General features: G+C 71.5%; 73 protein-coding genes and 5 pseudogenes (1 of these 78 cut by a window edge). 27 read left to right on the top strand and 51 right to left on the bottom strand.

The window, feature by feature from the left end:
- Positions 1 to 546: 546 nt before the first annotated feature.
- Positions 547 to 1059 carry a hypothetical protein gene (locus DEJ43_RS37265; protein ID WP_110014445.1) on the top strand — a complete coding sequence of 171 codons (513 nt, stop codon included), beginning with the start codon at positions 547 to 549 and terminating at the stop codon, positions 1057 to 1059.
- Here DEJ43_RS37265 and DEJ43_RS37260 read toward each other — a convergent pair.
- Positions 1054 to 1918: pseudogene (locus DEJ43_RS37260) on the bottom strand (IS5 family transposase). The gene DEJ43_RS37265 and the pseudogene DEJ43_RS37260 sit on opposite strands and share 6 nt — an antisense overlap.
- 230 nt (positions 1919 to 2148) lie before the next feature.
- On the opposite strand from DEJ43_RS37260, the pseudogene DEJ43_RS37255 reads away from it, so the two are divergent.
- Positions 2149 to 2474: pseudogene (locus tag DEJ43_RS37255) on the top strand (ATP-binding protein); the annotation flags it as partial.
- Between the two features lie 554 nt (positions 2475 to 3028).
- On the opposite strand, the gene DEJ43_RS37245 reads toward DEJ43_RS37255, so the two are convergent.
- Positions 3029 to 3631 (bottom strand): ATP-binding protein, encoded by a 603-nt coding sequence (locus DEJ43_RS37245; protein WP_015038633.1) that lies wholly within the window; start codon positions 3629 to 3631, stop codon positions 3029 to 3031.
- 326 nt (positions 3632 to 3957) lie between these two features.
- Here DEJ43_RS37245 and DEJ43_RS38740 point away from each other — a divergent pair, with 326 nt between their 5' ends.
- A complete protein-coding gene (locus tag DEJ43_RS38740; RefSeq protein ID WP_306663850.1) occupies positions 3958 to 4128 on the top strand; it encodes a hypothetical protein in 171 nt (56 codons plus the stop codon).
- Positions 4129 to 4226: 98 nt separating this feature from the next.
- On the opposite strand, the pseudogene DEJ43_RS37235 reads toward DEJ43_RS38740, so the two are convergent.
- The 6 genes and pseudogenes from DEJ43_RS37235 to DEJ43_RS37215 all read right to left on the bottom strand — a co-directional run.
- Positions 4227 to 4837: pseudogene (locus DEJ43_RS37235) on the bottom strand (ATP-binding protein); the annotation flags it as partial.
- A 107-nt stretch (positions 4838 to 4944) separates the two neighbouring features.
- Positions 4945 to 5043 (bottom strand): hypothetical protein, encoded by a 99-nt coding sequence (locus tag DEJ43_RS38845; protein ID WP_411572312.1) that lies wholly within the window; start codon positions 5041 to 5043, stop codon positions 4945 to 4947.
- 323 nt (positions 5044 to 5366) lie between these two features.
- Positions 5367 to 5603, bottom strand: a complete 237-nt coding sequence (locus DEJ43_RS37230; protein ID WP_041663336.1) for a hypothetical protein — start codon at positions 5601 to 5603, stop codon at positions 5367 to 5369.
- A gap of 35 nt (positions 5604 to 5638) precedes the next feature.
- Positions 5639 to 6088 (bottom strand): hypothetical protein, encoded by a 450-nt coding sequence (locus tag DEJ43_RS37225; RefSeq protein ID WP_015038629.1) that lies wholly within the window; start codon positions 6086 to 6088, stop codon positions 5639 to 5641.
- 856 nt (positions 6089 to 6944) lie between these two features.
- On the bottom strand, positions 6945 to 7142 hold the full coding sequence (locus DEJ43_RS37220; protein ID WP_146250770.1) for a hypothetical protein: 198 nt from the start codon (positions 7140 to 7142) through the stop codon (positions 6945 to 6947).
- 230 nt (positions 7143 to 7372) lie between these two features.
- On the bottom strand, positions 7373 to 7705 hold the full coding sequence (locus DEJ43_RS37215) for a hypothetical protein (RefSeq protein ID WP_015038626.1): 333 nt from the start codon (positions 7703 to 7705) through the stop codon (positions 7373 to 7375).
- Between the two features lie 332 nt (positions 7706 to 8037).
- On the opposite strand from DEJ43_RS37215, the gene DEJ43_RS38485 reads away from it, so the two are divergent.
- Positions 8038 to 8262, top strand: a complete 225-nt coding sequence (locus DEJ43_RS38485) for a hypothetical protein (protein ID WP_015038625.1) — start codon at positions 8038 to 8040, stop codon at positions 8260 to 8262.
- A gap of 342 nt (positions 8263 to 8604) precedes the next feature.
- Here the strand turns inward: DEJ43_RS38485 and DEJ43_RS37205 are convergent, their stop codons facing one another.
- Positions 8605 to 9168: a P-loop NTPase family protein gene (locus DEJ43_RS37205; RefSeq protein WP_015038624.1), complete on the bottom strand. Its 564-nt coding sequence runs from the start codon at positions 9166 to 9168 to the stop codon at positions 8605 to 8607.
- Positions 9165 to 9953 (bottom strand): DUF6042 family protein, encoded by a 789-nt coding sequence (locus tag DEJ43_RS37200; protein ID WP_015038623.1) that lies wholly within the window; start codon positions 9951 to 9953, stop codon positions 9165 to 9167. The genes DEJ43_RS37205 and DEJ43_RS37200 overlap by 4 nt, the downstream gene beginning before the upstream one ends.
- 526 nt (positions 9954 to 10479) lie before the next feature.
- Between DEJ43_RS37200 and DEJ43_RS37195 the strand changes: the two genes are divergently transcribed.
- Complete coding sequence (locus tag DEJ43_RS37195; RefSeq protein ID WP_078508840.1) at positions 10480 to 14739, top strand: non-ribosomal peptide synthetase; 4260 nt, start codon at positions 10480 to 10482, stop codon at positions 14737 to 14739.
- Between the two features lie 6 nt (positions 14740 to 14745).
- On the opposite strand, the gene DEJ43_RS37190 is transcribed toward DEJ43_RS37195, so the two are convergent.
- Entirely contained in the window at positions 14746 to 15369 is a 624-nt protein-coding gene (locus DEJ43_RS37190; protein WP_015038621.1) for a TetR/AcrR family transcriptional regulator, read from the bottom strand.
- A gap of 98 nt (positions 15370 to 15467) precedes the next feature.
- On the opposite strand from DEJ43_RS37190, the gene DEJ43_RS37185 reads away from it, so the two are divergent.
- Positions 15468 to 16139 carry a CatB-related O-acetyltransferase gene (locus DEJ43_RS37185; protein WP_015038620.1) on the top strand — a complete coding sequence of 224 codons (672 nt, stop codon included), beginning with the start codon at positions 15468 to 15470 and terminating at the stop codon, positions 16137 to 16139.
- Positions 16140 to 16219: 80 nt separating this feature from the next.
- Here DEJ43_RS37185 and DEJ43_RS37180 read toward each other — a convergent pair whose 3' ends face one another.
- From DEJ43_RS37180 to DEJ43_RS37170, 3 genes are all read right to left on the bottom strand, one after another.
- Positions 16220 to 16480, bottom strand: coding sequence for a hypothetical protein (locus tag DEJ43_RS37180; RefSeq protein ID WP_015038619.1), 261 nt, complete (start codon positions 16478 to 16480; stop codon positions 16220 to 16222).
- Positions 16481 to 16624: 144 nt separating this feature from the next.
- The gene (locus DEJ43_RS37175) at positions 16625 to 17488 is read right to left on the bottom strand and encodes an alpha/beta fold hydrolase (protein WP_015038618.1); all 864 of its coding nucleotides are present in this window, start codon (positions 17486 to 17488) and stop codon (positions 16625 to 16627) included.
- Complete coding sequence (locus tag DEJ43_RS37170) at positions 17485 to 18078, bottom strand: TetR/AcrR family transcriptional regulator (RefSeq protein WP_015038617.1); 594 nt, start codon at positions 18076 to 18078, stop codon at positions 17485 to 17487. The genes DEJ43_RS37175 and DEJ43_RS37170 overlap by 4 nt, the downstream gene beginning before the upstream one ends.
- A 334-nt stretch (positions 18079 to 18412) precedes the next feature.
- On the opposite strand from DEJ43_RS37170, the pseudogene DEJ43_RS38480 reads away from it, so the two are divergent.
- Positions 18413 to 18705, top strand: a pseudogene (locus DEJ43_RS38480) (transposase family protein); the annotation flags it as partial.
- 30 nt (positions 18706 to 18735) lie between these two features.
- Here the strand turns inward: DEJ43_RS38480 and DEJ43_RS37160 are convergent.
- Together DEJ43_RS37160 and DEJ43_RS37155 are read right to left on the bottom strand one after the other, a co-directional pair.
- A complete protein-coding gene (locus DEJ43_RS37160; RefSeq protein WP_015038615.1) occupies positions 18736 to 19092 on the bottom strand; it encodes a hypothetical protein in 357 nt (118 codons plus the stop codon).
- A gap of 83 nt (positions 19093 to 19175) precedes the next feature.
- The gene (locus DEJ43_RS37155; protein WP_015038614.1) at positions 19176 to 19772 is read right to left on the bottom strand and encodes an HD domain-containing protein; all 597 of its coding nucleotides are present in this window, start codon (positions 19770 to 19772) and stop codon (positions 19176 to 19178) included.
- 89 nt (positions 19773 to 19861) lie between these two features.
- Here DEJ43_RS37155 and DEJ43_RS37150 point away from each other — a divergent pair, with 89 nt between their 5' ends.
- The 3 genes from DEJ43_RS37150 (at position 19862) to DEJ43_RS37140 (ending at position 22036) form a co-directional block, all read left to right on the top strand.
- A complete protein-coding gene (locus DEJ43_RS37150; RefSeq protein WP_041663332.1) occupies positions 19862 to 20599 on the top strand; it encodes a class I SAM-dependent DNA methyltransferase in 738 nt (245 codons plus the stop codon).
- Positions 20600 to 20621: 22 nt separating this feature from the next.
- Positions 20622 to 21359 (top strand): hypothetical protein, encoded by a 738-nt coding sequence (locus DEJ43_RS37145; protein ID WP_015038612.1) that lies wholly within the window; start codon positions 20622 to 20624, stop codon positions 21357 to 21359.
- A gap of 110 nt (positions 21360 to 21469) precedes the next feature.
- Positions 21470 to 22036 (top strand): HutD/Ves family protein, encoded by a 567-nt coding sequence (locus DEJ43_RS37140; RefSeq protein ID WP_041663330.1) that lies wholly within the window; start codon positions 21470 to 21472, stop codon positions 22034 to 22036.
- Between the two features lie 30 nt (positions 22037 to 22066).
- Here the strand turns inward: DEJ43_RS37140 and DEJ43_RS37135 are convergent, their stop codons facing one another.
- Positions 22067 to 22705 (bottom strand): hypothetical protein, encoded by a 639-nt coding sequence (locus tag DEJ43_RS37135; RefSeq protein ID WP_015038610.1) that lies wholly within the window; start codon positions 22703 to 22705, stop codon positions 22067 to 22069.
- 21 nt (positions 22706 to 22726) lie between these two features.
- The gene (locus tag DEJ43_RS37130) at positions 22727 to 23062 is read right to left on the bottom strand and encodes a hypothetical protein (RefSeq protein ID WP_015038609.1); all 336 of its coding nucleotides are present in this window, start codon (positions 23060 to 23062) and stop codon (positions 22727 to 22729) included.
- Between the two features lie 102 nt (positions 23063 to 23164).
- On the opposite strand from DEJ43_RS37130, the gene DEJ43_RS37125 reads away from it, so the two are divergent.
- Positions 23165 to 23758, top strand: coding sequence for a TetR/AcrR family transcriptional regulator (locus tag DEJ43_RS37125; protein WP_015038608.1), 594 nt, complete (start codon positions 23165 to 23167; stop codon positions 23756 to 23758).
- 337 nt (positions 23759 to 24095) lie between these two features.
- On the opposite strand, the gene DEJ43_RS37120 is transcribed toward DEJ43_RS37125, so the two are convergent.
- Together DEJ43_RS37120 and DEJ43_RS37115 are read right to left on the bottom strand one after the other, a co-directional pair.
- The gene (locus tag DEJ43_RS37120; RefSeq protein ID WP_015038607.1) at positions 24096 to 24842 is read right to left on the bottom strand and encodes a phosphotransferase family protein; all 747 of its coding nucleotides are present in this window, start codon (positions 24840 to 24842) and stop codon (positions 24096 to 24098) included.
- 73 nt (positions 24843 to 24915) lie between these two features.
- Entirely contained in the window at positions 24916 to 25704 is a 789-nt protein-coding gene (locus DEJ43_RS37115) for an alpha/beta fold hydrolase (RefSeq protein WP_041663329.1), read from the bottom strand.
- Between the two features lie 139 nt (positions 25705 to 25843).
- Here DEJ43_RS37115 and DEJ43_RS37110 point away from each other — a divergent pair, with 139 nt between their 5' ends.
- Positions 25844 to 26755: a squalene/phytoene synthase family protein gene (locus DEJ43_RS37110; RefSeq protein WP_015038605.1), complete on the top strand. Its 912-nt coding sequence runs from the start codon at positions 25844 to 25846 to the stop codon at positions 26753 to 26755.
- Here the strand turns inward: DEJ43_RS37110 and DEJ43_RS37105 are convergent.
- From DEJ43_RS37105 to DEJ43_RS37065, 9 genes are all read right to left on the bottom strand, one after another.
- Positions 26752 to 27669, bottom strand: coding sequence for a TIGR03619 family F420-dependent LLM class oxidoreductase (locus tag DEJ43_RS37105; RefSeq protein WP_041663328.1), 918 nt, complete (start codon positions 27667 to 27669; stop codon positions 26752 to 26754). The genes DEJ43_RS37110 and DEJ43_RS37105 overlap by 4 nt on opposite strands.
- Positions 27670 to 27766: 97 nt before the next feature.
- Positions 27767 to 28213, bottom strand: coding sequence for an immunity 26/phosphotriesterase HocA family protein (locus tag DEJ43_RS37100; RefSeq protein ID WP_015038603.1), 447 nt, complete (start codon positions 28211 to 28213; stop codon positions 27767 to 27769).
- A complete protein-coding gene (locus DEJ43_RS37095) occupies positions 28210 to 36495 on the bottom strand; it encodes a SpvB/TcaC N-terminal domain-containing protein (RefSeq protein ID WP_244322133.1) in 8286 nt (2761 codons plus the stop codon). The genes DEJ43_RS37100 and DEJ43_RS37095 overlap by 4 nt, the downstream gene beginning before the upstream one ends.
- Positions 36496 to 36622: 127 nt before the next feature.
- Complete coding sequence (locus tag DEJ43_RS37090) at positions 36623 to 37786, bottom strand: Kelch repeat-containing protein (RefSeq protein WP_015038601.1); 1164 nt, start codon at positions 37784 to 37786, stop codon at positions 36623 to 36625.
- Positions 37783 to 39000, bottom strand: a complete 1218-nt coding sequence (locus DEJ43_RS37085) for a Kelch repeat-containing protein (RefSeq protein ID WP_015038600.1) — start codon at positions 38998 to 39000, stop codon at positions 37783 to 37785. Before DEJ43_RS37085 ends, DEJ43_RS37090 begins: the two co-directional genes overlap by 4 nt.
- A gap of 26 nt (positions 39001 to 39026) precedes the next feature.
- The gene (locus DEJ43_RS37080) at positions 39027 to 40328 is read right to left on the bottom strand and encodes a Kelch repeat-containing protein (protein ID WP_015038599.1); all 1302 of its coding nucleotides are present in this window, start codon (positions 40326 to 40328) and stop codon (positions 39027 to 39029) included.
- Positions 40325 to 49954, bottom strand: a complete 9630-nt coding sequence (locus DEJ43_RS37075) for a Tc toxin subunit A-related protein (protein WP_015038598.1) — start codon at positions 49952 to 49954, stop codon at positions 40325 to 40327. The genes DEJ43_RS37080 and DEJ43_RS37075 overlap by 4 nt, the downstream gene beginning before the upstream one ends.
- A 178-nt stretch (positions 49955 to 50132) precedes the next feature.
- Positions 50133 to 50564 carry a subtilase-type protease inhibitor gene (locus tag DEJ43_RS37070; RefSeq protein WP_015038597.1) on the bottom strand — a complete coding sequence of 144 codons (432 nt, stop codon included), beginning with the start codon at positions 50562 to 50564 and terminating at the stop codon, positions 50133 to 50135.
- A gap of 353 nt (positions 50565 to 50917) precedes the next feature.
- A complete protein-coding gene (locus DEJ43_RS37065) occupies positions 50918 to 51163 on the bottom strand; it encodes a hypothetical protein (protein WP_145953738.1) in 246 nt (81 codons plus the stop codon).
- 261 nt (positions 51164 to 51424) lie between these two features.
- Between DEJ43_RS37065 and DEJ43_RS37060 the strand changes: the two genes are divergently transcribed.
- Positions 51425 to 51814 carry a VOC family protein gene (locus DEJ43_RS37060; RefSeq protein ID WP_041663327.1) on the top strand — a complete coding sequence of 130 codons (390 nt, stop codon included), beginning with the start codon at positions 51425 to 51427 and terminating at the stop codon, positions 51812 to 51814.
- Between the two features lie 33 nt (positions 51815 to 51847).
- Here DEJ43_RS37060 and DEJ43_RS37055 read toward each other — a convergent pair whose 3' ends face one another.
- The 8 genes from DEJ43_RS37055 to DEJ43_RS37020 form a co-directional block, all read right to left on the bottom strand.
- Positions 51848 to 52468, bottom strand: a complete 621-nt coding sequence (locus tag DEJ43_RS37055; protein ID WP_015038594.1) for a hypothetical protein — start codon at positions 52466 to 52468, stop codon at positions 51848 to 51850.
- Between the two features lie 132 nt (positions 52469 to 52600).
- Positions 52601 to 52876 carry a helix-turn-helix domain-containing protein gene (locus DEJ43_RS37050; RefSeq protein WP_015038593.1) on the bottom strand — a complete coding sequence of 92 codons (276 nt, stop codon included), beginning with the start codon at positions 52874 to 52876 and terminating at the stop codon, positions 52601 to 52603.
- Positions 52876 to 53367, bottom strand: coding sequence for a DUF2975 domain-containing protein (locus DEJ43_RS37045; RefSeq protein ID WP_041663325.1), 492 nt, complete (start codon positions 53365 to 53367; stop codon positions 52876 to 52878). Before DEJ43_RS37045 ends, DEJ43_RS37050 begins: the two co-directional genes overlap by 1 nt.
- 81 nt (positions 53368 to 53448) lie before the next feature.
- Entirely contained in the window at positions 53449 to 53985 is a 537-nt protein-coding gene (locus DEJ43_RS37040; RefSeq protein ID WP_015038591.1) for an AAA family ATPase, read from the bottom strand.
- 72 nt (positions 53986 to 54057) lie between these two features.
- Positions 54058 to 54666, bottom strand: a complete 609-nt coding sequence (locus DEJ43_RS37035; RefSeq protein WP_015038590.1) for a type 1 glutamine amidotransferase family protein — start codon at positions 54664 to 54666, stop codon at positions 54058 to 54060.
- A 173-nt stretch (positions 54667 to 54839) separates the two neighbouring features.
- Positions 54840 to 56474: a HEAT repeat domain-containing protein gene (locus DEJ43_RS37030; protein WP_041663324.1), complete on the bottom strand. Its 1635-nt coding sequence runs from the start codon at positions 56472 to 56474 to the stop codon at positions 54840 to 54842.
- Between the two features lie 123 nt (positions 56475 to 56597).
- Positions 56598 to 57176: a GNAT family N-acetyltransferase gene (locus tag DEJ43_RS37025; RefSeq protein ID WP_015038588.1), complete on the bottom strand. Its 579-nt coding sequence runs from the start codon at positions 57174 to 57176 to the stop codon at positions 56598 to 56600.
- A gap of 91 nt (positions 57177 to 57267) precedes the next feature.
- Entirely contained in the window at positions 57268 to 59916 is a 2649-nt protein-coding gene (locus DEJ43_RS37020; protein ID WP_158506282.1) for a DUF7507 domain-containing protein, read from the bottom strand.
- A 634-nt stretch (positions 59917 to 60550) separates the two neighbouring features.
- Here DEJ43_RS37020 and DEJ43_RS37015 point away from each other — a divergent pair.
- Positions 60551 to 61207: a hypothetical protein gene (locus DEJ43_RS37015; protein ID WP_041663322.1), complete on the top strand. Its 657-nt coding sequence runs from the start codon at positions 60551 to 60553 to the stop codon at positions 61205 to 61207.
- 44 nt (positions 61208 to 61251) lie between these two features.
- On the opposite strand, the gene DEJ43_RS37010 is transcribed toward DEJ43_RS37015, so the two are convergent.
- Positions 61252 to 62193 carry an aldo/keto reductase gene (locus DEJ43_RS37010; RefSeq protein WP_041663320.1) on the bottom strand — a complete coding sequence of 314 codons (942 nt, stop codon included), beginning with the start codon at positions 62191 to 62193 and terminating at the stop codon, positions 61252 to 61254.
- A gap of 656 nt (positions 62194 to 62849) precedes the next feature.
- On the opposite strand from DEJ43_RS37010, the gene DEJ43_RS37005 reads away from it, so the two are divergent.
- On the top strand, positions 62850 to 63725 hold the full coding sequence (locus DEJ43_RS37005) for a sporulation protein (protein ID WP_041663317.1): 876 nt from the start codon (positions 62850 to 62852) through the stop codon (positions 63723 to 63725).
- Between the two features lie 186 nt (positions 63726 to 63911).
- Here the strand turns inward: DEJ43_RS37005 and DEJ43_RS38840 are convergent, their stop codons facing one another.
- On the bottom strand, positions 63912 to 64175 hold the full coding sequence (locus tag DEJ43_RS38840; RefSeq protein WP_078508839.1) for a transposase: 264 nt from the start codon (positions 64173 to 64175) through the stop codon (positions 63912 to 63914).
- Between the two features lie 369 nt (positions 64176 to 64544).
- On the opposite strand from DEJ43_RS38840, the pseudogene DEJ43_RS36995 reads away from it, so the two are divergent.
- Positions 64545 to 64715: pseudogene (locus DEJ43_RS36995) on the top strand (transposase); the annotation flags it as partial.
- Between the two features lie 37 nt (positions 64716 to 64752).
- Here DEJ43_RS36995 and DEJ43_RS36990 read toward each other — a convergent pair.
- From DEJ43_RS36990 to DEJ43_RS36980, 3 genes are all read right to left on the bottom strand, one after another.
- On the bottom strand, positions 64753 to 65070 hold the full coding sequence (locus DEJ43_RS36990; protein WP_015038581.1) for a hypothetical protein: 318 nt from the start codon (positions 65068 to 65070) through the stop codon (positions 64753 to 64755).
- Between the two features lie 85 nt (positions 65071 to 65155).
- A complete protein-coding gene (locus tag DEJ43_RS36985; RefSeq protein WP_041664604.1) occupies positions 65156 to 65911 on the bottom strand; it encodes a metallophosphoesterase family protein in 756 nt (251 codons plus the stop codon).
- Between the two features lie 2 nt (positions 65912 to 65913).
- On the bottom strand, positions 65914 to 66444 hold the full coding sequence (locus DEJ43_RS36980; RefSeq protein WP_324603803.1) for a MarR family winged helix-turn-helix transcriptional regulator: 531 nt from the start codon (positions 66442 to 66444) through the stop codon (positions 65914 to 65916).
- Between the two features lie 245 nt (positions 66445 to 66689).
- On the opposite strand from DEJ43_RS36980, the gene DEJ43_RS36975 reads away from it, so the two are divergent.
- Together DEJ43_RS36975 and DEJ43_RS36970 are read left to right on the top strand one after the other, a co-directional pair.
- The gene (locus DEJ43_RS36975) at positions 66690 to 67907 is read left to right on the top strand and encodes an MFS transporter (RefSeq protein WP_015038578.1); all 1218 of its coding nucleotides are present in this window, start codon (positions 66690 to 66692) and stop codon (positions 67905 to 67907) included.
- Between the two features lie 225 nt (positions 67908 to 68132).
- On the top strand, positions 68133 to 69323 hold the full coding sequence (locus tag DEJ43_RS36970; protein WP_015038577.1) for a cytochrome P450: 1191 nt from the start codon (positions 68133 to 68135) through the stop codon (positions 69321 to 69323).
- Between the two features lie 59 nt (positions 69324 to 69382).
- Here the strand turns inward: DEJ43_RS36970 and DEJ43_RS36965 are convergent, their stop codons facing one another.
- Entirely contained in the window at positions 69383 to 70150 is a 768-nt protein-coding gene (locus DEJ43_RS36965) for a class I SAM-dependent methyltransferase (RefSeq protein WP_015038576.1), read from the bottom strand.
- 155 nt (positions 70151 to 70305) lie between these two features.
- Between DEJ43_RS36965 and DEJ43_RS36960 the strand changes: the two genes are divergently transcribed.
- A complete protein-coding gene (locus DEJ43_RS36960) occupies positions 70306 to 70842 on the top strand; it encodes an NUDIX hydrolase family protein (RefSeq protein ID WP_041663315.1) in 537 nt (178 codons plus the stop codon).
- Between the two features lie 150 nt (positions 70843 to 70992).
- Here the strand turns inward: DEJ43_RS36960 and DEJ43_RS36955 are convergent, their stop codons facing one another.
- Positions 70993 to 71292 carry a hypothetical protein gene (locus tag DEJ43_RS36955; protein ID WP_041664602.1) on the bottom strand — a complete coding sequence of 100 codons (300 nt, stop codon included), beginning with the start codon at positions 71290 to 71292 and terminating at the stop codon, positions 70993 to 70995.
- Positions 71293 to 71568: 276 nt separating this feature from the next.
- Between DEJ43_RS36955 and DEJ43_RS36950 the strand changes: the two genes are divergently transcribed.
- The 7 genes from DEJ43_RS36950 to DEJ43_RS36925 all read left to right on the top strand — a co-directional run bounded on the left by DEJ43_RS36950 (position 71569) and on the right by DEJ43_RS36925 (position 87879).
- A complete protein-coding gene (locus tag DEJ43_RS36950; protein WP_145953737.1) occupies positions 71569 to 73554 on the top strand; it encodes a DUF4132 domain-containing protein in 1986 nt (661 codons plus the stop codon).
- Entirely contained in the window at positions 73485 to 74690 is a 1206-nt protein-coding gene (locus DEJ43_RS37715) for a hypothetical protein (RefSeq protein ID WP_041663313.1), read from the top strand. The genes DEJ43_RS36950 and DEJ43_RS37715 overlap by 70 nt, the downstream gene beginning before the upstream one ends.
- Before the next feature lie 303 nt (positions 74691 to 74993).
- Positions 74994 to 75881, top strand: coding sequence for a DUF4132 domain-containing protein (locus DEJ43_RS36945; RefSeq protein ID WP_015038571.1), 888 nt, complete (start codon positions 74994 to 74996; stop codon positions 75879 to 75881).
- Entirely contained in the window at positions 75878 to 80791 is a 4914-nt protein-coding gene (locus DEJ43_RS36940; RefSeq protein WP_015038570.1) for a hypothetical protein, read from the top strand. The genes DEJ43_RS36945 and DEJ43_RS36940 overlap by 4 nt, the downstream gene beginning before the upstream one ends.
- Before the next feature lie 253 nt (positions 80792 to 81044).
- Positions 81045 to 82199, top strand: coding sequence for an ATP-binding protein (locus DEJ43_RS36935; RefSeq protein WP_015038569.1), 1155 nt, complete (start codon positions 81045 to 81047; stop codon positions 82197 to 82199).
- On the top strand, positions 82199 to 85903 hold the full coding sequence (locus DEJ43_RS36930) for a DUF5682 family protein (RefSeq protein ID WP_015038568.1): 3705 nt from the start codon (positions 82199 to 82201) through the stop codon (positions 85901 to 85903). Before DEJ43_RS36935 ends, DEJ43_RS36930 begins: the two co-directional genes overlap by 1 nt.
- A complete protein-coding gene (locus tag DEJ43_RS36925) occupies positions 85900 to 87879 on the top strand; it encodes an SWIM zinc finger family protein (RefSeq protein ID WP_015038567.1) in 1980 nt (659 codons plus the stop codon). Before DEJ43_RS36930 ends, DEJ43_RS36925 begins: the two co-directional genes overlap by 4 nt.
- A 63-nt stretch (positions 87880 to 87942) precedes the next feature.
- Here DEJ43_RS36925 and DEJ43_RS36920 read toward each other — a convergent pair whose 3' ends face one another.
- The 7 genes from DEJ43_RS36920 to DEJ43_RS36890 all read right to left on the bottom strand — a co-directional run bounded on the left by DEJ43_RS36920 (position 87943) and on the right by DEJ43_RS36890 (position 95443).
- Complete coding sequence (locus DEJ43_RS36920; RefSeq protein ID WP_015038566.1) at positions 87943 to 89157, bottom strand: sensor histidine kinase; 1215 nt, start codon at positions 89155 to 89157, stop codon at positions 87943 to 87945.
- A 50-nt stretch (positions 89158 to 89207) separates the two neighbouring features.
- A complete protein-coding gene (locus DEJ43_RS36915) occupies positions 89208 to 90263 on the bottom strand; it encodes a pyridoxal-phosphate dependent enzyme (RefSeq protein WP_015038565.1) in 1056 nt (351 codons plus the stop codon).
- Positions 90221 to 91279, bottom strand: coding sequence for a GHMP family kinase ATP-binding protein (locus tag DEJ43_RS36910; RefSeq protein WP_071892354.1), 1059 nt, complete (start codon positions 91277 to 91279; stop codon positions 90221 to 90223). The genes DEJ43_RS36915 and DEJ43_RS36910 overlap by 43 nt, the downstream gene beginning before the upstream one ends.
- Positions 91276 to 92127 carry a Rossmann-like domain-containing protein gene (locus DEJ43_RS36905; RefSeq protein WP_411572334.1) on the bottom strand — a complete coding sequence of 284 codons (852 nt, stop codon included), beginning with the start codon at positions 92125 to 92127 and terminating at the stop codon, positions 91276 to 91278. The genes DEJ43_RS36910 and DEJ43_RS36905 overlap by 4 nt, the downstream gene beginning before the upstream one ends.
- A 103-nt stretch (positions 92128 to 92230) precedes the next feature.
- Complete coding sequence (locus DEJ43_RS36900; protein ID WP_015038562.1) at positions 92231 to 93052, bottom strand: ABC transporter ATP-binding protein; 822 nt, start codon at positions 93050 to 93052, stop codon at positions 92231 to 92233.
- A complete protein-coding gene (locus DEJ43_RS36895; protein WP_015038561.1) occupies positions 93049 to 94395 on the bottom strand; it encodes a FecCD family ABC transporter permease in 1347 nt (448 codons plus the stop codon). The genes DEJ43_RS36900 and DEJ43_RS36895 overlap by 4 nt, the downstream gene beginning before the upstream one ends.
- Positions 94385 to 95443 carry an ABC transporter substrate-binding protein gene (locus DEJ43_RS36890; protein ID WP_071892351.1) on the bottom strand — a complete coding sequence of 353 codons (1059 nt, stop codon included), beginning with the start codon at positions 95441 to 95443 and terminating at the stop codon, positions 94385 to 94387. Before DEJ43_RS36890 ends, DEJ43_RS36895 begins: the two co-directional genes overlap by 11 nt.
- A gap of 155 nt (positions 95444 to 95598) precedes the next feature.
- Here DEJ43_RS36890 and DEJ43_RS36885 point away from each other — a divergent pair, with 155 nt between their 5' ends.
- Positions 95599 to 96835, top strand: the 5' portion of a protein-coding gene (locus DEJ43_RS36885; RefSeq protein WP_071892346.1) for an MFS transporter. Its footprint extends 74 nt past the window's final position; only the first 1237 of its 1311 coding nucleotides appear in the window; its start codon is at positions 95599 to 95601; the stop codon falls past the right edge of the window.

Raw genomic sequence — 96835 nt, 5'->3', positions numbered from 1 at the left:
CCCACCCCCCATCCACCACTAACCCGCCCCCACAACGAGAGCAACTCGAAAATACCTACACCCCAAAATACCAGCTCCCCCAACGCAAATCAAAGACAACCCGTCAAATCACCCGAACAGAAAGAGAATTCACTCCCCCCGTCCAAAACTCCTGACACCAAGAGAACGGACACAATCCCGGAGACAGAAACCAGCCACACCGAAACAACCAGAACGGACCCGCCAACCCACCCGCCAACAACGCACCCGACAGCAAGCCAGGCCTCGAAGCGCCGAAAGGGACACAGGCCACCCAAGGGTGCAGCCGGCGATGCAAGGCTGCACCTCGGGAGCGTTCCGACGCCCGAAGCGCGGTCTAGGCCCTGTATCGAGAACGCTGTTCATGGTGCTTGTCGGCGGTTGCGGGCAGCGCTGTACGCACGAGTTGTGAGGGTGACCGCCACCTCTTCAGCCGCAGAGTTGAACGCGTTCAACATGTCTGGCAGGGTATCTCTCCACGGCTGCTCCTATCGGTTGGCCGATACGGGCTGAGGGTGGGAGGTCCTGGTGGCAGGCGGACGCAGGCTGTGTGCGTGGCGGGCGGTCCTTGGTGTCTTGATAGTGGGTGCGGCGTCTCTGACAGGGTGCGCCGGCCCCTACCAGTACTACGAGGGAACAGGGATCCACGACGCCACGGCGGCCGAAGCCGCTGGGGGCTGGGAGAACGTCGAGGGGACCCGCATGGAGCTCCGTAAAGACGGAACGGCCCTTCTCGAAAAGCTCGACGGGCAGAACTTCGACTTCGAGGACGGCTGGCGCCTCTCCGGTACGGGAACCTGGCAACTGACCGACGACGAAGGCGGACAGGTCGTCCGGCTCGCGCTCACGACCCGGACACGAATCGAGAGACGCATTTCCCTGACGCCAGGGGCTGACCCCTCGCTTCCGGAACCCCCAGCGACATACTCCTGGTACTTCCACGTGGACCGCGATCAGCACGATGGTTTGGTGCTGTTCTTCATGTACGGCGATCCAGACATCGGGAACACGTACCTGATGACGCGCGAGACAGAGTCATAACCATTCGTCGATCGCAGCAACCAGCACGGCCGCCTCGAAACAGACTGCCAGCTTGTCGTAGCGCGTGGCGACAGCGCGATGTCTCTTGAGACGGTTGATCCCGCACTCGGCCGCCTGGCGCTCGCGGCAGTCGGCTGGAGCGAACTTCGCCGGCCGCCGCGGGAGCCGAGCTTCCAGCGGATGCGCGTCTGGTCGGCCTTGTCCGGGATGGTGCAGCGGATCCCTCGTCGGCGCAGGTAGGCCCGGTTTCGGCGGAAGGCGTAGGCCTTGTCAGCCCGCACCCGATCGGGGCGGACGCGTGGCCGGCCCGGTCCGATGCGGAGCACGCGGACCTTCTCCAGCACCGGCTCGAACTGCGGCGATTCCCCGCGCTGCCCGGCCGCGGTCACCATCGCCATGGGCTTCTGGACCTGCTCGACGGCCCGGTGCAGCTCGGTCGTGAACCCGCCGCGCGAGCGTCCCAGCCCGTGATCACAAGGCTCGGTGAACACCCGCCGGTCCTTTCTGCAGGTCACTCTGCTTACGGTCCCAGCCGCTGGCTGATGAGCGCGGCACACCGTGGAATCGACGCTCAGGTCCCACGTGGTCGCACCTCTCGCGTCGGCCCGGGGCTGAAGCCGGGTGACGACGCGGTGCCAGGTGCCGTTGCTGCCACCCGCGGAACAGGTCGTAGCCCCGGCCCCGCGGCCCGTACTCGACGGGCCCGTCACGCCACGGAACACCGGTCCGGACCCGGAACCGTATGCCGCCGATCAACCGCCGCCGAAGCCAGACCTACGGCCGCCCCCGCCGTGGCCCCCCTCGGTAACAACGGCTCCAGCACTGCCCGCTGCTCGCCCGTGAGATCTCTCCGACCCATGAACCGAGATCATTCACATCCCAAGATCCACTTTCGACCCAGGCCCTAGACCTCACCAGTAGACTCCGGCGCCATGATGGCTGCCCCGTCCGTATCGCCCGTCCAGGCCGCGCCGGTCGGTTTGACCAGCAGGGCCAAGAGGTTCGTCGCGACGATGCGGCAGAGGCAGAAAGGGGCCGCGGAAATACCCGCGAAACCAAGAAAGCGCTCGGCCTTGCGTTCGTACCACCGAGGCTGCACGGCGTCTGACGAACAAGCTCGGAACCTACCTGCGGCCCGGCGTCCTCGTGGTCGACGAGGTCGGCTACCAGCCCCTCGAACGCGCTGAGGCGAACCTGGTCTTCCAGGTCATCTCCAAGCGCTACGAGAAGGGCTCATCATCCTGACCTCGAACAAGACCTTCAGCGAGTGGGGCCAGGTCTTAGGCGACGAGGTCCTCGCCACCGCGATCCTCGACCGACTCCTCCACCACTGCGAAGTGATCTCCATCAACGGCCCCAGCTACCGACTGAAGAACCGGCTCACCGCCATCGAGCGAGAGACGGAAGTCGCATAAGAGTCTCACGAAGCACTTGGCGCGGTCTGCCTCTTCCCTCGACGGCCGGATCTCAACGCGAAATAGGACGTCACCGCCGTCGCAACGAGAGGCAGGAGCGGATACAGAACTGCCGTCCCCCACGACGTGAAGCTCTTGTCCACCACCTCATAGGTTCCCCATGGCGTTCTGGCCGCTGGCACTACGTCCCCTCTCTTGCCGTCATAACGCACCGTAACGGTGTTCATGCTCACGTCGCCCAAAAGCCGACCCGAGCACTCAACGTGGCTTCCACTTCGACTGCTTTCGAGCCGGCACTGCGAAAGACGCACCCGGACTTCGTTCCCAGCTAGTCCCAGCCGCACGAGCCCGAGAGCCCCGACCGACACCGCTATCCCCAGAAACAGCACAGCAAGCACGCTCCAGGCCACGGCCGCTATGCCCCACCCCTTAGTTGTCATGGAGCCAGCATGGCGCACCAGGATCAGAAACAACTGGGGACGTTCGTCCGTACGCAGCTGGGGAGGGAAGCCCGTACGCCGAAAGCGCCGGCTTCGACCTCCTGCGAACGAGTCCTACTCACTGAGTGACCCTTCAGTCTCCGCTCGGAGATCGTGAATCGGAAACCTCGTGGGCGAGGGATGTTCCCTGCACGTTCCTCCCTCTCGGTGTAGTTCTTCGGGTCGCAGCGCCCAGGCGATGGCCTCGCCCGGACCGCAGAATGCAGGATCGAGGTGGAACGTGGTCCGGGTCCCGAAGGGGGCCGGCGCTATGAGCTCTTCCCAGGGGCCGGTCGGATCCATCCCGACCAGCTCCTGGCGATAGCCACAGCCATCCAGCCACACCTCGATGACAGTGCGGACACTGAGTGCGGCAGCGGCGGAGGGAGCCCAGCGCTGCATGTCGAACATGTCGAGCAGGGAACCGAAGAATCCGCGTTCATCGGCACTGGGGCGCTGATCGCTCTCCACGGTGAAGCTGAGACCAGACCCGATCTCGACGCTGATCCGTCCATGCCTACCGTCGCGACGGTGCAGCGCGTCCCAGGCCACCGCCCGCAGCACCTCGGTGGGAAGCTCGGGGCTGCCCCGCTCAACCAGAAAGTACCCCTGCGGGCGGCGCCGCACGTGCTGCACGAAGTCGACCACCCGAAGCGGCTCGACGGTGAACCTCTCCACTCACCCTCCCCATCCCTGCCTATTTCAGCCAGCCGCAGCCGATCATGGCACCCACCACCGGCAAGCACCACGCTCCCCTCGTCCAGCAGTCGTGACGGGTTGTCACCACCAATCACGGAAGTTGAGCCAGAACCGGAGAGTGGCGGCACAAGGCCGGCCCCGATGAGAGCTGGTGGATCTCGCGGAGCTGGTGACCGGTGGGTTGTGTCGCCGAACGTTGAATCGCCTGCTCGAAGAGGTGGGGCCGCGCTGGAAGAGCCAGAGACACGATCAAGCTCAACCGCGACGAAGCGGCGATACTGTCAGACTAGTTGGTACGGTCGCAGATGACCGATCTGAGCAACACGGTCGACGATCCGGCGGCATGGGCACCGATTCATCGGATCGCCGGCCACCTGAACAAGATGCTGCCCGCGCTGTTCTTCCCCGACTATGACGCTCGGCTGGAGGAGGCCCGGCGCCGCGTGCGTCCGATCGATAACGACAGCCAAGACTGAGCCGATCGAATCTCGCAACAGGACAGCATTGCCCATGAACGCGGGCCGGCCCACCGACCGCCCGGACAGCAGGCCGGCGAGTCAGGCCGCGGCAGATGTCAGCCGGCCTCGGCGGGCTCATCAGCTCGGGCTCGGGTGCTGGCGAGGCGGTAGCAGCCGGTACCGGTCTCGATGATGGTGCCGTTGAACGTGAGCCGGACGACGATGGCCGCGCAGAGCCGGGCGTCAGTGAAGGTCTTGGTCCAGCCGCCGGACGACTCGTTGGGGGCGATGGCCACGCTGTTCTTCTCCTCGCGTTCGGCCACGACCTGGAAGAGGAGTTCGGCGCTGTGGCGGTCGAATTCCATGTAGCCGAGCCCATCAATGCACAAAAGATCAACTCGGCCGTAGCAGGCGATGGTCTTGGTCAGCTGCTTCTCACCGGCGGCCTCAACGAACTTGTAGACCAGCTTCGTGGCCGCCAGAACGTACTTGCCCGGTAGCCGGCCATCGCACCTCGGTGCCGAGCGCGATCAGCAGGTGCGACTTGCCGGTGCCGGAGTCGCCGATGAGGCAGAGGGGCAGCCCCTTCTTGATCCATTCGCAATTGGCGAGGGTCTAACCGCTTCGATGTTGGGGTTGGCGCCGAAGTCGAAATTGCGAAGCAACTTGTCCCGGGGAAACCGGCGGCCTTGATACGGCGCTCTGAGCGACGGCGGCCCCGGTCGTTAGTGGCGCCGGGCAGGGCGCCCTGCTTACGGATCAGGGCGCCAGGAAGTCATCGAGTTCGAGGCGGGAGCCATTGCGGGCTATGAGCCGCACGTGCCGGGCGACTTCCTAACGGCCGTCGTAGACCACGAGCTCGGAGGCGTGGGGCATGCCCCGGACTGTGCGGCCGATCAGCCGGACCGGCACCGAGTAGCGGTATATCCGCACGCCGATCTGGCTGTAGCGGTCGACCCGAGGAGTCCAGAGCCGGCCGGTCTCGGACGGGCTCGTCCGGCAGCGGCGCCAGCAGCGGCTGATCGATCGCGAAGTACTCGCCGATGGTGCGGGGGCAGGACCGGAGGCGGCGGGCGTCGTCCTCTTGGTCCCACCGGTCGATCCTCGCGTGGAGCTCGGCGAGCGTTTCCACGCCGGCGACGGGAACAAGGCCTGTGGGGCGTAACCAGCCAATCTGGCCCTCGACGCCGCCCTTTACGTGGGCGCCGTGGACGCCTGGCTGGCAGTAGGCGGCTTCCACTCCGTATTCTCTGAACCTAATGTCGAGCCTTGCTCGTGGCCACGACGTCAATGGCGACTCGAAGCGATGTCTCTGCATTTCCCAGTAGGGCCCGGGTGATTACGATCGCCTGAATGATGCCTATATCGCACTCGGCCAGGAGGGTCTGGACAGCCTCCATTCCGTCGCTCTCAAGGACGGGTCGACACTGGTCGACCAGATCGGTCCAGCGTGCGGCGTCCTCGGGGCTTAGCCCGATGACGTGGTCAAACATGCTGCCTCCTCCCGTGATGAGTCGGTGAGACGTTCTCACGTCTCGTCAGAGCCCAGTGCTGCAGTCAGGACCTTCACGGCGTCAGCGTATTGAAGGCGGTCGAACTGAAACGGGCCGAATCCCGAGTAGTCGCGTGTCTTGCGGTGGGGCTGTTCGAAGGAGTCCCAGGTCACGTGGTCAGGAGTCACAGTGATGCCAGCCATTAGCGGCCAGCATCCCCACTCACCGCATTCACAGCCGAGCACGGGCGTCTTCGACCCCATCGCTCCGATGGATCGTCCATGGAAATGGTCTTCGATGGGGCCGAAGCGGAAGAACTGCGGAATGATACCTCCGTAGGCGTTTCCGGCCGGTTGCATTCCAGCATTCATCTCGAACTGGTCGACCAACTCGGTAAGGGGTGTTCCGTCGATGCACGGGACTACTTCAATCACGCCACGATCAGCGTGACGCTGGCAGTCGAAGAGGATCTCCTGGCTGATCATGTGCTGATTGTTGCAGCTTACGTCGTCTCTGCTCCTCCTGATTATGGTGGGCAGTCATGACTGAGGCGGCAGGGCTGTGGAGGCTGGTCGCGGGTGGGGATGCCGAGATCGACGGCGGTCCGTTGGTCGCGCCGCCTGTAAATTTGGCCAGTTTGTCCTCTGCGCCGGCGAGGCTGGCCAGCTGGGCTTGGATGGCCTTGTCGGGTTAGACCGCCTTGTAGCCGAGGGACGTTGATGTCCTGGTACATGGCGATGACCTGGGCGCTGTGCGGGGCAGGCCGCCAAGGACGGAGTCGGTGATGAACAGTCGGCGGAAGTCGTGCGGCGTGAAGTGCAGCGGGCCGTCGAGGACGGAGTTCGCTAGCCCGGTGTGTGCGAGCGCGGTGGTGAGTATCTTCCGGACAGCGCCCGAGTTGATCACCCGGTCTCCTTGCCTCGGTGTCGCTGGAACAGCAGTGGTGCAGGCGCCAGCCAGGTGCGCTCGTAGTGGTCGTAGGCGGGGACCGAGGGGGACTCGACCGTTCTTGTCGCGGGCCGGGCGAATGATCGTGGAGAGGACCTCGGCGAGCTCGGGGCTAACGACCCGGAGCCGTCGTAGCAGACCTTCCCGGTCGGCACCTCGCCCAGCACGTTGAGAGCGTGGACGTGGCCCTCGCAGAACGCCTCTCTGACCCGCCAAGGCGAAGACGCGGTGGACGGCTTTGCCCGAGTACGACATCCGAAACACAAACAAGTAGCAAGTCACCAGCTCGCCGGCCAGCCTGACCATGGCGTCCCCGAAGTCGACCTCGGCCTCAGCCCCGAGCTTGTGAGTCTGAGGGACGAACGCGTCCACGACTCCCTTACCGGCCTGCAGTCAGATCTCCTTGCGGCGGTCGGCGATGTATCCGCGGACCACCTGGTGGTAGATGTCGACGGCATTGTGCTCGTCCAGCACCCGGTCGTAGATCCTCTTGGCCGTGTGGCGCTGCTTCCGCGGTGCGGTCAGGTCCGCCTCAAGGATCGCGTCGATCAACGGCTGGTAGGAGTCCAGCCGTGTATCCCGTGGCTGCATCTTCTTCCGCGGTTCCCGGAGCACCGACACCGGTGCCCTCTGCACGGTCTCGTAGTCAACGCCGTACTTCTGCGTGACCGCACGCAGCGACAGGCCCGCCTTAGCGTCACGACAGATCGCCGCGTACAGAGCACCCGGGCGCCCTCGTCGTGCACAGCACAACCATGGTCATGAAGCAAGAACCCAGGTGTTTCAGAACCCAGCGACATGTGCGGTGAGCCGATTCGTGGTCAGCCGGCTTCAGGTACCGCGTCAGGCGGAGCCTGGTCTTCCACAGTGACCCGCCTGATGTGGCCTACCCACGAATCCGACGTCAGGGAGGACCACTCAACCTCGATCTCAACGCCGTGGAATATGCGGGTGAGATCCGCAAGCTGCGTGAAGATCGCCGTCTGTACCTCCTCAAGGGTTGCGTCGGCGGGCACGGGGACCTTGCCGCATCCGCGACCCGCGTCGTCGGCGATGAACGTGTAGGGCCACACGTCTTGCCCAGTCAGCAGGATGATCTCCTTCGGTATACCGAAGGGGGGCCGCTTCTTCTTCGTCTTGGGTCGTCTTGCCACGGTGCTATCCAACCTGACGGACCGCGGGGTGAGGCACCGCCAGACACACCTCAGCCACCACAACCAGGCCTGACCAGAGTCACAAGACGCAACCCGCCCAGGTGCAGGCAGGTTGATCGCCAGTCGGCTGGGCCATGGGGAGGAACTGCCGTGACAGATGTCCAGGTCGCGGGACCTGAGCCCTATTGACAGCCGGCTACACAACCGCCCTACTCCACCGGCAAGAATCCCGCCCACCAGAACAGCGCCTGGGAGCCCTCCGCTGCGCTGTTTCAGATGGCGGAGCGCTGTCGCTGCCAGTACGGCCTGGGGCCCAGCGGCTACTTCTGCACGTGGAGCGGTCGTGGGACGGGTTGGACGATCTCGATGTCGTTCTGTTCCGGTTGGATGGGTTCAGCTTCGCGATCAGCAAGCACGACGGCAATCCACTCGGCCTCTCGTTTGTCTGGCTCACCCAACCGCACGAGCAAGCCGACAAGGCCCTGGACACCTTCCTGGAGGTAGTCGGGATCGGGGAGGACGTCGTCGCGTTAGATTCCGGCGTGCCCTTGGCGTGACCCAGTAGGCAATCCCGGCCGCTTGACGAAGGTTATGGGGAATCCGTCACACGATGTGGGCCATGGCCTCCTCGTCCGGCGTCGCGGCGGGCGCGGTGTTCGGTGGTCGGGCGGTCGCCTGCGGTGTGGCAGGGCCGCCCTGCGGCTGCCTTGCAGGTCGGGCATTCGGCGTGGCGCATCCGCGAGTGCACCTGATCTATCTGGGCATCGGAGCGGAGGTGACGTCGCCACTCGCCCCCTCGGGATACGCTGCGGTCCGTTCTCCGCGCCGTTGCCCCCTGGGTCGCGTGGGGCGTGCCGTCGTCGGTGCCGTGATGACGGTCGTCCCTGCGGTGGCGCCCCTCAGCGGTCGATCGGGAGAATGCCGTCCAGGCCGCTCTCGGCGAGGATCTGCTGGACCGTGTCGTCCAGGGTGCTGGCCACGTCGATGACGGTCTCCAAGCCGTTGGGGAGCAGGTCCTTCTCTCGGTACCAGTTGCGTAGGTGGCCCTCGTTGACGTGCGTCAGGTATTCGGCGTCTGGTTTCGTCGCGTGCTGGAGCACTGTCTCCTCGAAGGGCACGTCGAGGTAGTAGCACCGTGTGACGCCCTGGTGGGCGCGCACCAGGTCCTGGAGCATCGTGGCGTAGCGGTCGGCGTACAGAATGCCTTCGACAACGACGTGGAAGCCGTTGTCCAGGGCGTAGCGGGCGGTGAGGTCGATCAGGCCGATGTTGGCGCCGCCGGGCCGGTCGCGTTCGCGCAGCACGATGCGGCGCAGGTTGTCCTGGGCGACGATGGCGAGGTTGCGGCCGAACTTCTCGCGCAGGCCGGCCGCGACGGAGGACTTGCCCGAGGCGCTGTTGCCGCGGAGGACGATCAGGCGGGTATCGCTGGTCCCCACGGTGCCGTGCGCGGCCTTGGTCATCCGCGGGTCACTTGGATGCGGTTCTCGTGGTAGTGCTGCCAGTCCATGACCAGGCGGAAGCGGCGGTGGGCCGCCAGGCGCGCCGCGTCGGCCGGCTCTTCGCCGCGCTGGACACGGGCGTCGCCGGAGCTCACGAGTTCCGCGAGAGCGAGCCGGACGTCGTCGACGTCCTGGCCGGTGGCTGCCGCCAGTCGGTCCAGAGAGGTCAGGGTCTCTGCCGGTTCACCCAGATCGCCGACCAGGTGGTCGATGAGGGCGTCGAGGAGCGGGCCGGTACGCATCCCATCGAGGCGCGCGGTGAGTTCTGGGTCCAGGGACAGCAGTTCGCCGGGCAGCGGCAGCGCAGCGGGCATGGACCATCGGGTGCCATCCGGCGTCTCTTCGCGGCTTGCCAGGCCCCACGTCAGGTACAGCTCGGACAGGTCCCGCACGCTCTTGGGCACCGGGAAGCCTGCGGTCGTCAGCAGGGCGCTGAACTGCTCCCAGTGGGCCGCCTCGCATGCCTCGCGGCCCTCCGGCGCGGCCTCGTAGTCCCATTCCTCATCCGGCCACGAGAAGGTGAGCGCACCGTCGAGGTCGCCGCCGATCATGTTCCAGTGCCCGTCGAAGCTCTCTTGCAGAAGGTCGTCCAAGGAGCCGGTGAAACCGGGCTGGCACGCCGTAGAGATCAACATGGTCAGCGGGAAGCCCTGGCGGGGCAGGACGTGCTCCCAGCCCGACTCCCACCAGTCGTTGTGCATCGCCATGTCACGGCGCGGTCCGGGCACGGGCGTGTTGTCAGTCATCCGGTGAACCCTTCCTGGAGAAAGCAGGCCGAACGCATGCAGCGTGCGCGCTGCGCCTGCGCTGATTCAGATGCCGCCAGTCTCCAGCTGTACAGCTTGCAGGGGGGACAGTTCCGGCTTGGGTACCTCGATCGGCCATGCCGATACGACTGAACCCAGCCATGTCAGCGGGGGTGGCGAGGCTCGCAGTGGCGAGCTCGGGGGCGGTGGTGTGGGTGAAAAGGCTCCTCGGTACGGAACTCGTCGGTGACCGTCGGGGCCGCAAGCTCAGGGCCTCGCTCCGCAGGGAACTCGCAGGCCGCAGCTCAGGCGGTGGGCAGGGGGCGTGGAGCACCGACGTTGTTGTCAGAGTCGGACTTCGAGTGTCAGTGCGTATTGCTACGAGCATTGACGTCGGACAGATCGGCATTTTATCGCGCCGGAGCAGGCTGCGGGGCCTTTTGGGCGCACCCTTGGTGGGGTCCGTTTCGTTATGGTGTTTGGGCCGCAGTGGCCGCGTGCCGCATCCGTACAGGTTTGCGAAAATATGCTTTTTGAGCCATCACCTCTGAGGGACAGCTTGCGATCTGACCATCTTCCCCCGTCCGGTAGCGGCGTCCGGCTGCCGCTGTCGTCGAGTCAGCGCGAGATCTGGTTCAGCCACGTCAGATACGGGCACGACGTGGCCCACCGTATCGCCGAGTATGTCGAGATCGATGGGCCGGTGCAGGCGCCGTTGATCGAGGCTGCAGTTCGTGCGGCGGTGGCGGAAGCCGAGCCGCTCAATGTGCGGTTCGGGGCGGACGCCGGAGGGCCTTGGCAAGTGCTCGACGCCGTCCGGGGGTGGGAATTCCCTGTATTGGATGTCAGTCGGGAATCGGATCCGCGTCAGGTCGCGGAAAGGTGGATGCGGGGTGAGCTGCGGCAGCCCGTAAATCTTGAAAAGGGGCCGCTTTTTTCCTTTGCTCTCTTTCGTTTGGGGGCGAATAAGTCTGCGCTTTACCACAGCTACCATCACATCGCCATCGACGCCGCAGGAGGCGCTTTGGTGATGCGGCGGATTGCCGAACTGTATTCGGCGATGGTTGACGGAGTCACGGCGCCGGAGCCGTCCTTCGGATCGCTCCGGTTGTTGCTCGAGCGCGACGCGGCTTACCAGGCGTCACCGGAACGAGCCGCCGACCGCGCCTACTGGGCCGAGCGATTGGCGGACTGCCCCGAGCCGGCTCGACTCGGCGGGCCTCGCCAGGCCGCTGTCGCGTCCTCCGTGCTGCGGGACATCGTGCACATGACCGAGGAGGAGTCGGCGCGGCTGCGCGGGGCTGCCAGGGCCGCGGGGGTGCACTGGTCCGTCATGCTGCTGGCGGCCACGGCCGCGTATACGTACCGGCTCACCGGCCAGAGCGACGTCGTCATCGGACTGCCCGTCTCCGCCCGCACAGACGCCGAACTGCGCGGCCTGCCCGGCATGCTCGCCAACGTCGTGCCCGTGCGGCTGCGCGCGTCAGCCGACATGCGCGTCCGCGATCTGCTGCGCCAGGTCTCCCGCGAAACGCGGCTGGCGCTGCGCCACCAGCGTTACCGCTGCGTCGATCTCGTCCGTGACCTGCGGCTGCCGGAAGACGGTCGGGACTTCATCGGTCCGCAGGTCAACATCATGCCGTTCGGCTACGACTTCACGTTCGCCTCCCGTCCCGTCACCGCGCACAACCTGTCCACCGGAGTCGTCGACGACCTGGCCGTCATGGCGTACGACCGGTCCGACGGGACCGGCCTCTGCGTCGACTTCAACGCCGCCTCCGCGCTGTACACCGCGACCGACCTCGCCGGGCACCGCGCACGCTTCATGCGGCTGCTGGACGCCTTCTGCGACGGCTCCTCCGCCGAACACACCGTGGGCGGCGCCGACATGCTGTCCGCCGAGGACGCCCGTCGCGTGCTGGTCGAATGGAACGACACGGCCCACGAGGTGCCCGACCTCACGCTCACGGAACTGCTCACGGCACAGGCCGAGCGCACCCCCGACCGCCTCGCCGTGATCGAGGACGACGGCGGACGGCATATGACCTACGCCGAGCTGCACGCTTCCGCCCACCGCCTCTCCCGACTCCTCGCCTCCCGTGGCGCCGCGCCCGGGCAGTGTGTCGCCGTCGCCTTGCCCCGCAGCCCCGACCTGATGGTCGCCCTGCTGGCCGTACTCATCACCGGGGCCGCCTACCTGCCCCTGGACCCTGAGCAGCCGGAGCAGCGGCTGGCGCGGATGGTGAGCGACGCGGCACCGACGCTTCTTGTCACACGGTCGGACGTCAGCGCCGTCTCTGCCCTCGCCGGTACGGACGAGGTGCCTCGTCTGCTGCTCGACGGCCGGGAGGTCACGGGGTTCTGCCCAAGCGGCCCCCCGGTGGGTTCCCCGGTCGGCTCCCCCGAGACGAGGGCGGGACACGGTACCGGTCCGGGGCTGGGGGATCCGGCGTACCTGATCTACACCTCGGGCTCCACCGGGCAGCCCAAGGGTGTGCTCGTGCCTCATCGCGCCATCGTCAACCGTCTGCTGTGGATGCAGGACACCTACCGCCTCACCGACCGCGACCGGGTCCTGCAGAAGACCTCCATCGGCTTCGACGTGTCCGTGTGGGAGCTCTTCTGGCCTCTGATCAGCGGTGCCGCCCTCGTCCTCGCTCGGCCCGGAGGCCACCGGGACCCCGACTACCTTGCCCACGCCATCCGTCGACAGGGCGTCACCACCGTGCACTTCGTGCCGTCCGTGCTCGACGCCTTCCTCGCCGGACCCGATGCCGGCCGCTGCGACGGCCTGCGGCACGTGTTCAGCAGTGGTGAGACGCTCGCCCGAGCGACGGCCGAACGATTCCACACGCTCCTGCCGCAGGCGGCACTCCACAACCTGTACGGGCCCACGGAAGCCGCCGTCGACGTCACCCACCACCAGTGCGTGCCGGGCGCCTCGGGGCCGGTGCCCATCGGCAGGCCGGTGTGGAACACGAGGCTGTACGTGCTCGACGCCGCACTGCAGCCCTGCGCGCCCGGGATGCCCGGCGAGCTGTACCTCGCCGGCGTCCAACTGGCCTCCGGGTACCACGGTCGTCCGGACCTGACCGCCGACCGGTTCCCCGCCGATCCCTTCGGACACCTCTTCGGCGCCCCAGGATCCCGGATGTACCGCACGGGCGACCGGGCCCGGTGGCTTCCGGACGGCAGCGTCGAGTATCTCGGCCGTACCGACGACCAGGTCAAGCTGCACGGCGTGAGGATCGAACTGGGCGAGGTCGAGTCGGCCCTCCGGGCCCTGCCCGGGATCGCGCAAGCAGCGGCGTCGGTGGTCGACGAGCAGCTCGTCGGCTTCGTCACCGAGAGCGAGACGGGCGGGAGTGTGCACCTCGCCGAAGCACGGCGCCGGCTGACGCTCGCACTGCCCGGACCGATGGTGCCCAGCGACCTCGTCGTCGTCCCCACGCTTCCGCTGCAGGCCAACGGCAAGCTCAACCGCAAAGCCCTGCCCGCCCTGCGGCCCCGGCCCGCCACCGCGGGCCCACGACCGCCGCGAGACGCTGGTGAGGGGCAACTGGCCGCGCTCTTCGACGAGGTCCTCGGCACCGACGGCGTCTCCGCCGACGCCGACTTCTTCCAGCTCGGCGGGCACTCCCTGCTCGCCATCCGGCTCATGGCCCGCATCCGCGAGGTGTTCGGGACGGAACTGCCGATCCGTACGCTGTTCGAGGCACCTACCGTGGCGCAGCTTGCCAAGCAGCTGCAGAATCCGGTGTCTCCGCGGGTGCCTGCCCGCCGGGGGCGACCAGACGGGTCGGCGGACCCGCTGGTGCCGAGGCCCGCCTCCTCGCTGGAGCGGGGACGCGAGTGGGAGCGGGAGCCGGCACAGCTCGCGCCTCTGCTGCCGCTGCGCGCCCACGGCAGCACGCCACCGCTGTTCTGTGTCCACCCCGGCAGCGGCCTCGCCGGCGGCTATGCCGGTCTGCTGCGCCACCTCGGCCCCGCCCGGCCCGTCCACGCACTGCAGGCCCTCGGGCTCGGCGCTCCGTCCGAGCCGCTGCCCGCCAGTGTCGAGGAGATGGCCGCCGACTACGTACGACGGATCCGGGCGGTCCGGCCGTCAGGCCCGTACCATCTGCTGGGCTGGTCGTTCGGCGGCCTGGTCGCCCACGCCATGGCGACCCGTCTGCAGAGCGAGGGCGAGCAGGTCGGTGTGCTCGCGGTGCTCGACGCCTACCCGGACAACCGGCGCGTCCTGTCCCTTCAGACGGCACTGAGTGAGCGGCAGTGGCTCCGGCTTCTCCTCGATGACGTCGACCACATTGAGGGCATCGAGGGCGTCGAGGGCGTCGACGGCCGCCTCGGGCTAGGCGTCGGCGAACGTCCGCGGCTCGGCATCACGTCGCTCGCCGAACAGGTTGGAGCAGCACGCTCCGCTGGCACCGACACTCTCAGGGCTGCCCTGCGGCCTGCCGGCCTGTCTGACCAGCTCCTGCGGGATCCGGCGACGTCCACGCTCCTGAACGTCGCACGTAACAACCTCAACCTGCTCAGCAGGTTCACCCCAGGGATCTTCCGTGGGGACCTGTTCCTGTTCACCGCCGACGAGGCCGTCCCCGGCCTGCCCGCCGACCCCGCGCACACCCCGGGAGAGTGGCAGCGGCACGTGGCCGGAAGCGTTCATGTGAGCGGCGTAGCGGCACATCACTTCCAGCTGCTGCACCCTGGCCCGCTGGCCCAGATCGGTCCTCCTCTCGCCAAAGCCCTCGGCGATGCGGAACAGCGGAGCGGGTCAGGATGAGTTGAGCTACGGGCTCTCTTCGTTGCGGCCGGCGAACGCGCCCGCGGCGGCCGCCAGGGCCGCCGCCTCCGCGGCCCGCTTCGGGAGCTGAGCGTCCGGCTCCGCTCGTAGGAGCACGAGCTCGTGGTAGAGCGGCGCCGTGGCGGCGATCAGCAGGCTCCGGGCGTCCGTGTCCTCAGGCAGTTCGCCGCGATCGACGGCGCGCTCGACGAGGATCTCGCACTGCGCGTAGCGGTCCGCCCACAGCCGCGTCTGGGCCCGCGCTGCCTGTTCCGACTGGAAGGACGCGGCCATCAGGGCGAGGGGGAGCGACGGACGTACGACGAGGGATTCCTGGATCTCCTGGTTGAGGGCCGTCAGATCACCGCGCAGCGAGCCGGTGTCCGGTGGCTGCCAGTCGACCTCGCCGGCGGCGTCGATGACGTCGACGAGCAGGCCGGCGACATCGCGCCACCGCCGGTAGACCGTGGCGCGGTGGACTCCGGCCCGTGTCGCGACGCCCTCCATCGTGAGTCCTTCGTGACCGGATTCGGCGAGTTCGGCGCGCACCGCGTCGAGGACCTGGGCGCGGACGCGGGCGGTGCGGCCGCCCGGGCGTCGGTCCGACGTCGTGTCCTGAGGGTCTGTCATCGGCTGTCGGTATCCGGTTGATCGAAGTTGCAGGGCGTGCCAGCATCTTAACGCGACAGTTGTCGCACTAGGTCCGATCGATAGGAACCGCCTCCGCGATGCCGCTCGTTCCCGCTGAGCCGCCCGTTCCGGCTGACCCCACCGTCCTCCACCCGCTGCCCGAGCACCCGCGCGTGGTTCTGCTCAAGCCGTTGGTGAAGTCGCCGTTGATCGAGGTCGGCGACTTCTCGTACTACGACGATCCGCACGACCCGACGGCGTTCGAGACGCGCAACGTCCTCTACCACTACGGTCCCGAGCGGCTTGTCATCGGCAAGTACTGCGCGCTGGGGACGGGCACGCGGTTCATCATGAACGGCGCCAATCACCGCATGGACGGACCGTCCACCTTCCCGTTTCCCACCATGGGAGGCTCCTGGGCGGAACACTTCGACCTGATCACCGACCTGCCCGGCCGGGGCGACACGGTCGTCGGCAACGACGTGTGGTTCGGCCACGGCGCCACGGTCATGCCTGGTGTACGCATCGGTCACGGCGCGATCATCGGCGCCGGCGCCGTGGTCACGGGGGACGTCCCCGACTATGGCATCGTCGGAGGCAACCCCGCTCGTCTCATCCGTACGCGCTACGACGCCGCGGATGTCGCCCGGCTCCTCGCCGTGGCGTGGTGGGACTGGCCGCTGCAGCACATCACCGAGCACGTACGGACGATCATGTCGGGGACCGTCGACGACCTGGAGGAGGCCGCCGCGCAGATCGAAAGGCCCTGACGCCGGTTCTTCGCCACACCGCTCGCACCCCGTCGCGCCAGACGGTGCGACGGCGGCGGTTCGGGCGCCGGGGTTTCGGGTCAGTGGGCGACCCGTACCCGTAGCTCGTACGGCGAGCCCGTGCTGATCGCCTGAGCCTGCTCGGCGAGGTCGGCCGCGGTGAAGCCGAGGAGCGCCCGGTCGGCGGCCGCGCGCAGGAGGGGCACGATCTCGGCGACGGGGCGGCTCCGGTGCGTGCGGGCCAGCTCGGCGTAGGCCCGCTGGTACGGGGCTCCGTACGGGTCGGTGCTGTCGGCCAGGAGGTGGTTCATGTCCTGCGCTCTGACGGTGACCTCGCCCATGTCCGCTCCTGTGCATCGGCGGGCCGGACGGTTCCGGCCCCTGTGCTCACGACGGTAGGGGGCGCCACTGACAATGGGGCGAGTCGTCCTTCGCATCGGTCCGTGGGTGGGGCGGGATTTTAGGGACTTCAGCGCCCTCCTGGTTCAGGCTTGCAGTGCCTTCCTGAGGAGCTTGGCGAACTCGGCGGGGTGCGTGGTCAGGCCGGTGTGTCCGCCGGGGAAGTGCAGGAGTCCCGTGTTCAGGCGCTCGGCCAGGAAAGCGGCCGGGCGGTAGGGCAGCTCGCCGTGTGAGTCTTGGCCGCAGGCGAGCACCAGCCGGTTCGACAGTTCCTCCAGGCGGTCGATGTCCGGGGTGTAGGACATGAAGCTGGGCACGATCCGCTCGAGGAAGTACGGCAGGTTGGCCATGGTTCGTTCGGCACGTGCCGCCGCTTGCGGTGGCAGGCTGATCTCGGGCTTCGGGTCGGAGGTGGTGTCGCTGCCCGTGTCACCGCCCGTGTCACCGCCCCTCTTCAAGCCCGCCGCGAACTCCGCCATCGCCGGCATGAGGCCCTGACCGCGGAGCGTCTCCTGGACGCGCGCGATGAGCGCGCGGTGTTCGGGGGCGTCCGGGAGCACCTCCACTACCGGCGGTTCGTGCGCCACGAGGCGTTCGATGCGTTCGGGATGGGCGGTCAGGAGGTGCAGGGCGGTGATCCCGCCCGAACTGGAGCCGAACACCTTGGCCGGCTCATCCGGCGACAGGAGTTCCAGGATGCGCAGGGCGTCGTCGGCGTGTTCGGCCACGTTCTGCTCGGCGCCGGGGTCGTCCAGCGTGCTTCCGGACATGCCGCGGGGGTCGTACGTCGCGACGGTGTACTCGGCGGCCAGGTCGTCGGCGATTCCGTCGAACGACGCCGCGCCGCCCGCCCCTCCCGGGATCAGCAGCAGGAGCGGGCCCTGGCCGCGTACCGCGTAGTGCAGGGTCGCGCCGTTCACGCGCAGGTTGCCGATGGTCGGGTCGGTCATGCGGAGTTTCCTTCTCGGGACGGGGGCCAGTGCTCCAGGAGGGTGTGCAGGGCGTCGAGGGCGCGGACCCAGGACTGCTGCGGCGAACGCTCGTGAGCGAACCCGCCCGCGGCCTCCAAGGCGACGAAGCCGTGGAACGTGCTGCGCAGCAGCCGGACCGCGTCGGTCAGGTCGGGTTCGGTCAGCTCGTAGCCGCGCAGGACGCCGTAGGTGAGGTCGACCGCGCGCCGCGGTCCGGCGGCCGTCGCGGCCAGCTCGGGGTCGATCCGGATCGCGGTCTGCGTCGCCATGTAGCGGCCCGGATGCTCGTGGGCGTACTCCCGCCAGGCGTTGGCGAACGCGACCAATGCGTCCTTGCCGGCCCGCCCGGAGGTCGCCTCAGCGATACGGATTGTCTTCTCGTCCGCTGCCAGCAACGCGATCCGTCCCCGCAGGTCTTCCAGGCCCCGGACGTGCGTGTAGAGGCTCGCGTCTTTCACCCCGAGTCGCCGCGCCACCTGAGACATGGTCACCTGATCGAGCCCGACCTCGTCCGCCAGTTCGGCGCCCGCGATCGTCACGCGCTCCGCCGTCAGCCCTGCCCGTGCCATGCACCCTCCGATCCTAGGAGCTCTAGTTTTAACCTAGGACTCCTAGGAAGCGCAAGGAGGAGGCGTCTCTGAAGCGGGCCCGCACGAGGCGATCGAGAAGCGCGCCGAGGAGATCGGCTGGCACGACGCGCTTCACCCGTCGCCCGCCTCCCGGACGAGCTATCAGGTCGTCCGGCACGTGTAAGACATCGATTCTTATGGCGTGGTCGTTCGGTGATCCGTGCGTGACGGATCTGGTCGAGCAGTAGGTGCCGGACGAGTTGTGGGTGTTGTTCCGGCGGGTGGTGCCGCCGACGGCGGTGATACGTCCGCAGGGCGATGGCGGACGGCGGGCCGGAAAGGGGGGCCTTTGACGGGACCGAATCCGACCGATCGCGGCAAGCTGGGATCGAAGATCCATCTGATCTGCGACCGGAACGGACTGCCGCTGTCCCTGGGCCCCGCGAATATGCACGACAGGCTGGGCCGGGAGCCGCTTGTGCCACCTGCGCCGATGGCTCCGCAAGCGCGGGATCCGCCGCCGCATCGCCCGCCAGGGCGTCGAGTCCTCACAGCGGCTCGGCCGACATCCTGGTCGAGAGAACCGTGTCCTGGCTAGCCGGCTGCCGCAGGCTCCACCGCCGGCACTCATCGGTTGCCGCCGACTGGCCGCTCTCCTTACGGTCTGAGCCGGTTCTGCTGCACGTCGAAGCAGACCAGCCCCATAGACTCCGCCACGGCCGCCGCGTAGGCGGACGCCTCCTCGGCCATGCTCCAGCGCATGGGGAAGTAGATCAGCGGACCACTGGCTTCGCCGATCAACGGTCCGGTTGACCAGGGCGAGGTGTCCTCCTCGTCCTCGGTGAGGTCGCACCACCGCTCAAGCAGCGCAGCCACATAGGTCGCTACCCGTTCGGATGGAGGCTCTTCCACCTCGCCGTCGATGTAGCGGTCGTACAGGTCGCTGAAGACCCGGCCGGCCGCCTTGTCATCCGCCGGCCTCTCGCCTTCCCAGACAGCAAGGTCGTAACTCATGTCCGGAGGCTCTCATGCCGCTCTGACAGCCAGAAAAAGCGACGTCTAAGGCGCCCAGGGCGGGCGGGGGCGGGGCGGGTGGGTTATGTGAGTTCGTGGCCGTATGCGGTGGCCAGGCTTTGCAGTTCCGGGGGGCCGAACTGGGTGCGCAAGGCTTTGAACGTCTCCGCCTTGTGGGGGCCGAAGCGGGTTACGTACTTCTGGTAGGTCTCCGGGGAGACGAACGTCGGTGGTGTGGTCTTGCTGTGGAATTTGTCCGCGTACATCACCAGGCGCTCTTCCGGCGTGATGGCCACGTAGTCGGCCGGCGGCAGCGGGAGTCCCTGGACCAGGACGTCCTCCTTGGTCAGGCCGACCCCCGTGTGGCACGAACAGAACCGGCACAGTTCCTCAGGCAACCCCTCGGATTTCAGGATCTCGTGGCCCAGCAGGCCGTGGCGGATGTAGCTCTGCCCGTCGATTCGTCCCTCGGCGTCGTACAGGCGGTACACGCCGATGTCGTGCAGGAGGCATCCGGCACGCACCAGTTCTGGGTCGACTCGGCAGTCCGCGAGGGAGATGATTCGTTCCGCTACTTTCCACACGATCTCGCAGTGTGTGAAGACGCGGTCGAAGAGTTCGCCACTGGGTGCGTACTTCTGGTGCATCGCGCGGATTTCGTCCGGTGAGGGGAGATCCATCCCCGCAGCTTAACGAGTACCGGATCGTGGCCCGCCTCGGTCGTAAACGAGTCGACAGCGTCCCCTCGCCCCCGGCAGAATCGCCGCCCGTGACGACCAGTGAGTTGTGGACGCGTGCGACCGCCGACCGGTACGACGCCGAGGAGACCGAGATGTCCTCTGCCGCCGTTCTCGGTCCGACTCTCGACTTTCTCGCCGAGGCCGCCGGTGAGGGGCCGGCGCTGGAGTTCGCCATCGGAACGGGAAGAGTCGGCGTCCCGCTCCGGGAACGAGGTGTGCCGGTGGCGGGCATCGAGCTGTCCGAGCACATGGCCGCGGTTCTGCGGCGGAAGGTGGATGAGAAGACCCTTCCGGTTGTCATCGGGGACATGGCCACGACTGTCGTGCCCGGCGAGTTCTCCCTGGTCTACCTCGTCTACAACACCATCACGAACCTGCTCACGCAGGACGAGCAGGTCGAGTGCTTCCGCAATGCCGCACGTCATCTGCGGCCCGGTGGGCGGTTCGTCATCGAGCTGGGGGTGCCTCCCCTGCGGTTCCTGCCGCCCGGCCAGGTCGCGGTGCCGTTCGACGTCTCCGAGCGGCATCTCGGTTTCGACACCTTCGACCTGGTCGAACAGATTCTCGTCTCGCACCACTTCACCCGCGACGACGACGGGCATTACCGTCGCGACAATTCACGGCACCGGTACGCCTGGCCGGCCGAGCTCGACCTGATGGCGCGGATCGCGGGGCTTCAGCTGGAGCGTCGGGTTGCGGACTGGGACGGTGCTCCGTTCACTCAGGATTCGGTCAAGCACATCTCTGTGTGGCGTAAACCGAGCTGATCCACGGATGGAGACGCGAGGCGTGGCAGCGGCGCGGCGGTGGCTGGCCGATCAGGGGGTCAGGCAGGTGCGCGGCGGGTGGGTGACGGACGAGGAGCCGGAGGAGCTGCTCACCGCCAGTCAGGTGGCGCATTCGTTGGCCGGCGATGTGTTCGCCGAGGATCTGGACGCCGCCGACCAGGTGCGGTTGGCCTTCGGGCTGCTGGACCTTCTTGACACGTACTGGGTGACGTGCGAGATCCGGTTCGCGGACGAGAGCGCGGAGGGCCCTCTGCCCGCCGGTGTGCTGTGGGACGGCTACCGTCAGCGGCTGGAGGCGGAGCGGGAGGTCGAGGCCGTCACCTACTCGCTGTGGGTGGACTGGTTCGAGGACCACACCACTTCCGCCAGTGCCTTCGCCGAGGTGCTCGGGAACGACATCGACCGTGTGGTCGCCGAACCGTCGGAGGCCCTGCTCCGCCGGGCCCGTCGGGTGCTGGAGTGTTCGGGGCCGGTGCGCTGGGCGGTGAAGGAGCCGGCGTACCGCACTGCGCTACGGCTTCCCGCCCTGCATTCCGCGCTCTTCCGCGGTGTTCGGGCGAGCTTCCACGACCTCTACGGCGACCTGGAACCGGCTGCCGCGCTGGCCCTCCTCGACCGGCTGGAGCTCCCCGCGGACACTCAGTACCTCGCCGAACTGCGCCATGTGCTCGCCGCGGGGCACAAGAACCACCATCGCAGTCCCGGCGCCTGGGATCAGGCCGTTCGGTTTTGTTCCTGAGCCGGGGCCGGAGCGTAGACTTCGTCGCCCCCGTCGCCCCCCCTGCGGCGTAGGTGTCGCCGCTCCGGGGTGACCCGTACCCGTACCGCACACAGCTCAGGAGCCCGTCCATGCGCCACTTCGATGTCGAGACGCTGACGCCGGGCCGGTGGCTCAACGGCGGTGGCGCGACCCGGGAGATCGCCTCCCAGCCGGAAACCGGGGAGTTCGGGTGGCGTGCGAGCATCGCTGACATCGACCGGGACGGGGCGTTCTCCGTGTTTCCCGGGGTCGACCGGACCCTCACCCTGGTGGCGGGCAACGGGGTTCTGCTGACCAGCCCCGGGGCGTTCGAACGGCTGCCGGCCCGTGAGGGTGAACCCGTCGCGTTCTCGGGCGACCTCGACCTCTCCGCCGAGCTCCTCGACGGAGCCTGCCGGGTGTTCAACATCATGGTGCGGCGAGGACGCTGGACAGGTCGCGTGGCGCGGGTCGCCGACCCGGTCGTGCCGACGCCCGGGCACGCCGGGGTGCTCCATGTGCTGCGCGGCCGATGGCAGGCGGGCGACAGCCGGCTTGTCCTGGACGGCGGCCAGGGTGTGTGGTGGGACGAGCACGACAGCGCTTCGGGCGAGGGGGTCGTACCGCTCTCGCCCGACGCCGTGGCGCTGTGGGCAGATCTGGTGCCGACAGGGTGACCTCGCAGTCCCTTTCCGCGGAGAGGGCGGTCAGGTCAGTGCGGTTTCGATCCGGGCGGCGAGTGTGAGGACCTCCTTCGCGCCGAGGCTCCAGCCTCCTGGGGTCTGTCGGTGCAGCGTGCGGGCCAGCAGCAGGCCGCCCTGGGGCCGGGGCTCGACGGTCAGGAGCCGGGCCACCTTCCACTGGTGGGTGGAGTCCGGGCCCGCGACGGTGGCGGACACCTGGTCGGCCAGGGCGAGGAGTTCGGGGTCGAAGTTGAGCCGCCGCGCCGCCTCCGGGTCGCCCTCGAACGCGGACGGGCGGCCCGGGTGACGTTCGCCGAGGGCGGCCGAGCCCGGGACCGGGACGGTGAGCGGCACCGCGTACTGGAGCAGGCCCAGGCCGAAGCTGCGCCGGATCGCCCGGCCGGTCAGGACCGAGGCGCGTAGCTCGAAGGGTCTGGGCGCCTGGGTGTCGACGTACACGAAGCAGTGGGTCGGGGCCGGCATTCCGCTGAAGCGTTCACGCGGCGGCAGCAGGCTTCCGGCCGGTACGCCTTCGCTGTCGCCCGCGAGGACCTGGGCGGGCGGCGAGCCGGGCAGGCCGAGTTCGGTGGTGAGGACGCGGGCGATGTCGGCGGACACGACGGCGGGGTCCCGGCTGCGGCCGGTCCAGTGCGCGAGGGCCATGAGGGGTCGCTCCGTCCGCGCTCAGGCCGAGCCGGCGCTGGTACGGAGCTGCTCGAAGCGGCGCAGCGCGGCCTGCCGCTCGCTCTGGAACCGTCCCACGCGGGCCTGGGTGAGCGCGGTCCACTGGTCGACGGCGACCCGGGCGTGGTCGAGCGCTTCGCCGTGGCGGCCCTGGGCGGCCAGTTCGTCCCGCGCCCGGTCGGCCTCCTCGGCGTGGCGCAGCATCGCCTGGGTCGGGTCCTCCGTGGAGGTCCGGCCGGCTTCGGCGCGGGCGACCTGGCGGCGGCGGCGCGCGACGCTCGCGTAGCCGACCAGGGCGATCAACCCGCCGGTGATGGCGGCGGAAACGAGCTTCATCAACAGATCATCCATGGCGGCAGTATGGACTGAACGACCAGCGTTCTGGAGATTGTTTCTAGAAAATATTTCGGGTTCTTTCCTTCCGCTTATACTCCCCCCATGGCAAAGCAGTCCCGTGGCGAGGCCACCGTCGAACGCCTCCTGACCGCGGCACTGGAAGTGTTCGCCACGTCCGGGCAGGCCGGGTTCACCGTCCAGGCGGTCACGAGGGCGAGCGGCGTCAGCCTCGGCAGCCTCTACCACCACTTCGGCAGCTTCGACGGCTTGGCGGCCGCCCTGTACAGCCACTGCCTGCAGCAGACGTACACGGCATCCCTCGGCGCCCTCGGCCGGGCCCGGACCGCCCGTACCGGCATCCGGGCGTTCGTCACGACGTACCTGCGCTTCATCCAGGACAACCCGGCCGTGGCCCGCTACCTCCACGGCTCCGCGTACTCCAGTTACCTCGCCGTCGACGCCGACCGGGCCCGCGGCGTCCAGCCGGACCACTTCCCCCGCGTCTCCGACCACCTGATCCGCTGGACCGAGACGGGCGACATCGCGCCTCTCCCCGGTCCTCTGCTGGAGGTCCTCCTCATCGGCCCCGTCGCCGTCGCCGCACACCGCTGGCTGGCCACCCCGGAGGACATCGACCTCAACCAGGCGGCCCGGGTGCTGTCGGACCGCATCTGGGCGTCCGTCCGGGCCGAATGAGCCACTCGGCCCGGCGGGTCAATCCGACTCGCGGCTCATCGGTGCTTGGCCGTGGTCTTGTCGACCCGGGCGCGAGCCGTGTTGTCTTCGGCACCGATCCCCGGCATCGCGTGAGTCCGCCGAGCCCCGCGCCGATGATGGTGACAGGAGGGTGCATGGTGGCTCCTTCGGGATCCGGCCGCCCGTTCGGAGCGGCCGTATCCGAAGGTGTCAGGCCCTTCCGACGGACCGCCGACAGCCGATCGACAGCCGCCGGCCACCCCCGACAAGGCGCCGACGAGGTGCCGACAGTCGTGCGGTGTCGGTCGCTCCCCCGTGGTGTCGTACGCGCGCGGCCTCACATCCGGGACCTCAGCACGTCGACCTCACAGCCCGGTGCGAACGGGTCGAAGCCGTGCTCGATCAGCCAGCGGACGGCCAGCAGGCTGCGCACCGACCACCACGCGCGGATCACGTCGAGGTCGATGTCCGTGCCATAGCCGGCGAGGACGTCGTCGAGGCGCTCCTCGTGGCCGAGCATGAAGGTGGCGAGGTCGTACAGGGCATCGCCCTGGCCCGCCTCGGACCAGTCGATGATGCCCGTGACCTCATCGCCGTCGACGAAGACGTGCGCGATCTGCAGGTCGCCGTGGGTGAAGACCGGAGTCCACGGCCGGAGGGCGGCCTCGGCGACCTGGCGGTTGCGGGTGACCAGGTCGGCGGGCAGGAGGCCCTTCGTCACGAGCAGCTCGCATTCGGCGTCGAGTTCCGCCGCCAGCGCGGTGCTGCTCCGGCCTGCCAGGCCGGCGTGCGGCGGCAGCGGCGCGTCGTGCAGCTTCCGGATGGCGGCGCCCGCCGCGGCCCACGCCGCCGATGAGCCGGTCGACGGCCCGCCGAGGCGCCCGAGCGTCGCCCCCGGGACCGCGGCGATCGCGAGCACGGGCGGCTTGCGCCACAGGACCTCCGGGGTCGGGACCGGTGCGCGGGACATCGCCTCGACCTCGCGGTCGATCCGCGCCTGATCGGCGTCCACCTTCAGGAACACGTCGCCGACGCGCAGCGTTGCGCGCTCGGAATGGGCGACGACCACCTCGACCTCATCCATGAGCGACGAGTGTCCCCCATGTGATCGGCGACGTCGCCGGGTTTTTCGCGGGCCAGGATGCGGCCGACGGCGCTCAGGAGTGGGCGTGGCAGAAGTCGCGTACGGTCCGGTTGAACTCCTGGGGGCGTTCCAGGTTGCTGACGTGTCCCGCGCCCGGGATCACCACCAGTTCGGAATGCGGGATCGCCTTCTGGAACTGCCGTGCGACGGTCAGCGGCGAGCGTACGTCCTGCTCTCCCCAGAGCAGGAGCGTCGGCACCGAGATGGTGGGCAGGACGTCCCGCTGGTCCGCCTCGGCCATGAGGGCCAGTTGCGTCCGCATCGTGTCCGGGCGCACGGCGGCGTCCATCGCGTCCAGGAGGGGTACGTACGCGGCGGGCGGCTCACCCGCGAACAGTCCGGGCAGCGTCGGATCGAACTCATCGGGCGGTGCGGCCAGCATCCGGCGCGCGCCCTCGACCCTGGCTTGTACCTCCTCCGCCGGCAGGGAGCCCTTCCAGCCCGCGTAGGTGTCGACGAGGATGAGCGTCTTCACGAGGTCCGGGTGGTGGCGGTAGAGCTCCAGGGCGACGGTGCCGCCCCAGGAGAGGCCGGCGATGTGGGCCGGACCGAGGCGCAGCGACTCCACGACCGCCGCCAGACAATGGGCGTAGTCCGTGAGGCCGAAGGACGCGGGAACGTCGGAGGATCTGCCCGCGCCGGGCTCGTCCCACGCTACGACCGTGAACGCGTCCGACAGCACGTCGAGTTGCGGCTGCCACAGACGGCCGTCCCCCGCCGCACCGTGCAGGAACACCACGGGCGGCCCCTCCCCCACGCGGTAGTAGGCGACCTCCAGCCCGCTGCACTGCACCATCACCATGCCCTCAAGGTAGGCCAGCCCCTCACGTCTGTCGCGGTGGCGGGCACGGGGACGGCCAGGCCGCGGGGCGTGGGAGCCGAGGCCCCGGGCGTGGGAGGGGCAGCCGTAAGATCGCGGTCTACGACGGCGGGAGAACAGCATGTGGAAGCGGGCCCTGGACCGGGCCGGGGTCAGGGAGCCGCGGCTGCGGCGGGAGTACACCGCACAGCGTCAGGCCGTGCGGCGGTTCGCGACCGCCGAGTACGCGGCCGCGCGCCTGCTGCTGCCCGCCGCGCTGGTGCCGCACGTCGTGGCCGCCGTCGCGTTCATGCACGACACCGACGACCGGATCGACCGAGGGCCGGTGGACGAGCGGGCGGCCGCGCTCACCGAATGGGACGGGCTCGTGCGGAAGGCTCTCGCCGAGGGTGACTCCGCGCTGCCGGTACTGCGCTGCCTCGTCCGTACCGTCGAGTGCCACCCGGACGTACGCACCCATGTGGACGCGTTCCTTCGGGGCTGCGAGCGCGAGGTCGCGTGGCGGACCATCGCGGACGAGGAGGACCTGGAGCGGTACGTCGAGGAGTACTCCCTGCCCGCGCTGATGCTGACGGCCTGCCTCCTCGCGCCGGCGGACACGGCCGCGCGGGCGGCCTTCACGGACGGCTGCCACCGGCTCATCCGAGGCATGCAGCGCATCGACTTCCTTGAGGACCTGCCCGAAGACCTGCGCGCGGGCCGGACGGGCGTCCCCGCCGACGCGGTGGCGCGCCACGGTGCGGACCTCACGCGGCCCGACGCGGCGCTCGGCCGGCTCGTCCAGGAGCAGGCGGACCGGGCCGACGTCGACCTGACGGCGGCTGCCTCCCTTCCCGACGTGACGGCGCCTTCGTACGGGCCCTTCCTGCGGGCCCTCATCGGCGTCCAGCGTCTCCGCCTCGACGCCGTGCGCCACGCGGGCGCGTCCCTCGCGACGCGGACCTCGGGCCCCGCTGCCCCGGCGGCCGCCGCGCTGCTGCTCCGCGAGACAGCACGGCGACTCCGTACCCCCGGCCCTGCGGTCCGCTCCTAGCCCTTGCTCAGTCGGGTGTGGAAGCGGTGCGCGAGGTCCGTCAGTTCCTCCGCGTTCCGGGCGGTCTGCTGGAGGTCGATCAGGACCTCGTCGGCTCCGGCCTCGTGCGCGGCGAGCAGGTAGTCCGACACCTGCGCGACCGTTCCCCGGCGCGGGACGCCGTCGTCGGCGGCGGTCTCTGACGTCAAGACGGGGTTGACCCGGACGACCGTGCGCAGGGCCTCGGGGTCGCGTCCGTTCGCCTCCGCGATCTGCCTGATCTGCCCGATGACGTGCGTCAGTCGTGGCACCGGCAGCGCCGCCCCCGCCCAGCCGTCCGCGCGCCGCCCGATGCGCTCGAGCGTCGCCGGGGTGAAGCCGCCCAGCAGCACCGGTGGGCGGGGGCGCTGCACCGGGAACGTCTCGACGTGGGCGCTCGGCAGCTGCCACCGCGCCCCTTCGTAGGCGGCCGGCGTGCCGGACCAGACGTGGTCCAGGACGTCCAGGATCTCCTCCAGCCGGGCCCCACGGCCCTTCCACGGCACACCGATGGCCTCGTACTCGTCGGACGACCAGCCGAGCCCGAAGCCGATGTCGAGTCGTCCCTGGCTGAGGATGTCGACGGAGGTGAGCGACCGGGCCAGCAGGAGCGGCGAGTAGAACGGTGCGTTCAGCGTGCTGGTGCCGAGCCGTATCCGTCGGGTCGCGTGCGCCAGGAAGGAGAGGGTGACGACGGGGTCGAGGAAGGTGCGGTACGCCTCCGGCAGCGGACCGCCGCCGGGATAGGTGTCACGGGGCTCGGTCGGGACGAGGGCCCGGTCGCCGACCCAGAGGCTGTCGAAGCCGATCGCTTCGACCGTGGCGGCGAACTGCGAGATCACGGTGGGGTCCGTGAACGTTCCGTACTGGGGGGCTCCCAGGCCGATCTTGAGCATGTCTGTCACCTGTTCGGGAAACTGCTGCGGTCCGTTCTCGGACCACCGTGCCGCACACCGATCGACGTTTACTGAACGACGTGTGAACGCGCTCGGCCTAGGACAGCCGCACCCGTGCCTCCCGCTCGTCCTCGTTGGGGAGGCCGAGGAAGGTGTCCAGGAGACGCCGTTCGATGTGGTGGGCGTCCCAGACCGCGGCGCGTTCCAGGCCGACGCACTCCTCGGGGGTGGCCGGACGGGTCTCGCCCTCCGAGTCGAAGATCACGCATTTGCGGAAGTCGGCCCGGTCCTGGGTGAAGCGGACGACCGGGCGCGCGGTCTCGCCTTCGAGCGCGCGGCTGCCGATCGGCTGCCATCGGGTGTCGTCCGGCAGTCGGACCGCCTGGGCGAAGAGCAGCGGTCGGGTGTCGATGGCGTCCAGGTCGGACGACGGCTGCGACGTGTGGTGGTCGTAGAAGGCGGTGTACTCCTCCGAGAGCACCCTGCCGTAGCCGTACGAGCCGTCGGGCAGGGGAATCCGTAGGTACGTTCCCGGTTCCGTCATCGCAGCCTCAGTGTGTCCCGGACCATTTGCTTGAGCGGCGTCCGCGTGAACGGCGCCAGTTCGCCGAACTCGATGTCCGACGCGTAGTGGAAGATCTCTCCCATCGGGCTGTCCTTGTCGACCCCTCGCCCCTTGTTCTCCGTCAGTCGCGGGCCCGGCTCCGTGTCCGACCAGGCGCCGCCGCTGAAGCCCGTGATCCCCAGTTGTGCCGCCCGTTGTGCCCCGTTGTCGTCGATGAGCTGCTGTTCCCTTCCTCGGATGGCGAGGTAGCCGAAGTCGCGGTAGCGCTCGGCGTAGTTCACCGCGTGGCCGACGGCGTAGCTGTCCAGGTGCGCGGGGCCGAAGTCCGGGTCGTCCGGCTCGGGGCGTTCGTCCACGTGGTGCCTCTGGTCGCGGAGCTTCATCGCCTTCTCCGCCTGGGGGTACCAGGGTCGGTTGAGGTCGATGACCATGCTGGTGCGGCCCGAGTAGACGCGCCCGGTGGTCTTGTTCGTCTTGGTGTACGTGACGTACACGCGTCCTGCTCTCGGTTCGCCCTGCTGCCGCTGCGGGGCCGGCCGCGGGATCGGGAAGGGTGCGTGGACCAGTCTCTGGGCCTGGGTCAGTGCGGGGAAGGCCGCGCCTTGGGTCGGAACGCCGTAGGGGTTGCCGAATCGTGCGATCGAGCCCGCGCGTTGCATGTGCATGCGCACCGCGAGCGCCATCGCCAGGCCGGCGACCGCCTGTGCGGCCGCCAGGGCCCCGGCCGCCGGGGCGGGTGCGAGGGCGGTCGCGGGTGCGGCTGCTGGTGCGGCGGATGCTCCGGCTCCCCCGCTGTACGCGGCCGCGCTCCCCCATCGCGCGGCTGCCCGTTCCAGCGCCGAGGCGGCCTGCTGGAGGATCTCCGCCGTCAGGGCCTCCGCGGGCTCGTGTCCGTCGCGGTCGGTCAGGGTGATCGGGTTGCCTCGCGCGTACCGGTACAGGTTCGGTCCGTCGATCAGGCCGGAAGGGTCGGCTCCGGTCCATCTGCCGAGCCAGCAGGCGTAGTAGCGGGCGCCGTGCTGGGCGAGTCCCGTCTCCTCGTCCCGCTCCATGCCCGTGTAGCGGTAGCGCTTGGGTGTCTCCGTACGGCTGCGTACCGCCTGGTACGTCGTGCTGCCGTAGGGCGCGTACTCCTCGTACGAGATGATCTGCGCCCGCTCGTCCAGTTCGAGGCAGGCGGAGCCGAGGTGGTTCCCCGCCTGGTAGCGGATCAGCCGGGGCGGCGCCGGGTCCGAGCCCTCGGTGTCGCGGGTGCGCAGCTCGGTGAGGGCGAAGCGCTCCTCGCCGGCGCCGGAACCCGCACCCGAATCCGCCCCGGTGTGCACGGTCTCGCGTTCGAGCACCGCGGTGGCCGGGCCGATCGGGCCGCGGTGCCGCCGGTAGACCTCGAAGTCCCCCAGGTAGATGCGTTCCTCGATCAGGCCCGGCGCCTTCTCCCACACCTTGCGGACCCTTCGGCCCTCGGCGTCGTACACGCAGAAGACCGTGCCTCCGCCGCCGAGGTCCGAGCGTCGCAACCGGTCCGCGTGGTCCCAGTGCAGCGAGGGGCCGGGCTGGCCGCCGCCGAGGTGCGGCATGCGGGTCATGTTGCCGTGCCGGTCATGGGCGTACGGCTCGACGAGCGGCGGGGTGGCACCGTCGGGGTTCAGCGTCGTGTGGCTGAGCCGGTTGCCGGTCTTCGCCGCCGTCCCCGCCGTGCCGTCCTCCAGCAGGCTGGTCTCCGCGTACGTGTAGCCGCGCGTCCAGCCCGCGTGGGCGGGGTCGCTGCCCCGGTGCCGCATCCGCTCGATGTTGCCGACGAGGTCGTGGACGTAACGCTCGACGTACGTCCCCATCGTCTGCTGGGTGTTGGGGTGGTCCAGCCGCGTGTGGAAGGCGTTGGAGGCGTCCGGGGCGGTGGGGGCCCTGCGGGTGCCGTCGGCCTGCTGGCCCAGGTGCTCGCGGCCGGTGGCCTGGATCAGACGGTAGAGCGCATCGTGGACGTAGTCGTTGCTCGGCTCCACGCGCTGGTTGCGGAAGAACACCGTCTGCTGGGCGTCGTCGTGGATGTGGGTGACGTTCCCCGACGGGTCGTAGGTGTAGTGCAGGTTCTGCAGCCCGCAGTTCCCCGCGTCCGGCTGGGGGTTGTCCGGGTTGTCGCAGTCCTCGGGGAACGAGGGGCCGCGGCCGGTGACGAGATGGACAAGCCGGAAGGTCAGCGGGTCGTGGCGGTACCGGGTGGTGGCGCCGTTCTTGTGGGCGACCCGGGTGCGCCTGCCGTGGGCGTCGTAGTCGATGCCGGCGATCCCGACCGGTGACGGCGGCTCACTGCCCGGATCGAGCAGCCCGGCGGGTTCGGTGGTGTGTTCCAGCCAGACGTCGACGCGGTCGAGCAGGCCCGCCTCGTTGAAGACCGGCTGGACGACGTGGAGCCGGCCGGGGGCGAGGTCGCTGTGCGGCAGCGTCGCCTGCACGGCCCGGTTCAGCGCGTCGTAGCGCATGCTGTTGTCGAAGGACTCGTCCGCCATCCGCGGGGCCGCCGCCCAGTCGGGCAGGGCCTGGTAGTCGGCGGTGAGCGTCCGGGTGTGGTGGAGCGCGTTCCCCTTGAAGTCGTACGCGGCCAGCGGTGCGCCGGTCGCGTCGAGCCGGGCGTTGACCGCGGCGCCGGCGCCGTCGAAGTGCCGCAGGACGCGGGTGCGCAGGTTGAACCGCCGGGCGCGGGCCTCGTCGGCGGGTGACGCGTCCGGGGCGGGCTCGCCGTACTCGATCCGTTCGATCCGCACCTCGCGGTCGAGGGTGCGCGGGTCGGAGGCGGCGTCGCCGTCGGCGACGGTGCCGCGGACGCTCCTGGTGACGCGGCGGCGCAGGGCGTCGTACGCGGTGACGAAGGTGTGGCCCCTGCTGTCCCACTCACGGATCGGGTTGCCGAGGACGTCGGCCAGGGTCCAGCGGGCCCCAGCCTCCATGCTGCTCTGGTGGATGCGGTTGCCGAGTATGTCGTGGGCGTACCGCACGACGACCCGCCCGAGCGGATCGCCGCCCTGGGTCACGGCGTCGCGCACCTGGCGCTGGTTGCCCTCGATGTCGAGCTCGGTCCGGGTGGCGACGGTGTCCTCCGTGCCGTCGAGGTCGTGGCCGGTGCAGACGACGCGGTTGCGTTCGACGGTGAGGAAGGGGCGGCCCAGGGCGTCGAGGTGGGTGGTGGTGGGGGTGTCCGCGTGCGCGGCGGCGCGGATCGCCGCCGTCTGCTCGTGCGGGCCGAGCGCGCCGCCGATCCGCTGGGCGTGCCAGGTCTCCCAGGCGGGAGGCGTGACCGACGCGGGCGGGGCGGCAGGGGCCGTCGGCGCCGGATCCCGCGCCACCGCCGGGCCCGTCGGCACCGGATCCCGCACCACCGCCGAATCCCGCTTAACCGCCGAGGTCTGCGGTGCCGCCGCTGACCCGGGCTCCGCCGCCCGGGGCGCCGGGCTGGGCGTCGCGAAGTGGCGTGCCAGCAGGCCGCGGACGTCGGGGTCCGTGCGCGGGTCGCCGGTCTGCGTGCCGCGAGGGGCGCAGGTGTCGTTGGCGTCGTAGGCGGTCCGTCCCCAGGGGCCGAACACGGTCTTCTGGTACGTGTGGTGGGGGTGGAGGGTGACGACGACCCGCCCCAGGGGATCGCGGAACAGCACCGGGCTCACGCCGACCGTCACGCCGAACTCGAACTCGTGCGTGGCGCTGAAGAACGGCTCGTACTGGCGGACCGGCTCGCCCTTGTTGTCGTGGACCACCCAGCCGCCGCACACCCAGCGCGGGGTGACGGTCGGGCCTCCGTCGGTGAGCGGTCCGGGTTCGGCACGCGTCTTGCGCTGGATCTCGCGGCCGAAGCCGTCCGAGTAGCCGTACGCGGTCTGGATCCTGAGGCCATGCGGCGGAAGGGGGTCGTGGTGGTGGGTCTCGCGGGTCAGCGTGACCACCACGGCGGGACGGCGCAGCCGGCGGAACCGGTCGAGGTCGTACACGACGCGGCTGGTGGCGCCGGCGAGCAGGTCCGCCGCCAGCGGGTCGGGATCGGCCGCCGTCAGGAGGGCCTCGACGCGATCCGGTTCGAGGTCGGCGGGGAATCCGTCCAGGGTGTCGCCCTCGGCGGGTGCGGGTGCGGCCTTCCCCATGACGGCGGTGCCGGTGACCATGCCGAGGGCGTCGAAGGCCACCTCGGTCCGGTTGCCGTTGGCGTCGGCGACGCGGCGCGGTTGCAGCACCCGGTAGTCGTTGGCCTCCACGGTGGTGCGGTTGCCGAGCGGGTCGCGTACCTCGATGGCGAGCAGGTCGTCGCCGTCGAGGTCGACCACGGTGTCGTGGCCGAAGGGGTCGCGCTGCCTCCGGGCGACGAAGCGGTGCCGAAGGGCTTGCGCGAGCTCGGTGGCCGGCGGGTCCTCCGGGCCGGCGGAGAAGTACGTCCGGCCGGACGGCAGCCACCAGTGGTCGTCGGGGTCGGTGGCGGGAAAGCGTCCGTCGGCCTTGAGGGTCCGGCCCGCCAGGTAGCCGCCCCGGTCCCCCGCCGTCCCGGCGAGGACGCCCGCCGGGTCCGGGATCAGTTCTTCCATGGAGCCGTCGGGGCGCGGCCTGCGGAAGACGGCGGCGAGGAGGCCCGGGGTGAGGGCGAGCGTGTACCTCTCGCCGGTGGTGGCGCGGGGTTCGAGCAGCCCCAGGGGGAGGATCCGCGTGAGGTCGTCGCTCCGGTGGTGGGTGCGGACGTGCTCGACCGGCCGGCGGCAGGGTTCGGGCGTGGGCTGCTCCTCGTACGCCACCTCCCGCGCGTACCGGTGGCGCAGCCGTCCGGTGATGTCGGGGTCGGGCTCCACGAGGTCCGCCGCGAGGAATCGGCCGTGGGGGCCCGTGGGGACGTATCCGGTCAGCTCGAAGGTTCTCGTCTCGCAGGTGGCGGGGTGGCGCCAGGCGCCGGCGGTGTCGATCGCGTTGGTGACGCGGCGCTCGGTGTACGTGACGAGGGAGGTGGTCTGCCGGGCGCGGTCCGCCGGGTGGAGGGCGTCCAGGGCGGGGTTCGGGGTGCGGCGGCCGGTGCCGTCCGGGGCCACCGTCACCAGGTGGGTGCGGCGGCCGTAGCCGACGGCGGCCTCCTTGAGGACGGTGCCGTACGGGTCGACCTCCAGCGCGATCGTGTGCTGGGTGCGTGGGTCTGCGGCCTCGCGCTCGTAGTGGTGGGTGAGCGTCTCGCGCGGCTGGACGTCGAACACGGCGTACTCGTGCGCGCCGCGTCCCTGGAGGCGCCGGACGGTGAAGTTCTGCTCGGTGACCGTGTACGGGGTGTGGGCCCGGGTCAGCTCGGCGGGTGTCGACTCCGGTACGGCGTCGTCGGAGTAAATCTCACGCCGCAGCAGCGAGCCCTTCAGCGCGCGGCACGCCTGTCGTTCCTCCTCGTCGGCCAGGCCCGGGGGCAGCGGGGTGTCGTCGAGCAGCAGGTCCCGGGCGTCGGCCGGGGTGAGGCCCGGCTCGCGGTAGTACTCCTCCTCGTGGTACCGCGAGACGCGCTCCCGGCCCAGTCGGTCGCCGGTGTGGAACCAGGACTTGATGTGCGCCGGCGGCACGTACGAGCCGGGGGCAGAGTTGCTCGCGTCACCGCCGATGGCCGCGCCGCCGACGGCTTCGAGTTCCTCGGTGTCCCACTGCTCGACCATGCCGAACCCGCAGAACTCGCGCTCCACGCCGTCGTACCGGCCGTGGTGGTAGCGGTAGCGCGTGGTGAACCGGTTGCGGCTCACGTGGTCGTACGTCTCCACGCGTTCGACCACGTGGACGGGGAACGCAAGACGCGCGATCCACGGCCGGCCCTCGTGTTTGTCCTGGAGGGAGAACTTCGTCGACGGTGCGTAGCTCAGCCGTGTCTCCGCGCCGAGGTTGTTGACGAGGCCGGTCAGCAGATGCGGCTTGGTGCCTCCCATGAGGTTGACGAACCGCATGGGCCGGCCGGCGTCCGAGGCGAGCGGGGAGGACCAGACGAGGCAGGTCGTGCCGTCGCCCAGGAGGTCGGCCGTGGCGATGCTCGTCGCGCTGTCGATCCGTGGGAAGGCCCGCAGCGCGCGGGGCGAACTCCAGGCGTTTCCGGACTGGTTGAAGTACAGCCGCACGCCGTCGCGGTGGAGGTAGAGGAGGTCGGCGGTGCCGGAGCCGTCGATGTCGGCCAGCCGGACGCGCTGCTGGTCGAAGGTGTCCGGGTGGTCGAACCACGGCGCGTTCTCCATCGTCACCTTCGCGCCGAACCGCCCATGGCCGAGGTTGGGCCAGTAGCAGACCTCGCCGTTGCGGACGCGGACCAGGTCGGGGAGCCCGTCGCCGGAGAGGTCGGCGAGGTGGAGGGCGTGCGTGCCGTCGGAGAACAGGGCCCGGGGGCCCTGCTCCTCGTCGGCGGCGACGGCGATCTGCCGGGCCGCCTCGAATCCCTCCTCCGCGAGCGACCGGTACCAGGTGAGCGAGGTGTCGTCGGTGACCAGGACGTCGGCGTGGCCGTCTCCGTCGAGGTCGGCGAGGCGGGCGTTCGGGGCGTCCAGCGGCACGTTCGGGAGGGAGGTGAACGGGCGGAACGGCTGCCAGCCCTCGGCGTCGTCGTGTTCGTGGAGGCCGGGGGCGGTGCCGTTCGTGACGACGACGTCCACGAGTCCGTCTCCGGCGAGGTCCACGAACTCGGCGCCGCTGCCGGGCGGGAGCGCCGGCATGGTGGCGACGTGTTCCACCGGGGCGAACCGGACGCGGGGAGGCGCGCCGTCGCCGGAGGCCCGGTCGGCCTCCGGGAGGGGGCTGATGTTGCGCTTGTAGAACCAGGCGCCCGACTGTTCGACGAGCGCGCCGGGGATGCCCTCGCCGTGCAGGTCGGTCCAGCGGTACGTCGTCCCGTCCAGGCCGGCGGGGAGGTTCTCCATGGACCCGGGGTCGACGGTCTCGACGGTGTCCCGGACCGTCGGCTCGGAGTACGTGAACTCCACGGGCGGCATGCTCCGGCGGACGTACCCGGTGCCGTCGCGGCGGTGCCCGTGCTGGGTCACGGAGCGCAGGAACGCGTACACGGGCCCGTTGGCCGTCACCGGGTCGGCCTCGCCGCCGTGGCTGAGCTCGGTCGACCGTACGAGGCAGTCGACGCCGACGCCGGCCGCTTCCGTGCCGGGGAAGTGGTGGAACATCAGCACCCGGCGGCAGAGCCGGCCGGTGCGCACCTCGAAGCCGGGCCGGTACGTGGAGAAGGCGTCCGGGCGGAGCGGCCACGGGAAGCGGAGGGCGCCGGTGGCGTCGACGGCCTCGTCGTCCCGGGGGCCGGGGGCGTCCGGGTCGTGATCGCCGTAGTCGAGTACGGCCTCGAACATCCAGCCGCCGTCGACGACCCGGGCGTCGAGGAAGTGGGGGCGCTCACCCCTCTCGTCGAGGGCGGGCCGCCGGTTGCCATAGAGGATGCGCTTCAGATAGCGGTGGGCGGTCCTGCGGACGTCGTCGCGGGGTCCCCTGTTCCGTTCCTGCGGTCTGCCGAGGTCGACGCCGGTGCCGTCCTCGGACTTGTAGCGGTAGAGGACGACATCGCCCTTGTCGTCGCGGGTCTCGGAGATCAGCCAGCTGAAGACGCGGCCCGGGTCGAGCGGGTCGGCGATGCGGTGCTCCGGGGTGAGCCCGTACACGGTGAGGACGTTGTCCTTCGACACCGAGCGCCAGTGCACGTTGCCGACGGGAGTTCCGGCGGGGGCGGCGACCGCCGTCCAGCGCTCGATCCGGGCGAAGGCACCCTCGACGCGCGGCCGGTAGCGGCGGACCCGGTAGCCGTCGGTCTCGTCCTCGTGGACGACGGGGTCGCCCGCCGGGTCGCGCACCCAGTCGCCTTCGGGGTCCCGTGTGTGGCCGGGGTGGGCCGCGACCCACTCGCCGGTGTGGTCCTGCCGGTGGACGGGGACGAGGTCGTCCTCGCCGGAGAGCACGAACACGTCGGAGTCGACGGCGTCCAGGTAGCGCGGCAGGCCCTTGTCGGTCTTGCGGGTGACCGAAGGGACCGACAGGTTCCAGCCGAGGCCGAACGGGCCGTTGCCCGCTCCGGAGTCGTACGCCAGGGTCAGGCGGGGGCCGAATCCGGACCGGCCCGGGCTCGTGGCGACGGGTACCGAGACCGAACCGGTGCCGGTCGCGGGGTGGGCGGTGAACGTCTCCCCGATGCCGCGGATCGCTCCGCCGCCCTTGGGAAGCGTCACCTGCGGTGCGGCGGCGACGAACCGCCGTGCGCCGGTACCGGATCCGTCTCGTTCGTCAGTCACCACGCCTGGTCGCCTCCGACTCGAACCCGCCTGCTCACGGCCTTCTTGGCAACCGGACCGGAATGGTCCGGTCCGGTGATCGTCCGCCGCCTCACCCGCCGCCTCACCCGAACGGTGCCGCGCCCCGTCACAGGACGAACAGTTCGCTCGTGGCGGTCAGCAGATGCGGTGCGCCCGTGGGCGTGGCGGGCCCGGAGCGGACCGTTCCGCCGGCCACCAGGACCCTCCCGTCGGGGAGGACGACCGCCGCGAAGTCGGTGCGTCCGACGGTCATTCCCGGCACCTGCGTCCAGCGCCGCGTCTCCGGGTGGTACCGCGCGGCGCTGCGGTAACCCGCGTCGCCGAGCAGGTCGTTGCCGCCGCCCATCACCAGGACCTCCCCCGTGCGCAGCCGTACGGCGCGGTGCTGGGTCCGGCCGCAGGGCATGTCGTGCTCCCGGGTCCATCGGCCGCCCGCCTCGGGATGCCAGCGCTCCACCGTCGCCTTGCTGTACGGGTCGAGCCGGCCGTCGGCGCCGCCTTCACCGTCGCTGCCTCCCGTGGCCAGCACGGACCCGTCGGCGAGTACGGTCAGCGTGTGACCGGCGCGGGGACCGGTGAGGCCGCCGGTGGGTGTCCAGGTGTCCGTCGCCGGGTCGTAGCACTCGCCGTACGCCAGCGCCGCACCGGCCCGCCGGTCGCGGCGGGTGGCCACCCAGCCGCCCGCGACCAGGACGCGGCCGTCCGGGAGCGCGGCCGCGGGGTGGAAGGACCGGGCGTCGGTCATGTCCGCGGCCTTCGACCATCCCGGCAGCAGCGGGTCGAACAGCTCCGCCGAGTACAGCGTCCGTTCCGAATCGGCCGAGCGGCGGCCGGTGCCGCCGGCCACCAGGACGCTGCCGTCGGGCAGCAGGGTCGCCGAGTGTCCGCAGCGCGCCTCGCGGAGCCGGCCCGCCGGGCTCCAGTCGCCGGAGGCCGGATCGTAGACCTCGGCGGTGTCGAGTGGCCGGACGGGATAGGCGTTGGCGCCGGTGAAGCCGCCGGTCACCAGGACCCGCCCGTCGGCCAGCAGGGTGGTGGAGTGCATCCTTCGCGCGGTGCCCAGCGGTCGTCCTGGCGACCAGGAGCCGCCGCGGGGGTCGAAGAACGCGGTTCCGTCCTGGGCGGTGAGCGCCGCGTCGGCGCCCCCGGCGAGCATGACGCGTCCGTCGGCCAGGGGTACGGCGCCACTCGCCGCCCCGGAGAGGATGCGTTCCCAGGGGAGCGGCCCGGCGGCCGACCAGCGGCCCGGGTCGCGTCGGTCGTCCGTCACGGGGTGAACACCTCCGTCGTGGACGCGGGGAGGTCGGCGCCGATCGCCGGGGCGGCGGCGCCCATCCGCGCCAGTCCCCCGGCCGCGAGGACCCGGCCGTCGTCGAGGAGGACCGCGCCGAAGACCCAGCGGCCGGTGCCCATCGGTCCTGCCAGGGACCAGTGCCGCGCGCCCGGGTCGTACCGCAGGGTGGCGGCGTGGCCGACGTCCTGGCAGGCGTGGTCGCAGCCGCCGCAGACGAGGACCTCACCGGTGGCGAGGAGCAGGGCGCGGTGGTGGCCGCGGCCCCACGGCAGGGGTGGTTCCGGGCTCCATTCCTCGGCGACGGGGTCGTAGCGTTCGACACCGGCCAGGCTGTACGGGTCGTAGCGCCCGTCGTCGGCCGCGTGGGGCCCGAAGCCGCCCAGGGTCAGCACCGTGCCGTCGGGGAGGAGCAGGGTCTGGTGGGCGCATCGGGCGTCGCGGAGCGCGCCGGTGGGGCTCCAGCGGCCGGTCGTCGGGTCGTAGAGCTCGCAGAGGGCGATGGTCGCGCTCTTGCTGCGGCCGGTGTCGGTGAGGCCGCCCGCGACGAGGACGCGGCCGTCGTGGAGCAGGACGGCCTGGTGGTGCCAGCGGGCGTCGGCCATGTCCCCGGTCGGAGTCCAGGTGCCGGTGTCCGGTTCGTAGAGCTCGGCGGAGGCCAGGGTGTGCGGTGCGCGGGCGTCGCGGGGCCGCTGGCCGCCGGCGACGAGCACGCGCCCGTCGGGCAGGAGGGTCGCCGTGTGGCTGTGCCGGGGTTCGTGGAGCGCGCCGGTGAGGGTCCAGGTCTCGGTGGCGGGGTCGTAGAGCTCGGCGGTGGGCAGGGCCGGGGGCGGGTAGGCCTGCGGTCCTGTGATGCCGCCGGCGGCGAGGACCTGGCCGTCGGCGAGCGAGGTGAAGCTCTGCATGCGGCGGGCTTGGCGGAGCGGGTCCGTGACGGTCCAGCGGTTGTCGGCGGGGTCGAAGAGTGCGGCGCCGTCCAGGGTGCGCAGGCGGGGCCCGGCGCCGCCGGCGAACAGCACGCGCCCGTCCCGCAGTCGTACCGGTCCGTCCTCCTGGCCGTGCAGCATCACGAACGGGAAGGGCAGGTCTCCGGCCGGTGTCCACCGGCCGGAGACCGAGGGCGTCGTGCGGGCGAGGGATGAGGTGGAGGGGTGGGTGGTGAGTTCGCCGCCGTCGGCGAGCAGGGTGCGCATCGGTGTCGGTCCTCCCTTGCGGCCGGTTACGGCGTGTAGAGCTCGGCGGTGGCGGTGACCTGGTCCTCGCCGGGCAGCGGGGCCGCCGGGCCGGACTCGTCCAGGCCTCCCATGACGAGCACGCGGCCGTCGGCGAGGCCGATCGCGGCGGGTGCCCAACGGCCGCGCAGCATGGGGAACTCCGCGGACCAGGTGCGGGTGGCGGCGTCGTAGAGCGTGGCGTTGGGGTAGCCGACGGCCATCGAGGCGTCGTCGGTGCCGCCGGCGACGAGGACGTCGCCGGTGGCGAGTCGGACGGCCCGGTGGTGACTGCGGCCCCAGGGCAGCTGTCCGTCGGCGGTCCAGCGGTCCGTGGCGGGGTCGTAGCGTTCCGTGGTCCACTGGCTGTAGGGGTCGTAGGTCCAGTCGTCGTTGACGAACCCGCGCATGTCACCGCCGGTGACCAGGACCGCGTTTCCCGGGAGCAGGGTCGCCTGGTGGCTCTTGCGGGCGGTGGCGAGTCCGGCGGTGGGCGTCCAGCCGTCCGCCGCGGGGTCGTACAGCTCGCAGTGGGCGAGGGCGGTGTGGCTACCGCGACCCACCGCGAGGATCCCGCCGACCATGAGGACGCGGCCGTCGTCGAAGCGGAGGGCGGGGTGTCCGAAACGGGCGTCGGTCATCGGCCGGACCGGCGTCCAGGTGCCGGCGACCGGGTCGTACGCCTCCGCCGACCGCAGGGTGCGGTGGGAGTCGGCCGAGCGGACGGCGGCGCCGCCCGCGACCAGGACGCGGCCGTCGGGCAGGAGGGTCGCCGAGTGGGAGAAGCGCGCCTCGCGGAGCCGCCCGGTGCCGGTCCAGGAGTCGGTGGCCGGGTCGTACACCTCGCACGAGTCGAGGCCGGTGGCGGGGACGGGTCCCGGCGGCTCTCCGATGCCGCCGGCCACCAGGACCCGGCCGTCGGCCAGCAGGGTGGTGGAGTGCAGCCGTCGCCCGGTGCCCAGGGCCCCGGCGGAGGACCACGTGCCCTCGGCCGGGTCGAAGAGCGCGGTGACGTCGGTGGGGACCCGGCGCCCGTCCTCGCCGCCCGCGAGGAGCACGCGTCCGTCGGGCAGCTGGACGGCGGCCTCCGCCGGTGGGGCCCAGAAGCCGGCGAACGGCATCTCCCCGGCCGGCGACCAGTGGCCGCGCGCCGCCTGGCGCTGGGTGTCCATGACCGGGGCGGTGTCCGTGGCCAGGATGCCGCCGGCGGGCGGGGCGGTGTCCCTGGCCGGTGCGTTGCCCGTGGCCGGGGCGGTGTCCCCGGCCAGGGCAGTGAGACGGGCCGCCCGGCGGTGCGGCTCCGCGATCACGGGGTGACCGCCGGGTTCCCGGCGGGCTCGACGGCGTACTGCCAGACGAGGAGCAGGTCCTCGAAGGCGTCGGGGTTCAGGCGGCCTTCGCGGAGCAATTCGGGGGCGAGTGCCGCGATCCCGGCGGCGGGTACGGTGACCCGCCACTCCTGGTCGGTCTCCGTCACCTTTCCCTGTACTCCGTCCACGCCGGCCCGGGGCTGCCCGGCCAGGGCCGGGTCCGCCGCCAGTGTGAGGTCGCCGTGTGCGCCGCCCGGCCCGCCGAGGGTGACGGTCAGCGATCGTCCGCCCGGGTAGCAGTCGCGGTAGCGCTTGGAGCCGGGCGCGAGGTCCGTGGAGAGGACCAGGACCAGCTCGGGCCGCTTGAGCGTGGTGGTGCGGTCGTGGAAGAGGTACGGGAAGTGCCTCTTGGAGAGGGTGAAGGAGAGCGTGGCCGGGGAGCCCGCGGGGGTGGCGAGGAACCGGCTCCACTGGTCGGGGAACTCCCGGCGGGCGCTGAAGTGCCGGTACAGGCCCGTTCCGCCGCCGGTGTGCAGCCACGATCCGAGCGCCTTGTGGAGCTCCGCGACGGCGGCCGCGGCCAGGGTGGCCCCGCCGTCCCGGGCGGTGTAGCGGAACTGCATGACGACGTCGCTGATGGTCTCGTAGTCGAACTGGCGGAAGGAGTCCGGCAGCGACAGCTGCCATTCTCCGATGGCGCCCGCGCCTTCGAACGGCAGGAACCGCTCGTCGCGCAGGGTGCCGTCGAAGAGTCCGGAGTCGTCCTGTCCGGTGCTGGTCACCACCGACTGGACGGGGCCGATGTGGTCCCGGAAGCGGATGTCCCCGGGCTGGCGGCCGTGCTTGCCGCCGTTCAGCCTGGACACCAGCCGCACGCTGCTCTTGAGCAGGGTGGCGGTGAGGTTGACGCCCGTGTACGGGCCCGCGACGCAGGGGACGGTGAAGCTGACCTGCTTGAGGCGGCGCATGTAGTGGCCGGGCGTGTCGAGGTCGAACAGCGCCTCGGGGAGGGAGACGTACGCCCTGCCGGTCTCCTTGAGGCTCCGCAGTGCGCCGGGGTCGAGCTGGGCGAGCGAGATCCGCTTGGTCAGCTCCAGTTCACGGGCGTTGGCCTCGTAGTAGGCCGCGTCCATCCGGTGCAGGTCGGTGAGCAGGCGCTCTCCGGCGAGCAGTCCCTTGTGGAGGCTGTCCCAGTGGCCGAAGGAGACGAAGTCGGTCTCCTCGGTGCCCAGTTCGTGGCGCAGGGCCCGTTCGGCGCGCTTGGCCACGTCGTAGGCGAGCTGGTACGCCTGGAAGTAGCTGGTGCCGAGCTGGCCGGCCATCCAGTCGTAGAGCTCCTGGTTGGTGTACTTGCCGCGCAGCAGCACGTCGGCGTCGTGGGAGTTGGTCATCAGGCGTACGTGGCTGTCGACCTCCTTCTGCGCGGCGCTCCGGTGGGACTTGGCGGCCTTGATCTGCGCGGCGAACTGCTTGGCCTCCTTGCCGGCCTGCTTCTTCTGGAACCGCCATTCCTCCAGGCGGTGGTCGTATCCGCCGACCGTCGCGGACTGCTGGGCCTGGGAGGCGTCGGCGCTGAGGTAGCCGATGATGCCGTGGGCCATGCCGATCATCGCGTCGGAGAGGTTGTTGCCGCCGAACGTGGCGCCCACCGAGGTCGGGGCGCCGATCTTGAGCTCCGGGATCAGCGACAGGTAGCTCGCCAGGGTGTTGATGGTGGCGGAGACCTTCTGCAGCTCGACGGACTGGGCGCTCAGGTCGGCGGCCGTCTGCTCCTTGGGGTTCATCCGGTTCTTGGCCTTGCCCGCGTAGTAGAGCTCCTTGTCCTTGGCGATGGCCTGGGACGCCTCCAGCGCCTTGATGGCGCGTCCGGCCTCCTCCAGCTGCTTCCTGCGGACCTGGAGCGCCGCGTCGAGGGCGGTGTACTCGTGGGTGGACCGAAGGCGTGCGAGCTCTTCGGCGTCGCGCTTCTCCAGGGCGGCGAGCAGCGCCCCGCCGAAGCTCTGGACCTGCTGGGCGAACTCCTTGGCCTTGGCGAGCATGGTGGCGAACCGGTAGTGCGGCACGGGGGCGTTGAGGTCGGACAGGACGGTCGAGAGGTCGAGGCCGGACGAGGCCGCGCGGGCGAGCAGGCCGGGGTCGATCTCCGCCCCGAAGAGGGACGTCGGGCGGGCGACGCCGTCGATGTTCTGCCCGTGGCGGATCTTGTACAGCCGGTCGTCGACGGTGTCCCAGTATCCGAGGAGTTTCTCGTTGCGGGGGATGCCGAAGTAGCCGAGCCAGCGGATGCCGACGCCGGGCACGATGGCCTGTGGCGCGTGCCGGGGTGCGGGGATCAGGCTCTCGGTGGCGGCGACTTCGGGCGCGGCGGGCTGGTCGTCCAGCTGCCGGAAGCTGAGTACGGGCGCGGGCCGCTGCGGCGTGACCTCCTCCGGTCGTCGGCCGAGGAGTTCGGCGGCCAGGATGTACAGCTGGGTGGCCTCGTTGACCGCCTCCAGGGTGTCCTGACGGAACAGCTGGTCGCCCCAGGCGATGAGGTTGTCCAGGTACTTCATCACCACGGCCTTCTGGTAGGCGGTGGTCCGCAGCCGCGCGACGACGTCCGGCTGGAAGGGGTGCCGCAGCCAGGCGTCCACCTTGGCGGCCTCCGTGGTGTTCCCTTCGGCGAGTCGCCGCAGGATCTCCTCGATGCGCTGCTGCTGGTAGCCGTCCGGGGCTTCGGGGTCCGTGGAGGTCTCGTAGAACGGCTTGGTTCGCCAGTAGCGGGCGGGCCCGGTCTCGGTGGAGCGGTCGGTGGGGTCGAAGATGCGGTGGAACCACCGCTGGGCCTCGGTGAAACGCTGGTTGGTGGAGAGCCGGCCGGCCATGAGCAGGGGGGCGTGGAAGAAGAGTTCCCAGTTGTAGACGGCGTAGGGGGCGGCGGCGGCGAAGGTGATGTCCTCCACCGGGTAGTGGGGCGCGCCCGCGTGGAGCGGATCGGGTGAGTAGCGCTGCTCGAAGCTCTCGTGCGGTGCGAGCACTTCGGGTTTGAGCTGGAGGGCGCGGTCGTACAGGGCGTCGAGGCCGCGGAAGTCCAACTGCGCCTTGAGCAGCTCGACGTACGGGTGGTAGAAGCTCGCGAACTGGTACCTCCAGGGCTCGCCGCTGCGGTGCGGTTCCACCAGGTAGGAGCGCTCGCTGTCGGTGAAGAGCCACACCTTGCGCTGCGGTGGCAGGTCCTTCTGGAACGAGGTGACCACGTGGTAGGGGAGGGAGAGCGGGGTGCTCTTGAAGATCTCCGCGTCGAGGTGGAAGGTCCTCGCGCGCTCGTTGTTCCGGTGCTGCCGCTCGACCCAGGTGTTGTTGAGGACCTTCAGGTTCGCTGGTGGCCGGTAGACGTACCACTGGTTGTCCCCTTCGGCCGCGGTAGCGCCGTCGGGGTCGTTCGGCGAGAGGTCCTCCGGGAGGAAGACCGAGTACCGGATGGGGTCGGTGATCATGGTGCCGCGGCGCTTGCTCAGCCTGAACCTGCCCCACGTGGTGGAGATGCGGGGGAAGAGGAGCACGGTGTCGTAGAGCGCGAACGTCGTCGTGTAGTGACACCAGACGACGGGCTCATTGCTGTAGTGATCCGTTCCGGGAATGAAGAGGTACGGATCCTTCGTGGCCGGGTCGAGGAAGGGCAGGCTGACCGTATGCGGTCGGAAGCGCGGGTTCAGCGGGGGCAGACTGGTGGTCAGCATCTCGTTCGAAACCCGCTTGGCGGTCCACTGACCGTTGCGGTACTCGCTCCAGTTGAGCTGGATCTGCCAGTACTTCGGGCTGTTCTTGAGCTTGTTGTCCTCCGTCCCGTCGGGCAGTGACTTGATCTCCTGGCTCTCGCCGGCGGGGATGAACGTCGGCCAGAAGGCGAACAGGTGCCTGTCCCACATGCCGAGGGACAGGGCCTCGCCGTCGATGTCGAGGTTCATCTTCTGCCACGGCGTCCAGTACAGCCGGTTCACCCAGGTGCGGTAGTAGTGCGCTCGGGGGGCGGACTCGGTGCGGGCCATCACGTGGACGGTCTCTCCGCTGAAGTCGGTCGGTGGCACGTCGGGGTCGTGCTGGACGTACAGCCCGCTCGGCTGGAGCCGGGCGACGTCCGCGAGTTGCTCCAGATAGCCGAGCAGCGCTCCGCGCGCCGTCTCGTCGTTCAGGTCCTTCTGCGTGAGGTCCGTCTCCAGCTGCCCGAAGAACGGCGACTTGTCGGCCCGCAGTTCCGGCTCGAAGTAGTTCTCCGGGTACAGGAAGATCTTCTGGTTGGCCTCCCACAGCCGGTAGCGCTTCATCCACTCCCACTGCTCCCAGAGGTCGGAGTCGGAGGTCCTGACCTGCGGTTCGAGGTTCAGGAGGCAGCGCTGGACGAAGAGCTGGATGCTGTACGCGGCCTGTGCGACGCGGGTGGTCAGCTGGCCGGCGCCCATCTCCACGTCGAGCAGGAAGTGGTCGTGCAGCCCGTTCGCGTCCCGCCACAGCGGGGTGGCGCCGTCGAGGGCCGGGTGGGCCACGAGGTACGCCACCAGGGCGGCGCGTCCGCGCTCGCGCAGCGCGTCCTGCATGGGGCCGGCGACCGCGAGCCAGTCGGCGGCGGTGTGCCGGGCCCGGGCGGCGCCCCACGCGGCCTGGGCGGCCTCGGGGGTGAACTCGGCGCGCAGCCACAGGTTGGCGCGCTCGGCGGAGACACCGAGCCGGCCGTACATCGCGACGCCGCGCCGCAGCCGGTGGAGGTTGGTGAGGCTGAGGAACCGCTCGGCGGTGTTGATCTGGTAGTTCCGGGCGACCATGTTGACGTCGAGGAACGCCCAGCCGGTGACCCGGCACAGCTCCCGGATGATCTGGCTGTCGGAGGTTCCCGGGGTGGTGGCGAGCCGGAACACCGCCGTCAGGGTCGCGATTCCGCCGGGCACGGCGTCGCGGAGCCGGGCCAGGGCGATCAGCGCGGAGAGCCGCAGGACGGGCACGTGCGAGGGCGGGGTGGGCGGGGCGGTGGGCAGGGAGGCGAGGTCGAGCCACTGGCCGACGGCCGCGTACCGGAAGACGAAGGGCAGTTCGTCGGCGCCGAAGCGGAGGGTCTTCAGGACGAGGGCGACCCGGTGGACGAGTTCGAGCGCGGTGAACTGGGGACCGAAACCGGCTCGGCCGATCACGACCGCGGGATCGCTGCCGGTGAATGCCGTGTCGAGGAACTCCTCGAACACCGGCTTTCCGCCCGTGCCCGGCAGCCAGGTGCCGAGGAGCGCTTCGGCGATGGCGGGGTCGAGACCGGCTGCGCGGCCGATCTGCTGGACGACGGCCTCCTTGCCGAGGCTACGGCGCAGATGCGGGGCGAGCCGCTCCAGTACGAGGTGGAAGCGGTCGGCGGGGAGGGTGTCCGGCGCGTTGAACAGGGTTGCCGCGTCGGCGGCGGCGAGGAAGGTGTTTCCGGCCTCCGGAGCCGCCTCCTGGGCGGTGACGAGGCTTTCGACCGCCGTCACGAGGTCCGTGTCCGCTCCCGGCGCCTGCTTCAGGAGGCGCACCTCGGCGTCGCTGAGATAGCCGCGCGATCGCAGTGCCTGGGCGGTGACGTCGTGGAAGACCTTCCCGGACAGCGCCTGGGGGACGGCGTACCCGGCGGGCAGGGCGGTGAGGCGCGCCGCGAACACGGGGATGCGCAGGGCCTTCATCCGGGCGGTGACGAGCCGGCGCGGCCCCTGGTACAGCGCCTCGACGGCGGTCCGGAAGGCGGCGCCGTCCGGGCCGGCGGGGGCCAGGGCGAGCAGGGTGCGCTGCTGGTCGTCGTTCATCGGGCCGGTGAACGACAGCCGCCACTCCTGGGCCGGCGCATTCGGCGGCGGATCGGGGGTGCCGGGCTGCCCCGGTGCTGCTTCCGACGGTTCCGCCGGCTCGAAGCGCACCGGCAGATCGGGGGGCAGGGACACTCCGGCGGGCAGGGCGGCCAGCGGGGCCGTGTACACGACCGTCCCCAGAAGAGTGGACACCGCCTCCTGGACGAGGGGGGCGTCCCAGCCCATGAGGGCCAGGTTCCTCCGGGTCAGCTCCCCCCGGTCGTCGGCGGTTCCCCGGGTCTGCTGCTGGACGGTCTGGAGCGCGGTGCGCAGCGCGGTGAGCGCGGAGACGAGAGCGGCGTCGTCGGGGAGGGGTCCGTCGAGCGGGGGCCTGCGCGCGTCGAGCACGGCCTCGATGTCGACCGCGTGGAAGCCCGCGCCGCTGAAGGTCTCCATGAGGTCGACGAAGCGCCCGAGCACGTCCATCGCGGAGGCGGCGGGCAGCAGCGGCGGCCCGGCCGCCGCCTCCGTCCCCGGGTGCCGCATCCGGTCGCCTCCCGCGGGTTCCGTCTCGGCGAAGGGGGACGTGGTGGCGGAAGCGGAGGTTGAGGGTGAGGGCGATGCGGGAGCAGATGAAGGAGAGGCTGATGAAGGTGAGGCTGTGGCTGCCAGATGGGACCAGGGGTTCGCGCTGCTGCGTGGCGCCAGCCGCAGCAGGTCGGCAACGGACAGAGAGAGGGTGCGGGCCAGGGTCACCACGCAGCTGAGGACCGTCAGGTTCACCAGGTTGAGGGACTTGCTCCGCAGCGGGGTGTGGGGCCCGGTCACGAGCTCGGCCAGCTCGGCGTCGGTGACCTGGAGGGCGGCGAGCAGCGCGGCCGTCACGGCGGGGGTCTCCAGGCTGCCGATGACCTTCAGCTCGCTGCGGTCCGCGTTCAGCTCGAACGGGCTCGGGGTGCCGGGCTGCGGGCTGACCACCGCCGGGTCCAGGAACAGCCGGTCGTACAGCGGCGGCTGCTCGTCGGAGGGGTAGCGGTGGGTGTCCAGGGGTCGGCAGAAGCCGAGGAGGCGGTCCGCCGGCAGTTCCAGCCGGGCGCTCATGGCACGGACGGCGGCGATGGACCGCAGGGTGAGCGCGTCGAGACGGCCGTCGTTGCCCGCACCCTGGATCAGGCGGTCGAGCTCGCGCGGTTCCACGCCGAGTGCGTGCTGGAGGCGGACGAAGCGATGCAGGCGTTCCAGTACGGAGGCGTCGAGGCCGGAGAGGGTCATCCTGCTGGTGTCGCTCGGGAACCGTCCGTCGGGAACGAACCGCACGACCCCGCCCGGGTCGACGAAGCGGGTCTCCAGGACGGCCGCGAGTTCGGTGAAGCGGAGGCCTGCGGTGTCCAGGAGCGGGCGGACGTGGGTCATGGCGTCCGTCAGGGCCGCGTCGGTGGTCGTGGCGGGCCGTCCGTAGAACTCCGCGAGGGTACGCGGCGGGGTGAGCGTCTCCCCGGCGATGATCTGCTGCGACACCTTGGAGAGGCCGAGCCGGGCCGCCGTGAGGAGCCGGTCGAAGTCGGTGGGATGCGTCGCGTCGTAACAGAGGTCGAGGACGAGGGCCTCGCGGGTGACTCCGAGCCGGCCGAGGTAGGTGGTGGTCTGCTCGCCCCAGAGGTCGAAGGGCAGCTGCCAGGGGTGGACGGCGGTGCGGAGCTTGTCGTACGCGCCGGTGTTGACGTGCTGGGGCTGCACGCGCAGTTCGTCCGGGCCGCCGCGGCTCTGGCGTTCGGCGGCGGGGACCGCGGTCTCCGGGGAGACGGCGGATTCGAGCACCTCGTTGACGAGGTCGACGTACGGGAGGGCGAACTCGGTATTCTCCTTGCTGAGTTCGACGTCCCACAGGTCGCGCCTGCGGCCGTGGAGCACCTCGGCCACCGGGCCGCAGCGGGACTCCCCCGTCCGCTCGCCCCCGCCGAGCCGACGCAGGTAGTACAGCAGGTCCACGAGGTAGGCCGGCTGGCTGTACACCGAGCGGCTCTCCTCGACCGGCGCGTAGTCCGCCGAGCCGAACAGCTCCTCCCAGTCGGGGACCAGCGTGGTCTGCGGCTGGATCGCGGGGAGCCAGGGCACGTCGAACTGTCCGGCGGTGCGCAGATCGGCGACCAGGTTGACCGCCTCGGCGTGCACCTGGGTGGCTCGCGCATGGATGGCGCGGGCCTCGGTCTCGTCGACGTCGCCGGACACCTTGCGGGCGAAGTCCGATACTCCGATTCCCGCGACGGCGTAGGACGAGTGGAAGCCGTGGTCCCGTAGCGCCTGCATCGCCTCGAAACGGGGGGCGATCTTGAACGTCCGCTGCAGCACGGCCAGTTCGCGGCGCTCCTCCTCGTCCGGGACGGTGGTCGCGTCGACGCGGGTGGCCGTCAGGTCGAAGTCGGGATTGGCGGACAGGAACCGGGTGGCGGGGGCCTCGGCGTGCTCGGGGTGGCCGGCGAGCCGGAAGGCGAGGTGGGCGGTGGGGTACGCCTCGGCCACGCGGGCGCGGATGCCGTCGGCGTACTCCCGTAGGGCATCGGGGCTCGGTCCCTCGACGTCCGCGTCCCGCGGTGGGCCGGCGGCCCGGGGGGTGTGCGGGGGCTGTGCTGGGCCGGTGGGCTGCGCGAACCATGCTGCGGCCTCGTACTCCTGCCCCGGCTGCGGTACGGGCTCCGGTACGCCGCCGGTCTCGGCGACCAGTTCGGCCCAGCGGCCGTCCAGGCGGACGAGGTCTCGGCGGTGCGTGAACTCCCCCGTGTCGAAGCGTGCCAGGAGGGCCTTGACCAACGGAGGGTTGCTGCCGGTGAGCCGTCCGAGCTCCAGCGCCAGGTCCAACCGCTCGGCGTGACCATCGAGTTCGGCGGCAGGGCCGGCGGGGGTACCGGCTGAGCTGCCGGCGGAGGTGTCGGCCGAGCTGCCGGTGGACGTGTCGGCCGAGCTGGGGGGCGACGGGGCGACCGAGGTTCCGTCCGCGATTCCGGCCTCGATACCGGCTGACGTGCCGGCGCGGTCCAGATGGGCGGTGTACAGCCGGAGGCGGGCTTCCGGTTCGGGTACCGCCAGCGCGAAGATCCGCGCCAGCCGGGAGGGCACGACCCCGTCAGGAACCGACCGGACCACGCCCCCCGGCGTGGCCCGGTCGGTCGCTTCGGCGGCCTGAAGTTCCCGCACGCGCAAGGCCGTCATGAACTCCGCCGCCCCGTCGCCCGAGGAGATCACCCCTTCCTCGGCCGCGGCGGCCAGCGCGGCCGAGGCTTCCGAGACGCTTCGCTGGGCGAGGGCGGCCAGGTCGGCGGGGAACCCGCGGGCGAGCAGCCCGAAGTACCGCTCGGCCGAGAGGCCGGTGCTCCGCTCGTGCCTCGCGGCCTGGGCGGCATGCCCGATCTCCTGCGCGCTGTGGCCCGTTGCGCGGGAGAGGTAGGACAGCTCGTGCCCGTCCCCGTCAGCATGCTCGTCCTCGCCGATCTGCGCGAGGCCCACCCCGTCGAGGTGCGCGCCGACCGCGCTCAGCAAGCACTGATAGCGGCTCGGACCGCTTCCCGGCAGCCGCAGGTCGACCGGCTCCCCGGCCTCGGCGAGGGTCCGTACGGTCCGGGTCGTCCGCCCGTCCAGCGTCGCCGCGATCACCAGCTCCGCGGCGGCGCCCGGGAGTCGGCATTCCAGTCGGTACGCGCCCTCATCGCGGGTACGGGTCTCCCCCACCGGCTCCGTGGCACGCAGGCGTCTCGCCGAGACCAGGACCTCGGCCCCCACCACGGGCGTGCCGTCCTCGCGGAGCACTCGGCCCTGGACGGTCACGGAACGGGGGGCGGCTGCACTGGTCATGGCCTCACCTGATGACGGGGTTCATCGCCTTCTGAGCCGGCGTTCTCCGCTCGGGAGCATAGCGACGACCCCTCCCATAACACCTTGATCCAGATGTAAACCGCTCATACAGCCGAATCGGGCGCACACCGCCGTTCTCCACCCCTCGGGTGTGCGCCCGCAGCCGGGGCCGATCCGGTCAGAACGAGAAGGCCGCGCCCTCGTTCAGGGTGACGCCCATGGTGCAGGAGTTGGCGAAGGTGTACTCCCACGAGGTACGGGCGCCCTCCCACACTCCGTCCACGGTGATGGTGACGGGGTCGTAGTGCTGCGGGCACATGCGGTCCGGGTCCGGAGCGGCGAGCAGCTCGTCGAAGGCGCCGGCCTCGGAGGTGGCCTTGAGCTCGGCGCAGGCGGCCTCGGGGGCGGGGTGCGTTCCGCCGGCGGTCGGCGCGCAGCTGAGGGTGACCGCGCGCAGGACGACGGCCGAGCTCGCGTCGGCGCCCTTGCTGACGCTCAGCACGACGGCGGAGGGCGCGTAGAGGCTGTCGGTCCGGGCTTCCGCGAGGCCGGCGGTGCCGGCGAGACAGAGGAGGGCGGATGCGGAGACCGCAGCGAAACGGCGAAGCATGACGGTGTCTCACTTTCGATTCGAAGAGTTGAGGCGGCATCTACCTTCTGATCGCCACCCCGCTTGCGCTTCGGAGTGTGTACGACACGTACAGCGATCGCATCCTCGCGGTCACTATCCGGACAGGCGCACCCGCATGCCGGTGATCGAATGAATGTCCAGCAGGTCAGGGCGGCCATCGAAGGGCTCCGAGGCGGCGGCGAACCCGCCCGCTCCAGCCCCACGGCGACTGCCGGCCTGCACAAGGACGCCTCAGATTTACCGACCGGTCGTTCAGTACGACCGATTAGCGACGCTCACCGGCGCCCGTCCGAAGGAAGGGCTGCCGTGGCGACGTGGCCCCGCGAACGGCGTCACTCGCTGATCTGAGTGTGCGCCGGGCCCGAGTCGTAGCGGTCGAGGAACGCGCGCGCCGGGAGGTCGAGTGCGTGGAGTTTCGAGAACACCTCCGTGCCCACGCCCAACTCCTCGTCGTCTTCGGAGATCCGGTACGCCTGCACCATGTCGAGGACTTCGAGGTCGCCCTCCCTGGCGTACTCGGCCGACTCCCGCTCGGCCAGTTCGACGGCCTCGTCCAGGGACCGCGCCCGGAACAGCACGACACGTTCCTCGAAAGGACGGCCTTCCCAGGTCAGCCATCGGTAGAAGGTTCTGGCGCTGTACCACGCCTTCGGCTCGTGCCCCATCGCCAGTCCGCCATCCCCTCGCGCCAGGCCGTGATCATCGCAACGGAAGATCCACCTCCGCAACAGACCCTGGTACGCGGCCACACCCGCCACTAGAATTGACGGCGACATCGCGTGTCGGTCACCGGCCGGGTGAGGCATGGAGGTGTCGGGAGATGCCTTCGGAGGCATTCCTTGCCCGTCGAGCTGAACCACACGATCGTGCACGCCCGGAACAACCGGGAATCCGCGGAGTTCTTCGCGACCCTGCTGGGGCTTGAGATCACCGCGGAGTGGGGGCCGTTCGTCGCGGTCGACCTGAGCAACGGCGTCACGCTGGACTTCGCTACGGTCCCCGCGGACAGGATCACGCCCCAGCACTACGCTTTCCTCGTCTCCGAGGAGGAGTTCGACGCGGCGTACGCGCAGATCAAGCAGCGCGGTATCGAGCACTACGCCGACCCCCACCAGCGGCGACCGGGCACGATCAACCACAACGACGGGGGGCGCGGCGTGTACTTCATGGACCCGGTCGGCCACGCCATGGAGCTGATCACCGTGCCGTACGGCGGCTGGCCCTCGTAAACCCAGGGCCCCGGAGCGGATAGGGACGCCGCCTCAGGACTCGGACCGAGCGCGAGCGCGCACGTCGGTCGCGCTCCGCACACGGTCGGCCAGGTTCTCCCATGGGCGCGGGGAGACGACCGGTACGGCGGCTGTCCGGGCCTGCTCGGCGAGCCAGCGGCCGTAGAGCACGCTGACGCGTGCGCGGTGGCGCTGTGGTCCGGCTTCCGGTTCCCGGTGCAGGTAGTTGGCCGTCACCTGCTCCTCGTCGTCCTCGTGGAGGAAGACGGCACGGACCGGACCGCCGGGCCTCACCAGTCCGGGTAGGACGTAGTCCCCTTCCAGGACGACGGGGGTGTCGGTGCCCACGTGGTTGGCCACCACCGCCTCGATCGCCGGCGCCAGCGCCTCGGCGACCGCGATCTGCCGCTCGACCACCGATTCGGGTGCCTGGCGGGCGGCCTCCGGATGGGTGCGCCAGAAGTGGACCGCGGGGAGGTGTTCGGGCAGTGTCACCGCGAGGAGGGCTTCCACGATGTCGTCGACCTCCACGACGGGGACGCCGTACCGGCGCGCCAGCGTCCGGGCGACACCCGTCTTCCCCATCCCTGACGCCCCTCCGACCACGAGCACACGCCAGTCGGGGTACTCCCGCACCTCATCCGAACCGTTCACCCGGGCAGCGTAGCCGGAGCCCCACCGCCGCCTCGCGGGGCGCCACCTGAAGGTTCACGCCGCCCGTGCGCGGGCCCGTGGCCGCCCGTGCACAGGTGCGTGGCCGCCCGAGCGCGGTCCCGTGAGCCCCCGTCATCCGCCCGCGGCCCCCTCAGCCGCCCCGGCGGCCTCGACCACCTCAGCGTCCTCGGCGGCCGCGCTCGTCTCGGCTTCCCAGCGCAGCAGGTCGCCCGGCTGGCACTCCAGCACCTCGCAGAGCGCGGCGAGCGTGGCGAATCGGACGGCCTTGGCGCGGCCGTTCTTGAGTACGGCCAGGTTGGCGGGTGTGATTCCCACGCGCTCCGCGAGCTCGCCCACGGACATCTTGCGCCGGGCCAGCATCACGTCGATGTCGACGACGATCGGCATCAGATGACCTCGTCCAGCTCGGCCTGCATCTGGGCGGCTTCGGCGTCGCGCGCGACGGCCTGGGCCAGGAGCATGCGCAGCACGAACACGATCAGCGCGACGCCCAGGATGGCCACGCCGATGCCGGCCATGATGACGGATACGCCCGGATCTTCCCGCTGGCCCGGGGCGTTGATGGCCGTGACCACGAACCACATGAGGGACACCGACACGATCGAGCCGATCACGATGTCCACGTACCGGAAGGCCTTGTGGGAGAACACCGTGCCGCGGCGCACCATCGTCACCAGCCGCCACACGGAGACCAGGGCCGCCTGCGCCGCCACCATCCCGAGGACCACGATCACGCGCAGCGGGGTCAGCGGAAGCGACCCGTCCTCGGGGTCGCTTCCGCTGACCAACAACCACAGCATCGAGACCTGTACGAACACGGTGCCCGCGAGCACCACTGCGAGCACGGCGCGCAGGGCCTGCACTGCCAGCTTTCCCATGACCCACCCTTCCATCGACTTACGATGGGAATCTATCGAATTTCGATAGGGCGGGCAAGCGTAGGGGACGCCGATGGCCGGCTACGGGAGGGGCCGTCCCTCGAGTGCCTCCGCGATCTGCTGGGCAGCCTCGGCGGGGGTGAGGTGGGTGGTGTCGACGACCTCCGCCTCGGCGTGCAGCCACGTGCGGGCCGCCGCGGCGTAGGGCTCGACGTACTGGAGTCGGAACGGGGAATTGGGGCCGGTGACGGTGTCGCCCGCGATGCGCTTGCGGAGGGTGTCCTGGTCGGCGTGGAGGACGAAGTGCCGGACCGGAATGTCGTGCTGGGCAAGGCCCGAGCTGATCTCGCGCCAGTACTGCTCGACGAGGACGGTCATCGGCATCACCAGGGTTCCGCCGGTGTAGTCGAGGACGCGTCGGGCCGTCTCGACGACGAGCGGTCGCCATGGCGGCCAGTGCTGGAAGTTGGTCGTCGTGGGCAGTCCCGGCGTGATGTCCATGAGCGTCTCGCCGACTTTCTCGGCGTCGAACACCCGGGAGTCCGGGATCAGTTGCTGGACGAGCGCGCTCGTCGTCGTCTTGCCTGCGCCGTGCGTGCCATTGAGCCATACGATCATGGACTCGACGCTAGCGTCGTGCGGGCCACGGAACAGTCGGAGCGGGAAATCCGGTGCGGTCGACCGGCGTCGTCAGCGCAGGGCGGCTTCGCCCGCCCGGACCGCGCGGATCACGCGCTCGACGGTCTCCCGCTGTTCGCCCACGGGAGCCACGTACTCGAAGGCGGCCCGTACGGCCTCTTCACCGAGAGTCTTCATGATCACCCAGGCGGCGAGGTACTGCGAGGCCAGGCACCCGCCGGCCGTCGCGATGTTGCCTTCGGCGTGGAACGCCGCGTCCAGGACGGTCACGTCACACGCCTCCACCCAGGGCCGGGTGGTCAGATCGGTGCATGCGGGCATCGTCCCGAGCAGCCCCAGCTTGGCGAGGACCAGGGCGCCGGAGCACTGCGACCCGATCAGCTGGCGTGACGGATCCAGCGGCAGCGCGGCGAGCAGGCGGTCGTCGGCGACGACGTCCCGCGTCTTGATCCCACTGCCGATCAGCACGACGTCCGCCTCGGTGACGAACTCCAGCGGGCGCTGCCCCGACACCTCGACGCCGTTCATCGACCTGACCACGGGCGTCGGGGTCGTGATCCAGGCCTCCAGGCCGGATCGGCGGCAGCGGTTGATGATCCCGGAGGCGATGAAGCTGTCGAGCTCGTTGAACCCGTCGAACGTGACTACGGCTACCTGCATGGACGACTCCACTTGGCTACGGGCGGGCGGGTTGGCTACGGGCGGGCGGTCAGTCTTGCAGTGCGTCGCCTCAGGGACACGGGCCAATCGGTGGGCAGTGGCATCCCGCCCACCCCTCTCGGGGGGCCGGTTCCGCACGTACTCCCCGTTCGTGCCCGTCCGCCGCAACGCCGTCAGGCCTGGCAGCCGTACGCCGCGGCCACCTCCGACAGCCCCTCCTGGCCTCCGTCCGTGACGCCGCCTTCGCCTCCGCGGGCGATCAGGAGCACCCGGGCCGGCACCCCGGCCGTCGCGTACGCGGCGAGGCGGTGATGGCCGTCCAGTACCGCGCCGACCAGCCACCGCTCCTCCTGCCGGGCCTCCACGTACCTGTCGTCGATCCAGCCGAGGACCACCGCGGCGGGCCGCTCCCCCGCGGCGATGGCGTCCGCGTGCCGGGCGACGGTCGCCGGGTCGAGCGTGTCCGGCGGCTGCGACGGCAGGACAGCGCCGTACATGAAGGGCACACGGCCGCCCGGAACGGGCGCGGTGAGCTGGAAGTGCGCGACGCCGGGCCAGTGGTCCTCGGGGCGGTCGTCGCGCCATTCGGTTTCCTCACCGTCCGCGTCCGACAGGGCCACCGCACGTCGGTACCACCAAGACGCGGCGGGCTTGGTCACCTGTTCCAGCGGGAGGTCGAGCAGCAGGGCCGTGTAGTGGCCGGTCTCCAGCTCTCCGAGGACCGGGCTCCATTCGGTGAGCAGCTCGGTGTCGAGCCGGTTCAGGTCGGCCAGCCTTCCGCGCATCCGGGCCGCGATCCGGGGCGCCTCCTCCGCCGGCCAGTCCAGCAGCCTCAGGCTCAACTCGCACGTGTCGCAGACCGAGCCGACCCGGTACAGCGGTGTTCCGTCCATGGCCAGGGACCGGTCCCAGCGCGGCCAGGAGGAGCCGGGCGACGGCGGGTCGAAGGCGATCCGGATCCGGCCCGCACCGCCGTCCACGGAGAACCGGGCCCGCCCGCCGGACTCGACGACGACGTCCCGCACCGTCGCGGCCCCGCGCTCGGTGCGCCCCTCGGCCCAGGCGGCGCGCACGGCTGCCGCGTACGAGGCCGCGTTCACCCATTCAGGCAGGAGCGGGTCACGTCCTGTGAGCCGCACGAGCGCGTGGTGAACGTCGTACACCCGCTCCTCGTCACTCTCCTCCAGCCATCGAAGCAGATGCGGTACGGCAGCGGGGTCCCCCATCAGTTCCAGGGCGACGGCGCACGAGGTGTGGTCGGTGCCGGACACCTCGGTCAGAAGCTCGGCGATCGGCACCGTCCACTCGCGGGCGCCGAGGCGGCCCAGCGCGAGCGCGACGCGGCAGCGCGGGGCGGCGGGGTCGGCGAGAAGGGCACCGAGGCTCGGTGCGAAGGACGGGTCGCCGGAGAGTCCCACGGCGTCGACGAGGTGGCGGCTGAGGGTGCCGCCGGCATCGACCCCGTCGGGTGCCCAGGCCACCTCCGCGTACGTGCGCAGCAGTTCGGCCGGCAGCCGCAGCCGGCGTCTCACCGCCGTCCACAGCAGGTCCTTGCGGTCGTCGGTGGTGAGCTCCGGCCGGGCCAGCAGTCGCAGCAGCACCGCGTCGCCGGGCTCGCCGAGGCTCCGGAGGAGCTCGCTGAGATACGGGCGGAAGGCGGCCGGGCACGTCTCGGACCGGTACAGCTCCTCGACCGCCTCGGCGAGAGGGCCGGGCGGGTCGGTGTTCAGCGCGTACAGCGCGGTCCACGGGTCGTCGGCGCCCAGGGCGGCGCGGAGGCTTGCGTGGATGGTGTCGTGATCCCCCATACGGCCAGTATCGGCCACGGAGGGGGCGGGAGGGTGAGCGGGGGCGGAGGGGACGGGAGGGTGAGCGGGGGCGGAGGCCAGGGGCGACACGGGGACCCGCTCAAGGCCGCTCCGCGGCAGCGGTCAGTCGTGCCGCCGGAAGTCGAGCATGCAGAAGACCTTGTCGTAGCGCCGCTCGCCGACGGCGACGAAGTCGGGCAGGCGGCCGTACTCCGTGAAGCCCAGCGACCGGTAGAGGTGCAGGGCGCCGGTGTTGTCGCCGCGGGCGTCCAGGGTGAGGACCTCGATGCCGGCCTTCCGGGCGTCCGCGATCAGGGCGGCGGTCAGCGCGCGGCCCACCCCGCGGCCGTGGACGGCGGCGTCCACCGCGACCTTCTCCAGATCGGCGTGGGGTCGATGGGTCGGGCGGGCGTAGCGGAGCCAGTAACCCAGTCCGACGAGCCGGCGTTCGACGAAGGCGAAACGGAGGGCCGCGTCCCCCGCCCGCGCCGCTGACACGACATGCGCGAGAAGGTCCGCCACCTCGTCCGGCGAGGGCGGTTTCACCCAGCCGAGCGCGGCACCGCCGTCGACCAGGTCGGCCAGGATCCGGTGGGCCGACTCCGCGAGCCGGCCTTGGAGCTCCGGATCGGCGGCCAATTCCACGGCGTCGAGGATGACGTACTCCGTGGTCGAACCGCCGCTGATCTTGGCTGATTTCATACCGACAGCCTAGCCAGCGGGAGGAGAGGCCCCGCAGCGGCGCGGGAGCGCGGAGTGCGGGGCCTCGGAGCGTACGGAAGGCCGGCAGCCGTCAGTACCGCTCGATCCTGTTGGCGTTGATGTCGTCCAGGATCCCGATGATCCTGCTGTAGCGCTGCGCGGTGCCGGGGTTCACCGGGAGGAGCAGCGTGTCCTGTGCGTAGATCGCGGCATCACGGACGTTGTGCAGGCCCAGGGCCTGGGCGGTCCGCGAGACGATGGCCGTTCCGGCGTTGATGCGCCGGGTGGCGAGGTTGAAGTAGACGGCCATCAGCTGCTTGCCCAGCACGCTCTTGGGCGCGGTGCTGCCGCCGAAGGCCGCGGTGACCTCGGCGGTGGACAGGGCACCGCTCCGGTCGGTGTCGTACCGCTGGTCGGTGGCCTGTACGCGGGCCAGGAACTCGGCGGTCCACAGCTCCGGGTGGTTCTTCCAGAAGCCCTGGGAGAGGGGGTCGCGGCTGGGCGGGACGACGGTGATGGTGGTGGTGGCGGAGTCCGTGACGGGCGCGAAGGTGCACGCCCCTCCGGCGTTCTTGTAGCTGACGGACACGGTGTCGGTGTACGTGGTGCCGGCCAGGGCCAGGAGCGTCGGCCGCGCGGTGAAGACGATCTGCCGGTCGCCGGAGTGGGCCGGGAGGTTGCCGACGTTCCAGACGAGGGTCCGGGTGCCGTCGTTGTTGAGGGTCACGGAACTCGGCTTGGGGCCGGCGCCGAGGTCCAGGGCGTGGCTGTAGTACACGCCCGCCGGAAGGGTGTCGGTGAGGGTGACGCTGGATGCGGCGCCGCTCCCCGTGTTCGCGTAGGTGAGGGTGTGCGTGATGGCCTGGCCCGCGTTCACGGTGGCCGTGGCGGCCTTGTCCACGGTCAGGACCGGGGCGTGCACGGTGGTGGTGGCCCGTGCCGTGTTGTCGTCGGTGTAGGGGTCGGGCACGCCTTCGGTGTCGGTTCCGGTGACCGTGGCGCGGTTGGTGAGGACGGTGCCGTCGGCCGTGCTGCACGGTACGAGGTAGGTGAAGGCGGGCGTGACGGTGGCGGTGGCGCCGTTGGCCAGGTCGGCGAGCGAGCGGTGCTGGGTGCTGCCGTCCGGCAGGGTGTCGTCGACGTGGAGGGCGGTGGCGGTACCGGGGCCGAGGTCGGTCACGGTGGTCGTGTAGTGCACCGTGTCCCCGCCGGTGGCGTCGGCCTCGTCGGCGGACTTGGCGATCTTGAGGTCGGCCTGCTGGAACATGGCGCGGACCGTCTCCTCGGTCAGCTCCGGCAGGATGGGCCGGTCTCCGTCGGCGAAGAAATCGGCGTTGAGGCGGGGGTTGTACTGGATGTTCGCCCAGTCGTCGAAGCCGCCCAGGCTCTGGCCGGGGCTGGCCTTGCTGCATCCGCCGTCGTCAGGGCCGATGGACTGGATGTAGTTGATGTCGGCCGGGATGCCGGATTCCTTGTCTCCGCCGGTTCCGTTCCAGTCGATGGGGCCGTTCGTGGCGGGGGCGACGCGCAGCTTGCCGGCGACTCCGTAGACGGTGTTGCGCGCGGGTGAAGGCGTCCCGCGTACGCCGTTGTTCTCGTTGAGGCTCGTCTCGTTGAGCACGGTGGCCGGGGTCGTACCGAGGGCCGTGCCCCGGGCCGCGCTGGAATAGTCCAGCGGCCTATCGGGGTCTTTGCCCGCGAACTGCAGCGTGTAGTTCATCACGCTGAGGTAGTTCGGTTTGCAGTTGACAGCATCGTTGCCACCGTGTGCCAGGCTCAGTGTGTGTCCGAGCTCGTGCATGAAGGTGGCGGCTTCGGAATTCTTGCGATGGCCGATATCGGCGAGGGTCGAGGGACTCCAGGTATCCAGCGTCACGATGAAATCGTTGCCGCCCTGGGGGCCCACCGATGTCCACTCGGAACTGCCGGACGCCGTGGACGCTTTGGGCGGAGTGGAGGTATCGAAGAAAGTGATGGCGAAGATCATGTAGCGGAACGCCTGGCGTTTCGCATTCAGAATGTTCGCGCAGTTGAGGCTGGCTCTGTCGGCGGCCGTGCCGAAGAAACCGTCGCAAGGGCTCGTCGGGCTCCCGCTCTTCAGGTCGTTGAAGTCGTCCGCTGCTCCGGGGCCGTTCGACTTCCACATGAGGGGGTTCACGGTCGTGACGGCCTCCCCCTCCATCGCATGCAGGTTGACGCCCCGGAATTTGGTCTTCGTCGCGTCGGCCGGATCGGGGTACGAATCGACCGGGGCTTCGGCGAACGCCTTGACCACGTCGGCGAGGGCACCGGCCTGCGGCTTGGTCTCGGCCATGTAGTCCACCTCGACGAACAGGTCCTTGCGGTAGGGGACGGCCCCGTACGGCTGGTCCCCCAGGGGCAGGTCCACGTTCCCGTCACCATCGAAGTCGTAGCCCCTGCCGGCGACTTCCCAGCTGTTCATGAGGCTGTCGCCGTCGCTGTCCACGCTGTTGGCCACGTTCAGGCACGAGGGCGTGGTGATCGTGAAGTAGCCCCGGGCCGTATCCTCCCCGGTGCCCTCGCTCTCACCGGCGAGGGTGGGGACGCCCGCTCCCTGTTGACTGGTCAGACCACCGCCGGTGAACGCGCAGGTCATCAGGTCGAATTTCAGGTTCAGGTCGTTGCTGGAGCCGTTCCACCTGATGGGGTCGTCGGCGGTCAGATCGTCCTGGTCCCACAGCTCCATGTGGATGTCGACCGGGTTGTGACTGGTGTCCACGGTCGCGGTCCGGACCCAGTTGGTCCTGAAGTCGGCCCCGTGGGCGCAGCAGTAGTCGTCTTTCCCGTCGAACAGTCCTTGATGGTCGATTTCGAATTTCGGATAGTAGTCGTTTCCGCACGCCTCGCCGGCTCCCTCGTCACAGGAGATTTCGACGACCCGGTACAGACTCACGGTGATTTGCTCGGTCGCGGCGTGGGCGGAAGTCGCGCCTGCGGCGGCCGAACCCACGAGCATCAACAGAAGTGCGGCGAACAGACGCGCGCACCGACCGACCCTGGACATTCGATGGTCCTCCTCAAGGCCTCACGGCCGGATCAGTAGAGGAGCGGATGTTGGGGCGATATTTGCACCTGCCATCGGACCCGGAACGGCCAACACGCCTGCCTGCCGACACCGCTCGCAAGTGGGCTCGAACGGGCGCTCACGGTCGAGGATCACCGGATGTTCGGTCGATGCGACGTGGCGATGATCGGGGGCGGGGGCGTGCGGGGGGGGGCGCGTGGCGTGGCGTGATGTGGCGGGCGGTGCGCGTGTGGGAGGGCTGTGGCGGTGGCGACGGTGGGTGGCCGGAGCGGACGGAGGGGCCGGAGCGGACGGAGGGGCTGGCACAGTCTCGGGATACGGTTCTGCGATGCCTCGATCAGTGGAAACCGGACCAGTGTTGTCGCCCGTCACCGCGGACGACGTCGACCTTGCCGTACGGCTCGCGGTGGGAATCCTTCGGGACGCGCCCGCGGAGGGCTGGGGCCGCAAGGCCGGTTCACTGGAATGGGACTGCTGGGAGACCGCCGAGCATCTCGCCAACGACCTGTTCTACTACGCCGTACAGTTGGGGCCGCAGAGTCCGCCGCTCGACACCCATGTGCCGATCGCGTTGAACCGGAAGAGGCCGGAGGGACCCACGGTCTTCCTCTCCGCGGACCGCGACGCGGGCCCAGCTGGCCTGGTGCAGGTGCTGGAGGCGTGCGGGGCGCTGCTTGTCGCCATGGTGCGGACCACATCGCCGCAGGTCCGTGCCCACCACGCCGCTGGGGTGGCGGACCCTGAGGGCTTCGCGGCGCTGGCGTTGCAGGAGACGCTGGTCCACATGCACGATCTGGCGGAAGGCTTCGGGCTCGCCTGGGCCCCACCCGCCGCTCTCTGCTCCCGGGTGCTCACCCGCCTGTTTCCGGAGGCTCCGGACGGCACGGACCCCTGGCTCACCCTGCTGTGGGCCACCGGCAGGGGCGAACTGCCGGGGCGCCCGCGTCTCACCACGTGGCGCTCGGACAGCACACCGCGGTCGTAGCAGTGGGTAAGCCTCAGCGCCGGGCAGGCTGAGGGTGACGCGGGTCAGTTGACGTGCCCGGCGAGCCCGCCGTCGGGGACGATCTCGGCGATACGGGCAAGGTCGGCGACGGTGAGAACCAGGTCGACGGCGGCGGTGTTCTCGTCGACGCGATCGGAGTTCCGCGAGCCGGGGATGGGGACGACGTACTCCCTCTGCGCCAGCAGCCAGGCGAGGGAGAGCTGGGCAAGGGTGGCGCCCCTGCCCTCGGCCAGCTCGGTCAGCTTGCCCACGATGGCGAGGTTGGCCTCGAAGTTCTCCGGCCCCCACCAGGCCTGGCCCTGGCGGAAGTCGTCGGCGGTGTAGTGGTCGCGGGACTGCACCGCGCCGCTGAGGAAGCCGCGGGCGAGCGGGGAGTAGGCGATGAGGCCGATGCCGAGTTCCTCCAGGACGGGGAAGAGAGAGGCGGTGTCGCGGGGCGCGAAGAGCGAGTACTCGTTCTGCAGGACCGAGATCGGGTGCACGGCGTGGGCGCGGCGGATGGTGTCCTCGCCTGCGTTGGACAGACCGAGGTACCTGACCTTGCCCGCGTCGACGAACTCCCGCATCGCGCCGACGACTTCTTCGATCGGCACGCCGGGGTCAGGCGCGTGCTGGTACAGCACGTCGATAACGTCGGTGTGGAGATTGCGCAGGCTGTTGTCGACCACCTCACGGATGTGGTCGGGCTGCGAGTTGGGGCCCGTGGCCGGGGTGAGGCCGAACTTCGTCGCGATCGTGACCTCGTCGCGGATCGGGGCGAGGGCGCGACCGAGGAGCTTCTCGCCCTCGCCCCAGCCGTACATCTCCGCCGTGTCGAAGTGAGTGACACCGATCTCGTACGCGCGCCGAATCGCGGCGATCGCCCGAGCATCGTCCGAGGGACCGTAGCCGATGGCGGTCCCCATCGCGCCATAACCGATCGCCGAGGCGACCAGGCCCTGGGTTCCCAAAGTCCGCTGTTCCATGAGGCATTCCCCTACAAAGCCGAACGGTCTGGCCTCACCGTACGCCTGCCGTCTCAGCGGCCGCATCGTCGCCGCCCGTATGGTCGAGCGAGCGCCAGACCCCGTCATCACGCATACGGGAAGTTCCAGGCGAAGACCCCGTCCGAGCCGGTTCCCGAAACGGGCCGGACGTCGGCTGCCGGTCGGAGCGGGGCGTCAAGGTCCAGCGGCACTACGCCTGGACACAGGTCGCCAACGACCCTGACGGTCGCTCCGGCCACGGTGTTTGCTGCCCGCTACAACCCATGCCCGGCGAACTCGCCTTCTGCCGCTGCTCTCAGCTCGTCGAGTACCGCTGTCCGAGCTGGTGCGTCGCCGGAGGGCGCGGGCCAGTCAAGGAGACGTTCAGGCCGGCCCGGGTTCGCCAGCCTGGACGAGCACGAGGTCACCGCTGGACCCGAGCCGACGTGCCGGTGCGGTTCGCTGCCTGGTCGGAGCACTGGGGGACAGCCACCCGAATTTCTGATCAATAGGCGCGGCCTCGGGCCTTCACCTGGGCAGGGCGCCGAGGAGGACGGGCGAGAAGAGGCGCTTACGCTGGTAATGCGGCATAAAGGATCCCCGGAGCCGTCCGCCGACAAGCTCCTGACGGCCTGGCTGCGGCTACTGTGCGGATCATGGTGTTCAAACGACTGCTCGGCAGTGGAAGCGGCCGCAAGACAGACGGCATACCGCTGGAAGCCGACACACTCCTCCCGGACGAACCGGTGCGCCCCGGGGAGATCCTGCGCGGCGAGGTGGTACTGCGCGCGCTCGACCGGGACGTGCGGATCCGGACGGTCAACGCGCGCCTGGTCGCCGACGTGGCCCCCGCCGCCGTCACCAAGAGCACGACGCCGGACGGCAACACGGACACCGGCGTCACCCTCGCCCACTTCGAGGTGACGAGCCTCTTCACCATCCCGAAGGGCGAGGAACGCCGGGTGCCGCTCCGGTACCGGCTGAAGTGGGAGACCCCGGTCTCCGAGGTGCGCGGGTTGCCGCTGGCCGGGATGCGGATCGGTCTGTACACGGAGGTTGATGCCGACGGCATCGCGGACCGCACGGACGTCGACACGGTCCGCATCGAGACGACGCCCCTGCACGAGACCCTCCTCGATGCCTTCGCCGCCGCCGGATACACCTGCCACAGCGCGTGGGTCGACCCCGAGTACCTTCCGCGCACCGAGCGGCAGATCCTCTACAGCCGACAGGGGTTCCATCTCGCCGCGACCGCCGCGGACCGCCCACGGGACCTGGAACTGTACGTCCACTCCAACGCGGTCGGCGCCGAGATCTACCTCCGAAGGGCCGCCTTGTCGGAGAAGGATTGGTGGGGCAAGCCCCCGGCCCTCCGGTACGTCGCCGCCCACCACGAGATCGGCCACGAAGACTTCGAGGCCAAGACTCGGCAGTGGATCGACGACGTCGCCGCACTGCCCGATACCGCCGTCGATGACCGCGAGCGAGTCCACTACCACCTGGACAGCCCCCGATGGTGGCGCGATACCTAAACGGCACGAATCCTCCCGGCTGCCGGCGCGGACGGCGGCCGGGACGACTTCGGCAGGCCCAGCATCGCATCCGAGACGAAGTTCAGGACGATCTCCCGGCTGACCGGCGGATCCGCGCCGGTGCCACCAGCCGCAGGGCCTCCTGGGCCGACGGCCAGAGATGCCGCGCGTCCCCCACCAGATCGCTCACACCCCTACAGCGACCCGGAACCCGAACCGCTTCTGATCAATACCAGGTGCCTCAGCCGCCCACTTCCGCAGGCCGTCGTGAGCGCCTTTCCACGAGCAAAAGTACTCGGGCCGGTCCATCCACGGCGTTCTGGTGTGGTACTTGAACACGATCGCGTCGATCACCTGCCGGTGACCACGCCACCGTCCAACCCGCTTCGGAGCCCGGTCCGGCAGCAACGGCTCGATCCTCGCCCACGGGACATCAGTCAACGACAGCATCAACCCACGATCAGATGATGCGAAGGCTAGTGCTCAACCTCCTTGACGCTGCTGACGCCTCGTCCCTCCACGCCTGGCCACTCGCCTCGACTTCATCCATCCCGGCCAATATATGCGCGGGCAGCAGCGACGCTTCTCGCCTACGAGCTGTGAGCGGCAACTCGCCGCCTTTCACTAGGTCATGGCTCAATCAGGTGTGCCACGGCCAACGACGTCGTAGACATCCTCATCTTGTCGATGTGATGAGCCGAAACGGCCGGCCAGACTGAATCTAGCGGCCTAACAGTGGTGCCGGACTTCTCCGGGAGCAATGTCGCCCTCCGTCTCCGCCAAGAGCTCCGACGGAATCCGGCCGATCAGACGAATCCCTTGTTCCAGCAGGTAGTGCCAGAGGTTCCTTCGCGGCCGCAGGGCGGTGGCCGGCGTCGACATGGTGACCGCGAGGTGCTCGCTGCGATCGTGTTCGTGGCGACCTACGGGTGCACGTGGCAGCAGCTTCCCGCCGCATCGTTCGGACCATCTGGGACCACTGCCCATCGCTGATTCGCTGGCGTGCCATCCGACGAACAGAGTCGCGTTACGAGCCCTCGACAGGAAGTCCCGCAATGAATTCTGAAAGGTCGGACGCTCGGGGCGGTGTCTGCCCTTGCAGGAACCGCTGGTAGTGGTCGGCGACGAGACGGCGCAGGTCTGCCTCGGCCGGTTCATCACCACGGAGCTCAAGGGTGACCTGATGCGGCTCACCCGTCATGCGCAATGGTCTGGCAAGAGCGTCGAACCCACAGGCGTACTCGTCGGGCATTTCCCACCATGCCTCCGCGGACGCGTGGTCCTGGAGGACGTACATGTAGTAGTCGTCATCGAAGAGGACCACGGGGCCTATCGGTGTAGTCATTCGTGGAGTATGGCGCAACCTGTAGGTCAAGTGCCCACCACGGCAAGCCTGATCCCCACTTTCACGCACCAATTGAGATGACGTCTTAGCAGTCACGTCCGTCCCGGGGGGCGAAGGTTTTCAGGGCTTCGGCGTCGGTTGTGCGGGCGTGGAGGAAGTGGTCGGACCATGCCGCTATGTCGGGGTAGGACGAGTCCCGGGAGAGGCGGGTGGCTGCGGCTTGGGGGTCGAAATGGGTGGTGCGGAGTTCTACGCCCGGGCCCAGGAGGGCCCAGTGTGCTCCCGGTCGGCCGTACGGCATTCCGACGCTGCCGGGGTTGACGACTAGTCGGCCGTGGACGAGGCGGACGAACGGCATGTGGGTGTGTCCGCAGACCACGGTCCGGACGTCGGTGTCGAGTCCCTCGAAGACCTCCTCCCAGCGGTCGAGGCGGGAGTCGACCAGGACGACCTCCTCGTCGTCGCGCGGTGTGGCGTGGCAGAACAGCACTTTCCCCAGGCGGTCCACGGGGAGACGGAGCGATCGCGGCAGTGAGGCGAGAAGGTCGATGTGGTCCTCGCGTAACTGTTCGGCCGCCCAGGGGGCGATCGGATCCGGGATCGTGTCGCGGAGGCCCCGCCGGTATTCGACGAGTTCGCGGTCCGCGTTGCCGCCGATCCAGCTGACGCGGTCTCCGAGGCCGGTCAGCAGGTCGAGGACCTGGGTGGGCTGCGGGCCGGCGGTGATGTCGCCGGTGAGCACGATGCGATCGGCGCTGACGAGGTCGGGTTCGGCGAGTACTGCCTCCAGGGCCGGCAGGACTCCGTGGATGTCGGACAGGACGGCTACTCGGCTCAGCATGGTCACGAGTGTGGGGTGAGCGCGGGCGGGGCGCGTCTCCTTTCGCCCGGCGCGTAGTTCGGTTCGCGCGGCGGATCGTTCCGTGGCCCCGGTGGCGCGGCCGGGGCCGGCCCGCGGGGCCCGATCCGTGCTGCTGTTACTCCGATGCCCGTGTCGCCGAGGGTTTCCAAGATCTGTCGCAGACCGGCCGCGGTCTGCGCGACCAGGTCGCGGTCCACGTCGGCGAGGAGTCGTGCGTAGTTGGCCAGGTGGTCGGCGAAGGCCGCGCAGGTGACTTCGTGGCCGTGATCGGTGAGGCGGATCTTGATGGTGCGCCGGTCCGCGGTGTCCCGTACGCGCTCCACCAGGCCCTTGGCCTCCATCCGGTCGATGCGGTTGGTGATCGCGCCCGAGGTCACCATCGACGCCTTCAGGAAGGCTCCGGCCGTGAGCGCGTAGGGCGGGCCGGAGCGCTGGAGCGTGGTGAGGACGTCGAACTCTCCGTGCTCCACGCCGTGCGCGGCGGCCGAGGCCTTCACGGATTTGTCGATCACTCGGGCCAGGCGCTGGATCCGGCCGCAGAGCTCCACGGGCCACAGGTCCTGCGCGATGTCGGGGCGCTCGTCTCGCTTACGACGAGGTCGTCACCTCCGCCTGAAGCGCTTCCTCTGGCTGACGGCCCCGCTCCCTCGCGCGCCCCGTCGCCCCCGTACCCGCCCGGCCCCCGTCCTCGTACCGCACGCGCCCCCGTACGCCCCGTCCCCACCCGATCACCCTCGCCCCAACCTCGGAGTCAGACGTGTCCCTGCTCGAACGTTCCCGTCCCGCCCCGCCGGCCCAGGCGCCGCGCCCCGTCCCCGCCCTCTGGCTGGCTCTGCTCGCCACTCCCCTGGCCGCCAGCGCCAACAGCCCCGTTCTCATCCTCCCTTCCATGGCCGGTTCCTTCGACGTCCAGACCGCTACGGCGACCTGGCTCGTTACCGTCTTCGCCTGGGCCGTCGCCGTCGGCACCCCCCTCATGGCGGCGCTGCTGCGCCGTCGCGGACTGCGCCCCACGCTCCGCCTGGGCGCGGCCCTGATCACCGCCGGCACCGCGGTCGTCGCCCTCGCGCCCTGGCTGCCGCTGGCCCTGGCAGGCCGCGCCGCCCAGGCGATAGGCGGCGCCGGGCTGATCACCGTGGCCATGAGCCTCGCCGGATCGGTCCGCCGGATGGGCGTGATCACCGCGGGCTTCGGAATCCTCGGCGCGGTCGGACCCCTCCTCGGCTCCACGATCGCCGGCGCGGCTTCCTGGCGCCTCTCCCTCGCCGTCGGTGCCGTCGCCCTCCTCGCCGTACCCGCGATCACGCGCCGCGCCGACCTGTCCGCGCCCCGGGACACCACTCCGTTCGACGGCCGTGGCGCCGCGCTCCTCGTCATCCTCGCCACCGCGCTGGTCCTCATCCCCCGCTACCCGCTGCCGGCCGTCATCGCCTCCCTCGCGGCAGCGGCGTTCCTGGCCCTGCACCTCCGCACCCGGCCCGACGGTTTCGTCCCGGCCTCCCTGCTGCGGACCAGGACGTTCGTCCTCTCCACGCTGCTCGCCTGCACCGTCGCGACCTCGTACTTCACGCTGCTGTTCACCGTCCCGCAGCTGCTCCACCACCGCACCGGCTGGACGACCTCCACGATCGGCACCGGCCAGATGATCGCCCTCCTCGTCGGCTCGACGCTCTCCATGGCCCTCGCCGCGGTCTCCGCGCGGCTGAGCCGTCCCCGGCTCCTGACGATCGTGCTGGCCGCCGGCGTACTCGCCCCGCTCACCGCGGCGTTCGCTCCTTGGCCTCCGCTGCTCCTGCTCGCCGCGACGCTCGCGGTCTTCGCCACCAGCGCCGGCCAGGCCACCCTCGCGGTGTACGCGAGCCAGGCGGCGCCTGACACTCTGCGCCCCACGGCGATCGGCCTGTTCAACCTCGGCTACCAGCTGGGCGGCGCCTTCGGTCCCGCGATCGCCGCCCTCGTCATCCTCAGCGCCTGAACCACGTCCCGCCCGCTCCCGGGCGATCCCGTCGACGAGCCCCACGGCATTGCCTTCGACTCCATCCATTGCAATGCGCCGTTGCGTTCAGCTCCAGCGTCATTGCTTCAATTACTCGTCATCTACCAGCAAGAAGGCCACGAAGGCGATTGACGGAATCGTGAACGCAACGTAGCTTTCGTGACGCGTCAAACGACGCCACCTCCACGAGACCGAGGAATGGCCATGAGCGAGTCCCTCCACACCGTCACCACGCTGCCGACCGAGCGTCAGACCGGGTGCCCCTTCGACCCGCCGGCGGAACTGATCGACGCACGCCAACACGGTGGCATCAGCCGGTGCACCCATCCCGGCGGCAAGCCCGGCTATCTGATCACCGGTTACGACCTCGTCCGATCCGTACTGGCCGATCCCCGGTTCAGCTCGCGCAAGGACCTCCTGAACGTCGTCGACTTCGAGCTCCCGCCCGCCCCTCCGGGCGAGTTCCTCCTCATGGACGAGCCCCAGCATTCGCGCTACCGGAAGCCGCTCGTCGGCAAGTTCACCGTGCGGCGCATGCGACTGCTCACCGAACGCATCGAGCAGATCACCACGGAATGCCTGGACGCCATGGAGGAGGCCGGGCCGTCGGCGGACCTCGTGGCCGCGTTCGCCAAGCCGATCCCCACCATCGTCATCTGCGAGCTGCTGGGCGTTCCGTACGAGGACCGTGCCTCGTTCCAGGAGCAGATCGACACGTTCATGAGCGGCGAGACGAGCGACGAGGACCTCATCGCGGCGTACACCGCCACCCAGACCTACCTCGCCGAGCTGGTGGCCGCCAAGCGCGCGAAACCCACCGACGACGTGCTGAGCGAACTGACCGACAGCGACCTCACCGACGAGGAACTGCAGGGCATCAGCCTGATCCTGCTCGCGGCCGGCTTCGACACGACCGCGAACATGCTCTCCCTCGGTACCTTCGCCCTTCTGCAGCACCCGGCCCAACTGGCCGCGCTGCAGGCCGACCCCGGCCTCATCGACCAGGCCGTCGAAGAGCTGCTGCGGTACCTCAGCGTCGCGAAGACGTTCATGCGGACCGCGCTCGTCGACGTCGAGGTCGGCGGCCACACCGTCGAGGCGGGCACGACCGTCGTCCTGTCGTACAGCACGGCCAACCGCGACCCCGAGCGCTTCGACGACCCCCACGTGCTCGACGTGCACCGGAAGCAGGGCGGGCACCTGGCCTTCGGCCACGGCATCCACCTGTGCCTGGGTCAGCAACTCGCCCGCGTCGAGATGCGGATCGCGATCGCCGCGCTGCTCGACCGCTTCCCCACGCTGCGCCTCGCCGTCCCCGCCGAGGAGGTCGCCCTGCGGCCCGAGACCGCGGACATCTACGGGGTGAAGAGCCTTCCCGTCACCTGGGACGTATGACCGCCGGAAGGCGGTGGAGCACCACGTGGGGGCGGACGGGGGGCGGAATGAGCCGCCGGTCAGGAAGCGGCGGGCTTGCGCGCCTCGATCAGGAACCGTGTGGTGTGGGCGACGAACGGGCCCTCACGGCCGATCAGGTCGTGCAGGTCCCGCAGCCGGTCCCGGTACCCGTCGACCGTGAAGCCCGGCACCATCCAGATCACCTTCCGCAGGAAGTAGACCACCGCCCCCACGTCGTGGAACTCCGTGCGCAACGACTCCGCCCGTACGTCCACGACCTCCAGCCCCGCCGCTTCCGCCTCCCTGCGCGCGTCGTCCGGATGCCGCTTGCGGCGGATCTCCTCGGGCTGGGGGCCGAGGAAGAACTCCACGAGCTCGAACACGCTGGCCGGGCCGACCTGCTGGGACAGATACGTACCGCCCGGCTTCAGGACGCGGGCGATCTCCTCCCACCACACCGTCACCGGGTGCCGGCTGACCACCAGGTCGAACGCCTCGTCCGCGAACGGCAGCGGCGGCTCGTCCTCGTCCGCCACGACCACCACCCCCAGGGGATGCAGCAACCGCGTGGCCTTCGCGACGTTCGGCGGCCAGGACTCCGTGGCCGCCACCAGCCGGGGCAGCTCCGGCACTCCGGCCAGCACCTCTCCGCCACCGGTCTGGACGTCCAAGGCCGCCGACGCACGCGCCATGCGCTCACCCATCAACCGCTGGTAGCCCCACGACGGGCGCTGCTCCGTAGCCCTCCCTTCGAGCCAGGAGAAGTCCCAGCCCTCCACCGAGACCGATTCGGCCTCCGCGATCAGTTCCTCATATGTCCGTGCCATCCCCCGATCTTCCCAGCCCAGGGCGTCGGCCGGGACCTGGGCACGCGCGACGGGCCCCGCCCGGGCGCACGCCTCCCGCGGTGACCACCCCGCGCCACCCGGACGGGAAGCGCGCAATCCCCGCCACGACACGCCTCGGAAAGTATGATCAAGCGATGTCCGACACGACTGAGACCACGCCCGGCTGGCTGACCGAGGACGAACTCGAGACGACCAGAGCCAGGATGCCGATCCTCTACGTCGAAGCCGTGCCCGTGCGCGTCGACGACAGCGGGGAAGTCACCAGCATCGGTCTGCTGCTGCGGATCGGCGCGGACGGCACCATCAGCCGCACCCTCGTATCCGGCCGGGTCATGCACCACGAGCGCGTCCGCGACGCGCTCCTCCGCCACCTGGAGAAGGACCTCGGGCCCGTCGCGCTGCCTCGTGTGCCTCCTTCGCTCCAGCCCTTCACCGTCGCCGAGTACTTCCCCACGGCCGGCGTCACCCCCTACCACGACCCTCGCCAACACGCCGTGTCCCTCGCATACATCGTCCCCGTCACCGGTGACTGCCGGCCGCGGCAGGACGCGCTCGACCTCGTCTGGTTCACTCCGGCCGAGGCCGCCTCACCCGCCGTGCAGAACGACATGCCCGACGGCCGCGGAGCGCTTCTCAAGCAGGCTCTCGCACACGTCGGACATTCCTACTGAGAGCGTCCGGGCCCGTGGGTGGGACGGATCGGCGCCTTGACCGGGGCCGCCGTCCTGCCTCCGGGCAGCGGTCGCCCCTCCGTGGCCGCGGTCCCGCCTCCGGGCCGCCTGGCCGCCGGGCCGCCGGTCCGCCGGTCCGCCGCGCGGCAGCTACTTCTGGGGCTCCAGGGCGGCGAGGCCCTTGGCCAGGTCCTCACGGTTCATGACCGGGGAGTAGTGGATCTTGGCGTCCACTCCCAGGAAGAAAGGCTCCGAGATCTTCGGCATCTGGGACGGGTCCGCCAGGTCGAAGAAGATGTAGGCCGTTCGGCAGCCGTTCTCGACGGTGAAGTAGGCGGCTTCGGGGCGGATGGCCTCCAGCGCGCGCTCCACGGTCTGTTGCAGGGCGCCCTGCTTGATGGCCTCGTTGGAGGCTGCGGTGTTCATCTCGACCTTCAGCAGCATGCGCATGACGCGGCCTTTCCCGACCGGGCAGGGGATCCGTTCGGTCGCCGTCCTCACCGCCCGGACGCGCTCATCTCCAGCCTCCTCCCTCCCCTCCGGTCGGTCCACTCGATCGCTGCCGCGCTCACGCTCCGAGTGATCACGTTCACGCTGCGCGAGCCGCCGGTGAAGGAGCCGCGTCGTCCTGGAGAGCGAGCGGATCGGGGCGCTGTCAGTGGTGCCTTGTAGGTTGTGGACGGCTGCTCGAAGACCTGCGAGCGGCCTTGCACCACGGGGGTGACCATGTTCCGTTCGACCACTGTCTGGAGGACTGCCGGGGACTACGAGCTGGCGCTCGATCCCTGGGCCGGGCCGAAGCCGGTGCTGCGCTGCCGCAGAGCGGCGGGCCGCGAGGTGAAGAAGGTGCCGGCGGCGCTCAAGGACGACCCGGTGGTACGGGAGTTGACCGCGCTCGCGGAGTGGATCGGCGACCACGCCGCGCGGGCTTTGTCGTGCGTCGAGTCGTGGATGACGCAGTCCCTGCCGGTACCCGCCGCGTTGATACGGGAGGTGTGGCCGGACCCGTACTGGCGGCGTGCGCTGCGGTACGCGGTGATCGCGCCGTCCGACGGTTCGGGCGGCGGGATCGATGTGGCGCGTTCCGGGGTGCTCGTGGGGGTCGGGGCACGCGCAGGTGGTGCGCTGGTGGTGAGGGGGCTGGACGGCGCGGAGCGCGAGTTGGGCGACGACGTCGTCGTGATCCCGCACCCGGTGCTGCTCGATCCGCGTGGCTCCGGGCTGCTGGAGCGCTGGCGGGATGTGCTCGGTCCGCTGGGTGGGGAACAGGGGATCGAGCAGTTGAGCCGCGCGGTGTACGTGCGGCCGGACTGTTCTCCGGCGCCGGGGGCGCTGACCACGCATCAGGAGATGGCCGTCTTCCAGGGCGTCGTCCACGAGTCGGGTGCGCGCTTCGAGGCCTTGGTACGGCGGTTCGGTGGGCGGATCGGCGGGGAGCGGGCCGGGTTCTCCTTCGGGCACCAGGGGCGCTCGTACGGCATGGTGGCGGAACTGCGCCACCAGGGGCCGGCGGCGCCGGTGACCCTGCACGGCTTCCGGTTCCCGGACTGCGCGGGCCGGCACGGGTCGGGGGCGTACGACACGGTCCCCCGCCCCGTCTGGTCCGAGGGGATCAGAGCGGTGGCGAGCCTGTACGACGGGCGGGACGCCCCCGTGAGCGGTCCGGTGGGGAGCCTGCCGGACGACGCGGGCTCCGCCTACCAGGCCTTCCTCGTCGCGTGCGCGGAGTACGCCGCTGCCGGAGCCCCTGAAGCCGGGCCGGCGAAGCCGCGGCGGGCGGCCGGGGCGAGCGAGCTCCTCGACGCGGGCGCGGTGTTGACCGGTGAGGCCGGTCCCGGTGAGGAGGTGCTTACCGCGCGGCGCCACGGGTCGTCGCTGTTCGAGGACGGCGGGTGTTTCGTCCGGCTGGTCGTGGCGCGGGCCCTCGAGGCGGAGGACGCGGTGGCACGTGCGCTGGGCCTCGTGCCGGAGGCCGGCGGGGCGGTACCCGTCGGCCGGGTGCCGGTACGGCCCCTGGACCTGCTGTCCCGGGTCTGCGGGGCCCATCCTGAGCTGGCACGGGAGGCGATGGGGCTGCTCGCTCCGTTGCGTGCGTGCGCGAGAACCGCGGAGACGAAACCGGGGCGGGCGGCAACCGATCTCCGGTCGAGTCTGGAGAAGCTGACGGCTCCTCACCCCGAACTGCTGCCCTACGCCCTGGACGAGGGGGCGCGGATCCTCGCCGCCGCGGGCAGCGTCGCGATGGCGCGTCCGCTCTACGCCGGAGCGCGGGCTGCCGAGCAGCGGCTGGGCGGTGTCGACGAGGGGGCGCTGAGGGCGCTCGTGTCGGAGTTCCGAAGGCTCGGCGTCGTCGACGAGAAGCTGCTCGGGAAGTACGGACCGAGCTCGCGGCCCGTTCGTCGGCGGGTGAGGCGTACGAGAGCTGGCGCCTGCTCGTGCTCGAGTGGCTTCGCGAGGAGAGCCGTACCCCCGCCTCCTCCGTCAGGGACGGGGTCACGCACGTTCGGGGGCGGCAGGTCCCGCGGTCGTTCGCCGGGGAGTTGGCGGAGGGGGTCGCCGGACCGCTGGAGGCCGACGACACCAACACCGAGATCTTCCACCTGTTGCTGCGTCACGGCGGCCTGGACGAGGTGGCGGCTTCCGTGTGGGAGGCGTGGGCGGCGCCGCTGGCGCGGGACCTGGCCGAGCACGCGGACACGGCCGGGTATCTGAGAACCCATCTGCCGGAGCCCCGTGGCTCCTCGGCCGCGGCGAAGACGGCGGCCGCGGAGGCGTGGCTGGGTCTCATGGCGCGTGTCGGCCTGCTGGACGAGTTCACGGGTGGCGCGGAGCCCGATGCCGTCGAGGCGGCGAAGGGCGCCGACGCCTGGCTGACGTCGTTCCTCGGGCGGTACGCGGGGCTGCGGCTGCCCGTCGCCGGCCTTGAGCCGGTGGTGGCTTCTGTCGCGGCGCGGATGCGCGCGGTCGGTGCCACCCGTGAGCCCCTGCTGGCGCTGGGGAGCCGTTCCCTCGGAGGTGACTTCTGGGGCGTCGGCATGGACCTCGGGTTGCTGGCCCTGATGAAGCGGGTCGGAATGCCGCTCGGTGAACCTGAGGGCGAGCAGGGCGTCTTCGCCCTCCAATGGATCCAGCGGAGAGGAACCGCAGGGGTCGAGTCGGTGCTGGCCGATCCCGTGTTCCAGCATGCGATCAGAGGCGAACTGACCGGCTCCGTGCGCGGCAGTCTCGGATACACCGTCACACGGCACTGCCTGACGCCGTTCCCGAAGGTCACCAAACGGGTCGCGGCCCTGAAGCCGCTGCGGGAGCTGATGGCCGGGATTCTGGACGAGCGCGTGCGGTGGGTGCGGGAGGGAGGCCCGGACGGCGGACCGTCGGGGCTGTTCGCCCTCCAGGATCTGCTGCTCCATGTGGAGCCCTTCGTCGTCGCGGGGGCCGCGACGCCGTTCGCCGCCCAGGTGCGGGAGGCGCTGGCCGTTGAGCCGGCCGGTCTGCTGGCGGACGCCTGGCGCGGCTGCTGCGGTACTCAAGGGGATGGGAGCGACCAGACCGCCTCGTGCGGGCTCCGGGAGGTCTCCGTCGATCGCGCTCGGGAGCTGTTGGCGTCCGTGGACGATGCCGTACGGGACCGCCATGTGCGGGCCGTCGCGGTGGAGCCGAGGACGCGCCGGAGCAGATTTCTGGACTTCCGCCCGGGGAGCGAGTTCGCGCGGGATCTGCTGCCCGTGGTCGAGAAGGCTCTGCCGGAGATCACGGACGACGCCTGCCGGGTGTCGGCCCTGGGGCTCGTACAGGGTGTGCTGTGGTGTGAGACGTGGCAGGCGACGCTCCGACGACTCATGCGCTGAAGCCGGGCTTCGTGCGCCCGTGGTGACGGCGTCCCCGGCGGGGGCGTCCCGGGGCTCGCTCAGGGACCCGGGGCTGCCGGAGCGCGGCAGTTCGGCGTGGCCGACCGCCTGCTCTTCGACGCCTGACCGCGGTTGTCCACAGGCCCGGGGACGCTCTTCGACGACTGACCGCAGTTGTCCACAAGCCCGCGGACGCGTTGTCAGTGGCCGTGGATAGTCTCCCTTCATACCGCGGTTCAGGGGCTTCGACCCCATGGTTCGAGCTGCGCGGATTCTGACAGGACAGGCGGAGGGGCACGGCTGATGACGTGGCTGGCAGCGGGTGAGGGGTACGAGATCACCCTCGACGAGGGACGGGTGGTCGCCCGGCGCGCCGGGGGGCGGCAGTTGAAGACACTGCCGAAGGCGCTGCGGGACCATCCCGAGGCCGACCGGCTGCGGCGGCTCGCCGAGTGGCTGGACCGGCACGCGGCCGCGTGCGTGGCCCAGGTGGACACCTGGATGGTGTCCTCGCTGCCGGTGCCCACCGAGCTGATCGCCCGGGTGTGGCCGGACGAGGCGTGGCAGTCCGCGCTGCGGGACATGGCCGTGGTGGGCGACGACCCCGACGAGGTCGGCTTCCTGCGGGACGCCACCGCCGACGGTGAGTTGAAGGTCGTCAATCTCGACGGCGAGACGGTACGGCTGTCCCCGCGCACGGTGACGCTTCCGCATCCCGTGCTCCTGCCCGACCTGGACGACGTACGGGACTTCGCGGCCGAGCTGGGCATCACCCAGCGGGTGGAGCAGATCCACCGGGCCACCTGGACCAGGCCGGAGGGCGGGCTTCCGGAGACGGCCACCACCCCCGGTACCGCCACCGCCGGCTCCACCGAGGTGCGGGACTACGCGGGCGGGAAGTTCGCCTCGCGCTTCGGCCTCGCCGCGCGGGCCACGGCGCTCGGGTACCGGGTGTCCGGCGGCTACGCCACGTGCAAGGTCCGCGACGGGGGCCGCGGTACGGAGGCGTCCGTGTGGATCGGCGAGCCGTACTGGGAGGGCGAGTCGGAGACCGGCTCGCTGAGCTGGCACGACGAGGACGGCCGCGCGATGCGGCTGGGTGAGGTCGGGCCGGTGGCCTGGTCCGAGGGGATGCGCATGGCCGCGGCTCTGTACGCCGGCCGCACGATCGAAGAGGGTGGGGACGCGTGACCAGCACGACCGCTTCCGACAACAGGGAGCTCATCAAGGCCGGAGCGGTGCTCCCGGCCGACGCCGACGGAGCGGGCGCCTCGGCGGTCGAGCTGACGGCGCGGACGTACCGTCACCCGGTGCTCGGGGACGACCGGGTGGTGATCCGGCTGGCGGCGGCCGAGCTCGGGACCGCCGAGGACCTCGCCGCCGGGTTCCTGGGTCTCCAGGCCCACGGGGAGCCCGTCGTGGTGGGTCTCGGACAGCGCCAGGAGCTGGGCTTCCCCGAGTGGGTGCTCGTGCACCACCCGCAGGACGGGCACCACGCGCTGGCGGTCGTGCCGGAGCTGGACCGGCTCGCCCGCCAGGCGAAGACCAAGCCCAAGGCCGCACTGGACGCCTGCCACGAGCTGGCCGGGCGGCTCGCCTCGGCCGTCCCGCACTTCCTGCCGGTCTTCTACGAGCAGGCCGCGCGCGTGTTCCTCGCGGTTGAGAACACCACATACGCCGGCCAGTTGTTCGGCCGCGCCCGCACCAGCGAGGCACAGCACGGCCTCACGGTGGACGAGGACCGGCTGGACGCCGTCTTCCTGGAGTTCGCCCTGGCCGGCGCGCTGCCGGTGAAGGTGCTGACGAGTTACGGCAAGGAGCTCGCGGCCCGGCTCTCCCCCGCCGAGGCGTACGAGCGCTTCCGGCGGCTGTGCGTGCGCCGGACCGCCGGAGGCCTCGCCCCGTCCGCCCAGGTCGCCGTGGAACTGCGGCGCCTCGCCCGCGCGGCGGGACTGTCCGCGGGTGAGGCGGAGCAGGAGTACCTCGCCGAACTCCTGCCGCTGCCCGCGACGCTGCGGGCGGCGGGCGGCTGGTGGAAGGGGCACCGTGCCGCGCTCGTCGCGCTGGCGGGCCGCGTCCCCGCCGTGCGGGGCACGCTGCTGTCGATGATGCCGTCCGGGGAGGACGCCGAGTTCGGTGATCTGTGGCTGGGCATCCTCGCGGAGTCCGGGGCGGACGCAGGGCTGACCGGCGCGGACGTTCCGGCGGAGGAGCGGTGCGCCGACGGGGCGGTGGGCTGGCTCGAGCGCTTCCACTCGGTACGGCACCGGGGCTGGGGTCCCCGTCCGACTCCGCCCGCCCTGCTGGAGCTGGTGAACCGGGCGGCCGGGCGGCTGCGCGCCGAGCTGGCTGCCCGGCCCGAGGGCGAGGGCTTCCTGCGGATCGGCGTCCAGGACGTGAACCTGCTGGATCTGCTGCTGTCGCTGGAGATCCCGGTCGCCGACCCGGCGCCGCCCACCGGATACGGGCGCCAGGACTCCCTCAATCTGTCGGACTGGGCGCGCGGAGAGCAGCCCCGGGACCTGGTGGCGCTCGCCGCCGACGCCCGTTTCCGGCCCGCGTTCCGCCATGGGGCGAACGATTACGGCAACGCCACGGCCGGGGCCGACGTGATGCGGCGGCTCGCCGCGTCGGCCGGCGGTCGCCCGATGCTCGCCGAGTGGATGCGGGACGTAGCGCGCGACTCGGTGGCGGCCGGGCTGCCCGGGCTGCCCCAGGCGCTCGCCCGTCTCTCGTGGCTGCCGGCCGAGGCGCTCGCGCTGGCGCCGGAGGAGGTCGCGGCCGCGGCCGGGGCCGATCTCGGCGAGACCCTGGCGCGCACCCTGCGCGGGGGCCTGTGGGAGGAGCTGTGCTGGCCGGCGTGGGAAGAGGCGCTCGCGGAGCTCGCGCCGGGGCGCGACCGCGCCTCCGGTCTCACGGTCGTCGAAGCCTGGCCCCATCTGATCGTGGCCAACGCGGTCCAGGTGCGGGTCATCGACGCCGAGTCCACGGTCCTCACGCACGATCTGCGCGTGCCGTCGGGGCACTCGTACCGGCACGGCTTCCACTACGTGGACGGTGCCTTGCTGGTGTTCTGGAGCACCTACAGCGGTGACGCCCAGGGCTACTGGCACACCGAGCCCGACCGGGTGTTCACCCTGGACGGCGGCGCCCAGTACTGGTCGATGCGGTCGCAGAATCCCAGCCTGCGGCTGCCCGGCGGCGGTCGCACCACCGGCGGTGGCGTCCTGCACCGAGGCGACACGAAGCTGCCCAACGAGATCCCGGTGCTCTCCGACGGAACCTCGTACTGGGTGTGGCAGCCCGGGGAGCGGCACGACGAGGGCGGCTGGGGCGAGTACGACCCGGTGGCGGGGGCGTACGGGCGGCGTTCGCAGCCCGGGTTCCTCGCCGACGCGCTGCGCGCCCACCCGTCCGGCGCCCAACTGGTCGCGCGGGCGTCGTGGCTGCGCCCCGCACCTGCGGTGGACGGCTCGGCGACGGGCACCTCGCCGGACGGTCTGCTGGGCTGGCGCGTCGTACGGCTGCCGGGCAACGGCTGGCACGCCGAGGACACCACCGGGCGGGTCGTGACGCTGCCCGAGGGCTCCGAGCTGCCGGTCGCGGCGCTCACGTTCCCCGGCGACGACCGGCCCAGGGCCGTGACCAACGAGTGGCGGGTGATGTCACTGAGCGACCCGGACGGCGTGGTCACGACGACGGCCGAGGGCGACCACAGCGGCCTCTACGGCACCACCGCCGGTACGACCCTGCCCCCGCTGACCCACCTGTACGCGCTGCGCGCGCGTGACCCGGAGGGTTCGGCCGCGCTGCGCGCCGCCGACGCGGAGACGGCCGGGGCGCTGCTGAAGGCGGCCGCCGCGGCGGAGCGGGCGACGGACCTGCCGGAACTGGTGAGCACCGCGCTGCCGGGGATCTCCACGCCCGAGCTGATCGCGGGAGTGGTGCGGGTGCTGCGGTTCGCCCTGCGGCAGCAGGAGGCGCTCGACTCGGTGGCCGCTCGGCTCGACCCGTCGGCCGTGCGGGACGAGGCCCGTGTCCCGGGGCCGACCGATCTCCAGATCAGCAAGGGGCTGAACGGCATCGTGGGCTCCGGCTACTACCGGTCGGGCACCGACGAGGACGTGACCCACCGCTTCCTGGACGAGCTGGCGTCAGTGGGCGCCGCCACGACCGCCACGGTCCCGCCGGGCCGGGTGCACTTCGACCTGCCCGCACTGCCGTACTCGGGCCTGCCCTTCACCTCGCTCCTGGACGAACCGTCGGCGATCGCCTACCGGGCCGTCGCGCCCGGCAGCGACGACGGGCACCGGGCCGCACTGCTCGGCGTACTCGGCCAGGTGGAGGCACTGGGACTGGCCTCGGTGGCGGTCTCGACCGCCCACTGGCGCCGGGTACTGGTCCATCTCGACGCGGCGCACCTGCGCACCCCCGACGGGATGAACCACAACTCGTGGCACCGCTGTGTCCTGCCGCTGGGCGGCGGGGCGGCGCTCGGGATCACCGAGCACAACCAGTCCGTCGACGACGGGACGGAGTTCGGGGCGCTGCTGTACGACCCGAGCGGCCGTTTCAAGGTGCCCGGGCCCTACACCGTGCGCGGTGCCGAGCCTGTGGGCGACCCCTCGCGCGGCGCCGACTGGCTGTCCGCCTTCCTGCGGGAGGCCACCTCCCGCGCGGAGGCGGCGCCCTTCTTCCCGGAGGCCGCCGAGGAGTTCAGCCGGCTCACCGGCGTCTCCGGCCCGCTGGCGCGGCTCGTGCTCGTCGGCATGCCCGACGTGGAGAGCTGGGAGAACAACTTCCTGCCGGCGGAGCTGCGCAAGACCCTCGGCCTGAAGGTGACCGAGGCCAGGCACGCCCGCGACGAACTGCGGACGCTGTCCGTCGGGGTACGCCGGGCCGTGGTGGCGGCGCTCCTGCCCGCCGACCCGGCACGGCTGTGGAGCGAGGGCCCCGACGTGGCGGCGGGGGCCGCCGTGTGGAACGCGCGTGTGGGGCGCCGGGTGCAGGTGCCCGACTGGCTGGCGGCCGAGGCCGCGCGGGCGGCGCGCAGCGGTTGGCCGGTGCACCGGGCCCTCCCGGCGCTGCTCGACCCGGAGTCGTCTCCGGAGCTCGGTGCCGACGTGCCGTGGCACATCGTGGGCGACCGGCCGGTGACGGTGGAGTCCGCCGACGCGCCGTTCACCTCGTCCGTCCTGGCGGGCGCGATGAGCCTGGCGGCCTGGCTGGCCCATCGGCTGCCCGCGGGAGACCCCGTGCGCGCGGCGCTACCGGGTGCGCTCACCGCCGTGCGGCAGCGTCTCGCCGCACCCGAGCTGCTGCTGTCCGTCGGGCGGTACACGAGCCTTCCGGACTTCCGCAAGGTGGCGGGGGCGCCGACGGAGACGGCCCCGGAGTACGAGCGGTACGGCGCGGTGCTCATGGCCACGCACGACGACCAGCCCCAGCCGGCGCTCAGGACCGCGCTCCTCGACTCCACCGGGTCCGACCCGTACCTGGTGGCGCTGCGCGGTCAGGACCAGCAGCCGTCGGCGGTCGAGGCGGCCCTGCGGCGCGCCCACGATCCGGTGTTCGCACGGCTGTTGGCCGACCCGGGGGCTCCGCTCGCCGGGGAGCCGGACGCGGAGGGCACGTGGTGGCCGCAGGATCCGTCGCGTTCGGTGCCCGCGCTGGTGGCCGAGGTCGCCGAGGCTCGTGGTCTGGGGACCGACGCGGCCACGCTGTACCTGATGCTGCTGGCGATGCCCGACCCGACCGACCGGAACACCGCGCGGTGGACCGGGTGGAAGCCCGCCCGCCTGAAGGCGGCCCGCGCCGAACTGGAGGCCACCGATTTGGTGGTGCCGGCCGTACGGGCCCGAGCGGGGCGCTCACTGTTCCTGCCCGGGGCCTGGGCCGAGCAGTCGGCTCCGTTGCTGCCGGTCGAGCAGTGGAAGCTGCCGATGTACGGGGCGGTGTCCGAGGGCCGGCCGGTCCTGGGCGCGCTGGTGCCGACCGAACCCGCGGCGGAGCTGTTCGCCCGGGCGTGGCAGCGGATCCTCGACGGTGACGTGCCGCGTTTCGAGGAGCTGAAGGTGCGGCGTACGAGACGACGCCGCTGACCGGTCGTCGGCTGTCCGGCCGCTGGCCGTCGGCCGCCCGCTGCCGGCCGTCGGCGCCGGCTGCGGCTGCGGCTGCGGCTGCGGCTGCGGCTGCGGCTGCGGCTGCGGCTGCGGCTGCCAGCGGTACGGCGTGGCGCTGCCTCTTCTGGGCGCCACGCCGGGACCCGTCCCCTGCCCGATCCCATCCGGGTCTCGTGCCCGCCCTCCCTGCCTGTCGCCGGGCCTCGTGCCCGTACCCCGAAGGAATCCCCGTATGACCGTCACCGAACAGACCGTTCCTGCCCGGCAGGTGCAGCCGGCCGAGGAGCGGTACGCCGCTGAGCTCGCCTTCCTCGCCGCCCAGGACCCCGGCCCGCGTCCGCCCGGCTGGGCGCTGACCCCGCGCGCGGTCGTCACGTTCGTCTGCGGCAGCGACGGCGTGGAGCTCGCCCTGCCCAAGCGCCGCGCCGGACTGCCGTCGAAGCTGGAGATCGCGCCGAAGTTCGTCGGTGAGCGCGCCCTGGTGGAACGCTGTGTCGTCACCCTCGCCGGGGAGCGCGGCCTGCTGCTGACCGGCGAGCCCGGCACCGCCAAGTCGATGCTGTCGGAGCTGCTCGCGGCTGCCGTCAGCGGGACCAGTGCCCTGACGGTGCAGGGCACGGCGGGCACGACGGAGGACGCGTTCCGCTACGGCTGGAACTACGCCCTGCTGCTCGCCCAGGGCCCCAGCCCGCAGGCGCTGGTCGACTCCCCCGTGCTCTCCGCGATGCGCACCGGACGGGTCGTGCGGGTCGAGGAGATCACCCGCTGCCTGCCCGAGGTCCAGGACGCCCTGGTGTCCATCCTGTCCGACCGTCGGATCACCGTGCCCGAGCTGACCGCCACCGAGGACGCCGTGGTCGGTGCCGTGCCCGGGTTCACGGTCATCGCCACGGCCAACCTGCGGGACCGGGGCGTCTCCGAGATGTCCGCCGCGCTGAAGCGCCGGTTCAACTTCGAGACCGTGGATCCGATCGCCGACGCCGACGCCGAGGCCGTCCTGATCCGCCGTCAGGCCGTCGCTGCGGTGCAGCGGGCGGGCGCGGCCTTCGGTGTCGACGACGCCGTGCTCGACGCTCTGGTCACCGTCTTCCGGGACCTGCGTTCCGGCCGCTCCACCGAGGGCTGGGACGTCGAGCGGCCCGGCACGGTCATGTCCACCGCCGAGGCGGTGCAGGTGGCGGCGTCGCTGGGCGTCGCCGCCGCGTATCTGCCGGGTGGCGACGTCCTCGACCTGCTTCCGGGTCATCTGCTGGGCGTCGTCCGCAAGGACGATCCGGCCGACCACGCGCGGCTCCTCGGTTACTGGGACGGGCCGGTGCGCCGCAGGGCCGAGAGCGGCTCGGCGATGTGGCGGCGGCTCTGGGACCTGCGTGGGAGCCTGCGTTGATGATCCTCGAACCACGGGCGGCCGTCGACGCGCTGGCCGCGTCGCGCGCCCCGTACCTCCTCGGGGTGCGCCACCACAGTCCGGCGCTGGCCGCGGTGGTGCCCGCGCTCCTCGACGAGGCCGGCGCCGAGGTCGTCTGTGTGGAACTGCCGGCCGACTTCCAGCCATGGCTGGAGCACCTGGCGGACCCGGAGACCGTCGCGCCGGTCGCGCTGGCCGGGACGGGTGAGGGGGGAGGCCTCTCGTTCTACCCGTTCGCGGACTTCTCGCCCGAGCTGGCGGCGGTTCGCTGGGCGCGGGCCCACGGCGTGGAGGTCGTGTGCTGCGACCTGCCGCTGTCCGACCCCGGCTGGGCGCGTTCGGCGCCTGATGCCGCCGGGGTTCCCCACGAGGCTGACCAGACCGCAGGCGCCGGTGCGGTCGGCACCGCTGAGGCGCCGGGGCGGCGGTCCTTCGCTTCCGCGCTGACGGCCGCCGGGACCGGGCGGGACGGCGACGACATGTGGGACCGGGCCGTGGAGGTGCTCGCGCCCGGCTGCTCTCCTGAAGCGGTGCGCCGCGCGGCGCTGGGCGTGGGCTGGGCCCTGCGTGCCGACACCAGCGCGGTGGCCGCCACGGACCTGGCCCGCGAAGCCCGGATGCGCGAGGTCGTGACGGCGGCCTCGGCGGGCGGCCGCCGGGTCGCCGCCGTGGTGGGCGCGTTCCACGCGCCCGCGCTGTGTCTGGACGAGGCGCGCGACGTCCCCTGCGGGGGCCCCGAAGGGGGCGGGGCGAAGGCGTCGGTACGGGCCGGCGCGAACAGTGCCAGCGGCGTGACCCGTACGAGCGGCGCGAGCGGCGCCGGTGGTGTCAGCAAGTCAGGCGGTCTGAAGGGGGCGACCGGGGCGGCCGTGACCTCGCTTGTGCCGTACTCCTTCGATCTGCTCGACTCTCGCTCCGGCTATCCCGCGGGCATTCGGGACCCGCTCTGGCAGCAGGCCGTGTTCACCGCGAGTGGGGACCCCGAGCGGATTCGGACGGCGGCCGCCGCCGCGCTCACCGGACTGTGCCGAGAGCTGCGCCGGGCGGGGCACACCGCGGGGACCGGCGAAGCCGCCGAGACCTTGCGGCTGGCCTTGGACCTGGCCACGTTGCGCGGGCTGCCCGCGCCCGGTCGGGGGGAGCTCCTCGAGGCCGTCACCACCGTTCTCGGGCAGGGCGAGCCCCTCGGCCGGGGCCGGGCGCTCGCCCGCGCTCTGGAGGCCGTGTTCGTCGGCACCGCGCGCGGCCGGATCAGCCCGCGCGCGCCCCGCTCCGGTCTCGGTCCGTCGGTCGAGGACGAGCTCGGCAGCCTGCGGCTGCCGCGACCGGAGGAGCCCGAGCCTCGTGAGGTGCGGCTCGATCCGCTGCGTTCGCCGCTGGACGGCCGGCGCGAGGTGCTGCTGCAGCGGCTGCTGGTCATCGGTGCCTCCTACTGCGAGCCCGTGGCCGTCGCGGCCACCGGCGACGGCACCGCGCTCGGCACCAAGTGGCGACTGAAGTGGACGCCGTCCGTCCCCGCCCGGCTCGACCTCGCCGGAGCGCGCGGCGTCACCGCGGCCCAGGCCGCCGCCGGAACCCTGGGCGAGACCGCGCGCCGCGAGGCGGCCGAGGGCGGCCCCACACCGGCCCAGATCCTGACCGGGCTGACCGCGGCCGCCCGCTGCGACCTGCCCGAGCTGGTGGACGCCCGGCTGCGCGAGGCCGCCGCGGTACTGCCGGACACCGCGAGCCTGCCCGAACTCCTCGAAGCACTCGACCTCTTGGAGGGCATTCGGCGCGGGCACTACCCCGGGACCACCGACGGTGCGCGCGACCTGGCCGGTGCCCTGACCGGCGAGCTCCTGGAGGCCGCCGTGCGCGCGCTGCCGGGTCTCGCCGGGAGCGACACGCCCGCGGACGCCGGGGCGCTGGTCGCCCTCGCCGACCGGACGGCCGCCCGCCACTTCGGCCTCCGGCTCGACCGGGCACTCGCCGAACTCTGCTCCGGCGCCTCGCCGTTGATGCAGGGCGCCGCCCTTGCCGTACGGGTGATGCTCGACCTCGACCCGGCGGCCGGTCTTGGCGAGCGCGTGGCGGGGTGGATCGACGGAGCGACCGCCCCTGACGCGCGGCGGGCGTTGACGAGGCGGCTCGCGGGTCTGCTCACGGCCGCCGGGCCGCTGCTGCAGGCGTCGCCGGAGGCGCTCACCCCGCTGCTCGACCGGGTCGACTCACTCGCCGACCAGGAGTTCCTCGACCGGCTCCCGGCGCTGCGCGGCGGATTCGACGTGCTGGCTCCGGCCGCCCGCGAGCGGCTGCTGACCACGGTGACCGAGCGGCTCGGCGACCGCCTCGACCTCTCTCTCGACGCGCCGCCCGAGCTGCTCGCCCTCTGGGCGGCGGCCGACGCGGCCGGGCTCGCCGCGCTGAAGGCGCTGCCTCAGCTCGGTCCGGACTCGACCGACGGGCCCCCGCCCGCGCCCGACGCCGCCGTCACCACCGCCACCGGTGGTGCCTCACGTCCTGCCACGGACGCCGCCGCCACGGGTCCGGTGGCGGCGGGCCCTGGAGGTGCGGCGGGCCATCGGCTCGGCCTCGCCGACCGGTGGCGGCTCCTCCTGGGCCGTCACAAGGACCGGCTCACCGGCGACGCGCGCCGCTACGCCCGCGCGCTCGACGAGCTGTACGGCGGCGGGCGCGGCGAGGGCGCCGACGACCTGGACGGCGGGTCGGGTCAGGGCGGTGGGCAGGACCCCTCCTTCCCGACCGCCCGGGAGTGGTCGCAGGAGTTGGAGTCGCTGTTCGGCACGGACGTGCGGGAGGAGGTGCTCGCCGAGGCGGCCGACGCGGGGCGGTCCGATGTGCTCGCCCAGCTGGACCCTGCGGCGGTGCGGCCGTCGGTGGAGCTGCTGACGTCGGTGCTCTCGCTGGCCGGCGGCATGCCCGAGGCCCAGCTCGCGCGGCTGCGGCCGCTGGTGAAGCGGCTCGTCGACGAGCTGGCCCGCGAGCTGGCCACCCGGCTGCGGCCCGCGCTCTCCGGTCTGGCCACCCCGCGCCCGACCTATCGGCCCGGAGGGCGCCTCGATCTCGCCCGTACCCTGCGCGCCAACCTGGCCCGTACCCGGCGCACGGACGACGGACGGGTCGTGGTCGTGCCGGAGCGGCCGGTGTTCAGCACGCGGGCGAGCAAGGAGGCGGACTGGCGGCTGATCCTGGTGGTCGACGTCTCCGGCTCCATGGAGGCGTCGGTGATCTGGTCGGCGCTGACGGCCGCGGTGCTGGGCGGTGTGCCGACCCTGTCCACGCACTTCCTGGCCTTCTCCACCCAGGTGGTGGACCTGACCGACCGGGTCGACGACCCCCTGTCGCTCCTCCTCGAGGTGCGGGTCGGGGGCGGTACGCACATCGCGGCGGGGCTCGCGCACGCGCGCTCGCTGATCACCGTGCCGAGCCGCACCCTCGTCGTCGTGGTCAGCGACTTCGAGGAGGGCGCGCCGCTCGCCGGGCTGCTCGGGGAGGTGCGGGCGCTGGCCTCCTCCGGCGCGCACCTGCTGGGCTGCGCCGCGCTCGACGACGCCGGTACGCCTCGCTACTCGGTGCCCGTGGCGCGTCAACTCGTCGCCGCCGGGATGCCGGTGGCCGCCCTCAGCCCGCTCGCCCTCGCCCGCTGGGTGGGCGACCGCCTCCGTGGAGAAAGCCGTTGAGCACCGAAGTCCTGCCTCCCGTCGCCCCCGAAGTCCTGGCCGATGCCGTGGAGCAACTGAGCGCGCGGCTGCGCAAGAAGCTGGACGCGGCGATCGCGGACTGCGCCGCGCGCGCCGCCCCGGGCGCCGACGGCTCCGTCGACGTCCCCTTCGGCGAGGACGCGGTGGTCACGCTGCGGCCTGGCCCGTCGGGCACCGTCACGGACGCCGCGCAGGCGGTCTGTACGTGTCTTCTGGCCCCTCGCTGTCTGCACCGGGCCGCGGTGCTGGGCGCCGCGCCGATCGCGGACGGAGGAGAGACGGAGAGCGGGGAGCCGTACGGGGAGCCGCGCGGGGAGCCTGCCCGAGGCGGGGACGGTGGTGGGGATCAAGTGCCCGCCATGTCGCCGGTGTCCGGGATGGCCGTGGGCTCGGGTGGCGGCCGTACGGAGTCGGCCGCCGCGGCCTCCGCCGGTACCGCCGGCTCGGGCGGCGCCGTCGGCTCGCGGGGCGTTCCCGGGGACGTCGGGAGCGCTGCCGGCGAGGGCCCCGCGCCTGTCCTCACCGTCGCTCAAGTGCGGGCCGCGAGCGCGTTGTGGGATGCGTCGGCCGAGGCGCTGTCCGCCGGAGTCACGGCGGGTGGGGCGGTGGTCCAGGCCGAGCTGCTGCGGGCCGCGCACACCGCGCGGCTGGCCGGGCTGCCCCGTGCCGAGGCCGCCGCGCTGCGTGTCGTACGGGGTCTGCGTGCCGCGCGGGAGCGCAGCAACGGGCAGCGCCTCGGCGAACTCGCGGGCGCCTTCCGGGAGCTGCTGGCCGGTGCCGCGCTGCTCGCCTCCGGGTCGGCCGGTGCCGTGGCGGCCGGAACCTCGCGCCGGGCCTACGAGCAGGGCGGCAGCCTGTGGGTGTACGGCCTGTGCCGGGAGCCGGTGCTGTCCGCGACCGGGTACGGAGGTGTGGCGACGCATCTGCTGGGCGCCGAAGGGTCGTTCTTCTCCGTGTCCGACGTACGTCCCGGGGGCCTGGCCCGGGCCAAGGGAGCGGGGGCCGCGTCCGTGGCGCTCGGCGGGGCGGTCCTCGACCACGCGGGGCTGGCGCGCGGAGGGCTGCGGATCGTCGGGGCGACCGTCTCCGCCGACGGGCGGCTCGGGGCGGGTCGTGGCGTGAGCGCGACGCCGGTGCGGGGAGTGGATTGGTCCGAGGAGCCCGTGGCGGCGTTGTTCGCCAAGCCGGTGCGGGAGGCGATGGTCTCGGCGCTCGGAGACGGCACGGACGGGTCCGGTGTGTCCGGGGCCGAACCGTCCGGGGCGGCGCTGCTCGGCTGTGACGTCGAGGTCGTCGGCGCGGCCGGGGACCATCTCCTGGTCCGGGTCGTCGACGGCGGCCCGGTGCTGCGGCTTCGCCCCGCGCATCCGCATCCTGAGCTGCCGCACACCGCCAACTTGCGGCGGATCGCGGAGCACCCGGGGCTTGTCGTACGGGTGCTCGGCCGTCCTGATCCGGAGCGGGCGGCGACGCTCCGGCCGCTCGCGGTCGGACCGGTGCCGGGGGCGTCGTGCACGCTGCGGCTGCCGGAGGAGTGGCTGGGGCGGGCGGACCTGGGGTACGACCGGCTGCAGGGCAGTCATTTCCCGTCCGCTGCGGAGCGCCCCGCTCCGGTCGGGCCGCCGGTCGCCGACGGTCCCGATCCGCTGGCGGACGCGCCGCTGTGGCGGGTGCGGCGGCTGCTGGAGACGGGGGTCGCCGGCGGTCGGCGCGCCGTGGCCGAGGCGGGGCGCGGCACGGACACGGCGGCCCTCGTCGCCCCGCTGCGGCGTGCGGGGCTGGGCGGCGCGGCGCGTCTCGCGGAGGCCCTGACGGCGGAGGCGGACCGCCGCCCCCGGGACGCCTTCGGCCGTCTCACCGACGCGTCGGCGGACGGGTACGCCCGCGCGTGGCTGGCCTCGGCGGTCCACCTGGCTGCCGCGGAGAGATCGCTGGTGGTGGCTTCCTGGTCCTGAACCCGCGCGCGGCCCGGTCGGCGCACGGCGCCGACCGGCCTTCCCGCGGCGGCTCCAGGAGGGTCAGGTGGTCGTGGCGGCGAGGGGGATGGCTGCGGAGAGGACCGTGCCTTCGTTCGGGAGGGATTCGATGGTGAGCGTGCCGCCGAGCTGATGGGTGCGGGTGCGGATGGCGGGGAGGCCGTGCCCGCGCGGGCCCCGCGTCGGGGTGTCGTCGGGGTGGGTGGTCGTGGGGTCGAAGCCGTGGCCGTTGTCGGAGACGTCCAGGACGACCTGGTCGTCGAGGTAGGTCAGGGTCAGGGCCGCCGTGGTGGCGCCCGAGTGTTCGCGGACGTTGGCGAGGGCGCCCTGGGCGATGCGGAGGAGGGTGGACTGGACGCGGTCGGGCAGGGGGCTGGTGGGGGCGCCGTCGATGTGGCAGAGGACGGTGAGACGGTCGCCGGTCTCGCGGTCGGCGAGCGTCCGGAGCGCATGGTCGAGGTTCTTGCCGTCCGCGAGGTCGGCGGGGGCCAGGTCGTGGACGAAGCGGCGGGCTTCGGTGAGGTTGTGTTCGGCGATCGCGGTCGCCGTGCGCACATGGGTGCGGGCGGTCGCCGGGTCGGTGTCCCAGACCCGGTCGGAGGCCTGGAGGAGCATCTGCTGGCTGGAGAGGCCCTGGGCGAGGCTGTCGTGGATCTCCATGGACAGGCGCTGTCGTTCGGCGAGGATGCCCTCGCGGCGCTCCGTCGCGGCCAGTTCTCGCCGGGTGCGGATGAGGTCGTCGATGAGCTCGCGCTGCCGCCGGGACTGACGGTCCATCTGGACGAAGACCGCGACGGCGATCGCGGCGATGGCCGGCGGCGCGAGAACGACGTCGACGTCGAGCCGGCCCGAGAGCCTGAGGTGCGCGGTCACCGATGTGGCGGTCACCAGGGCGATGAGGGCGATCGCCGCCGGCGGGCGCAGGGTGCGCAGCCCGATGATGAAGAGCGGGACCGCGCACCAGCCGAAGCTCGGCGCCAGCCAGACCAGGGCCATCCAGACGGCGACGACCGTCCCGAGCCAGATGTGGCGGAGGGTGGTCGGGCGGCGGCCGAGGAGCGGGTCGAGGAGGTAGAGGACCGCCAGGGCGACGGCGAGGGAGACGACCCACGGAGCGAGGTTCTCGCCGGTGTGCCGGATCAGGAATCGGGCCAGGGCGGAGCCCAGGAGCAGGAGGAACGCGACGTACAGCAGGATGCGGAGCCATCCGTCGCCCTGTTCCGTGGTGTCCTCGCCGTCGCTGCCGCTGATGTACACGATTCCCTGCTTTCCCTCACTGTTCGGACTTTCTATGTCCTTCTCTGTCGTTACGTGGTCAAAGATTCCATAGAGGTCGATTCTCGCGGCGGATGGCTCCTGCGGTTCCAGGGCATGCGGGACCACGGCAGGGTCAGTTCGGTCTGGTCCGCGATGTCCTGGGGCGTGAAGTGCCCTAGGGGCGCGGCCTCGTCGTGGCGGGCGAAGACGGTGTCGACATAGCGGTGGCCGGTGTCGGGGGCGATGAAGAGGACCGTCCGTCCGGGGCGGCGCTCGCGTTCGTGGCGCGCGGCGAGGTAGGCCGCTCCGGTCGACAGGCCCGCGAAGAGGGCGTGCCGGCGCAGGAGGTCGACGGCGCCCGCCAGCGCCGCGTCGAAGGAGATCCAGTGCAGGGTGTCGTACAGCTCGTGGGAGACGTTCCCGAAGGGGATGGAGCTGCCGATGCCGGCGATGATGATCTCGGGGTCCGAGGTGTGCTGGGCGCCGAAGGTGAGGCTGCCGAAGGGCTGGACGCCCACGAGGTCGACGTCGCCCGCCGCCCCGCGTGGCGTCCTGGCGTCCCGGTCGCGGAGGTAGCGGGTCAGGGCGCCGGTCGAGGCGCCGGAGCCGACTCCGCCGACGACCGTGAGCCGGGCGCCGCCGGTCTCCTCGTGGACGCGGTCGGCGATCGCGCGGTAGCCGAGGTAGTGGATGTCGTCGTGGTACTGCCGCATCCAGTGGTACTCGGGGTGGGCGGCGAGGATCTCGTGGATCCGCTCGACCCGTCGTTTCTGGTCGAGTTTCAGGTCGCTGCTCGGTTCCATCTGTTCCAGGGTCGCCCCGAGTACGGCGAGCTGGGTCCGCAGGGTGTGGTCGACCGTCGTCGATCCGACGATGTGGCAGCGCATGCCGTGCCGGTGGCAGGCGAGGGCGAGGGCGTACGCGTAGATGCCGCTGGAGCTGTCGAGAAGCGTGTCCCCGCGCCGTACGACACCGGTGTCGAGGAGATGACGGACGGCGGCCAGTGCCGAGACCACCTTCATGGTCTCGAAGCGCAGACACAGGAGCCGGTCGTCGAGGCGTATCAGGTCCGGCCGGCCGATCGCCTCCGCGACGTGCTGGTCCATGGCGTGAACTCCTTCGGGGTGGTGGCAGCTGGGAAGGGCGGGGCGGTGGTGGTGTGGGTGGTGAAGGTGCGGGTGGTGGGAATGCCCCGGTCGTCCAGGGCGCGGCGGCAGCCCCGTACCCGGTGGTGCAGGCCCGCTGCCGTCGGGTCGAACAGGACGCCCGCGACGGCGCCGCTGTGCGCGATCTGCACGCCGACCGCTCCGGTGCGCCGGGCGGTCGCGATCAGGGAGTCGAACTCCGGGTGGCGGAGGACCTGTTGGCCCCGGCGGGCGCTGGCCGTGGCGACCTTGCCCAGGAGCGCGACGTCGCCGGTCGCCAGCGAGCGGCGCAGCAGGGCGCGGAGCCGTTCGAAGGCGCGGAGGTCGGCGTCGGTGGCCTCCCGTACGGGCAGGGTGAGGGTGTCCACGGGTGCTCCCCCGCCGAGGGTGCAGCCGACGACGACCAGGTGCGGGAGGGCCGGGCCGAGGACCTCCAGGACCCGGCCCTCCCGCTGGGCGAAGAGGACCGGGCGGGCGTCGAGCATCAGCGGATCGCTGGCCCGTTCCGCCCGGACGGCAAGACCCGCGACCGTCTCGGGTGCGAGGTGCAGCCCGTACGCGGCGGCGACCGCGCGGACGGTCGCGATCACGTCGCTGGTGGAGCTGCCCATGCCCAGGCCCACGGGGATGTCGCCGCCGAGTCTCAGCTCCCCGCCGCAGGGAGGCAGTCCGGATCTTCGGGCGCACTCCTCGACGGCGAGGGCCGCGGCGGCCGCGGCCTTCGTACGGTCGGCGGGTACGACGGTGAGCGCCCGGGGCGGTGTGCCGGGGCGGCGGAGGAACTCGGCGCGGCTGCCGGGGCCGGCCATGGGGAGGGTGACGAGGCCCGCGCACCGGCGGCCGGCCGCGTCGAGGAAGACGCCCTGGAGGAGTTCGCCGTGGTGGCAGGGGGCGTGGCCGGTGCCTCGGGCGGGGTTCGGGTCGCTGTCGGGCCCCGGGCCGGTGACCGTGCCCGGGGCCCTGCCCGGCCGGGTCATGTGCCGTCCGCCGTGCGGTAGCGGTACAGGACGGTCTCCTCGCCGCTGAACTGGGAGAAGGGGAACGGCTCCGCCGACACGGCCGTCACGCCCGCGCCGAGGAACGCGCGGGCGACGGCGCTGCCGCTCTGCGCGTACACGATCAGCGGGATCTCCCGGTCGCGGCAGCGCGCCAGGATCGTGTCGAACGAGCCGTTGCTTAGGGTCATGCCCGTGGCGACGACCGCCTCGGCCCGGTCGAGCACCTCGTGCATGTCGTCCGTGACGGGGTCGCCCCACTGGGTGGCCTTCAGGTTGAAGTCGCAGGGCAGGGGTTCCCCGCCCTGCTCACGGATCGCCGCGACCAGGGGGTTGACGACGCCGATGAGCCCCACCTCGGCGCCGTGCGTGATGTCGAGCAGACCCGCGATGGCCGTGTCGCGGGCCTTCGCGCGGACCTCCGGGGTGCCGGCGGGCAGGCTGACGGGTTCGGCCTCGCCCCGCTCGGCGGCCGTCCGGTGCGGGTGGGCGTGGGCGAGGTAGGCGTCGAGGGCGGCGATCCGCACGGGGCGCGGGGCGTCGCGCAGCAGCAGGTCGAGCGGCGCGCCCGAGTAGTCGTGGCAGAGGGACGGGGTGAGCTCGCCGGCCTCGAAGGCGCAGCCGCCGAAGGAGCCGCCGAGCCTGACGAGGACGTACTGGTTGAGGTAGGTGGTGTCGCCGCCGGCCAGGCGGGTGCCGTGGTGGATCCAGAACACGCTGGTGGCGACGAGCGCGGAGGGCAGCGGCCCGTGTTCGCCCGCCAGGACCGCGGCGATGAGCTGGTCGACGGAGGCCGCCGATGTGGTACGCGCGGGGGCCGGGTGCGGGATGGAGGCCGCCGAGGTGGTACGCGCGGACGCGGGCGGGGACGTCGGCTGGGGAGGGACGGAGAGGGGCTGGGGTGTGCTGTGCATCAGAGGCCTCGGCTTCGTTTCAGTGGGAGGGGACGGACGTGGGTCGGGGCGCCCGGAGGGCGGTACCGCGCCGGGCGTCGAGTGGGCCGCGGTAGGTGACGGCCGGCTGGCCCAGGGCGTCGGTGGTGAGGGCGGCGTCGACCTCGAAGACCTCGGCGAGCCGCTCGGCGGTCAGTACCTCGGCGGGCGGGCCGGCGGCGATCAGCCGGCCGTGGTGCAGGAGCAGCAGCCGGTCGCAGTACCGGGCGGCGAGCGACAGGTCGTGCAGCGCGACGAGGACGGTCCGTTCGGTGCCGGTCAGCAGCTCCATGAGCTCCAGCTGGTGCTTGACGTCGAGGTGGTTGGTGGGTTCGTCGAGGAGCAGGGCGTACGGCTGCTGGGCCAGCGCGCGGGCGATGTGGGCGCGTTGGCGTTCGCCGCCGGACAGCGCCTTCCAGGAGCGGTCGGCGAGCGCCGTGAGGCCGACTTCCTCCAGCGCCTGTGCCGTCACCGCGCGGTCGGTGCCGTCGGGGCCGCGCCAGCGGTCCCGGAACGGCGTCCGTCCCAGACCGACCACGTCGGCGACCCGGAGGTCGCTGTCGGCGCCCGAGTCCTGTGCGACGAACGCGACGTGCCGGGCGATCCGGCGGGCGCTCCAGCCCCGGACGGACTCGCCGTCGTAGCGGACGGTGCCCGTGTCGGGGGCGCGGAGGCCGGCGAGGCAGCGCAGCAGGGAGGACTTGCCCGAGCCGTTGGGGCCGAGCAGTCCGACGGTCTCGCCGGGGGCGACGGCCGCGCTGACGTCCCGTACGACCGGGGTGCCCGCGACCGACCAGCTCAGGTTCTCGGCGGCGATCCTCACAGCTCACCCCTCCTGCGCAGGACGAGGAGGAACAGGGGCACGCCGAGCAGTGCGGTGATCACCCCGACGGGGACCTCGCGGGGTGCGAAGGCGATCCGGGCGAGGGCGTCGGTCCACACCAGGAACACCGCGCCCGCGAGCGCCGCGTACGGCAACAGCACGCGGTGCGGCGGGCCGACGAGGAAGCGCACCCCGTGGGGGACGATCAGTCCGACGAAGCCGATGGCGCCGACGGTCGCGACCGCGACGGCGGTCAGGGCCGCCGTCACCACCAGGAGCAGCATCCTGGTGTGCCGTACGCCGATGCCGAGCGAGGCGGCGGTGTCGGTGCCGAACGCGAGCCCGTCGAGCGCGTTCGAGCACAGCCACGCGACCGCGAGTCCCAGGGGGGTGACGATCGCGCAGACCAGGACGGTGTCCCAGCGGGCCGGTGCCATCGAGCCCAGGAGCCAGTGGGTGACGGCGCGGGTGGTGTCGGCGTCGGCCGACGCCATGAGGACGAGGGAGGTCAGGGCGGTCAGGAGCTGACCGACGACCACTCCGGTGAGGACGATGCGGACGGAGTCGAGTCCGGTACGCCGGAGCAGGAGGAGCAGGAGACCGAAGGCCAACAGGGCGCCGACGAGCGCGCCGCCGGTGACGCCGAGGGTGCCCGCGCCGATTCCGAGGACGACGACGGTGACGGCGCCCGTCGACGCGCCGGAGGACACGCCGAGCAGGTACGGGTCGGCGAGCGCGTTGCGGGTGACCGCCTGGAGCACGGCGCCGCACACGGCGAGCGAGGCACCGACGAGTGCGGCCATCAGGACGCGCGGCAGCCGGAGGTCCCAGATGAGCGAGTCCACGAGCGGGGGCAGTGGCTCCACGTCCAGGCCTGCGTGCGCCCCGAGGACGCGTACGAGGTCGGCCCAGCCGACGTCGGCGGTACCGACGCGGACGGCCGCCGCGAGGGAGGCCACCAGGACGGTGGCGGTGGCGAGGGCCGTGACGAGGGGGAACCGCCGGGGTGGGACGGGCGCCGACGGGCCGGTGGGAGCGGGCAGTTCGGTGGGACCGGGCGGGTCCGCGGGCCTGGGCGGGTCTGCGGGCTCGGAGAGGCCCCCGCGAACGGCTTGGTCGGCGGGCACGGACAGGTCGGCGGGCACGGACAGGTCCGCGGGAACGGACAGGTCCGCAGGTGCAGTCTGGTCGGCGGGAACGGACAAATCGGTGGGACCCTGCTGGTCGGCTAGCCCGGACGGGTCCGCAGGCGCGGACAGACCCGCGCGAGCGGGCTCGTCGGCAGGGCGCGACGGGGCAAGCAGGTTCGCCGGGGTGCCGGCCGTCGGCGGGTCAGTGGGCATGTCCGAGGTCCTTCATGCCCTGGGCGAGCAGCCCGAGGGCGTGCACGGAGCGCACGGAGGGGTCGAGTTCGATGCCCGGCACCTCGAGGATCCTGTTCTCGCGGACCGCCGCGAGCCGGGAGATCACCGGGTGTCCGGTCATCTTGGCCCGCTTCTCGCGGGCGCTGTCGCCGGGCCGGCCGCGTTCGGACAGGTCGCCCACGACGATGACGTCCGGGTCGCGGCGGGCGACCTCTTCCCAGGAGACCTCGGGCCAGTCCTCGGCGACGTCGTCGAAGGCGTTCTTCGCGCCGACGATCCGGCTCATCTCGCTGGGCAGGCTCGTCCCGCCGGCCACGTACGGCATGCCGTTGAAGACGGAGTAGAGGAAGACGACCGTGGGGCGGTCCTCGCCGGGGTGCGTCGTGGCGGTGTTCGTCCCGGCTTTGGCGACGGCCGCGCGCTGGGCGGTGGCGAGCTTGTGGGCGCGCTCCTCGGCGCCGAAGAGCTTGCCCAGGTTCTCGTAGTCGGAGAAGAGGAGCTCGAAGGGGGTGGTGCCGGGCGGGTTGTGCTGGGGGCAGTCCACGGCGCTGACGAAGGTGGGGACCTTGAGTTCGGCCAGTTCCTCGCGGGTGCCTGCGCGGTCCGCGGTGTAGAGGTCGGCGGAGCCGGCGACGACGAAGTCGGGGGTGGCGGCGCGCAGTTGCTCACCGGTGGCGATCTTCGGGGCGATGACCGGGATCTTCGCGTACGCCGCCCGGTACGGGGCGGGGATCTTCGTCTTCAGGTTGGCCGTGCCCGCCATCCGGTCCTGGAGGCCGAGTTCGAGCAGGGTCTCGGTCGAGGTCTGGTCCAGGGCGACGGCCCGGCGAGGTGACGCGGGGACGGAGATCTCGCGGCCGCAGCTGGTGACGGAGACCGGCTTCCCGCCGTCGGCGTGTCCGGTCGCGGCGCCCGCCTCGACCGCGGGGCGGTCGCGGGCTGTTGGGCGGTCGTCCGCAGCGGTCGCGCAGCCCGTGGTGGCGAGGGCGAGCGTCAGGGCTATGCCGAGGGGGGCGGGGTGGCGCATGGGGTTCTCCGGTCTGGGAGGGACGGACATGGGTGTGGTGGTGCACCGGGCAGGAGTGCCGCGTTCGAAGGGTACTGTAATGGCAATCATTTTCATTAACGACACCGGGGGCGGCTCGCCGAGCCGCTCCCCCGCATCCGAGGAGCACGCGCACCATGACCACCACACCCGCCCCCACGGCCCCCAAGTCCCCAGCGCCACCCTCCCGTTCGGTCCTCCGGGACCCCGCGTTCCTGCGCCTCTGGGCGGGCACCACCGCCTCCGGCCTCGCGACCTGGGCCCTGCCGTTCGTCCTCGGGCTCGCCGTCCTGCACCGCGACCTCGGCGCCGCCGGACTCGGCCTGGTCCTCGCCGCACGCACCGCCGGCTTCCTCGTCGCCGTCGCCGTCGGCGGCGTCCTGGCCGACCGGCACTCCCGCCGCGCGGTCGTCCTCTGGTCCGCCCTCGCGGCCGCGACCGCCGCGCCCCTCCTGGCAGTCGGACTCGGCCACTCGCTCGCGCTGATGACGGCGGCCGCCGCGCTCGCCGGCGCCGGTCAGGGCGCCTGCCGCCCGGCGTTCCAGGCGCTCACGGCCGAGATCGTCACACCCGAGCGGCGCCAGCAGGCCAACGCCGCCATGACCGTGGCCGTACGGAGTTCCACGCTCGCCGGACCCACACTGACCGCGCTGCTCGCGGCCTTCCTCGACGTGCGGACCCTGCTGCTGGGCATCGGGGCGCTGTGGCTGGCCGCCGGGCTCGTCCCGGGCCGGGGTACGGCGCGGGCGACGGGCGGCAGGTCACCCGAGGAGCTGCCGGACCCCTCGTCGGACGCGCGCCCGGCTGCCGGCTCCGCACCCCGCGCCGGCTTTCGGGCCGAGTTCCTTGAGGGCATACGCGAGGCGCGCCGCCACCCGTGGTTCCTCGCGGGGCTCGGCGCGCTGGTCGCGGTCATCGCGCTCGGCTACTCCGCCACCGGTGTGGCACTGCCCCTGATCAGCCGGGACCGCTACGGCACCGAGTGGGTCCTCGCCGCGGCGATGACCGCGTACACCGTGGGCGCGCTCGGCGGGGCCCTGGTCATCGCCCGCCTGCGGCCGCGCTCCCCGGGCTGGGCGGCGTTCGCCGGGCTCGGCGCGTACGGTGTCGCCCCGCTGAGCCTGATGCTGCCGGTGCATCCGGCCGTGGTCGTCGCCGCGTACGCCGTGGCCGGGATCGGCATCGAGCTCTTCAACGTGCCCTGGTTCACCGCGACCCAGCGCGAGGTGGCCCCGGACAAGCTGGCCCGCGTCTCCTCCCTGGACTTCCTGGTGTCCTACGGACTCGCGCCCGTCGGGCTGGCGTTGATCGCGCCCGCGATCGAGCGGTTCGGGGTCACGCCGGTGCTCGCCGCCTGCGCGGCCGCGTGCTTCC

The organism is Streptomyces venezuelae ATCC 10712 (genome assembly GCF_008639165.1).
GTDB lineage: Bacteria > Actinomycetota > Actinomycetes > Streptomycetales > Streptomycetaceae > Streptomyces > Streptomyces venezuelae.
Note: the sequence above shows the minus strand (reverse complement) of the source record. Positions and strands in the feature narration are given on the sequence as shown.

Bases quoted from the DNA above. Each gene is read 5' to 3' on its own strand.
- DEJ43_RS37140 (WP_041663330.1), top strand. From the start codon at position 21,470: ATGCGCCACTTCGATGTCGAGACGCTGACGCCGGGCCGGTGGCTCAAC.
- DEJ43_RS36895 (WP_015038561.1), bottom strand. From the start codon at position 94,395: ATGCCCACTGACCCGCCGACGGCCGGCACCCCGGCGAACCTGCTTGCC.
- DEJ43_RS37100 (WP_015038603.1), bottom strand. From the start codon at position 28,213: ATGACGGAACCGGGAACGTACCTACGGATTCCCCTGCCCGACGGCTCG.
- DEJ43_RS37010 (WP_041663320.1), bottom strand. From the start codon at position 62,193: ATGGAACAGCGGACTTTGGGAACCCAGGGCCTGGTCGCCTCGGCGATC.
- DEJ43_RS36990 (WP_015038581.1), bottom strand. From the start codon at position 65,070: ATGACTACACCGATAGGCCCCGTGGTCCTCTTCGATGACGACTACTAC.
- DEJ43_RS36915 (WP_015038565.1), bottom strand. From the start codon at position 90,263: ATGGACCAGCACGTCGCGGAGGCGATCGGCCGGCCGGACCTGATACGC.
- DEJ43_RS37015 (WP_041663322.1), top strand. From the start codon at position 60,551: ATGCCTCGATCAGTGGAAACCGGACCAGTGTTGTCGCCCGTCACCGCG.
- DEJ43_RS37230 (WP_041663336.1), bottom strand. From the start codon at position 5,603: ATGTTTGACCACGTCATCGGGCTAAGCCCCGAGGACGCCGCACGCTGG.
- DEJ43_RS36910 (WP_071892354.1), bottom strand. From the start codon at position 91,279: ATGACCCGGCCGGGCAGGGCCCCGGGCACGGTCACCGGCCCGGGGCCC.
- DEJ43_RS37220 (WP_146250770.1), bottom strand. From the start codon at position 7,142: ATGCAGCCACGGGATACACGGCTGGACTCCTACCAGCCGTTGATCGAC.
- DEJ43_RS36985 (WP_041664604.1), bottom strand. From the start codon at position 65,911: ATGCTGAGCCGAGTAGCCGTCCTGTCCGACATCCACGGAGTCCTGCCG.
- DEJ43_RS37195 (WP_078508840.1), top strand. From the start codon at position 10,480: ATGCTTTTTGAGCCATCACCTCTGAGGGACAGCTTGCGATCTGACCAT.
- DEJ43_RS37105 (WP_041663328.1), bottom strand. From the start codon at position 27,669: ATGCTCAAGATCGGCCTGGGAGCCCCCCAGTACGGAACGTTCACGGAC.
- DEJ43_RS37125 (WP_015038608.1), top strand. From the start codon at position 23,165: ATGGCAAAGCAGTCCCGTGGCGAGGCCACCGTCGAACGCCTCCTGACC.
- DEJ43_RS36930 (WP_015038568.1), top strand. From the start codon at position 82,199: ATGATCCTCGAACCACGGGCGGCCGTCGACGCGCTGGCCGCGTCGCGC.
- DEJ43_RS36965 (WP_015038576.1), bottom strand. From the start codon at position 70,150: ATGGCACGGACATATGAGGAACTGATCGCGGAGGCCGAATCGGTCTCG.
- DEJ43_RS36890 (WP_071892351.1), bottom strand. From the start codon at position 95,443: ATGCGCCACCCCGCCCCCCTCGGCATAGCCCTGACGCTCGCCCTCGCC.
- DEJ43_RS36955 (WP_041664602.1), bottom strand. From the start codon at position 71,292: ATGCGCATGCTGCTGAAGGTCGAGATGAACACCGCAGCCTCCAACGAG.
- DEJ43_RS37135 (WP_015038610.1), bottom strand. From the start codon at position 22,705: ATGGCCCTCGCGCACTGGACCGGCCGCAGCCGGGACCCCGCCGTCGTG.
- DEJ43_RS37050 (WP_015038593.1), bottom strand. From the start codon at position 52,876: ATGCCGATCGTCGTCGACATCGACGTGATGCTGGCCCGGCGCAAGATG.
- DEJ43_RS38740 (WP_306663850.1), top strand. From the start codon at position 3,958: ATGACCGATCTGAGCAACACGGTCGACGATCCGGCGGCATGGGCACCG.
- DEJ43_RS37115 (WP_041663329.1), bottom strand. From the start codon at position 25,704: ATGGTGATGGTGCAGTGCAGCGGGCTGGAGGTCGCCTACTACCGCGTG.
- DEJ43_RS37130 (WP_015038609.1), bottom strand. From the start codon at position 23,062: ATGAAGCTCGTTTCCGCCGCCATCACCGGCGGGTTGATCGCCCTGGTC.
- DEJ43_RS36970 (WP_015038577.1), top strand. From the start codon at position 68,133: ATGAGCGAGTCCCTCCACACCGTCACCACGCTGCCGACCGAGCGTCAG.
- DEJ43_RS37040 (WP_015038591.1), bottom strand. From the start codon at position 53,985: ATGATCGTATGGCTCAATGGCACGCACGGCGCAGGCAAGACGACGACG.
- DEJ43_RS37035 (WP_015038590.1), bottom strand. From the start codon at position 54,666: ATGCAGGTAGCCGTAGTCACGTTCGACGGGTTCAACGAGCTCGACAGC.
- DEJ43_RS37200 (WP_015038623.1), bottom strand. From the start codon at position 9,953: ATGACTGACAACACGCCCGTGCCCGGACCGCGCCGTGACATGGCGATG.
- DEJ43_RS37155 (WP_015038614.1), bottom strand. From the start codon at position 19,772: ATGGATCTCCCCTCACCGGACGAAATCCGCGCGATGCACCAGAAGTAC.
- DEJ43_RS36945 (WP_015038571.1), top strand. From the start codon at position 74,994: ATGACGTGGCTGGCAGCGGGTGAGGGGTACGAGATCACCCTCGACGAG.
- DEJ43_RS37085 (WP_015038600.1), bottom strand. From the start codon at position 39,000: ATGCGCACCCTGCTCGCCGACGGCGGCGAACTCACCACCCACCCCTCC.
- DEJ43_RS37180 (WP_015038619.1), bottom strand. From the start codon at position 16,480: ATGGGCGAGGTCACCGTCAGAGCGCAGGACATGAACCACCTCCTGGCC.
- DEJ43_RS36935 (WP_015038569.1), top strand. From the start codon at position 81,045: ATGACCGTCACCGAACAGACCGTTCCTGCCCGGCAGGTGCAGCCGGCC.
- DEJ43_RS37120 (WP_015038607.1), bottom strand. From the start codon at position 24,842: ATGGATGAGGTCGAGGTGGTCGTCGCCCATTCCGAGCGCGCAACGCTG.
- DEJ43_RS37045 (WP_041663325.1), bottom strand. From the start codon at position 53,367: ATGGGAAAGCTGGCAGTGCAGGCCCTGCGCGCCGTGCTCGCAGTGGTG.
- DEJ43_RS37110 (WP_015038605.1), top strand. From the start codon at position 25,844: ATGTGGAAGCGGGCCCTGGACCGGGCCGGGGTCAGGGAGCCGCGGCTG.
- DEJ43_RS37170 (WP_015038617.1), bottom strand. From the start codon at position 18,078: ATGGCACGGGCAGGGCTGACGGCGGAGCGCGTGACGATCGCGGGCGCC.
- DEJ43_RS37225 (WP_015038629.1), bottom strand. From the start codon at position 6,088: ATGATCAGCCAGGAGATCCTCTTCGACTGCCAGCGTCACGCTGATCGT.
- DEJ43_RS37030 (WP_041663324.1), bottom strand. From the start codon at position 56,474: ATGGGGGATCACGACACCATCCACGCAAGCCTCCGCGCCGCCCTGGGC.
- DEJ43_RS37205 (WP_015038624.1), bottom strand. From the start codon at position 9,168: ATGACCAAGGCCGCGCACGGCACCGTGGGGACCAGCGATACCCGCCTG.
- DEJ43_RS37070 (WP_015038597.1), bottom strand. From the start codon at position 50,564: ATGCTTCGCCGTTTCGCTGCGGTCTCCGCATCCGCCCTCCTCTGTCTC.
- DEJ43_RS37190 (WP_015038621.1), bottom strand. From the start codon at position 15,369: ATGACAGACCCTCAGGACACGACGTCGGACCGACGCCCGGGCGGCCGC.
- DEJ43_RS37005 (WP_041663317.1), top strand. From the start codon at position 62,850: ATGGTGTTCAAACGACTGCTCGGCAGTGGAAGCGGCCGCAAGACAGAC.
- DEJ43_RS36960 (WP_041663315.1), top strand. From the start codon at position 70,306: ATGTCCGACACGACTGAGACCACGCCCGGCTGGCTGACCGAGGACGAA.
- DEJ43_RS37175 (WP_015038618.1), bottom strand. From the start codon at position 17,488: ATGACCGACCCGACCATCGGCAACCTGCGCGTGAACGGCGCGACCCTG.
- DEJ43_RS37185 (WP_015038620.1), top strand. From the start codon at position 15,468: ATGCCGCTCGTTCCCGCTGAGCCGCCCGTTCCGGCTGACCCCACCGTC.
- DEJ43_RS38840 (WP_078508839.1), bottom strand. From the start codon at position 64,175: ATGCTGTCGTTGACTGATGTCCCGTGGGCGAGGATCGAGCCGTTGCTG.
- DEJ43_RS36950 (WP_145953737.1), top strand. From the start codon at position 71,569: ATGTTCCGTTCGACCACTGTCTGGAGGACTGCCGGGGACTACGAGCTG.
- DEJ43_RS37160 (WP_015038615.1), bottom strand. From the start codon at position 19,092: ATGAGTTACGACCTTGCTGTCTGGGAAGGCGAGAGGCCGGCGGATGAC.
- DEJ43_RS37075 (WP_015038598.1), bottom strand. From the start codon at position 49,954: ATGACCAGTGCAGCCGCCCCCCGTTCCGTGACCGTCCAGGGCCGAGTG.
- DEJ43_RS37025 (WP_015038588.1), bottom strand. From the start codon at position 57,176: ATGAAATCAGCCAAGATCAGCGGCGGTTCGACCACGGAGTACGTCATC.